106 protein-coding genes, 1 tRNA gene and 1 pseudogene (1 of these 108 running past the window's edge) are annotated in these 115343 nt (G+C 66.1%); 37 read left to right on the forward strand and 71 right to left on the reverse strand.

What is annotated here, in order from left to right:
• The 3 genes in view from SLG_RS17095 to SLG_RS17105 are tightly spaced (at most 14 nt apart) and all read right to left on the reverse strand, a layout consistent with a single transcriptional unit that may run on beyond the window.
• Window positions 1-751, reverse strand: partial view of a DUF4198 domain-containing protein gene (locus SLG_RS17095; protein WP_014077765.1) — the 5' portion only. 143 nt of this gene lie to the left of the window's left edge; 751 of the gene's 894 nt are visible here — the first part of the coding sequence; its start codon is at window positions 749-751; its stop codon lies off the left edge, out of view.
• A gap of 14 nt (window positions 752-765) precedes the next feature.
• Window positions 766-1242, reverse strand: a complete 477-nt coding sequence (locus tag SLG_RS17100) for a DUF2271 domain-containing protein (RefSeq protein WP_014077766.1) — start codon at window positions 1240-1242, stop codon at window positions 766-768.
• Window positions 1243-1256: 14 nt separating this feature from the next.
• Window positions 1257-1880, reverse strand: a complete 624-nt coding sequence (locus tag SLG_RS17105) for a PepSY-associated TM helix domain-containing protein (protein WP_014077767.1) — start codon at window positions 1878-1880, stop codon at window positions 1257-1259.
• A gap of 388 nt (window positions 1881-2268) precedes the next feature.
• Here SLG_RS17105 and SLG_RS20585 point away from each other — a divergent pair, with 388 nt between their 5' ends.
• The 4 genes from SLG_RS20585 (at window position 2269) to SLG_RS17125 (ending at window position 7649) form a co-directional block, all read left to right on the forward strand.
• The gene (locus SLG_RS20585; protein ID WP_014077768.1) at window positions 2269-3069 is read left to right on the forward strand and encodes an energy transducer TonB; all 801 of its coding nucleotides are present in this window, start codon (window positions 2269-2271) and stop codon (window positions 3067-3069) included.
• A 243-nt stretch (window positions 3070-3312) separates the two neighbouring features.
• Window positions 3313-5655, forward strand: coding sequence for a TonB-dependent receptor (locus tag SLG_RS17115; protein ID WP_014077769.1), 2343 nt, complete (start codon window positions 3313-3315; stop codon window positions 5653-5655).
• A 180-nt stretch (window positions 5656-5835) separates the two neighbouring features.
• A complete protein-coding gene (locus SLG_RS17120) occupies window positions 5836-6516 on the forward strand; it encodes a Fe2+-dependent dioxygenase (RefSeq protein WP_014077770.1) in 681 nt (226 codons plus the stop codon).
• A complete protein-coding gene (locus tag SLG_RS17125) occupies window positions 6513-7649 on the forward strand; it encodes an alpha-hydroxy acid oxidase (protein ID WP_014077771.1) in 1137 nt (378 codons plus the stop codon). The genes SLG_RS17120 and SLG_RS17125 overlap by 4 nt, the downstream gene beginning before the upstream one ends.
• 37 nt (window positions 7650-7686) lie before the next feature.
• Here the strand turns inward: SLG_RS17125 and SLG_RS17130 are convergent, their stop codons facing one another.
• A complete protein-coding gene (locus tag SLG_RS17130) occupies window positions 7687-8679 on the reverse strand; it encodes a zinc-binding alcohol dehydrogenase family protein (protein WP_014077772.1) in 993 nt (330 codons plus the stop codon).
• 148 nt (window positions 8680-8827) lie between these two features.
• Here SLG_RS17130 and SLG_RS17135 point away from each other — a divergent pair, with 148 nt between their 5' ends.
• The 5 genes from SLG_RS17135 to SLG_RS17155 all read left to right on the forward strand — a co-directional run bounded on the left by SLG_RS17135 (window position 8828) and on the right by SLG_RS17155 (window position 16205).
• Window positions 8828-9433, forward strand: a complete 606-nt coding sequence (locus SLG_RS17135) for a TetR/AcrR family transcriptional regulator (RefSeq protein ID WP_041392165.1) — start codon at window positions 8828-8830, stop codon at window positions 9431-9433.
• Between the two features lie 453 nt (window positions 9434-9886).
• Complete coding sequence (locus tag SLG_RS17140) at window positions 9887-10285, forward strand: hypothetical protein (protein WP_041393635.1); 399 nt, start codon at window positions 9887-9889, stop codon at window positions 10283-10285.
• On the forward strand, window positions 10282-11550 hold the full coding sequence (locus SLG_RS17145; protein WP_014077775.1) for an efflux RND transporter periplasmic adaptor subunit: 1269 nt from the start codon (window positions 10282-10284) through the stop codon (window positions 11548-11550). The genes SLG_RS17140 and SLG_RS17145 overlap by 4 nt, the downstream gene beginning before the upstream one ends.
• Window positions 11551-11580: 30 nt before the next feature.
• Window positions 11581-14766 (forward strand): efflux RND transporter permease subunit, encoded by a 3186-nt coding sequence (locus tag SLG_RS17150; RefSeq protein WP_014077776.1) that lies wholly within the window; start codon window positions 11581-11583, stop codon window positions 14764-14766.
• 11 nt (window positions 14767-14777) lie between these two features.
• The gene (locus SLG_RS17155) at window positions 14778-16205 is read left to right on the forward strand and encodes an efflux transporter outer membrane subunit (protein ID WP_014077777.1); all 1428 of its coding nucleotides are present in this window, start codon (window positions 14778-14780) and stop codon (window positions 16203-16205) included.
• A gap of 91 nt (window positions 16206-16296) precedes the next feature.
• Here the strand turns inward: SLG_RS17155 and SLG_RS17160 are convergent, their stop codons facing one another.
• Window positions 16297-17535: an SGNH/GDSL hydrolase family protein gene (locus tag SLG_RS17160; protein WP_014077778.1), complete on the reverse strand. Its 1239-nt coding sequence runs from the start codon at window positions 17533-17535 to the stop codon at window positions 16297-16299.
• Window positions 17536-17678: 143 nt separating this feature from the next.
• Here SLG_RS17160 and SLG_RS17165 point away from each other — a divergent pair, with 143 nt between their 5' ends.
• Entirely contained in the window at window positions 17679-19241 is a 1563-nt protein-coding gene (locus SLG_RS17165; RefSeq protein ID WP_014077779.1) for a tannase/feruloyl esterase family alpha/beta hydrolase, read from the forward strand.
• A 20-nt stretch (window positions 19242-19261) separates the two neighbouring features.
• Here SLG_RS17165 and SLG_RS17170 read toward each other — a convergent pair whose 3' ends face one another.
• The 7 genes from SLG_RS17170 to SLG_RS22380 form a co-directional block, all read right to left on the reverse strand.
• Window positions 19262-20470: an ABC transporter permease gene (locus SLG_RS17170; protein WP_014077780.1), complete on the reverse strand. Its 1209-nt coding sequence runs from the start codon at window positions 20468-20470 to the stop codon at window positions 19262-19264.
• A 1-nt stretch (window position 20471) separates the two neighbouring features.
• On the reverse strand, window positions 20472-21182 hold the full coding sequence (locus SLG_RS17175) for an ABC transporter ATP-binding protein (RefSeq protein WP_014077781.1): 711 nt from the start codon (window positions 21180-21182) through the stop codon (window positions 20472-20474).
• Window positions 21183-21201: 19 nt separating this feature from the next.
• Entirely contained in the window at window positions 21202-22560 is a 1359-nt protein-coding gene (locus SLG_RS17180) for an efflux RND transporter periplasmic adaptor subunit (protein WP_014077782.1), read from the reverse strand.
• Window positions 22561-22575: 15 nt separating this feature from the next.
• Complete coding sequence (locus tag SLG_RS17185; protein WP_041392168.1) at window positions 22576-24027, reverse strand: efflux transporter outer membrane subunit; 1452 nt, start codon at window positions 24025-24027, stop codon at window positions 22576-22578.
• Window positions 24028-24138: 111 nt separating this feature from the next.
• Window positions 24139-24324, reverse strand: coding sequence for a hypothetical protein (locus tag SLG_RS17190; protein WP_014077784.1), 186 nt, complete (start codon window positions 24322-24324; stop codon window positions 24139-24141).
• Between the two features lies 1 nt (window position 24325).
• The gene (locus SLG_RS17195; protein ID WP_014077785.1) at window positions 24326-25318 is read right to left on the reverse strand and encodes a polysaccharide pyruvyl transferase family protein; all 993 of its coding nucleotides are present in this window, start codon (window positions 25316-25318) and stop codon (window positions 24326-24328) included.
• Between the two features lie 53 nt (window positions 25319-25371).
• Window positions 25372-25914: an acyltransferase gene (locus SLG_RS22380; RefSeq protein WP_014077786.1), complete on the reverse strand. Its 543-nt coding sequence runs from the start codon at window positions 25912-25914 to the stop codon at window positions 25372-25374.
• 201 nt (window positions 25915-26115) lie between these two features.
• On the opposite strand from SLG_RS22380, the gene glgP reads away from it, so the two are divergent.
• On the forward strand, window positions 26116-27816 hold the full coding sequence (gene glgP / locus SLG_RS17205; RefSeq protein ID WP_014077787.1) for an alpha-glucan family phosphorylase: 1701 nt from the start codon (window positions 26116-26118) through the stop codon (window positions 27814-27816).
• Between the two features lie 111 nt (window positions 27817-27927).
• The gene (locus SLG_RS17210) at window positions 27928-28332 is read left to right on the forward strand and encodes a BON domain-containing protein (protein WP_014077788.1); all 405 of its coding nucleotides are present in this window, start codon (window positions 27928-27930) and stop codon (window positions 28330-28332) included.
• A 55-nt stretch (window positions 28333-28387) separates the two neighbouring features.
• Here the strand turns inward: SLG_RS17210 and SLG_RS17215 are convergent, their stop codons facing one another.
• Both SLG_RS17215 and SLG_RS17220 read right to left on the reverse strand, forming a co-directional pair.
• Window positions 28388-29464, reverse strand: a complete 1077-nt coding sequence (locus SLG_RS17215) for an NAD(P)-dependent alcohol dehydrogenase (protein WP_014077789.1) — start codon at window positions 29462-29464, stop codon at window positions 28388-28390.
• 113 nt (window positions 29465-29577) lie between these two features.
• Complete coding sequence (locus tag SLG_RS17220) at window positions 29578-30585, reverse strand: ABC transporter substrate-binding protein (RefSeq protein ID WP_014077790.1); 1008 nt, start codon at window positions 30583-30585, stop codon at window positions 29578-29580.
• 991 nt (window positions 30586-31576) lie between these two features.
• On the opposite strand from SLG_RS17220, the gene SLG_RS17225 reads away from it, so the two are divergent.
• Window positions 31577-32575: a methyltransferase gene (locus tag SLG_RS17225; RefSeq protein ID WP_014077791.1), complete on the forward strand. Its 999-nt coding sequence runs from the start codon at window positions 31577-31579 to the stop codon at window positions 32573-32575.
• Window positions 32576-32850: 275 nt separating this feature from the next.
• Window positions 32851-33987: an LLM class flavin-dependent oxidoreductase gene (locus SLG_RS17230; protein ID WP_014077792.1), complete on the forward strand. Its 1137-nt coding sequence runs from the start codon at window positions 32851-32853 to the stop codon at window positions 33985-33987.
• Between the two features lie 64 nt (window positions 33988-34051).
• On the opposite strand, the gene glcF is transcribed toward SLG_RS17230, so the two are convergent.
• The 7 genes and pseudogenes from glcF to SLG_RS17265 form a co-directional block, all read right to left on the reverse strand.
• The gene (glcF, locus tag SLG_RS17235; protein ID WP_014077793.1) at window positions 34052-35362 is read right to left on the reverse strand and encodes a glycolate oxidase subunit GlcF; all 1311 of its coding nucleotides are present in this window, start codon (window positions 35360-35362) and stop codon (window positions 34052-34054) included.
• On the reverse strand, window positions 35352-36491 hold the full coding sequence (locus SLG_RS17240) for an FAD-binding protein (protein ID WP_014077794.1): 1140 nt from the start codon (window positions 36489-36491) through the stop codon (window positions 35352-35354). The genes glcF and SLG_RS17240 overlap by 11 nt, the downstream gene beginning before the upstream one ends.
• Window positions 36491-37984 (reverse strand): FAD-linked oxidase C-terminal domain-containing protein, encoded by a 1494-nt coding sequence (locus SLG_RS17245; protein ID WP_041392172.1) that lies wholly within the window; start codon window positions 37982-37984, stop codon window positions 36491-36493. The genes SLG_RS17240 and SLG_RS17245 overlap by 1 nt, the downstream gene beginning before the upstream one ends.
• A gap of 8 nt (window positions 37985-37992) precedes the next feature.
• Entirely contained in the window at window positions 37993-38487 is a 495-nt protein-coding gene (locus SLG_RS17250; protein WP_014077796.1) for a flavin reductase family protein, read from the reverse strand.
• A 5-nt stretch (window positions 38488-38492) separates the two neighbouring features.
• Window positions 38493-39110 (reverse strand): annotated as a pseudogene (ribB, locus tag SLG_RS17255) (3,4-dihydroxy-2-butanone-4-phosphate synthase); the annotation flags it as partial.
• A gap of 58 nt (window positions 39111-39168) precedes the next feature.
• Window positions 39169-40842 carry a CocE/NonD family hydrolase gene (locus SLG_RS17260; RefSeq protein ID WP_014077798.1) on the reverse strand — a complete coding sequence of 558 codons (1674 nt, stop codon included), beginning with the start codon at window positions 40840-40842 and terminating at the stop codon, window positions 39169-39171.
• A gap of 71 nt (window positions 40843-40913) precedes the next feature.
• Complete coding sequence (locus SLG_RS17265; protein WP_041392173.1) at window positions 40914-41738, reverse strand: amidohydrolase family protein; 825 nt, start codon at window positions 41736-41738, stop codon at window positions 40914-40916.
• Window positions 41739-41933: 195 nt separating this feature from the next.
• Between SLG_RS17265 and SLG_RS17270 the strand changes: the two genes are divergently transcribed.
• From SLG_RS17270 to SLG_RS17285, 4 genes are all read left to right on the forward strand, one after another.
• Window positions 41934-42692, forward strand: a complete 759-nt coding sequence (locus SLG_RS17270) for a TetR/AcrR family transcriptional regulator (protein ID WP_014077800.1) — start codon at window positions 41934-41936, stop codon at window positions 42690-42692.
• A gap of 72 nt (window positions 42693-42764) precedes the next feature.
• Entirely contained in the window at window positions 42765-43760 is a 996-nt protein-coding gene (locus tag SLG_RS20590; protein ID WP_014077801.1) for a Rieske 2Fe-2S domain-containing protein, read from the forward strand.
• Window positions 43753-44484 (forward strand): SDR family NAD(P)-dependent oxidoreductase, encoded by a 732-nt coding sequence (locus SLG_RS17280; RefSeq protein ID WP_041392175.1) that lies wholly within the window; start codon window positions 43753-43755, stop codon window positions 44482-44484. The genes SLG_RS20590 and SLG_RS17280 overlap by 8 nt, the downstream gene beginning before the upstream one ends.
• Window positions 44485-44732: 248 nt before the next feature.
• Entirely contained in the window at window positions 44733-45329 is a 597-nt protein-coding gene (locus tag SLG_RS17285; protein ID WP_014077803.1) for a hypothetical protein, read from the forward strand.
• A 226-nt stretch (window positions 45330-45555) separates the two neighbouring features.
• Here SLG_RS17285 and SLG_RS17290 read toward each other — a convergent pair whose 3' ends face one another.
• A complete protein-coding gene (locus SLG_RS17290) occupies window positions 45556-46908 on the reverse strand; it encodes an MFS transporter (protein ID WP_014077804.1) in 1353 nt (450 codons plus the stop codon).
• 172 nt (window positions 46909-47080) lie between these two features.
• Here SLG_RS17290 and SLG_RS17295 point away from each other — a divergent pair, with 172 nt between their 5' ends.
• Together SLG_RS17295 and SLG_RS17300 are read left to right on the forward strand one after the other, a co-directional pair.
• Window positions 47081-48136, forward strand: coding sequence for an alpha/beta hydrolase (locus tag SLG_RS17295; protein WP_014077805.1), 1056 nt, complete (start codon window positions 47081-47083; stop codon window positions 48134-48136).
• A gap of 518 nt (window positions 48137-48654) precedes the next feature.
• On the forward strand, window positions 48655-51660 hold the full coding sequence (locus SLG_RS17300; protein ID WP_014077806.1) for a TonB-dependent receptor domain-containing protein: 3006 nt from the start codon (window positions 48655-48657) through the stop codon (window positions 51658-51660).
• Between the two features lie 659 nt (window positions 51661-52319).
• Here the strand turns inward: SLG_RS17300 and SLG_RS17305 are convergent.
• The 5 genes from SLG_RS17305 to SLG_RS17325 all read right to left on the reverse strand — a co-directional run bounded on the left by SLG_RS17305 (window position 52320) and on the right by SLG_RS17325 (window position 58783).
• On the reverse strand, window positions 52320-53759 hold the full coding sequence (locus tag SLG_RS17305; RefSeq protein WP_014077808.1) for an NAD-dependent succinate-semialdehyde dehydrogenase: 1440 nt from the start codon (window positions 53757-53759) through the stop codon (window positions 52320-52322).
• A 47-nt stretch (window positions 53760-53806) separates the two neighbouring features.
• Window positions 53807-55147 (reverse strand): MFS transporter, encoded by a 1341-nt coding sequence (locus tag SLG_RS17310; protein ID WP_158512737.1) that lies wholly within the window; start codon window positions 55145-55147, stop codon window positions 53807-53809.
• Between the two features lie 63 nt (window positions 55148-55210).
• A complete protein-coding gene (locus SLG_RS17315) occupies window positions 55211-55678 on the reverse strand; it encodes a nuclear transport factor 2 family protein (RefSeq protein ID WP_014077810.1) in 468 nt (155 codons plus the stop codon).
• A 33-nt stretch (window positions 55679-55711) separates the two neighbouring features.
• Window positions 55712-57031: a Rieske 2Fe-2S domain-containing protein gene (locus SLG_RS17320; protein WP_014077811.1), complete on the reverse strand. Its 1320-nt coding sequence runs from the start codon at window positions 57029-57031 to the stop codon at window positions 55712-55714.
• 63 nt (window positions 57032-57094) lie between these two features.
• Window positions 57095-58783 carry a thiamine pyrophosphate-binding protein gene (locus SLG_RS17325; protein WP_158512738.1) on the reverse strand — a complete coding sequence of 563 codons (1689 nt, stop codon included), beginning with the start codon at window positions 58781-58783 and terminating at the stop codon, window positions 57095-57097.
• 712 nt (window positions 58784-59495) lie between these two features.
• Between SLG_RS17325 and SLG_RS17330 the strand changes: the two genes are divergently transcribed.
• The 6 genes from SLG_RS17330 (at window position 59496) to SLG_RS17355 (ending at window position 68067) form a co-directional block, all read left to right on the forward strand.
• Window positions 59496-62318 carry a TonB-dependent receptor gene (locus tag SLG_RS17330; protein WP_014077813.1) on the forward strand — a complete coding sequence of 941 codons (2823 nt, stop codon included), beginning with the start codon at window positions 59496-59498 and terminating at the stop codon, window positions 62316-62318.
• A gap of 172 nt (window positions 62319-62490) precedes the next feature.
• The gene (locus tag SLG_RS17335) at window positions 62491-63474 is read left to right on the forward strand and encodes an amidohydrolase family protein (RefSeq protein WP_158512739.1); all 984 of its coding nucleotides are present in this window, start codon (window positions 62491-62493) and stop codon (window positions 63472-63474) included.
• Between the two features lie 15 nt (window positions 63475-63489).
• Window positions 63490-65631: an acetate--CoA ligase family protein gene (locus tag SLG_RS17340; protein WP_014077815.1), complete on the forward strand. Its 2142-nt coding sequence runs from the start codon at window positions 63490-63492 to the stop codon at window positions 65629-65631.
• 12 nt (window positions 65632-65643) lie between these two features.
• A complete protein-coding gene (locus SLG_RS17345) occupies window positions 65644-66432 on the forward strand; it encodes a crotonase/enoyl-CoA hydratase family protein (RefSeq protein ID WP_014077816.1) in 789 nt (262 codons plus the stop codon).
• Window positions 66433-66437: 5 nt separating this feature from the next.
• Window positions 66438-67610 (forward strand): thiolase family protein, encoded by a 1173-nt coding sequence (locus SLG_RS17350; protein ID WP_014077817.1) that lies wholly within the window; start codon window positions 66438-66440, stop codon window positions 67608-67610.
• Between the two features lie 10 nt (window positions 67611-67620).
• The gene (locus SLG_RS17355) at window positions 67621-68067 is read left to right on the forward strand and encodes a Zn-ribbon domain-containing OB-fold protein (RefSeq protein ID WP_014077818.1); all 447 of its coding nucleotides are present in this window, start codon (window positions 67621-67623) and stop codon (window positions 68065-68067) included.
• A gap of 106 nt (window positions 68068-68173) precedes the next feature.
• Here SLG_RS17355 and SLG_RS17360 read toward each other — a convergent pair whose 3' ends face one another.
• The gene (locus SLG_RS17360; protein ID WP_014077819.1) at window positions 68174-68950 is read right to left on the reverse strand and encodes an IclR family transcriptional regulator; all 777 of its coding nucleotides are present in this window, start codon (window positions 68948-68950) and stop codon (window positions 68174-68176) included.
• A gap of 157 nt (window positions 68951-69107) precedes the next feature.
• On the opposite strand from SLG_RS17360, the gene SLG_RS17365 reads away from it, so the two are divergent.
• Together SLG_RS17365 and SLG_RS17370 are read left to right on the forward strand one after the other, a co-directional pair.
• Entirely contained in the window at window positions 69108-70061 is a 954-nt protein-coding gene (locus SLG_RS17365) for an ABC transporter substrate-binding protein (RefSeq protein ID WP_070098737.1), read from the forward strand.
• A gap of 8 nt (window positions 70062-70069) precedes the next feature.
• On the forward strand, window positions 70070-70828 hold the full coding sequence (locus SLG_RS17370) for an SDR family oxidoreductase (RefSeq protein WP_197535673.1): 759 nt from the start codon (window positions 70070-70072) through the stop codon (window positions 70826-70828).
• 282 nt (window positions 70829-71110) lie between these two features.
• Here SLG_RS17370 and SLG_RS17375 read toward each other — a convergent pair.
• Window positions 71111-71186, reverse strand: a tRNA-Phe gene (locus SLG_RS17375).
• 229 nt (window positions 71187-71415) lie between these two features.
• Between SLG_RS17375 and SLG_RS17380 the strand changes: the two genes are divergently transcribed.
• Window positions 71416-72906 carry an amidohydrolase family protein gene (locus SLG_RS17380; RefSeq protein WP_014077822.1) on the forward strand — a complete coding sequence of 497 codons (1491 nt, stop codon included), beginning with the start codon at window positions 71416-71418 and terminating at the stop codon, window positions 72904-72906.
• A gap of 65 nt (window positions 72907-72971) precedes the next feature.
• Here the strand turns inward: SLG_RS17380 and SLG_RS17385 are convergent, their stop codons facing one another.
• The 15 genes from SLG_RS17385 to SLG_RS17455 form a co-directional block, all read right to left on the reverse strand.
• Complete coding sequence (locus SLG_RS17385) at window positions 72972-73313, reverse strand: hypothetical protein (protein ID WP_041392179.1); 342 nt, start codon at window positions 73311-73313, stop codon at window positions 72972-72974.
• 109 nt (window positions 73314-73422) lie between these two features.
• Complete coding sequence (locus SLG_RS17390) at window positions 73423-73593, reverse strand: DNA gyrase inhibitor YacG (protein ID WP_014077824.1); 171 nt, start codon at window positions 73591-73593, stop codon at window positions 73423-73425.
• A complete protein-coding gene (locus SLG_RS17395) occupies window positions 73583-74620 on the reverse strand; it encodes a ribonuclease (RefSeq protein ID WP_014077825.1) in 1038 nt (345 codons plus the stop codon). Before SLG_RS17395 ends, SLG_RS17390 begins: the two co-directional genes overlap by 11 nt.
• Window positions 74607-75179, reverse strand: coding sequence for a Maf family protein (locus tag SLG_RS17400; RefSeq protein WP_014077826.1), 573 nt, complete (start codon window positions 75177-75179; stop codon window positions 74607-74609). Before SLG_RS17400 ends, SLG_RS17395 begins: the two co-directional genes overlap by 14 nt.
• Before the next feature lie 50 nt (window positions 75180-75229).
• Window positions 75230-75478 (reverse strand): translation initiation factor IF-1, encoded by a 249-nt coding sequence (infA, locus tag SLG_RS17405; protein ID WP_014077827.1) that lies wholly within the window; start codon window positions 75476-75478, stop codon window positions 75230-75232.
• Window positions 75479-75557: 79 nt separating this feature from the next.
• A complete protein-coding gene (locus SLG_RS17410) occupies window positions 75558-76817 on the reverse strand; it encodes an adenosylmethionine--8-amino-7-oxononanoate transaminase (protein WP_014077828.1) in 1260 nt (419 codons plus the stop codon).
• The gene (gene bioD / locus SLG_RS17415; protein WP_014077829.1) at window positions 76814-77461 is read right to left on the reverse strand and encodes a dethiobiotin synthase; all 648 of its coding nucleotides are present in this window, start codon (window positions 77459-77461) and stop codon (window positions 76814-76816) included. Before bioD ends, SLG_RS17410 begins: the two co-directional genes overlap by 4 nt.
• Complete coding sequence (locus SLG_RS17420; protein ID WP_014077830.1) at window positions 77458-78603, reverse strand: 8-amino-7-oxononanoate synthase; 1146 nt, start codon at window positions 78601-78603, stop codon at window positions 77458-77460. The genes bioD and SLG_RS17420 overlap by 4 nt, the downstream gene beginning before the upstream one ends.
• Window positions 78604-78738: 135 nt before the next feature.
• Window positions 78739-80862 (reverse strand): sodium-translocating pyrophosphatase, encoded by a 2124-nt coding sequence (locus SLG_RS17425; protein ID WP_014077831.1) that lies wholly within the window; start codon window positions 80860-80862, stop codon window positions 78739-78741.
• 207 nt (window positions 80863-81069) lie between these two features.
• Window positions 81070-81990 carry a thiamine-phosphate kinase gene (thiL, locus tag SLG_RS17430; protein ID WP_014077832.1) on the reverse strand — a complete coding sequence of 307 codons (921 nt, stop codon included), beginning with the start codon at window positions 81988-81990 and terminating at the stop codon, window positions 81070-81072.
• Entirely contained in the window at window positions 81987-82439 is a 453-nt protein-coding gene (gene nusB / locus SLG_RS17435; protein ID WP_014077833.1) for a transcription antitermination factor NusB, read from the reverse strand. The genes thiL and nusB overlap by 4 nt, the downstream gene beginning before the upstream one ends.
• A gap of 145 nt (window positions 82440-82584) precedes the next feature.
• Window positions 82585-83886 carry a histidinol dehydrogenase gene (gene hisD / locus SLG_RS17440; protein WP_014077834.1) on the reverse strand — a complete coding sequence of 434 codons (1302 nt, stop codon included), beginning with the start codon at window positions 83884-83886 and terminating at the stop codon, window positions 82585-82587.
• Window positions 83876-84538 carry an ATP phosphoribosyltransferase gene (hisG, locus tag SLG_RS17445; protein WP_014077835.1) on the reverse strand — a complete coding sequence of 221 codons (663 nt, stop codon included), beginning with the start codon at window positions 84536-84538 and terminating at the stop codon, window positions 83876-83878. Before hisG ends, hisD begins: the two co-directional genes overlap by 11 nt.
• Window positions 84539-84626: 88 nt before the next feature.
• Complete coding sequence (locus SLG_RS22285; RefSeq protein ID WP_014077836.1) at window positions 84627-85310, reverse strand: choice-of-anchor C family PEP-CTERM protein; 684 nt, start codon at window positions 85308-85310, stop codon at window positions 84627-84629.
• A gap of 1060 nt (window positions 85311-86370) precedes the next feature.
• The gene (locus SLG_RS17455) at window positions 86371-87660 is read right to left on the reverse strand and encodes an adenylosuccinate synthase (protein WP_014077837.1); all 1290 of its coding nucleotides are present in this window, start codon (window positions 87658-87660) and stop codon (window positions 86371-86373) included.
• Window positions 87661-87968: 308 nt separating this feature from the next.
• On the opposite strand from SLG_RS17455, the gene SLG_RS17460 reads away from it, so the two are divergent.
• A complete protein-coding gene (locus SLG_RS17460; protein ID WP_014077838.1) occupies window positions 87969-88904 on the forward strand; it encodes an alpha/beta hydrolase in 936 nt (311 codons plus the stop codon).
• 211 nt (window positions 88905-89115) lie between these two features.
• Window positions 89116-89460, forward strand: coding sequence for a hypothetical protein (locus SLG_RS17465; RefSeq protein WP_014077839.1), 345 nt, complete (start codon window positions 89116-89118; stop codon window positions 89458-89460).
• Between the two features lie 36 nt (window positions 89461-89496).
• Here SLG_RS17465 and mnmA read toward each other — a convergent pair whose 3' ends face one another.
• A complete protein-coding gene (gene mnmA, locus SLG_RS17470) occupies window positions 89497-90603 on the reverse strand; it encodes a tRNA 2-thiouridine(34) synthase MnmA (RefSeq protein ID WP_014077840.1) in 1107 nt (368 codons plus the stop codon).
• A 548-nt stretch (window positions 90604-91151) separates the two neighbouring features.
• Here mnmA and sciP point away from each other — a divergent pair.
• The 4 genes from sciP to SLG_RS17490 all read left to right on the forward strand — a co-directional run bounded on the left by sciP (window position 91152) and on the right by SLG_RS17490 (window position 93971).
• On the forward strand, window positions 91152-91451 hold the full coding sequence (gene sciP / locus SLG_RS17480) for a CtrA inhibitor SciP (RefSeq protein ID WP_014077841.1): 300 nt from the start codon (window positions 91152-91154) through the stop codon (window positions 91449-91451).
• Window positions 91452-91603: 152 nt separating this feature from the next.
• Window positions 91604-92560 carry an NAD(P)-dependent oxidoreductase gene (locus SLG_RS17485; RefSeq protein WP_014077842.1) on the forward strand — a complete coding sequence of 319 codons (957 nt, stop codon included), beginning with the start codon at window positions 91604-91606 and terminating at the stop codon, window positions 92558-92560.
• A gap of 183 nt (window positions 92561-92743) precedes the next feature.
• Window positions 92744-92899, forward strand: coding sequence for a hypothetical protein (locus tag SLG_RS21830; protein ID WP_014077843.1), 156 nt, complete (start codon window positions 92744-92746; stop codon window positions 92897-92899).
• 286 nt (window positions 92900-93185) lie between these two features.
• Window positions 93186-93971, forward strand: coding sequence for a phytanoyl-CoA dioxygenase (locus SLG_RS17490; RefSeq protein ID WP_231848699.1), 786 nt, complete (start codon window positions 93186-93188; stop codon window positions 93969-93971).
• A gap of 117 nt (window positions 93972-94088) precedes the next feature.
• Here the strand turns inward: SLG_RS17490 and SLG_RS17495 are convergent, their stop codons facing one another.
• The 10 genes from SLG_RS17495 to rpsM form a co-directional block, all read right to left on the reverse strand.
• On the reverse strand, window positions 94089-94814 hold the full coding sequence (locus SLG_RS17495; protein ID WP_197535674.1) for a DNA alkylation repair protein: 726 nt from the start codon (window positions 94812-94814) through the stop codon (window positions 94089-94091).
• Window positions 94787-95311, reverse strand: a complete 525-nt coding sequence (locus tag SLG_RS17500; protein ID WP_014077846.1) for a metal-dependent hydrolase — start codon at window positions 95309-95311, stop codon at window positions 94787-94789. The genes SLG_RS17495 and SLG_RS17500 overlap by 28 nt, the downstream gene beginning before the upstream one ends.
• 145 nt (window positions 95312-95456) lie before the next feature.
• Window positions 95457-95855 (reverse strand): hypothetical protein, encoded by a 399-nt coding sequence (locus SLG_RS17505; protein ID WP_014077847.1) that lies wholly within the window; start codon window positions 95853-95855, stop codon window positions 95457-95459.
• Window positions 95856-96100: 245 nt separating this feature from the next.
• The gene (guaA, locus tag SLG_RS17510) at window positions 96101-97681 is read right to left on the reverse strand and encodes a glutamine-hydrolyzing GMP synthase (RefSeq protein WP_014077848.1); all 1581 of its coding nucleotides are present in this window, start codon (window positions 97679-97681) and stop codon (window positions 96101-96103) included.
• Window positions 97682-97826: 145 nt separating this feature from the next.
• Window positions 97827-98429, reverse strand: coding sequence for a hypothetical protein (locus SLG_RS20595; protein ID WP_014077849.1), 603 nt, complete (start codon window positions 98427-98429; stop codon window positions 97827-97829).
• A 134-nt stretch (window positions 98430-98563) separates the two neighbouring features.
• Window positions 98564-100792, reverse strand: a complete 2229-nt coding sequence (locus SLG_RS17520; RefSeq protein ID WP_014077850.1) for a prolyl oligopeptidase family serine peptidase — start codon at window positions 100790-100792, stop codon at window positions 98564-98566.
• A gap of 284 nt (window positions 100793-101076) precedes the next feature.
• Entirely contained in the window at window positions 101077-101502 is a 426-nt protein-coding gene (gene rplQ, locus SLG_RS17525; RefSeq protein ID WP_014077851.1) for a 50S ribosomal protein L17, read from the reverse strand.
• Window positions 101503-101622: 120 nt separating this feature from the next.
• Window positions 101623-102684, reverse strand: a complete 1062-nt coding sequence (locus SLG_RS17530) for a DNA-directed RNA polymerase subunit alpha (RefSeq protein ID WP_014077852.1) — start codon at window positions 102682-102684, stop codon at window positions 101623-101625.
• Between the two features lie 125 nt (window positions 102685-102809).
• On the reverse strand, window positions 102810-103199 hold the full coding sequence (rpsK, locus tag SLG_RS17535; protein ID WP_014077853.1) for a 30S ribosomal protein S11: 390 nt from the start codon (window positions 103197-103199) through the stop codon (window positions 102810-102812).
• Between the two features lie 141 nt (window positions 103200-103340).
• Window positions 103341-103709: a 30S ribosomal protein S13 gene (gene rpsM, locus SLG_RS17540; protein WP_014077854.1), complete on the reverse strand. Its 369-nt coding sequence runs from the start codon at window positions 103707-103709 to the stop codon at window positions 103341-103343.
• Between the two features lie 282 nt (window positions 103710-103991).
• Between rpsM and SLG_RS17545 the strand changes: the two genes are divergently transcribed.
• Window positions 103992-105032 carry a glycosyltransferase 61 family protein gene (locus SLG_RS17545; protein ID WP_041392185.1) on the forward strand — a complete coding sequence of 347 codons (1041 nt, stop codon included), beginning with the start codon at window positions 103992-103994 and terminating at the stop codon, window positions 105030-105032.
• Window positions 105033-105038: 6 nt separating this feature from the next.
• Here the strand turns inward: SLG_RS17545 and SLG_RS17550 are convergent, their stop codons facing one another.
• The 4 genes from SLG_RS17550 to rplO form a co-directional block, all read right to left on the reverse strand.
• Window positions 105039-106223, reverse strand: a complete 1185-nt coding sequence (locus SLG_RS17550) for a glycosyltransferase (RefSeq protein WP_014077856.1) — start codon at window positions 106221-106223, stop codon at window positions 105039-105041.
• 63 nt (window positions 106224-106286) lie between these two features.
• Complete coding sequence (locus SLG_RS17555; protein ID WP_014077857.1) at window positions 106287-106934, reverse strand: adenylate kinase; 648 nt, start codon at window positions 106932-106934, stop codon at window positions 106287-106289.
• A 54-nt stretch (window positions 106935-106988) separates the two neighbouring features.
• Window positions 106989-108356, reverse strand: coding sequence for a preprotein translocase subunit SecY (gene secY / locus SLG_RS17560; protein WP_014077858.1), 1368 nt, complete (start codon window positions 108354-108356; stop codon window positions 106989-106991).
• 203 nt (window positions 108357-108559) lie between these two features.
• Window positions 108560-109042: a 50S ribosomal protein L15 gene (rplO, locus tag SLG_RS17565; protein WP_014077859.1), complete on the reverse strand. Its 483-nt coding sequence runs from the start codon at window positions 109040-109042 to the stop codon at window positions 108560-108562.
• A gap of 267 nt (window positions 109043-109309) precedes the next feature.
• Here rplO and SLG_RS17570 point away from each other — a divergent pair, with 267 nt between their 5' ends.
• On the forward strand, window positions 109310-110371 hold the full coding sequence (locus SLG_RS17570; RefSeq protein ID WP_041392186.1) for an acyltransferase family protein: 1062 nt from the start codon (window positions 109310-109312) through the stop codon (window positions 110369-110371).
• A 128-nt stretch (window positions 110372-110499) separates the two neighbouring features.
• Here SLG_RS17570 and rpmD read toward each other — a convergent pair whose 3' ends face one another.
• The 12 genes from rpmD to rplP form a co-directional block, all read right to left on the reverse strand.
• A complete protein-coding gene (gene rpmD, locus SLG_RS17575; protein ID WP_014077861.1) occupies window positions 110500-110679 on the reverse strand; it encodes a 50S ribosomal protein L30 in 180 nt (59 codons plus the stop codon).
• Between the two features lie 5 nt (window positions 110680-110684).
• Window positions 110685-111425, reverse strand: a complete 741-nt coding sequence (gene rpsE / locus SLG_RS17580) for a 30S ribosomal protein S5 (RefSeq protein WP_041393670.1) — start codon at window positions 111423-111425, stop codon at window positions 110685-110687.
• Window positions 111426-111427: 2 nt separating this feature from the next.
• The gene (rplR, locus tag SLG_RS17585; protein WP_014077863.1) at window positions 111428-111793 is read right to left on the reverse strand and encodes a 50S ribosomal protein L18; all 366 of its coding nucleotides are present in this window, start codon (window positions 111791-111793) and stop codon (window positions 111428-111430) included.
• A 3-nt stretch (window positions 111794-111796) separates the two neighbouring features.
• Entirely contained in the window at window positions 111797-112330 is a 534-nt protein-coding gene (gene rplF, locus SLG_RS17590; RefSeq protein WP_014077864.1) for a 50S ribosomal protein L6, read from the reverse strand.
• On the reverse strand, window positions 112330-112725 hold the full coding sequence (rpsH, locus tag SLG_RS17595) for a 30S ribosomal protein S8 (protein ID WP_014077865.1): 396 nt from the start codon (window positions 112723-112725) through the stop codon (window positions 112330-112332). The genes rplF and rpsH overlap by 1 nt, the downstream gene beginning before the upstream one ends.
• A 12-nt stretch (window positions 112726-112737) precedes the next feature.
• Window positions 112738-113043, reverse strand: a complete 306-nt coding sequence (gene rpsN, locus SLG_RS17600; RefSeq protein ID WP_014077866.1) for a 30S ribosomal protein S14 — start codon at window positions 113041-113043, stop codon at window positions 112738-112740.
• Window positions 113044-113084: 41 nt separating this feature from the next.
• Window positions 113085-113660 (reverse strand): 50S ribosomal protein L5, encoded by a 576-nt coding sequence (rplE, locus tag SLG_RS17605; protein WP_014077867.1) that lies wholly within the window; start codon window positions 113658-113660, stop codon window positions 113085-113087.
• On the reverse strand, window positions 113660-113968 hold the full coding sequence (gene rplX, locus SLG_RS17610; protein ID WP_014077868.1) for a 50S ribosomal protein L24: 309 nt from the start codon (window positions 113966-113968) through the stop codon (window positions 113660-113662). Before rplX ends, rplE begins: the two co-directional genes overlap by 1 nt.
• Window positions 113968-114336, reverse strand: a complete 369-nt coding sequence (gene rplN / locus SLG_RS17615) for a 50S ribosomal protein L14 (protein ID WP_014077869.1) — start codon at window positions 114334-114336, stop codon at window positions 113968-113970. Before rplN ends, rplX begins: the two co-directional genes overlap by 1 nt.
• Before the next feature lie 83 nt (window positions 114337-114419).
• Entirely contained in the window at window positions 114420-114683 is a 264-nt protein-coding gene (rpsQ, locus tag SLG_RS17620; RefSeq protein WP_014077870.1) for a 30S ribosomal protein S17, read from the reverse strand.
• A gap of 15 nt (window positions 114684-114698) precedes the next feature.
• Window positions 114699-114902 (reverse strand): 50S ribosomal protein L29, encoded by a 204-nt coding sequence (rpmC, locus tag SLG_RS17625; RefSeq protein WP_014077871.1) that lies wholly within the window; start codon window positions 114900-114902, stop codon window positions 114699-114701.
• 5 nt (window positions 114903-114907) lie between these two features.
• Window positions 114908-115339 carry a 50S ribosomal protein L16 gene (rplP, locus tag SLG_RS17630; RefSeq protein ID WP_014077872.1) on the reverse strand — a complete coding sequence of 144 codons (432 nt, stop codon included), beginning with the start codon at window positions 115337-115339 and terminating at the stop codon, window positions 114908-114910.
• Between the last annotated feature and the right edge of the window lie 4 nt (window positions 115340-115343).

Raw genomic sequence — 115343 nt, forward strand, 5'->3', positions numbered from 1 at the left:
CGCCGGTCGTCACCTCGAACACACCTTCGGCATCGCGATAGCGCTTGCCGCCGGGGACCACCGTGACCTTGAGGCCGGCCGCGGGCTGGCCATCGACCGTGAAGCGGAAGCGCGCCGTCTCGCCCTGCACCAGCTCGGCCGGATGCGTGATCGGCACAAGCTCCAGCCCCTTTCCGCTGGCCTTGATCTCGGTCGGCGCGCCGGAGGTGACGAAGATCTCGTTGCGGCCGGACGTCTCGGTCAGCTTGAGGTCGGTCGCGTTGGCCGGGATTTCGTCGACCGTCGCGACGAAGCGCGGTGCCTGCCCGCCGGGGCGACCCGCCATCGCATTGCCGCCGGCCGGACCACCCTGCCCCTGCGCCGCGCCCGGCGGCGGGCCACGCCGTCCGCCCAGCCGCCATTCGACGCCATCGAGCTTGAAGGTGCCCATCACGCCGGACTGGCTGGTGCCGATCCGCCAGGTGCCCGGCTTGTCCAGCTTCACGTCGAACACCGAGCGATAACGGCCGGTGGACGCGTTCTGGATCGCCACTTCCTCGCCTTGCGGATTCCATGCCTTCACGTTGGTCAGCTGCATGGCGACATGATCGGCATAGAAGAGATCGTTGGACACGGCCGCATCGACCGAGACCCACGGATCCTGCCCGGAGAAGATGGTGCCCGAGGGCAGCAGCCACTGGCGGTGCGCCTGGGCAGGCATGGACGCCGCGACCAGGCTTGCGGCGATGAGAAGGCTTGTCTTCATGCGCATGGAAATGACCCCTTTCAGCGGGCGGAAAGCGTGATGGCGCCAAGCTCGGCCTTGCCGGAAGCCGAGCCGCCGGCGACCGGCACGGTGAGCGGCATCGAGACGATCTCGCGCCCGCCGGTCTCGCGGGCCGCCTCGACATAAAGCGTATACTGGCCGGGCTTGAGATCCGCGGGCAGCGCGACCTTGTGCGTGCCGGGCGCGCGCGTGGCGCCGCTCACGCCATCGGCCGGCAGCTTGAGGCTCCGCCCGCCCTTGCGCCACCAGGTGCGCAGATCCGAGAGCCACTTGGTGCCGGGCTCGGCGCCGCGCAGATCGACATCATACCACACGAACAAGGTGCGCGCCGCGCCGCCGCCCGCCGGCTCCACCCAGGCCGCGACATAGGGCCGGTGATATTCGGCCACGTTGAGGCGCGGAATGGTGATGCTGATGCTGGCGGCCGAGGCAGGCGCGGCGGCCAGGCCGGCGATCAGGAGAGACGTCTTCTTCATGAACGGCGAACCTTCTAGTGAATGAACAAGATGGCGATGACGACGGGAATGAGCAGGCCGAGCCCGACCAGCGGCCAGGTGCTCGGGCGATGGCGCGCATGGATCTGCAGCAGGAACAGCCCGGTGAGCGTGAACACGATGCAGGCCACCGCAAACACATCGATGAACCAGAACCATGCATCACCGCTGTTGCGGCCCTTGTGCAGATCGTTGAGGTAGGAAATCCAGCCGCGGTCCGTATGCTCCGACGTGACGGCGCCGCTCGCCCGGTCAATGGCGATCCAGGCATCGCTGCCCGGCCCGGGAAGCGCGACATAGACCTCATCCGCCGACCATTCCGCCGGCTTGCCGCGCGCATCGAGCGACACCGCCTCGCGCAGATGATCCGCCACCGCGCCCGGCAGCGGCGCATCGGGCGCGGGCGGTTCGCCACGGAGCTGCGCCGCGAGCGGTGCGGGGAGCGTCACGCTTCCCTCGGTCACGCGGGGCTGCGCGCTGATCGACGAGGCATGATTGAGCGTGATGCCGGTGATCGCGAAGAGCATCATGCCCACCAGCGAAATGGCGGCGCTGATCCAGTGCCAGCTGTGGAGCTGCTTGATCCACCAGGCGCGGCGCGCCTTGCGCGGGTTCCGCACCGGCGCCGGCGCAGAAGCGCGCGCGGGGGCCGACCCGCGAGCGGGGGCGCCGTTCCCATGCTGCTGCACGTCACCAGTCAATCTGCGGGCGTCCATCTTGCTCCCCGGATACTGCAAGGAACGGCCCGCCGCCGCGCCCCGCCCGAATCATCATTGATGAAGGGCTCTTTGCCTATATTGCGAAGCATTCGCAAGAGAGGAACACCGAGGACAGCGAGAGAAATACGCAGCAGGTGAGCGCCACATAAGGCTGCTGCCTGCCATCCGGCTCCGAATATCTCTGCAGCTGGGACCTCGCAGAAAACACGCGCGAGACACTGGACGATCTCGCCGCAATATCATATGCGAATGACTCGCAATTACAGGACCGGGCACGATCGGTTGGGGTATGAACGCATATTTTGATCCGGCTTTCAAGGCGCACACGCCGCCCGCGGAGGCCGCGTCCGAGCGATCGGCCTACCGGCGCTCGCGCGGCAGCGACTCGGTCGCGACCGTGGGCGCACTGGTCTTCGGCCTCGCCACCGTGGGCGCGTTCGCCTTCATGCACCCCAGCTTCGTCCGCAAGGCGCCGCGCACGCCGACCATCGTCACCATGATGGAATTGCCGGACGATCCGCCGCCCGCCCCGCCGGAACAGCCACCAGCGCCCGAGACGCCCCCGCCGCCGAGCGCGCAGGTGGTGGCCCCGGTGCCGCTCGTCGTCTTGCCCGAACGGCCGGCTCCCCTGGCGCCGGCCGTCGCCACGCCGCCCGCGCCGCCGGCTCCGGTCAGGGCCGCACCCCCGCCGGCCCCGCGTGGACCGCAGGATATGGGCGATATCTCCGCCCGGATGATTTCCGCCCGCCCGCCTGCCTATCCGCTCGCCTCGCGCCGGGAGAAGGAGGAAGGCACCGTCATGCTCTCGGTGCTGCTGGCGATCGACGGGCATGTCGCCGAGATCGCCATCGCACGGAGCAGCGGCTTCCCCCGTCTCGATCGCGCGGCGCTGGATGCGGTGAGCGACTGGCGCTGGTCGCCGATGACGCGGGACGGCGAGCCGGTCATGGTACGGGGGGTGGTGACCATCCCCTTCATTCTTCAGCGCGGCGATCCGGGCCGCCATCACCGCCGCGGAAAGCATGATCACGGCCCGGACCCGAGGGACCGGCCCCTGTCCGACGGGCAGATCAAGACGATCGAGACCTGAGCGCGGCCGGCGCGGGCAGCGGGCATCCAGTCGAACAACCGTGGGCGGCGGCAACGGGGCTTGCTGCCGGGAGGCACGGGACCGAATGGCAGCGCGCCGCAGGCGGGCGGGAAAGGTCCGCCAACGGAGCGCATCCTCTACAGATCGGATTTTTGTTGCGAATGATTCTCACTAACTATTGACGAGGATAATGACTCGCAATATCGGCGTCGGCGAAATGCACAACAGCAGACAGGGGAACCAATGACGCTGCTTTCTTCACGCCAGGCCCAGGCCTTCCTTGCCCTTTCCTGTGTCGGCTCGGTGCTGACGCCCACCCTGGCGCAGGCGCAGACCGGCGCCGACACCCAGCAGCCGGCTCTCGGCGGCGTCACCGTCACCGATACCGCGATCGACGACACGCGCGAGACGCGAGTGGAGACGCCCAAGGCCACCCGGCCCGTGCGCGACACGCCGCAGACCATTACGGTGCTCACCGGCCAGCAGCTCGAACAGCAGAACCTGCTCACGCTGCGCGATGCGCTCTCGATCGTGCCGGGCATCACCTTCGGCGCGGGCGAAGGCGGCGGCGGCTATGGCGACAGCATCAACATGCGCGGCTATTCCGCCAACACCGACATCACGCAGGATGGCGTGCGCGACAGCGGCCAGTACAGCCGCACCGACCCGTTCAACACCGAGCAGATCGAAGTCACCAACGGCGCCAACTCGGTGATCGCCGGCTCGGGATCGGTCGGCGGATCGATCAACATCGTGACCAAGCGCCCGCTCGCCGAGGACCGGGTGGTGATGACCGCCGGCATCGGCACCGATGCCTATTATCGCGGCACCATCGACGCCAATCTGGTCGTCGGCGATTTCGCCGCATTCCGCCTCAACGCCATGGGCCACCGCAACGATGTGCCCGGCCGGGACGTCGAGAATTACGAGCGCTGGGGCATCGCGCCATCCTTCACCATCGGCATCAACAGCCCGACGCGCCTGACGCTGCAATATCTCCACCAGGAAGACACCAACATCCCGCAGTACGGCGTGCCTTATGTGGCGGCGCTGGGCGGGCTGCTGCCGGGCGCCGACATCAGCGACTATTTCGGCTACCGCAAGGTCGACACGCAGGAATCGACGATCGACCAGCTTACGGCCATCTTCGAGCATGAGTTCAGCGACACGGTGAGCATCCGCAATCTCACGCGCTGGCAGAATGTCGAGCAGTTCGTCCGGGTGAGCCCGCCGCAGGGCACCTACTGCCTCGCTTCGGGCACCCAGGCCAACGGGGCGGCCTGCCCCGCGACCACACCTCCGGGCTACTTCCTGCCGGGCGGCCCGCGCGGAACCACGCGCGATTCCCGCAACGAACTCGCCTTCACGCAACTCGACCTCATGGCGACCGCGTTCACCGGCGGCATCGAGCACACCATCACCCTGGGCGGCGCGCTCAGCTGGGAGAAATACGGCCTGGTGAGCGGCAACTGGAAGCGCAATGCGGACGGCACGACGCCAGCCGAACCGCTTATCAACATCGCCAATCCCAATGAAGTGGTGATGGGGCCGGACGGCTTCTCCTATGGCAGCAATCGCTGGACAGGACCGGTGAACTTCCTCCCCACCGCCACGCAGGACGGCGAGCAGAAGAATTACGCCGTCTATCTGTTCGACACGATGAAGCTCACCGAACAGTTCGAGCTCAACGCCGGCATCCGGTATGAGAAGAACAAGGGCTGGTTCCGCCCCGGCACCATTGCCGGCGCCACCGCGACCAGCCCCGGCGTCACCACGCCCGGCACCAAGGTGTGGAACGAGGACGACCTCTTCTCCTACCGCGTGGGCCTCGTCTACAAGCCGGTCGAGGCGATCAGCGCCTATGTCGCTTATGGCAACAGCAAGACGCCGTCCAAGACCTCCGTCAACGGCTCGTGCACCATCGCCGGCGTGAACGGCGCCACGGCCACCAGCTGCAATGTCGACCCCGAGACCGCCGTCAACTATGAGGTGGGCGTGAAGGCCGAGCTGGGCGAAGGCGTGCTGCTCTCCGCAGCGCTCTTCCGCAATGAGCGCAGCAACTACAAGGTCGCGTCCATCGACCCCACCATTCCCGACCAGCAGCTCGACGGCAAGTCGCGCGTCAACGGTGTCGCGCTGGGCGCCAACGGCCAGATCACGCGGGCCTGGAGCATCACCGCCAACTACACCTATCTCGACAGCAAGGTGCTGCAGAATGCCGCGAACGGCGCGGCCGACGACCCGCAGAAGGGCGCGCCGCTCACCAACACGCCCAAGCATAGCGGCAGCGTGTTCACGACCTACAAGCTGCCCTTCGGGCTGCAGGTCGGCTACGGCTTCACCTACCAGGGCAAGTTCTACCTGAACAACACCGGGGACGTGCTTCACGAAGTGGACGATTATCTCATCCACAACGCCTATCTCTCCTACAACTTCACCGACACGATCGGGCTGCAGCTCAACGTGAAGAACTTCACCGACGAGAAATATTTCACCGGTGTGCGCAACAACGCCACCACGAACGCCGGCTGGGCGCGTGTGGGCGAAGGGATCTCGGCGATCGGCACCCTGACGGTCGGTTTCTGAGGACGAACTGAAGCCCTGGGGCGGCGGGCCTTGCACCGCCGCCCCTTTTTTTCTGTCCGGCACAGACCCGCCGGACACCCGATTTCACTGCTGCCATGAGGTGGCGTTCGCGCCACGCCCCCGCTAGTAGACGGGACGCCCGACACGGACGGGCCGTGCATCCCGGCGAAGGAAATGCTCATGCTCCTGCAGATCCCCGGCCTCTTCACGCCCAATGAAGCGCGGGAAGCGCGCGCCATGCTGGAAAGTGCGCCATGGGAAGACGGGCGCGCCACGGCGGGCCATCGCGCGGCCAGCGTGAAGAGCAATCTGCAACTGCCGGCCGACCACCCCGTGGCGAAGACGCTCGGCGAGCGCATCCTCGACCGGCTGGCGCACACGCCGCTGTTCATCGCCGCTGCGCTGCCGCTGCGCATCCTGCCGCCGCGCTTCAACCGCTATGAAGGCGGGGGCACCTATGGCAATCATGTCGACAATGCGATCTTCCCCATCCCCGGCACGGCGCTGCGCGTGCGCACGGACATCTCGACCACGATCTTCTTCAGCGATCCCGAGGATTATGACGGCGGCGAGCTGATCGTGGAGGACACGTTCGGCGAGAAGCCGGTGAAGCTGCCGGCGGGGGACGCCATCGTCTACCCCGGCAGCAGCCTGCACCGGGTGATGCCGGTGACGCGCGGCACGCGCTTCGCCTCCTTCTTCTGGACCCAGAGCCTCGTGCGGGACGACCAGCGGCGGCGGATGCTCTTCGAGCTGGATTGTTCCATCCAGAAGCTCGGCAGCGACCATCCCGGTCACGGCTCGATCGACGGCTTCACCAACGTCTATCACAACCTGCTGCGGCAATGGTCCGAGACATGAGGGCGGACAACGACACGCATCCGCCGTTGCCGCCGCTGGGCGCCATTCCACCCGACCTGCGCTCGCTGGCCGATTACGAACGGCGCGCCGTGGCGCATATGGCGCCGCCCTGCTGGACCTATCTGCAGGAAGGTTCGGGCGATGACCTCACCCTGCGCGAGAACCGCGCCGCCTTTGACCGGATCGGCCTGCTGCCCAGCGTGCTGGCCGATCTGCGCGGCGGATCGACCCGCGTCACGATCCTGGGCCAGTCCCATGCCGCGCCGATCCTGCTCGCGCCGGTCGCCTATCAGCGCATCGCCCATCCCGAGGGCGAGCTGGCGACCATGCGCGCGGCCACCGCGATGGGGATCGGCATGGTGCTGAGCACGCTTGCCAGCGAGACGCTGGAAGACGTGGCAGCGGCGCGCGCGGCGGCGGCACGGGACCTCGGCACCCCGCCCGCTCCGCTCTGGTTCCAGCTCTATGCGCAGGAAACGCGCGAACAGACGCTCGCCCTCGTCCGCCGTGCCGAGGCGGCAGGCCATGAGGCCATCATGCTGACCGTGGATGCCTCCATCAAGCGCGCGAGTTTCGCCCTGCCGCCCGGCGTGGAGGCCGCGAACCTGCGCGGCACCGCCCGCCCGGCGCAGACGGCGCAGGCGCTCGGCCGCATCCTGCTCGGGACGCCGCTCGCCGATGGCGCGCCGCGCTGGGACGATATCGCCTGGCTGCGCGGCGAGACGCGCCTGCCGTTGCTGCTCAAGGGCATCATGACGCCGGAGGACGCACGGGAGGCCGTGCGCCATGGCGTGGACGGCATCGTGATCTCCAACCATGGCGGGCGCGTGCTGGACGGCATGCCGTCCCCGCTGACAATGCTCCCCGCCATCGCGGAGGCCGTGGCCGGCGAGGCGACGCTGCTGCTGGACAGCGGCGTGCGGCGCGGGACCGACGTGGTGAAGGCGCTGGCACTTGGCGCAAGCGCGGTGCTGGTAGGCCGGCCGCAGGTCCATGGCCTCGCCGTCGCGGGCATGGCCGGCGTGGCCCACGCGCTTCTCATCCTGCGCACCGAGCTGGAACATGCGATGGCGCAACTGGGCTGCGCGACACCGGGCGAGATCGGCCCGGAACATTTGTTTGTGCGCGCCTGAGCTACCTGAGTATCGCGGCCCCTCCCCGCGCGGCCCGTCAGCTCCAGACCATCACTGTCTTGCCAATGCCGGTCCCGGCTTCCAGCGCGGCATGAGCGGCGCGCAGATTGTCGAGCGTGGCCGGAAGCTGCCTTGTGGCAGTCGTGCGAATCCGCCCGGCCTCGACCAGCGCCGCGATCCGCGCCAGCGTCGCCCCCTGCCGCTCGGGCGCGCAACCGAACATGGCGCGCGCGAACATATATTCCCAGTGCACGGACAGCGCCTTCTGCTTGAACGGCTTGATGTCCAGCGTGGCGGGATCGTCGATCACCATGACATGGCCGAAGGGGCGCAGCAGCGAGGGCATGACCGGCAGGGCGGCATCGGTGCCGGTGGTCGAGAAGACGGCATGGAGGCTGCCCGGCGCGAGGCCAAGCGCCGCCAGCCCATCCGCAAGCGAACGCCCGATCACGTCATCGGCGCCCATGGCCCGCGCCCATGCGACACTCTCGGGCCGGGAGGCCGTCGCGATGACGCGGGCAGGCGTGAGCGCCTTCATGAGCTGGACCGCCATCGATCCCACGCCGCCCGCGCCGCCGATGACGAGCACGATGCTCTCCGCGTCATAAGCGATGCCGCGCTCCAGCATTGCCTCATGCGCGGTGAGCGCAGTCAGCGGCAAGGCGGCGGCATCGGCGAAATCGAGCGAAGCGGGCTTGTGCGCCACCAGCCGGTGATCGACCGTCTGCAGCGTCGCATAGCTGCCCGGGCGTGTGATATCGCCCGCGTAGAACACCGCATCTCCCGGTGTGAAACCGGTGACGCCCGGGCCGACCGCCTCGACCACCCCCGCCGCATCCCAGCCGAGAATGACGGGCGCATCCGCGCCGCCATCGCGCGTGCGGCGAATCTTGCAGTCCACCGGATTGAGCGCGAACGCCCGCACGGACACCAGCAGATCGCCGGGCCCGGGCACCGGATCGGCCATGTCGCGCAGGCGGAGCGCGAAGTCCGCCAGATCATGGGCCCTGTTATAGCCAAAAGCGCGCATATCCGTTCCTTTCCTGCCCGGCGGCTCCTTTCTTCCCCGGCACCGAACGGCCCGGAGACCGTGCCATGCCGGGAACGAAAGCGATCACCGCATCGTTTCAACGCTATTCACTGGACTCAACCCCCGCAAGCATTATATACCGCTCGATATGGAAGCAGCAGCAGCAGTCAGAGGCAGACCTCGGGAGTTCGACACCGACCACGCGTTGGTGGCGGCTTTGCGCGTATTCTGGAGCAAGGGCTATGAGGGCGCGTCCCTCAGCGACCTGACCGAGGCGATGGGCATTACCCGCCCCAGCCTCTACGCGGCGTTCGGCAACAAGGAAGCCTTGTTCCGCCAGGCCCTGGATCTCTACGAGCGCGAGAAGATGGCTTATATCGGCGCGGCGCTGGAAGCTCCGACGGCGCGCGGCGTGGTGGAACGCCTGCTGTGCGGCTCGCTCGATGTCTGCTCCAGCGATAGCGAACCGCGCGGCTGCCTGCGCGTCATCCATTCGAGCGCCTGCGGCACTGAAGCGGAGTGCATTCGGCAGGAAGTGCTGAGGCGCGGGGAATCGGTCAAGTCCGCCGTGGTCGCGCGCATGCAGCGCGCCATCGATGAAGGCGACTTCGATACGCCCGTCGATCCCAAGGCACTCAGCGATTACCTGACCACCGTCCTGCAGGGCATCGCCGCGCAGGCAAGCGCCGGCGCGACGCGCGAAGCTCTGCAAGGCGTCGCGGACCTGACACTGGCCTGCTGGCCCGGCCGCTAGGTCTGATCGCCACTCAGCGCTGGCGGACTGCCGGACGCTGTTTCGCATACTCACGAAGCTCGCCACAACTTCGGTTTCTGCGAGCCTGACCGAACACCAAGTTTGTCGCTCCGCCATCGTTCGAATGGCCATCGACCCAAGGCGAATTTTTCGCATTGCAGAAAAAAATATCGAGCAGTATAAAAATAGCGCTTGACCCACCGTCGTCTATTTCATACTGATCAGTATAGAACAGGGGCGGAGGAAGTGCGGGACCGAGTCGATCCTGCCTCGATCTTCCAAAGCCTGATTTGACAATCTTCTAAAGGTTTCGACCGTCCGGGGAGATGGCGCGCATGCGCTGCCTTTTCCGGGGTTTTGTCTGTGTGCGAGTAAGGGTCTTCCCGGCGGAGCCAAGGCTTTTCCGGGCGCAGACCGTCTTATGCCTGCAACACAGCGGGAGGAGACGAAATGATGGCCTATGTGAACTTTTCCGATCGGTCCGGCACGGCAGTCATGGAACCGCTGTTCCCGCCGGCGCGCATCCGCAGCACCGAGGCCAGGACCTTCACCCAGCGCGAATGGGTGATCGTCTCGCTGGCGCGCACGGACTCGCGCGGATCGATCCAGCCCGACACGCGGATGGCCCGCATCTTCCGCACCATCTTCGGCATCAAGCGGGAAAACCCGCTGTCCGACAACCGCCTTGAAGCATTGCGCCGCATGGCCGTGCTCAGCTGGCACGACGGCTACAATGTCGCGCCTTCCGAAATCCTGGCCTTCCTCGAGGCCGGCTATTCCGAACGCCAATATGAACTGCTCGCCGAGCGCATCGTCGCGGCGCGCGCAGACCGCAGGGGAAAGAATCGATGAACATGCACCAGCTCTTCCGGCAGGGCGACGCCCGGCAGACGGACGAGATCCCAGCCCCCAGCCGCGCGCGCTCGCTGCGTCGCGCTGCCTGGATCGCCCTTCCCGTGCTGGCCGTAGCCGGCATCTACGGCTACGCCCAGCGCGGCGGCCAGCCCGCGATGGCGCAGGCCCTCCCGACCGTCACTGTCTCGACGCCGCTGCAGCGCGAAGTGACCGAATGGGACGACTATATCGGCCGCTTCGAAGCCAGCCGCTCGGTGGAAGTGCGCCCGCGCGTTTCCGGCGCGATCACCGCGCTGCACTTCACGGACGGACAGATCGTGCGCGCCGGCCAGCCGCTGTTCACCATCGACCAGCGCCCGTTCCAGGCCGCGCTGGCCGAGGCGCGTGCCGGCGTGGCCACGGCGCAGAGCGACCTCGCTCTCGCCCGCACTGACCTGGAGCGCGCGCAGCGGCTCATCGAGGTCGATGCCGTCTCGCAAAGCGAAGTCGACAGGCTGCGCGCTCGCGTCCAGGCCGCCACGGCGGCGCTGGCCGGCGCGCAGGCACGGACCCGCAGCCGCGCGCTCGACCTCGAGTTCACCACGGTGCGCGCGCCGATCAGCGGCCGCATCTCGGATCGGCGGATCGACCCGGGCAATCTCGTCTCGGCCGGTGACGGCGCATCGGGCACGCTGCTGACCACGATCAACGCGCTCGACCCGATCTACTTCACGTTCGAAGGCTCCGAAGGGCTGTTCCTCAAGCAGAAGCGCGAGGGCAACGCCAAGGGCGCCGCCGTGCAGGTGCGCCTGCAGGACGAGAGCGACTATCGCTGGGCGGGCAAGCTCGACTTTACCGACAATGGCCTCGATCCGCGCTCGGGCACCATCCGCGCCCGCGCCGTCATCGCCAATCCCGACATGTTCCTCACGCCCGGCATGTTCGGAAACATGCGCCTCGCCAGCGGCACGACCGTGAAGGCGATGCTGGTGCCCGACACCGCCGTGCAGACCGACCAGGCGCGCAAGCTGCTCCTCGTCGTCGGCAAGGACGGCACGGTCGCCGCCAAGCCGGTGACGCTCGGCCCGGTCATCGATGGGCTGCGCGTGGTGCGCGGCGGCATCGAGCCCAGCGACCGGGTCGTGATCGTCGGCACGCAGATGGCCATGCCAGGCGGCAAGGTGCAGGCGACGACCGGCAAGATCGAGCCCGAGGCGCATGCGTCCGCCGCATCCTCTCCCACCGCCCTGCCGCTTGCCGGCCAGGCGACCTTCGCCCGCTAAGCGGGCGAGCCCCCTTTCCGGAGGACAGCCATGCGCCTCTCCCGTTTCTTCATCGACCGGCCGATCTTTGCGGCCGTCATCGCGGTGATCATCACGATCATCGGCGCGATCTCCTATTTCTTCCTGCCGGTCTCGCAATATCCCGAGGTCGTCCCCCCGACCGTGACCGTCTCCGCCACCTATCCCGGCGCATCCGCCGAAACGGTGGCCGAGACGGTCGCGAGCCCGATCGAGCAGCAGATCAACGGCGTCGAGAACATGCTCTACCAGTCGTCCCAGTCGACGGGCGACGGGCGCGTGGTCATCACCGTCACGTTCAAGCAGGGCACTGACCTCGACGAGGCGCAGGTGCTGGTGCAGAACCGCGTCGCCATCGCCCTGCCGCGCCTGCCGCAGGAAGTGCAGCGACTGGGCGTCGTCACCATGAAGACCTCGCCGGACTTCCTGCTGATCGTCAATCTCATCTCGCCGGACAAGTCGCTCGATCGCGAATATCTCTCCAATTATGCGCAGACGCGCATCAAGGACCGGCTCGCGCGCCTCGAGGGCGTGGGCGACGTCCAGCTCTTCGGCTCGCGCGACCTCGCCATGCGGGTGTGGATCGATCCGCGCCGCGCGGCCTCGCTCGACCTGACCGCCGGTGACATCGTGAACGCCCTGCGCGCGCAGAACGTGCAGGTCGCCGCCGGCACGCTCGGCCAGCCGCCGGCCGGCAGCTCTGCGTTCCAGCTCAATGTCGAGACGCAGGGCCGTTTCACCGACCCCGACCAGTTCGCCAACGTCGTCATCCGCACCGATGCGCAGGGACGGCAAGTGCGCGTGCGTGACGTCGCCCGCGTCGAACTGGGCGCCGAGGATTATGGCACCTCCGCCTATCTGGGCGACCGGGACAGCGTGATCATTCCCGTCTTCCAGATGCCCGGTTCCAATGCGCTCAGTGCGGCGGAAGGCATCAAGGCGGAAATGGAGCTGCTCGCGAAGGATTTCCCCAAGGGCCTGGAATATCGGATTGTCTACAATCCGACCGAATTCATCCAGAAGTCCATCGACGAAGTGGTGAAGACGCTGATCGAGGCCGTGATCCTCGTCGTGCTCGTCATCATCGTGTTCCTCCAGAAATGGCGCGCGGCGATCATCCCCGTCCTTGCCATCCCGGTCTCGCTGATCGGCACCTTTGCCGTGCTGGCCATGCTGGGCTACTCGCTCAACAATCTCTCGCTGTTCGGCCTCGTGCTCGCCATCGGCATCGTCGTCGACGACGCCATCGTCGTGGTCGAGAATGTCGAGCGCAATCTGGAGCAGGGGCTCAGTCCGCTGGAGGCCGCCCGGGTTTCCATGGACGAGGTGGGCGCCGCACTCATCGCCATCGTGCTGGTGCTGTGCGCCGTGTTCGTGCCGACGCTGTTCATCAGCGGCATGTCCGGTGCATTCTACCAGCAGTTCGCCATCACCATCTCGGTCGCGACCGTCATCTCGCTCGTGCTCTCGCTCACGCTCTCGCCGGCCTTCGCGGCGCTGCTGCTGCGGCATCGGCACGCGCTGCCGGAGAACGCGCCACGCTGGCAGCAACTCGCCGAGCGTGCGGGCAATGCCTTCAATCGCAGCTTCGAGCGGTTCAGCGCCTCCTATGCGCGCCTGACCGAAAAGCTGGTGCGTCAGCCCCGCAAGATCATGGCGGCCTATGCCGGCCTGATCGCGCTGACCGTGGGCGCGCTCTGGTACACGCCCTCGGGCTTCATCCCGGCGCAGGACCAGGGCTATTTCTTCACGATCATCCAGCTTCCGCCGGGCTCCTCCACCGCCCGCACGGACGAGGTGATGAAGAAGGTCGCCGACCGGATGCTGCCTATTCCCGGCATCAGCGATACCGTCATGCTCTCCGGCTTCGACGGTGCATCGGAAACGCGCAACGCCAGCTCGGCCGCCGCATACTGGGTGCTCGACGATTTCGATGAGCGCGCCAAGCATGGCCAGTCCATCGACGCGCTGATGGAGGAAGCCCGCAAGGCGACGGCCGACATCACGGAAGCCCGCCTCATCATCGCCAAGCCGCCGCTCATCCGCGGCATCGGCTCGGCCGGCGGCTACCGCATGATGGTGCAGGACCGCGACGGCAAGGGCTATCGCGCGCTCGAACAGGCCGCTTATGGCCTGATCGGCCCGGCGAACCAGACCGAGGGGCTCTTCTTCGTCTACACCTTCTTCGACACGGCCACGCCGCGCGTCTATGCAGACATCGACCGCGACAAGGCCCAGATGCTCGGCATCCCGCCCGAGCGTGTGTTCGAGACGCTGCAGGTCTATCTCGGTTCGTCCTTCGTGAATGACTTCAACCTGCTCGGCCGCACCTATCGCGTCACCGCACAGGCCGACGAGCCGTTCCGCCGGACGACCGCCGACATCGCCAATCTCCAGACCCGCTCGGATTATGGCCAGATGGTCCCGATCGGCTCGGTGGCGACGTTCCGCGACACGACCGGCCCTTACCGGGTGCAGCGCTACAATCTGTCGCCGGCCGTGGCGATCGACGGCGACACCGCGCCGGGCTATTCCTCCGGCCAGTCGCTCAAGACCATGGAAGCGCTGGCGGATGCCACGCTGCCGCCCGGCTTCACGCACGAATGGACAGGCATCGCCTATCAGCAGGCCACGGCCGGCAATACGGCGGGACTGGTGTTCGGCCTGGCCGTGCTGCTCGTCTTCCTGGTGCTGGCGGCGCAGTATGAGAGCCTGGTCATGCCGCTCGCGATCATCCTGATCGTCCCCATGTGCGTGCTGGCGGCAATGGTCGGCGTCAACCTGCGCGGCATGGACAACAATGTGCTTACGCAGATCGGCCTCATCGTGCTGGTGGCGCTGGCGGCGAAGAACGCGATCCTGATCGTCGAATTCGCACGGCAGGGCGAGCAGCTGCAGGGTCTCTCGCCGGTGCAGGCGGCTGTCCATGCCGCCGAGCAGCGCCTGCGGCCGATCCTGATGACGAGCTTCGCCTTCATCCTGGGCACGGTGCCGCTGGTACTGGCCTCGGGCGCCGGCGCGGAACTGCGGCAGGCCCTTGGTACTGCCGTCTTCTCCGGCATGCTCGGCGTCACCGCGTTCGGCCTCATCTTCACGCCCACCTTCTATGTCGTCAGCCGCGCGCTGGGCGACCGCATCGACCGCCTGCGCGGACGGGGCGGGCAGCATCCCGAGCCCGCGCCGCTGCCGGCCGAATGAGGAATTTCCCCATGAAAGCCTCTCGTTTCCTTCTGCCCATGGTTTCCGCGCTGGCGCTTTCAGCGTGCGCGGCGGGGCCGGACTACGTCGCCCCTACGCCCCCCCCGACGTCCTCCGGCCCCTTTGTTTCCGCCACCTCCCCTGCCTTCGCGCAGGCGGACATCCAGGCCGACTGGTGGCGCCTCTACGAGGACCCGGTCCTCGACGGACTCATCGCCGATGCGCTCGCAGCCAATACGGACGTGCGCGTGGCGGTGGCGCGGCTGGAACGGGCCCGGGCGGCGCTGCGCGGCGCCCGCTCGGACCGGCTGCCCCAGACGAGCATTGATGCCGGGGCCACTTATGGCCGGTCGCCCGCAACGCAGCGCCTGCCGGGCATGCCCCGCGAGAACTGGTCCGTCGATGGTGGCCTCAGCGTCTCCTATGAAGTCGACCTGTTCGGCCGGGTGAGCCGGGGCGTGGAAGCGGCGCGCGGCGATGCCGATGCGGCCGCCGCCGATGCCGACGCCGTGCGGGTCGCTGTCGTGGCCGACACCACCCGTGCTTATGCCGACGCGGCCGCGGGCGCGGCGCAACTCAAGGTGACGAACGAGATCGTCAGCCTGCTCGACCGGCTGCTCAGCCTCACGCGCCAGCGGCGGGAAGCCGGCCTCGCCACATCGCTCGACGTCGCCCGCATCGCGACGCTGCGGGACCAGCGGGCGGCGGACATCCCCCGGCTGGAAGCGGGGCGACAGGCCGCCCTGTTCCGGCTCGCCACGCTCACGGGCCGGACGCCGTCCGCCCTTCCCGAGATCGCCGGGCAGCGCGCCATCGGCCTCGAGATCACATCGCCGATCCCGATCGGCGACGGCACCGCGCTGCTTGCCCGGCGCCCGGACGTGCGCGCCGCGGAACGGCGCCTCGCGGCGGATACCGCGCGGATCGGCGTGGCGACGGCGGACCTTTATCCGCGCGTGACGCTGGGCGGATCGGTCGGCTCGACCGGGCCGGACATTGCCGACGCGTTCGGCGCCGGGCCGCTGCGCTGGCTGCTCGGCCCGCTGATCAGCTGGGCCTTCCCCAATCAGGAAGCCAACCGCGCCCGCATCGCCGGTGCCCGGGCCGACAGCGAAGCCTCGCTCGCCGCCTTCGACGGCGCGGTGCTGCGCGCGCTGGAGGAGACGGAGACCGCGCTCTCCAACTATGCCCGCGCGCTGGAGCGGCGCCAGTCGCTCAAGGCGGCCCGCGATTCCGCCCAGGCAGCAGCCCGCATCACGCGCGCCCAGCAGCGCGAGGGGGCAATCGACTCGCTGCAGCTGCTCGACACCGAGCGGACCTTCGCGGAAGCCGAAGCCGCGCTCGCGCAGCAGGACGCCTTCGTCGCGCAGGCGCAGATCGACGTCTTCCGCGCGCTCGGCGGCGGATGGTCCGACAGCACCCGGCTGGCGGCATCCTAACGCGGCAGTGGCGGGAGCCTGAGGCGAGAGCGGTCCCTGTCGCTCATCTCGGCTCCCGCATGCATCCGGTCACGCTTTCGCGCCGGCTATTTCAGCGCCCGAAGAGCGCGAGGTCGATGGACTGCGCCAGCCGGCGATAGCCCTCGTCGCTGCCGTGCAGGAAATCGCCCATGTGCAGGCCCGGCGCCATGCGCTGCGGATCGGCCGGATCGGCAAGAGCCCGGTCGAAATCCAGCACGGCATCGAACGCGCCGCTGGTCCGAATCCAGTCATTGACTTTCACGCGCTCGGCTTCGCCTGCTTCCGACCAGTAAGTGGCGCCCTTGTAGGGCGCGATGGTGGCGCCATAGACGCGGATGCCCCGGCCATGCGCCCGCGCGATCAGTTGCCGGTAGCCCTCGATGATCTGCTCGCCCGTGACGCCGCGCCCGCCGAACTGGGTGAAGAAGGCCGGCGGCGTGCCTTCGAGCCGGGCATGGCCGATGCCGAGATCATTCACGCCCTCGAAGATGATGACCGCCTTCACGCCCGGCAGAGAGAGCACGTCCCGGTCGAACCGCGCCAGCGCGCTCTCGCCCATGCCTCCGTTCAGCACGCGATTGCCGCTGATCCCCTGATTGGCGATGCCCCACGTCGCCCCGTCCCGCGCGGCCAGCCGCTCCGCCAGCAGATCCGGCCAGCGGCGGTTCTTCTCCGGAGTCGAGCCTACGCCATCCGAGATCGAATCGCCCAGCACGGCGACCGTGGCAGCCCCTTGCGGCGCATCGACTTCCACCGAAGCGAGGAAGGCACGGACCGAACCGACCTGCGCCGGCGCGAACGGTGCGGCGGAGAAATCGCCCGGCTCGGAAATCTCCAGGCGATCAAGGCCGGTGGCATGGCATGTGCAGGGCCCGGTCGCGTCCGGCAGGTATAAGGTAATCGCCATGCGCGCGAGCGCCGGCACCGCGAGCCTCACCGGATCGCTGAGCAGAGGCGCGCCCTGAGGCACTGTCGCCGCTTTCTGTCCGCCGAAGCCGAGCATCCGGCTGGTCCCCGCGATCTCGCTGCCCGCCGCGTCCAGCAGCGCGACCCGTGCCGCGCCGATCGCCAGCGGCTTCTCCCCATAGGCATTAGTGAGGCGCAGGCGGACGGCCTGCCCGCCCGCTGACAGGCGGACGATCTGGCGCAATGTGCGGTTCTCGAAAGCCGGGGTCGCGGGGATGGGGCCCATGACCGGCGCGGGCGGCAGGGGCGCGGCGGCCCAGCTGGTGATCCATTCGGCCGATGCCGGCCCGCTCATGCCGGCAAGGCATAATGCCGCCAGCCCAATCCACGCTTTCCACCGCATGTTTTTCCCTCCCCATATGCGCCGTCCGGCCATGGTGCGGCGTCCTGTGCGCCGGCGCCGTCCCGGGACGATCTTGTTGACTTTGTCCATGCTTGTCCCGCAAAGTGCAAGCAAAGATACGCGGGAAGAGGAGAGGCCCGGGGATGATCCGCAAATCATGGATGGCCATGGCCGCCAGCAGCTGCGCGATGGCAATCGCTTGTCCCGCCGCTGCAAAGCAATGCGGCGAGCTGGCGGGCAGCAGGATCGATCATGGCGAAGTGACGTCGGCGCAGATCGTCACGGCCGGAGCGTTCGAGGCGCCGCCATCACCCTTCGGGCCGCCGCCCGGCGTCGCCAATGCCGCCTACAAGGGCCTGCCCGCCTTCTGCCGCGTGCGCGCCACGCTCACGCCCACGCCGGACTCCGACATCAAGGTGGAAGTGTGGCTGCCTGCCGAGGGATGGAACGGCAAGTTCGTGGGCATCGGCAACGGCATCTGGGCCGGCCAGATCAGCTATGCGCAGATGGCGGAGCCGCTCGCGCGGGGCTATGCCGTCGCCTCGACCGACACGGGGCATGTCGGCAATGGACTGACAGCCGAATTCGCGATCGGGCATCCCGAGAAGCTCGTCGATTTCGGCCATCGCGCCGTGCATATGATGACGCGCACCGCCAAGCAGGCGATCGGGGATTTCTACGGCAAGGCGCCGGCCCTCTCGCTGTGGAACAGCTGCTCCACCGGCGGACGGCAGGGCCTGATGGCGGCCTATCGCTATCCGGAGGATTTCGACGCGATTTCCGCCATGGCCCCTGCCAATCCGATGACCGATCTCATGGTGCAGAGCATGTGGACCGGCTGGCAGGCGCTGCGTACCCCGGCCGCCGCGCTGACCCCGGACAAGCTGGCGCTGGCGCACAAGGCCGTGATCGCGCAATGCGACGGAGAGGACGGGCTGAAGGACGGCCTCGTCTCCCGGCCCGACATCTGCCGTTTCGACCCCGTCACCATCCAGTGCAAGCCCGGGCAGGACGGCGATTGCCTGAACGGCGATCAGGTGACGGCCCTGCGCGCGATCTACGAGGGCGTGCGCGACCCCAGGAGCGGCGCGCTGCTGCTCCCCGGTTTCCCGCGCGGCAGCGAGATGCAGATGGCCATGCTGACGGGCGGGCCAGCGCCCTTCCCCGTCGCCACCACTTATTTCTCGATGCTCGTCTTCGGCGACCAGCCCGACTGGGACTGGCGCGCGATGGATTATGGCGCCGATCTCGAAAAGGCCCGCAGCTTCGGCAGCGCGATCCTGAACGTGCCACCGGACGGGCTCGCGCCCTTCTTCGCGCGCGGCGGCAAGCTGCTGCTGAGCCATGGCTGGAACGACGGCCTGATTCCCGCCACGAACACGCTCGCCTTCCATGCCGCGCTGCGCAAGGCGCTGCCCGCGCAGCAGGCCGAGGACTCGCTGCGGCTCTTCATGGCGCCGGGCATGGACCATTGCGCGGGCGGGGAAGGTCCCTCCGCCTTCGACACGCTGGGTGTGATCGATCGCTGGGCAAGCGAGGGGACGGCCCCGACGCGCATCGTGGCCACGCGCGCCCCGGGCTTCCCGGGAGCGCCGGCCCAGCCGCCCATGTCGCGACCGCTTTGCCCCTTCCCGCAGATCGCCAAATACAAAGGCACCGGCAGCACCGATGAGGAACAGAATTTCATCTGCGCACCGGCTGACTGAGCCTCGCGCGCGGCCCCCGCTTATTCGTGGCGCAAGGCGTCGATGGGATTGAGGCCGGCAGCGCGCCGGGCCGGGAAATAGCCGAAGACCACGCCGATCAGGCCCGAGATGAAGAAGGCGAAGGCATTGATCTGCGGATCGAAGGTCCAGGGCACCTGCATGAGCGGCGTGGCGACGGCAATGGCGAGCTGTGCCAGCATCAGCCCGACCACGCCCCCCAGGCACGAGAGCACCACCGCCTCGACGAGGAACTGCATCAACACCTCGCGCGCAACGGCGCCGATGGCGAGGCGGATGCCGATCTCGCGCGTGCGCTCCGTCACCGAGACGAGCATGATGTTCATGATACCGATGCCGCCGACGACAAGGCTGATGCCCGCCACGGCGGCGACGATCTGCGTGAGCAGCGTCGTGGTGCCAGTCAGCGTGTCGGAGATCTGCCGCGTGTCGAAGATGTTGAAATTATCCTCGCGCCCGTCGCCGATCCGGCGGCGGTCGCGCAGCAGATCCGTGAGTGCGGACTGGACCTGCGTCGTCGAATAATCCTGATCCACGCCCACGAGGATCACGCGGATGTCGGTCGAGCCGGTGAAGCGCCGCTGCACGGTCTTGATCGGCATGATGACCACATCATCCTGATCGCCGCCGAAGCCCGCCTGCCCGCGCGTGGCCAGCGTGCCGACGACATCGCAGCTCACATCCCCGATGCGGAAGCGCTTGCCGAGCGGGCTCTCGCCACGGAACAGGTTCTTCTCCACCGTGGCGCCCAGGATGCAAACCGCCTTGCCGGCCGCTTCCTCCGCCGGGGTGAACAGCCGCCCGGCCGTGAGATCCCAGGGCTGCACCTGGAAATAGGCTGAGGTGGTGCCGTTGATCGTGGTCGACCAGTTCGCGCCTTCGTAGATGGCCGTCGCCGTCGCCTGCGTCTGCGGGGCAACCGCCGTCACACCGGAAATCTGCTGCTGGATCGCCGTCACGTCTGCCGGATCGAAATTGGGCGGCATGGGTCCGCCACCGCCGCGCCCAAAGCCCTGCCCCGGCCGCACCTGCAGAATGTTCGTGCCGAGCGCGGCAATCTGCTGCTGCACAGCGACGGTCGTCGCCTTGCCCAGCGTCACCATCGTCACCACCGCCGCGACGCCGATGATGATGCCGAGCGTGGTCAGGAAGGACCGCAGCTTGTGACGCAGGATCGAGCGCAGCGCGAGCATGAAGGTGGTGCCGAGCATCTCAGTGCGCTCCCGTGACGCCATTCGTCTCGACGCGATCGACCAGCCCGTCCTTGAAATGGACGATCGTGCGCGCGAACTCGGCCATGTCCGGCTCGTGCGTCACCATGAGCACGGTGATGCCGGCATCGCGATTGAGGCTGGCGAGCAGCTCCATGATCTCTACCGAACGCGCGCTGTCCAGATTGCCGGTCGGCTCGTCGGCCAGCAGCACGTCGGGATTGGTAACGATGGCACGCGCGATCGCGACCCGCTGCTGCTGGCCGCCGGACAGCTCGGCGGGCGTATGGTCCCACCATTCGCGCAGCCCTACCTTGTCCAGCGCGGCCATGGCGGCATCGCGCCGCTGCGTCTTCGGGTCGCCGCGATAGAGCAAGGGCAGCTCGACATTCTCCAGCGCCGAGGTGCGCGAGAGCAGATTGAAGCCCTGGAACACGAAGCCCAGATAGCGCCGCCGAAGCAGGGCCCGCTGGTCCTGAGTAAGCGTCTCGACATGGATGCCCCTGAAGATGAAGGCGCCACTGGTCGGCACGTCGAGACAGCCGATGATGTTCATCGCCGTGGACTTGCCCGAACCGGACGGCCCCATGACCGCGACGAAATCGCCCTGGGCCACGTCCAGATCCACGCCCTTCAGGGCCTGGAAGGCGGTCGGCCCGGCGCCGTACACCTTGGTGATGCCACGCAGCGAAATGAACGGCTCGGCTGACATCCCGGGGCGGGCGAGCGGATCAGCCACCGCCGCCTCCCCGCCGCGATGCCCCGCCCGCCGCTGCCGCCGCGCCGCTCAGCTGGCTGACGATCACCTCCATGCCGGGCTTGAGATCGCCCGAGAGCACTTCCGTGCGTGTGCCGTCCGTGTCGCCGGTGGTGATCTGCACGGCGCGCGGCTGCCCGTCCTCGCCCTTCACATAGACCGTCTGTACCGCGCCGCGCTCGAGCGTGACGGATCGTTCCGTGTTGTTGCGGCGGCGCGGACCGATCGAAAGCGCGCCGGTGATGCCGCTGCTCTGCCCGGCCACCGGAACGGACGGGGTGAAGCGAAGCGCGGCATTGGGAACGAGCAGGACATTCTGTTTGTCCGACGTCACGATGTCCGCCGTGGCGGTCATGCCGGGGCGCAGCTCCAGCTCGGCATTGGCGACGGAGAGATCCGCGGCGTAAGAGACCACCTGGCTGCTCGTGGCTGCGGTCGACGCGGTCGTCGAGGAAGCGCTCGCCGTGGAAGCCGAGAGATTGGAGCCGATGTCGACGCGCGTGATCGTCGCCGGGAACGTCCTGCCGGGGAAGGCATCCACGGTGAAGGTGGCGCTCTGCCCTTCCTTCACGGCGCCGACATCCGCCTCGTCGATGGCGACTTCCAGCTTCATCTTGGAAAGATCCTCGGCGATGACGAACAGGGTGGGCGTGTTGAACGACGCCGCCACGGTCTGGCCGGGATCGACCTGACGCGCCAGCACGACGCCCGAGACGGGCGAGCGGATGATCGCCCGGGCGCGCTGGGTTTGGCTCTGCGACAATGACGCCTGGCTGGCCAGCACATTGGCCTGCGCCACCTTGAGCGCCGCCTGCGCGCGCTGCATATTGGCGCGACCGGCCTGCAGCTCCGTGCCCGATGGCACGCGGCCACCCGAGAGCCGGGCGACTTCCTCCAGCCTGGCAAGTTGCGCCTTGGCTTCCGCCAGCGTCGCTTCCGCCTGCCCGACCTGCGCCTGGTTCGCGGCGAGCTGGGCGCGGCCTTGCCGGATCTGGTCCTCGATCTGCTCGGGGTCGATCTCGGCGAGCGGCTGGCCCTCGGCCACCCGATCATTGACGTCCACCAGCACGCGCACGACGAGGCCCGACAATTGCGAACCGACCGTCACCTGATTGGTCGGCGCGAGCTTGCCGGTCGCGGAGACGGTGGTGACGAGGTGCCCGCGCTCGACCGGCGTGGTGACATAGCGCGGCGCGTCGGACCCGCCGAAAAAGCGCAGCGCGATCCACAGTAGCAAGAGCAAGCCCAGCGCGAGGAGGACCCATTTCAGATGACGGCGCCACGCCGGTTGCGGCTTCACGCCCAGAAAGGCATCGAGGTCTTGGTCAGCCATTGATCCTGTTCCCGGTCATCTGGATGGAACCGGCGCAACGGGCGCGGCGGATGAATCCCACCCGCCGCCAAGCGCCGCATAAAGAGCGATGAGCGCGGACGCCTTGTCCGCCTGCGCCTGCACGAGGCCGTTGCGCGCGGAGACGAGCGCGGCTTCCTGCGCATTGAGCGTCGTGAAATCGGTGAGGCCGCTGCGATACTGGTCGCGCGCCAGCAGCGCCGATGCGCTGGCGGCATCGAGCGCGGTGGCGAACTGCCCTTCCCGCTCCCGGGCGGCACGCAGCGCCACAAACGCGTTCTCGACATCCTCCAGCGCGGACAGCACGGCCGACCGGTACGCCGCGAAGGCCCCGTCCGCCGCCGCCCGGCTGGCGCGATATTGCGCCTGCAGCCGGCCACCGCTGAACAGCGCCTGCCCGATGCTGGCGAAGAGGCCACCAGTGATGGTATCCAGGATGCTGCCCGCATTGCTCGCATTGGACGCAAGATTGCCGCCGATGCTGAGCGAGGGCAGCAATTGCGCGCGCGCCACGCCGATCTGCGCACTGGCCGCAAGAAGCGCGCTCTCGGCGGAGCGCACGTCCGGCCGCTGGCGCAGCACATCGGCGGGAATGCCCATCGCCACGTCGTCCGGCCCGTCGGGAATAGGCGTGGGCTGCTCCAGCACCGGTTTCACCGCGCCCGGCGCCTGCCCGGTCAGCACGCCGAGGCGGGACACGGCGGCATTATATTGCTGCTCCAGCGCGGGCAGCGTGGCAGCCGTCTGCGCCCGGCTCGCGCGCGCCTGCTCGGCGTCCACCGAGGAGACCAGGCCCGCCTGCACCCGGAAGCCGGCGATCTCCAGATTGTCGTCCTGAATGGCGAGATTGGCCTGCGCGTTCGCGATCTGCGCCTGCAACGCCCGGGCAAGCACATAATTGCGCGCGACTTCGCTCTCCACGGAAAGGATCACGGCTGCATAATCGAAGCCGGCGCCCTCATATTGCGCGCGGCTCGCCGCGACCGCGCTGCGCAGCCCCCCGAACAGGTCCACCTGATAGCTGGCATCCAGCCCGAGCGAGAAATTGCTCCGGCCGCCGCCGTCGATGGTGGTCACCGAGCCGTCCGGCAGCGTGATCGTCGAGCCACCACCGCGCACCGGCTCGGTGCGGCTGAACCCCGCCGAGCCGTTGACGCTCGGCAGCAGGGACGCGCCGCTCACCACCAGCGCCTCGCGCGCCTGACGAAGCCGGGCGACCGCCTGGGCGATATCGAGGTTCGAAGCCGCGGCCTGCTCGACGAGGCCAGTCAGCACCGGATCATCGAAGCGGCGCCACCAAGCCGTAAGATCTTCCACGCCGGACGCCGCCGTGACCGACCAGCCATCCGGGACCCCCAATGCACTCGCGCTGCGCGGAGGGGACGCGGGGCCGGCACTGCAGGAAGGCAGCAGGATGACGGCCGCCAGCAACGAGGACATGCGCTTCATGGCCCTATCCATGCGGAACGGACGGGGCATTCGTCCAGCGGCAAATTGTCGCAAAATGTTACAAAGCGGAAGACTGGCGGGGACGCGGCCGCCACCCCCATCTCCACGACCTCAGTCGAGCGGGACGAGGCGCAGCACGATCGCTGTCCAGCCGAGGGACAGCGCGGCGGCCATCCCGCCGATGCCCGGCTCCCAGCCCGGAAACTGCCGCATCAGGGCAATCGCGCCGGACAGGAACAGGATGGCGCCGGCGCACATCAGGATCGTCTGGGCGGCCCGTCTCCAGAAAGTGCGCATCTCATTCCTTCCCCAGCCGCGAGAGCGCCGCGACCGCCGTCATGGCATCACCAGCGACGCAGGCATTGTCCAGCCCTTCGAGCCAGAGCGCATGATAAGCGCTCACCTTGCGCGTGCGATTATCCAGCGCGACATGCGGAATGCCCAGCAGGATGCTCAGAATATGGCCATGCAGGCGATCCGTGATGACGGTCTCGCCCGCCGCCAGCAAGGCAAGCCCGCGATCCAGGCGCCAGCGGGCCTGGGCATTCAGCACCTCGATGTGGCGCGCCATGCGGGACCAGCGCCCGCTGCGCAGTGCCTTCCACTTCGCCTGCCGCCACACATCCGCCGGCATCGGCGGCAACCGCGCCCAATCGACGGGCGCCGTGCCGAGGCTGTCGAACGGCGCATATTCCTCCCCCGATTTCTCGCCATCGCTGCGCAGCAGCAGGACGAGCGGACGATCCGGCGTCACCGGGCGGGGCAGCGGCCCGAGTGCGAACGCGCAATCCGGCGCCAGGATCACGGGACAATCGAAATGCGATTGCGCGAAAGCCGCGCTGGCGCGATCGCGAACCATGAGATGGAACTGGCCATGAGCGGCAATCGCCGCCGCCGTCTCCCGGGCGCCTTCCTCCCCATCGAAATGGATGGACTGCGGAAGCTGGACGATCACCCGATCCGGCAGATGCCGAAGCAGTGTCCAGCGCAATTGCTGATGGGCCGGGTAGATGTCGCCGAAATTGCCGCCGCCGATGATGAACACCGGCCCTTGCGGGCAGTGGCGGACCAGCGCGTCCAGCGAGAAATCCTTATGACTGGCGGCATAGGACGCATCCCGGCCCGCCAGCGATCTCAGCAGGCTGGATGCGCCGAGCCAGATCGCGCTGTCACCCACATTGGCGTAATCGGGAAAGTCGAGCAGCGCATAGGAGTCCCCCTGCCGGAGGAAGGGCCGTACGGCCTCATGCAGCGCCGCACGCTGCCGTTCGATGATCTCGATATGATTCATGCCGGGCCTTATCGACGAAGATGCGCCTGCCGTGAAGCCAGCCGGCCGCGCCGTCAACGCCTCACGAAGCTGTCGCTTGCCCGCACGTCCTTGACATAAGTGGCAGGATTGCCCCGCCAGAGTTGTTTGGGCGGGACATCCCGGTCAACAACCGATCCCGCCGCGATCACGGCATGGTCCCCGATGCTCACGCCCGGCAGCACCACTACGCTGCGCGCGAGCCAGACGTTGCGACCCAGCGTGATCGGCCGGACCGATGCCGCGCTGCCCTCATGCACGGCATGGAAATTGGCGTCGCACAGCACGCTGTTGTTGCCGATGAGGCAATGGTCGCCGATGGTGACGGCGCTCTCCGCATAGATGCGCAGACCGGTGTTGAGCAGGACGCGCTTGCCGACCTTGATGGCGCCGCCCTTCGCGGCGATGAGGCCCACGGCATCGAGCGTTCCGAAGATCCGCACGCCTTCGCCCAGCGTGATCGACCCCTCGTTGCGGACGTCGACCGGCTTGCCCCGCAAGTCAATGCGGCCCTCGCAAAGCACATTGGCGCGCTTGAGCTTATGCTGCCCCCAATGCAGCATCAGACGTCCCCACATCGCCGATCTGCTCCCCGGCCAGCCCCCGCTTTTGCTAGCCGAATCTCGCAGGTCTGACAACAGGAACATCAGTCTGCCAGCAGGAACAGACCGAGCCTGAAGGGACGTTGGCCCGGCATATCGCCGCGCGTCGCCCGCTTTGATCAAGGGCAAGGACCGGCGCGCGGAACCGGGGCAGCCTCCCGCCGGACGGAGCGCCCGATGACACATCCTCTCGATTCATTCCTCGCCAGCACGCACATCGCCTATTTCACCATGGAAATCGCGCTGCGGGCCGAAATGCACACTTATAGCGGGGGCCTGGGTGTGCTGGCCGGCGACACCGCACGCTCCTGCGCCGATCTCCAGATCCCGGTCGTCTTCGTCTCGCTGGCCAGCCGGGCCGGCTATCTGCGCCAGGAGATCGATGCCGATGGCCGTCAGATCGACTTTCCCGATCCGTGGGACCCGGCGCAATGGACCGTGCCGCTCGATGCCATGATCGCCATCCGGCTGGAGGGCCGGCAGGTCTGGATACGCCCATGGCTCTACATCCAGGAATCGCCGCTTGGTACGCAGGTCCCCGTCATCCTGCTGGATACCGACCTCGAGCAGAACGACCCCGCGGATCGCCCGATCACGGCGACGCTTTATGGCGGTGGGCAGGATTATCGATTGCGGCAGGAAGCGGTGCTCGGGATCGGCGGCGTCCGCATCCTGCAGGCGCTCGGCTTCGACATACAAAGCTACCATATGAATGAAGGGCACTCGGCCCTTCTCACTATCGAGCTGCTGCGCCGCTACCCCTGGCGGAGCGACCGCACCGACAATTCGCAGACGCGCCACGACGCCGAGCAGGTCATCGAGCGCTGCATCTTCACGACCCATACCCCCGTCGAATCGGGGCATGACCGCTTCCCCTACGAGCTGGTCGGCCGCACGCTCGACGGCTTCATCGACGTGGATGAACTCAAGCGCCTCGCCGGGGAGGAATCGTGCAACATGACGCGGCTGGCCCTGGCCCTGAGCGGCTATGTGAACGGCGTTGCCCGAAGCCACGCCGCGACGACAGCCCGGATGTTTCCGGGCTACCGGGTGCGCGCGATCACCAACGGCGTGCATGTCGGCACCTGGGCCCATCCGCGCCTCGCCGCCCTGTTCGCGTCGCTGATGCCGCACTGGTCCCATGAACCGGAAGTGCTGGCGCTGGCGGACCAGCTTCCCGACGAGGCCGTCTGGCAAGCGCATGAAGGCGCGCGGGCGGACCTGGTGACGCTGACACTGGAGCGCACCGGCGTGTCGCTTGACCCCCGGCTGCCGACGATCGGCTTCGCGCGCCGCATGACCGGCTACAAGCGGCCGGATCTCATCTTCAGCGACATGGAGCGCCTGCTCGCCATTCACCGCAACCGCCCCTTCCAGATCGTGATGGCGGGCAAGGCCCATCCGCAGGACGAGGAAGGCAAGCGCCTGATCGCCGACATTCACGACCATATCGCGCGAATGAAAGGCCAGATCACCATGGCCTTCCTGCCCAATTACGACATCGACATCGCCAAGCTGCTGGTGGCGGGCGCCGACATCTGGCTCAACACGCCGCTGCCGCCCATGGAAGCATCCGGGACCAGCGGCATGAAGGCCGCCGTGAACGGCGTGCTCAACCTCAGCGTGCTGGACGGATGGTGGGCGGAGGGGTGCATCGAAGGCGTGACCGGATGGGGGATCGGCTCCAGGGCCGACCCGGATGGCGAACGCCACGCGGACGAGCTGTTCCGGAAGCTCGAAGGGACCGTCCTGCCGCTCTTCCACGACAACCGGGAACGGTGGATCTGGATGATGAAGCAGTCGATCAGCAAGCTTGCGGCCTATTTCAACAGCCAGCGCATGATGCGGCGCTACGCGACGGAAGCCTATCTGCGATGACCCGGCCCTGCAGGGCCTGACGGTTGATCGAGGTCAAGGACGCTTGCCGCGCACCAGCCCATGATCATCATGGCCGATAGCAGGCCACAGGACTCGCAGGGGAGGTGACCCATGACGCAGCCCAATCAAGTCTGTCTCGATCCGGACATCGCGCGCGCCATCGAGGCCGCCCTGCGCGCCAATATTTCCGGCAACCTGGCGCTCGACCGCTATCATGCCGCGTTGGCGGAAATTCTGTCGGCCTCGCGCCAGTGGTGCAGCGAGGGGGATCAGGCCATTGCCGAGGAGATCGCCGCTGCGATCAGGGAGAAAGGCATTGCCGGCGCCCTGACCAAGGCCTGCGTCTGCAAGGGAAGCGTCCAGCTTCTCGGGATCGTACCGACCCTGCAGGCGCACCGTGCGATCAGCGCCATCGCGCGGGAAACCCCCGGCGTCACCGAAGTCCATGATCACCTGATCTGCCTGAACCCCACCTCGGGCGCCTATATGCCCTCCTGCGAGGATTCCTGCGACTGACGGGTCGGCGGCCACAGCAGCGCCCGCCCGGCCAGCCTGCTCTCGCCGGCTTTGCTCAGGGACGGATCGCGACCTTCAGCACGCCGTCACGCTGGTGCGCGAAGAGATCATAAGCGGTCTCGATATCATCCAGCCCGAAATGATGCGTGACCAGTGCGCCGGTATCGACCCGGCCGGACTCCACCGTGGCCATCAGCCGGCGCATGCGCTCCTTGCCGCCGGGGCATAATGTCGTGACGATCCGGTTGTCGCCCAGGCCCGCCGAAAAGGCATCCAGCGGGATGGTCAGATCGGTCGAATAGACGCCGAGCGATGAGAGGGTGCCGCCGGGACGCAGTACCCGCAGCGCCGCTTCGAACGTCGCCTGCGTGCCGAGCGCCTCGATCGCCACGTCGACGCCCCGGCCGCCGGTGATCCTGAGAATCGCGGAGACCGGGTCCTCCTTCGTGAAATCGACCACATGATCCGCGCCCATCTTCCGCGAAATCGCCGCACGGGCCGGGACCGATTCCACCGCGATGATCTCGGCTGCGCCCATCAGCCGGGCACCCGCCGTGGCGCAGAGCCCGATCGGCCCCTGCGCGAACACGGCCACCGTGTCGCCGATCCGGATCTTGCCCGACTCGGCGCCGCTGAAGCCGGTCGAGAGAATGTCGGGACACATCAGCACCTGCTCGTCCGTCAGCCCGTCGGGGATCGGCGCGAGATTTGCCATGGCATCGGGCACCAGCAGATATTCCGCCTGCGCCCCGTCGATCGTGTTGCCGAAGCGCCAGCCCCCCATGGCCTTCCAGCCATGGCGCGTGCCGGCGCCGCACTGGGCATGGCATCCATCGAGCGAGGCATTGGACCAGCCCGAGGGCGTGATGGCGCCTGCGATCACGCGCTGTCCCTCTACATAGCCGGTCACCGCCGATCCCAGCTTCTCGATCACGCCGACGGGCTCGTGGCCGATGGTGAGCCCACTCGCCACCGGATACTCGCCCTTCAATATGTGGACGTCCGTTCCGCAAATGGTGGTGGTGGTGATCCGGATGAGCGCATCCAGCGGCCCCACATCCGGGACAGGCTTCTCGCCAAGGATGATCCGGCCGGGTTCGATGAAGATCGCCGCGCGCATTTTCTGGGCCATGTCCGTCTCCTGTCCGCTCTTGCCCGGCCCATTCTAGCGGCTGGCGCGTGCGGCGCGCTCGGTAATGTACCGGATTGCGCAGGGTCCTGACGGGTCCGCCGAGTTGGGCTCCGTCAGCCCGGTTCACGCTCCAGCAACGCGCGCGCATCGCGGGCGACGCTGGGATCGATGAGTTTCGCGAGCACGTCCCGATCGCGCGCCGGCCGACCTGCCTGCCGGGCGAGCCACGCTTCCTCCCGCACGAGCACGTCCAGCAGATCCGGCGCGAGCACGGCGGGAAAACTGTGGTGCGGCCAGGCCTTGCGGATCAGGTCGACGGGATAGCCCGTCTTGTCAGCCACCATCTGGATCGCGAGCGTCGGGTCCGCCTTCGCCTCGCGCGACGTGCGCATCAGTGCCGCGACGAAGCGCACGATCTGCTCCCGGCGGTGCGGATCGGCCAGATTGCCCGCAGTCGTGTTGAGATTGAACAATTCGTCATAGCCCACGTCCGGCTGGAACAGGATCGCGTCATCGCCCAGCGCATCCACCGCGCGCTGCATTTCCGGTTCCCAGATGACCAGCGCATCCGCTTCCTTCGCGATGATGGAGCGGGAAATCTCCTGCGGGCGCGGGACGTCGACGAGGTGCACGTCCGCCTCGGACAATCCGGCGGAGGCAAGCACATTATGCAGATAGAAGCCGGCCGAGGTCGGCCCCATGGTGGCAATGCGCTTCCCGCGCAGATCCGCCAGCGTCTCGATGCCCGAGGAACGGCGAGCGACGATCCGGTAATGCCCGCGCGCGACCGTGAGGATGATCCGCAAGTCCGGGTGGCTGAGCGAATTGCGCAGGGCCTGCGTCTCGGCATGGGTCGCGACATGCGAAGGCTTTTCTTCCGGCGGGAGGAAGAGGATGGGGATGCCGCCATTCCGCACCGCGACGCCCCCCGGATAGACGCGGTCGGCCGCGACATGCACGGGCGCCAGTTCGATGGTTTGCAACATGCCGGAAATGCGCAGCGGGTCGCGGTCCTGCGCCGCCGGGGACGCCGCCGCGCCGCTGGCGGCGAGCAGGATCGCCAGGATGGACGCACATCGCGCTCCAAGCCGTGGGCGCCTCGCGAAAAATGCCTGACTCACGCCGCGTCTCCTCTCTCCTGGGCACTCCTTCTTGATCACCTTGGCCGTGACCAGCGGAGCTTCGACCTGCCGACATCGTGCATAGCGAGGCAGATTTGCCATCGCAAGATATTCTACTATCATTGAATATTGAAGGAAGGGACGGCGGTCTTCGTCCCCTGCGGCGCGGATGCGTAACCGGGATCGATCGGAGCCTTGCTCGGGTGGCTCCCACGCCTTCATCGTCCGAACGGGATGCCGTCCAGGCGAACCGCGCAGATTTGCCCGCCTACCCCGGGGGCATGGACCAATGCGAGGGAACGGACTGGCCCGGATTTCCTGAGTTTTGTCGTTCGAACACCATCGATCCCGGCCCGACAGCCTTGCTCCCGCCTGCGGGGGGCCGATGGCATCGGAGGGGACCGGCCGGTTCGGGCGACTATGCACGCTCTGCCTCTGGGCCTCGCTTTTCCCTGTCCTACAGCCCCTCCGCCGTGGCAGCCCTGCGGACGCCTCTTCCCATCGACGAAGACAGGGCAATGCACGGCTCATTCTTGTTGAAGGACTTTTACCATCCGGTCAGGCCGCACGGGCCACCGGGACAGGCTCTGGCATCCGCCTCACGGGCACAGCCGCAAAGGTCACGGAAGCGGAAGATGACACCGACGTATCGTCATCTTTGTAAACTTCCAGAGCGCAGCACTCTGTTGGAACGGCATGGCCGGACCATCGCTGAATGCTCGCACCGACCGTCTCTACCCTTCCGCCTCCTGGTAGCGGCCTCGCCACCGCGCCGCGAATCGGCCGGCCCAGCGCCGGCTCCGCTTCTCGGCAGGAGAGAAACGTCCGAGCCCCCGATTCCCCTGTCTCACCTTCTGGCGACAGGACGAGCGCTTTGAACCGGAATGTCCCCGCGCGATCCGGGCTCCTGTCGATCCGTTTCGCCGCTCAGCTCGATTGACCATCCCTTATTTATATATCAATATAAATTACAGAGCGGAAGGGAGAGGATATGGGAAGCGAAGCGGAAACCAGGCAGCTCGTCGACGCGATCACCGGCGCGTGGCGCACGCGGCTGATCTGCGAAGGGATTCGCGCCGGGCTGATCGACAGGCTCGATGCACAGCCGCGCACGGCCGGAGAGATGGCAGGCGAACTCGACCTCCATCCCGAAACCACGTTGCGCATCCTGCGGGCACTCGCGGCCCTTGGCCTCTGCCATCATCAGGGCGGCGACGTCTTCACGGCTTCGACATCGGGCGAGCGGCTGCGGGGGGACCGGCCGGATTCGTTGCGCGGCATGGCACTGCTCTGGGGCGACAGGATCTGGAGCTCGCTGGAAACCATCGGGGAGACGTTGCGCACGGGCGAGCCCGGCCGCGGCAATGGCGATTTTGGGGGCATGCATGCCGATCCTGCGGCATCCGATGCCTTCAACCGGGCCATGGCGGAACAATCGCGTGCCATTGCGCAGGCGCTCGTCCGCACGCTGGATTTCTCCGGCTATCGCCAGGTCATCGACTTGGGCGGCGGCTATGGCGCCGTGCTTGCCGAGATCCTGCGGGCCAATCCCGACTTGCATGGACAGATCTATGATCTCGCGGCAATCGGCGAGGGAGCACTGCGCTATCTGGACGAGGCCGGCGTGGGCGCGAGGGCGGCATTCGTCGGCGGCAGCTTCTTCGAAAGCGTGCCTGCCGGCGGCGACTGCCTGGTGATCAAATATATCCTGCATGACTGGCCCGATGCGGACTGCCGCCATATCCTTGCGAACTGCCGCGCGGCACTGGCGCCGGGCGCCAGCGCGATCATCGTCGAACGGATCGTGGCGGACCGGATCACGCCGCAGGACGAGTCGGTCATGCGAACCGATCTGGTCATGATGCCGATCAGCGGAAGAGAGCGGACATTGGCGGAGTTCCATACGCTCCTGCGGGAAAGCGGCTTCACGCCGGGCGTGGCCCACCCGCTCATCGATGGCTGCTGGGCCATCGAAAGCCGGGCGAGCTGACCCGGCGCGATTCCTATGGATTAATTCAACATATCGGATAATTTATTTGAACAGACTGGGGGTGGCCACCGCCTCGTGTGAGGACAAGCTAGTCAGATAGCATGGACATCAAAGGCCTCCCCTCCTCCCATACCAGCAAATCTTCCGTCGGCTCACACGTCTTCACATTTTTATAGTCGATTATAAATTTCTTGCCAGGTCTGGTCGATCGGCATATTGGAACAACAGGTGTCCTTGCGCGCCGCCGCAAAGACGGATCATGAGGGAGAAGTTGCTTGGTCGAGGATCGTCGCGTCAGGACGGGTGTTTTCCTGCCCCCCCATCACGGGAATGACGAGGATGTCACGTTGTGCATGCAGCGGGACTTCGAGCTGGTGCAGTGGCTCGAACATCTGGGCTATTCGGAAGTCTGGATGGGCGAACATCATTCCGGCGGCATGCAGATCTATGGCTCGCCCGAACTGTTCATCGCCACCGCCGCCGAGCGGACCTCGCGGATCATGCTCGGCGCCGGGGTGATCTCCGTGCCCTATCATAATCCCTACATGGTCGCGGACCGGATCGTGCAGCTCGACTATCAGACGCGCGGACGAGCCATGTTCGGGTTCGGCCCCGGCATGCTCGTTTCCGACGCAGCCATGCTCGGCATCGCGCCCGAGCAGCAGCGGAGCCGGCTGGTCGAGGGCGTGGACATCATCACCCGGCTGCTCGACGGCGAGATCGTCACCCATGAGAGCGACTGGTTCACGCTGCGCAACGCGAACCTGCAACTCGCGCCGTACAGCCACCCCCGGCCGCAGCTGGTGGTCGCAACTTCCCGCACGCCGACAGGTTCGCGCCTTGCCGGCCGCTATGGCATGGGCATCCTCACCCATGGCGCGGGCGACGTGCAGGCGAGCTGGGCCGTGGCCGAGGAAGCCGGCACCGAATATGGCAACCGCCTCGATCGCGAGAATCTGCGCGTGGTCGTCTCCTTTCACCTCGCGGAATCGCGTGCCGATGCGGTCAAGGCCATGTCCTTCGGGCTGGAACCCTGGCTCTCCTATCTCGAAGCGCTCAATCCCAAGACCTATGCCGATACGCGCGCCAAGGGCGGCCACGATCCCGAAAAGATCCTTGCCGCACGCGGCGGGCTGGTCGGCACGCCCGACGATGCCGTGGCCTATCTCGAGGAGTTGTGGGATCGCACCGGGGGCTTCGGCTGCCTGCTGCTGACCGGCACGAACTGGATGGACTTCGAGGCGACCAAGCGATCCTACGAGCTGCTGATGCGCTATGTGATGCCCCGCTTCAACCGCACCAACGCGCGCCGCGAGCGCTCCTTCGACTGGGTCTACGAAAACCGCGAAGCCTTCAGCGGCGCCAATCAGAGCGCGATCGACAAGGCCGTGGCCAGCGGCGGGCGCGTCTGAGCGATCGGAAAATGACGAGAGCCGGCGCCAGGGCGTCGGCTCCATTGTCGTACGACGAACCAGCCTAGTCCGGCCGGCCAGCCTCGGCGAGCGCGCGCGGCAAGGGCCCGCCATTCGCCCAGTCGAGCAGTTCCGCAAGGTGCAGCACAGGCGCCTGCAAGGACTGGCCGATCTGCATCATGCAGCCCAGATTACCCGTCACCACCGCATCTGCCCCCAACGCCGCGAGATGCCCCGCCTTGCGTGCACCCAAAGCGCGAGCGGTATCGGGCTGGAGAATATTGTAGGTGCCGGCCGAGCCGCAGCACAGATGCGCCTCGCGCGGCATCACGACCCGGAACCCGGCTCGCTCCAGCAACTGGACAGGCTCGGCACGGATCGACTGGCCATGCTGGAGCGAACAGGGCGGATGATAGGCAATGGTGAGCGGAGCGGGCGCGGCCAGCGGCGGCGCCAGGCGGACAAGCAGCTCTGAGATATCCAGCGCCATCGCGGAAATGCGTTGCGCCTTTTCGGCATAGACGGGGTCGTCCCGCAGCAGGTCGCCATAATGCTTGACCATCGAACCGCAGCCCGAGGTCGTGACCGCAATGGCCTCGATCCCGTCGCGCGCGATGCTTGCCGTCCAGCCATCCACATTGCGTCGCGCAGCGGCCAGCGCGTCATCGGTTCCGCCCATATGATGGACGAGCGCGCCGCAGCAGCCCTCCCCCTCCACGTCCACCACGGCGCAGCCGGCGCGGTGCAGCACACGCACGGCGGCAGACCGGATATCCGGCCGCAGCACTGATTCCGCGCAGCCGCGCATCACCGCTACCGTCATGCGCGGCGCGGCCGGGACAGGGACGATGTCGACAGGCGCACCGCCGGGCGACCGCGCCTGCCGTGCCATGCCCAGCATCGCCGCGACGGGCTTCAATGCCCCGATCCGCGCGATGCCGCCGGCCAGCGGTGAGACGAGCCTCCCCAGCCCGAGCGCGATCCGCATCCGGCCCGGATGAGGCAAGGTCGCAGTGAGCATGCGGCGCGCCAGCCGCTCATGCCAGGGCCGCCGATAACGCGCCGCGACATGCGCGCGGGCATGGTCGATCAGCTGCATGTAATTCGCGCTGGAAGGGCAGGTCGTCATGCAGGACAGGCATGAGAGACAGGAATCGATGTGCGCCACCGTCTCCGGACCCGGCGTGGCATCGTCTTCCAGCATGCGCTTGATGAGGTAGATCCGGCCGCGCGGACTCTCCAGCTCGTCGCCCTTCAGCACATAAGTGGGGCAGGTCGCGGTGCAGAAGCCGCAATGCACGCAATTGCGGATCGCCTGCTCCGAGGCGCGCGTGCCGGGATCGACGAGTTGCTCGGGCGTGAAATCAGTCCGCATCCATGTCTCCCCGGAATCGCCCCGTTGCGAAGACGCCAAGGGGATCGAAAGCGCCGATGACGCGCGCTTCCAGCGCGGCATTGACGGCCGGCTGTGGATGGAAGGCCGGCACGGCGCTGCGCACGGCCGGATCGGCGCGGAACAGCATGGCATGGCCGCCAGCCTCGCCGGCAATGCGCCGAGCCAGCGCCGGATCAGCGAGCACGGTCCAGACCAGAGCGCCGCCCCAGTCGGCCAACCAGGGCGCGCCGGCCGTTTCCAGCGCGTTGCCGATCGCGGGCATGTGCCGGGCCGGAATCGAGAGACGCCACAGCGTGCCATCGCGCGGCAGCGGCGCGAGCGTACGGAGCCCATCCCAGACAGCGCCCGGCGCGGCCTCCACAGGGCCGAACATGGCCTCGAGCATCGACCAGCGCGCGTCGAGTGATGGACCGAAGCCCTCGATGCGCAACAAGGTCTGCGCCGCCGCCCCCGGCAGATAGGCAGCCGCCGCCGGCGCGATGGCCGATCCCAACGCCCGGGCCATGGCCGCGGCCGCCATGGGCGCATCCTGCCCGCGAAGCACGCAGGTCCGCGTGGCGGCCGGGGCGGGCAGCACCTTGAGCGAAATCTCGGCAAGGGCGCCCAGCCTGCCCCAGCTTCCGGCCATCAGCTTGGGCAGATCGAAGCCGGTCACATTCTTCACCACCTTGCCGCCGCCCGAGACGATCTCGCCGCGCCCCGAGACCGCCGTGAAGCCCAGCAGATGGTCGCGCGCGGCCCCGGCGCTCAGCCGCCGCGGGCCCGAGATGGCACCGGCGACCACGCCCCCGATGGTGGCGGCGCCAGGCGGCGCGCCGAAGACCGGGCCCTGATCGAACGGCTCGAAAGCAAGCATTTGGCCATTCTCGGCAAGCAGGGCCTGCACCTGCGCCAGCGGGGTCCCCGCGCCCAGGGTCAGCACCAGTTCAGCCCGGTCATAATCGACGATGCCGCTCAGCCCGCGCATGTCCAGGATCGCGGCATCGCGTGGCGCGCCGACGCCCGCCTTGCTGCCCCCGCCCCGGATCTCCAGCTTTGTCTCCGCGGCAAGCGCCTCGCGGATCATCAAGGCGAGTTCATCGAGCGACGCGGGGGCAAGGATCGTCATCAGAAGCGGGGGAGTTCAGGGAAAGGCAGAGCGCCGCGGTGCACATGCATCCGCCCCAGCTCCGCGCAGCGATGCAGTGTAGGGAAGACCTTGCCGGGATTGAGCAATTGCCCGGGGTCGAAAGCGCATTTCATTCGCTGCTGCTGGTCGAGATCCAGCGCCGTGAACATCTCGGGCATGAGGTCGCGCTTCTCCACGCCCACACCATGTTCCCCGGTCAGCACGCCGCCCACCTCCACGCACAGGCGCAGGATGTCCGCGCCGAATGCCTCGGCCTTTTCGAGATCGCCCGGTCTGCTCGCATCATAGAGGATCAGCGGATGCAGATTGCCGTCGCCGGCGTGGAAGACATTGGCCACGCCCAGCCCATATTGCTCGGAAAGCGCGGCCATCCGGCTGAGCACTTCGGGCAGGCGACGGCGGGGAATGGTGCCGTCCATGCAATAATAATCCGGCGAGACGCGGCCCACGGCGGGGAAGGCTGCTTTCCGCCCCGCCCAGAAGAGATTGCGCTCCGCCTCGCTGCCGGACGTGCGCAGCAGCACGGCGCCATTGGCCCGCGCGATCCGCTCCACCTCGCCGACGAGAAAGCCGCACTCCGCTTCCGGTCCATCCAGCTCCACGATCAGCAGCGCCTCGACATCGAGCGGATAGCCGGCATGGACGAAGGCCTCGGCGGCATGGATGGCAATGCGATCCATCATCTCCATGCCGGCGGGGATGATGCCATGGCTGATGATCGCCGCCACGCAGGCGCCGGCATCCTCGACCGCCGCGAAACCGATGAGCAGCGCACGTGCCGCATCCGCCTTCGGCAGTATCCGCACCGTCACCTCGGTGACGACGCCGAGCAGCCCCTCGGAGCCCACCACCAGTCCCAGCAGGTCGAGCCCCGGCGAATCGAGCGTCGTCCCGCCGAGGCGCACGATCTCACCGCTCATCAGCACCAGTTCCACGCCCAGCACATTGTTGGTCGTCAGCCCATATTTCAGGCAGTGCACGCCCCCCGAATTCTCCGCGACATTGCCGCCGATCGAACAGGCGATCTGGCTCGACGGGTCGGGCGCGTAATAGAAGCCCCGGTCCTCCACCGCCTGCGTCACGGCAAGATTGGTGACGCCCGGCTGCACGATGGCGAGGCGATCATCATAGTCCACCGACAGGATCCGATTGAAGCGCGCCAGCGAAAGCAGCACGCAGTCGGCGAGAGGCAGCGCACCGCCCGAGAGGGACGTGCCCGCCCCGCGCGGCACGACCTTGACGCCTTCCGCCTGGCACCAGCCAAGGATGCGCGAAACCTGCGCCGTCGTCTCCGGCAGCACCACGAGCATCGGCGGCTGGCGATAGGCGGTGAGCCCGTCACATTCATAGGGACGCAGCTCGTCCGGATGATCGATGACGCGCACGCCCGGCACCAGCGCGCGCAACGACGCCGCGATCTGCGTGCGACGCGCGAGCACGGCGCCGTCCGGTTCGGGCATCCTCAACGACATGTCACCCGCTATGCCACGCGCGCATAGCGCCCGTCGACATAGACAAGCGGATCGGTTTCACCGTGCAGGCGCACCCGCTCGACCCGTCCGATGATCATCCGATGCGTGCCATAATCGAAGATGCCGTCCTGACGGCAGGCGAAGCTCGCCTGCGCATCTTCCAGCCATGGGCTGTCCGTCGCCTCTCCCTGCCAGTGGCTCACGGCAAAACGCGCCTCGCCCTTCACGGCGCCAGCGCAAATGGCGGCAATCTCCTGCTGGTCGGCCTGCAGGATATTCACGCAGAAGCCTGCACCGAGCGAGAGCGGGGCATCGAGGCTGGCCGAGCGGTTGACGCAGATCACCAGCGACGGCGGATCCATGCTCAGCTCGCTCACTGCCGTCGCGGTCATGGCGAAACGCCTGTCCGCCTGGCGGCACGTGATGACGACGACCGCCTTGGCCAGCCGCCGCAGTCCCGCGCGCAGGGACAGGGCAATGCTCTCCGTCTCCACCGTGCTCACGCCTCCTGAGACTTTCGGCGCCAGGCGGCGAGATCGTTGATCGCGCCGATCAGCATGCCGTGGCGCCGCGCGAAGCGGCGCAGGTCCGGCAGGCGCGCCATGGTGCCATCCTCGTTCATGATCTCGCAGATCACCCCGGCCGGGATCAGCCCGGCCATGGCCGCGATATCGACCGCCGCCTCGGTATGGCCGGGCCGCTCCAGCACGCCGCCGGGCCGCGCGATAAGCGGGAAGACATGGCCGGGCGAGACGATATCGGCGGGCACGGCATCCGGTGCGATCGCGGTGGCGATGCTATGGGCGCGGTCATGCGCCGAGATGCCGGTGGTGACGCCGCGCGCCGCTTCGATCGAGACAGTGAAAGCGGTGCCGTGAACGCTCCCGTTCGCGCGCACCATGGGCTCGAGCCGCAGGCGTCGCGCGATTCCGGGCGCGACGGCGAGGCAGATCAATCCGCGCGCATGCCGCGCCATGAAGTTCACCACCGACGCGGTGGCGAAGCTGGCCGGGATGACCACGTCGCCCTCATTCTCGCGATCCTCGTCATCGACCAGAATGAATGGCCGCCCTGCCCGCGCTTCGGCGAGAAGCGCGGGAATGTCCGCCAACGGCTGCTCCGGTATGAAGCCCGACGCGCTCACGCCATATTCGAGCATGTCCGGCACCGGGTGGAGGCAGGGATCATGCCGCATCGCTCAGCTCCACGACCGGGATGAGCAGATAGGATGGTGTGTCGCCGCCCGTGTGGATCCGGTGGCGCCCGGCATTCACCGTGTCCTCGTGGCGCATGTAAAGCATTGGCTTGGGATGATTGTAGATGTCCCTGCCCTTCACGATCAGGCGCATGGTTTCTCCGGCGAGGAAGCGCGTGCCCGAGGGCAGTATCTCAATATCGACAGCGACGATCTCGCCCGGCGCCACTTTCTCGTCGCGGTCATTGGCAAGCACCGGCTGATGCTCGGTCGACCGGGCCGTGTCGAGCGCCCGGCGCGACACGCGCAGCCAGCCAAGTGCCACGGGGCCATCCTCGAACACCGCCCAATGCGCGAAGCCTTCCTTCCTCCCGTCCGCCCGGAGCTTCTCGACCGCGACGAAGAGATCGAGATCGTCACCCGCATCCGTGGAGACATAAAGCCGCAGTTTCATATGGCCCACCAGATCGACGTCCTGCGCGATGGGGAAATCGAACATGGCCGCCCCGTCGAAATCGAGCGGATCATAATCGCATTGCGCCACCCGGGCCGGCGTGTCGCGGCTGAGGCGCGCCGTGTCGGCATCCAGATAGAGCCGCTCGTAACGGGTGTTCTCGACCGGCCATGCGCGCGCGGACTTCATCGTGGCGACGGCATAGCGGTCGCGCACATGCAGGCGGACGGGCGGCCACTCCGCCAGTTCCGTTTCCTCCCCCTTGAGGACATGATCGAAGAAGGCTGCCTGCCGTGCCTGCGAGGGCGGCTCGTAATAATAGCCCCATTTCTTGCTGCCGTGGATCTCCAGCCATTTGCGGGGAGATGAAAGGCCCTTGAAGCCTTCGAGAGTCCCGCGCGTGTGCACGCCATGGTCCGTCCAGCTCGCGACGATATAGGCCGGTACGTCGATCGCCCCGAAATCCGCGACCTTGGAGCGCCAGTAGGCATCGAAATGCGGGTGCTCGACGGTGAGCGCCCACAGATCCTCGACCCGCCTGTCCGAAACACCCCAGCGCGTCTGGATATAGGGCCAGAAATAGGTCTCGGGGATGCCGCCGTGGCGCACGATCTCCGAATATGTGTCCGACCAGCCCTCCCAGATGTTGATGGCGGCGAGATGCGGCGGACGGAGCGCCGCGACGCGCCATTGGCAGCTCGACAGATAGGACACGCCGGAAAGCCCGACCTTGCCGTTGCTCCACCCCTGCGTACCGGCCCATTCGATCAGATCGTAATGCGCCTCCGCTTCCCGAGGCGTGAAGAAGCCGGCATCGGTCTCGGCATACCAGGTCCCCGGCACATCCGCCGTGATCACGGCATAGCCCCGCGCCGTCCAGTAGACCGGATCGGGCGCCTCGAAGATGGTGTAGTCGGACATCCAGCCGGGCTGCACGCCTGATGCGGGGAAGAGAGTCGCCAGCGGCGCCGGATCATGCTTGCCATAAGGAGTCCACGCCACGAGCACCGGCAGATCGCCCTGCGCCTCGACGGGACGGAAGAGGTCGATCCAGATATCAAAGCCGAACCGGGTCGGCACGCGCACGTCGCGCTCGATCACCATGCCGCTCTCGACCGTCCGCTCGTACCGCCGCGCTCGCGCACCCCGGAATTCCGGCGAATTCAATGACGCGCGCAGCCTTTCCCGATAGCTTTCGCCAGCACTCATCCTCTCGCTCCTTCTTCGCGGTATGACCGGCTTTTATCGCTTTCGAGAAATAATTTCAATTCGATTATAATTTATTCCTCGCCGAAGTAGAAGCGCGCAGCGGTGCGATGGATATGTGCACGCAGGGCGGCGTCCGGCACCAGTTGCTCGAAACAGGCGAGGGTATCGGCATAAGCCACTTGGCCTTCGAACGCCGCAAACGGCCAGTCGCTGCCCCAGAACAGCCGCTCCGGCCCGGCATGGCGGAGCAGAGCGGTGGCCAGCTCGCGGACCATGGCAGGCGGCCCCAGCCGGAATGCGCCGGACATCTTCACCCAGCAATTGCCCCGCTCGACCGCGCGCAGCACCGCCACGAAACCCGGGCAATTCACGCCTCGGGCCGCATCGGGCCGGCCGAAATGGTCAATCACGATCGGTGCGCCGCTCCGCTCGATCGCCGCGATCGCGTCCGGCAGCCGGGGGCCATTGTCGTGCAGCTGGATGTGCCAGCCCAGATCGGCCACGCGGCGGAACAACTTGCGCCACGCGAAGGAGTCGAGATCGGGCGGGTGAGGCGTGCTGCGCCATTGCAGGCGCACACCGACCACGCCCGCCTTCGCCATCTCCCGCAGGATGAAAATGTCCGTTTCGGGATCGATGATGACGGTCGTGCGCAAGCGCGGCTGGGCAGCGACCGCTTCCAGCGCATAATCATTGTAATCGCCGAACAGGCTGACCGCCGCCAGCACGGCCCGATCGATCCCGTGCGCATCCAGGCAGGCGAGATAGGCATCCAGCGGCGCTTCCCCGACCGGGCGGTGCCAGGCATCCTGCGCAAGCGGCATGGCATCATGATAGATGTGGGCATGCGTATCCACCCGCAGCCCGCCACTTGCCATCATAGAGCGCCTCTCCATATTTAAACTCATCTCTAAATAGCGGTCACGCTGCAGGATGGAAATGCCTGATATGGTCCTCCCGCCAATCCACGGAAATCGCCGCGCGAGCGATTGCCCGCGCACCCCCGACACGGTAGTGGAACAGTTTCATCGGGCAGCGCCCAGCGACCACGCGGCAAATTCAGCGCGCCAAGAAACAGGACCGGAAAGCAAGTGACGCAAGAGAAGACAGCAGACGGCGAGTCCGGCAAGATATCGAGCAGGAAGACGACCACGCGCGCAGCCAAGGCAGCCCGCCCCGCCAAGGCCAACCGCGCCATCGGCAGGCCGGTGGGCAAGCGGCGCATCGGCAAGGACCTGCTGATCGAGAAAACCGCAGAGCTCCTGCGCACGGTCCCGCCGGAGAAGCTTTCGCTTTCCATGGCCGCACGCCATGCGCGCGTGCACCTCACGTTGTTTAAATATTATTTCGTGGACCGCACCCGCTTGCTGGTGGACGTCGCCCGAATGCTCTCGCGCAACATCGGCGATACGGTCGCCGCGATCGAGATCGATGCGAGCTCCGCGCCTGAGCGCCTTGCCATCCGTATCGATGCGATGGTCGATTTCCTGCTGGTCAATCCCTTCTACCACCGGCTCATGGTGGAGATCATCGGCAATGCCGATCCCCTCGCCACGGAACTGATCAACGTCTGGATGACCAAGACGCTCGATATCTATCGTTCCATCATCGACACGGGCGTCAAGGAAGGCTCGCTGAAGGAGATCGACCCCTATTTCACTTTTCTCGCCGTGATGGGCCTGTGCGAGCAATTCCAGCATGCCTCCCGCCTGTTCGACCGCACCCAGCTCGCGGCCGGCGAAACGCCCGACGAAGCCGCGGCGCGATACAAGGCCTTCATGCGCGAGCTGATCCTGAACGGCATCGGTGTGACGGCGGGAGCAGGAAAGACAGCGACCCCCGCTCCATAATTATACTCGACTATAAAAAATCTTTTCGGCCTCTTTCGGACATGCTAGTCATGCGCCGACAAGGAGAGTCGAATGTCTGAAGCCGAAACTGCTGCCATCCTGCCGTCTCCGCCATTCACGGGTCGCGAATATGGCAAGGTGCATGATGGCACCTATCTCAAGAACTGGAATCCGCTGATGCTGGCCGAGGAGCTGGCGGCTGGTGAGATCGTTCGCCGGGACTTCCTGGGCACCCGCGTCATCATCTATCGTGATCCCGAGGGCCGGCCGGTCGTGCAGAGCGCATACTGCCCGCATGTAGGCGCCGACCTCTCCAAGGGTTGCCTGGTGGATGGCGCGGTGCGCTGCGCTTATCATCACTGGAAGTTCGGGCCGAAAGGCAATTGCGTCGAGATTCCGGACGAGGACCATATTCCCCGCGCCATACGGATCTACAATTATCCGGCAGCCGAGCGCTGGGGCATGATCTGGGCCTTCAACGGCGAGGAACCGCTGTTCGATCTCCCCGAGTTCCCCGGCCTCGCCGAGGAAGACGCTTATTATCGCGTATTCCATCGCGGCCTGCGCCCGATCGAGGGCTGGATCGGCTCCTCCAATCTCGTGGATTTCCAGCATCTCAAGACCGTGCACGGCATTGCCGACGCGCATCCGACCAGCGTCGACTTCGGCGACTATCTGATCGTCGTACGGCAGGAAACCGCCACGCGGGTCGCGGACACCAAGCTCTATGGCGGCACCTGGCTGACCGCGCACACCCGGCTCGGCGACGGCACGGAGCGCTACTTCATGGCCGGCAGCTCGCAAGTCGCGCCCGGCTGGTCGGATGCCTTTTTCGTCGTCGCCATGCGCAAGAGCCAGGCCGAGGAGCTCGGGCCGGAAGACGCCGAGGCGGAGCTGCAAAGCCGCATCGACTATATGCACAAGCTCTATGGGGAGGATGAGCCGATCCTGTTCTCGCTGCGGTTCCGGGGCGTCGGGAAAAGCGCGCTGATCCGCACCGACAAATATTTCGGCCAGTTCCTGCGCTATATCGACAATTATCCGCGTTCGGCGCCGTTCGATGTCTGAGGCGACGGGTCTGGTGGCGCTCGTCACCGGGGGCAACAAGGGGATCGGGTTCGAGATTGTCCGCGGCCTCGCCAGAGCCGGGGCGACGGTGCTGCTCGGCGCGCGCAACGCAGAGGCAGGCGAAGCGGCGGCAGGCAAGCTGCGCGGCGAAGGCCTGGACGTGCAGTTCCTGCCGATCGACGTAACGGATGCCGCCAGCATCGCGGCTGCCGCCCGCCAGATCGAGAACGGACCGGGGCGGCTGGACATCCTGGTCAACAACGCCGCGATATCGCCCGAGCATGGCGTACCGCCCAGTGCGGCGGACGTGAACCTGCTGCGCGCGACCTATGAGACGAACGTCTTCGGCCTCGTGGCGGTCACCCAGGCCATGCTGCCGCTTCTGCGCGCTGCGCCGAAGGGGCGCATCGTGAACATGTCCACGGGCCTTGCTTCATTGAAGCTCACGAGCGGACGCGACGCGCCGTTCTCCTTCAGCCGCCTGCTCGCCTATAACAGCTCGAAGACGGCGGTGAACGCCGTGACCGTGCAGTTCGCCAACGAGCTGCTGGACAGCGCGGTGAAAGTGAATGCGGCCAATCCGGGACTGTGCGCCACCGAACTCTCGGACGGCAAGGGCCGCCCACCCAGCGAAGGCGCGGCCGTCGCCATAGGCCTCGCGCTGATCGGCGAGGATGGGCCCACCGGAGGACTGTTCGGCGATCAGGGCCAGGTGCCCTGGTAACGAGGCTACGCCGGAGACATCTCCGTCTGAACCGCTGATGCCATGATGAAGAGGCCGGTCGTGCCCGGGGGTTTGCTTCCCGGACGTGACCGGCTTCCCTGCTTTTTGCGGGACCAGAGCCGGGGGCTGAACGGCGTGGACACATTCGATAGCTTTGCGGAAGGCGGTTATCCGGGATTTTCTTCAAATCCAGCCTGTCAGGACGCGACGGCGTTGCGGACGTTGGCGGAACCAAGCATCCTTTTGGTATGACGCAGCCCGATTTTGTTACGCGCCTACTCGATTGTGACGACGATTCGTCATTGACCACTTCGAACGGCAGCCGGTTCATCCGAAAGCTGCCCGACCAGCATTCGCTCGGCTATCTCCACAAATTCTACGCACCTTTGCTTAACCCGCCAGAGGCAGACCTGCTCCAGCGACTAGCTCCTGCCTACGTCGATTTCCTCCGATGGGCGAACGGGGCGGCCCTCTTCGACAACTGCATCGCGCTGTTTGGTTATGTTGAGACGATCACCCGTCAGACAGCGCCCGAGACAGTCACCGCCATCTCAATGAACAGTGACAACGAGGTTTTCGCGCTGCTGGAGCCAGAGCGTTGGGAAAGAGGGTGGACCAAGATTGGCAGCCTCGTCGGCTGGGACAACAGCTACACGTTAGAGATTCATCGGGAGGGGCGGTGCGCCATCGTCGGAGGGGAGTTTTCCTACACCGCCCCCACATTCGACGAGTGCATGAACGCTGTCGTCACCAGGGTATCGCCCTGTTATACCTGTGAAGGCATCATCGACACTGATTATGCTGAACTTGAAGAAGCATTAGCAAGCCTGTTCCGGCCGCATTGAGTGTCCGTTCCCCACAACATTTCAGCCATGGCGCCGACAATCAAGGCGGCCCAATAGCGGCCTCTCGGTCCGGCCGGAGTTTGTTCACGCCGCCTGATTCCGTTCCTACCCCGTCTATTCGGGCAGCCTCCGGGACCAGTCGGGCCGGCATCCGGTCCCGCCCCTTATGCGCGGCGGCATCTATCGTTCCGCACACGCCGCCCAACCGGGGCGCCTGCCCTCCCCCTCAGGCCGGCGCCGTAGCCGGCGCTCTCCTCGCCGTGCCTGCCTTCAGCCGGTAGAAGAGCAGCATCGCGACGGCGGCCACCACCAGCGGCGAGGCGATCGCGGTATAGATCGTCCAGGCGCCCCAGCCGGCCGCCAGCATGGCGCCGCCCAGCCCCGGCCCGATCATCGAGGTGATGCGCCCGATGCCGCCGGCCCAGCCAATGCCCGTCGAGCGCATCGAGGTGGGATAGCTGGAGGCCGCGAGCGAATTGAGCCCCGCCTGCGCACCGATCACCAGCAGGCCGAACGCGAAGCTGAGCACCCAGCCCAGCGCATTGATCTGCGCCACCAGCGCCAGCATCGTCATCGCGACGAAACCGAGAATGAGCGTGAGCGCGAGCGCAAGCGGCACACCGATCCGCTTCATCAGCAGCGTGAGCATGACCGGGCCCACCATCGCACCGAAGGCGGAGACGGCGGACATGCGCGTCGCGGTCGCGGTTTCGAGGCCGCCCAGCACATGCAGGAAGCTCGGCTTCCAGGCGGAAATGGTCGCCGTGGCGCACAAGGCACTGCCCATCGCCAGCCAGAGCAGCAATGTCATCGGCGCGCGTCCATCCCGGAACAGGCCGGCCAGCGGCAGGCCTTCGGCCTTGACCTCCGTCGTCGTGAAGCGCGTGGACGGCGTGAAGCTGAAGTCCGGGTCGATCCGCTGCAGTATCTCGCCGATGCGGGGATCACTCGGATTGCGGATGAGCAGGAAACGGCAGGACTCCGGCAGCCGCAGCCACAGGAGCGGCACGAACAGCAGCAACAGCACACCGCCCGCCCAGAACGCCGCTTCCCAGCTATGATATTGCACGAAGCTTGGGCCGAACAGGCCCGCCGCCGAGGCGCCCAGCCCATGGGCGATGAAGATCCAGGTCAGCAAGCGTGGGCGGCGCGCTTCCGGCATGAACTCGGCCAGCAGCGCAACGATGTTGGGAATGGTGCCGCCCAGCGCCCCGAAGGCCAAGAAACGGACGATCACGAACTGCTCGAGATGTCCGGCCATCGTCGAGGCCAGCGTCAGCAGCCCGAAAAGCGTCGAGCCTATGAGGATGATGTTGCGCCGTCCAAGGCGATCGGCAAGCATGGAGATGGTGTAGAAACCCACGGCCATGCCGGCCGCCTGCGCCGTGAACACGAAGCCCATCGAGGGAATGGAGATATCCAGCCCGCGTGCAATGAAGGGGGCCAGATTGGCGACGATATAGGCGTCATAGCCCTCCAGCCCCATCAGCAAGCCGCAAAGAGCGTAGAGAACCCAGCGATAGCTGCCCATTTCCGGGCGCTCCAGCACTGAATCGATTGACCGTTCGTCCGCGCCCATCCGTCCTCTCCTCGCTGTGATCCCGGCTGTGGTCCAGCTCTTTGGCTGACTGGCTAGCATGATCGCAGGAGAGCAACAACATATTATAGACCTATTTAATTCATGGCTTTTCGATTGAGAGGAAGTCCGCCAAACAGGGGCTGGTCGTCAGTCGGGATATAAGGAGCGGAGAATGCGCATTCTCACAGGGTCAGGGCTGGGCGCGGCCCTGCTCGCCCTTTTCGCGGCGCCTCTTGCCCCCGGCGCGGCATCAGCCCGGAAGCCGTCTCCCGACCCAGCGCCCATCATGATCGCGCGTCAGGGCTCGTTCGCAGCGGGCGGAACATCGATCGGCGATTCGGCCAATTCGTCCGTCTGCGATCATGGTTATGTCGAATATCAGATCCCGCCGGGGCCTCGAACCGTCGGGCTGTTCCTCTGGCACAGTTCGAGCACGCATGTCTGGCAGAACCGCTGGGATGGTGGTGAGGGATTCCAGAGCATCTTCCTGCGCAAGGGCTTCCCGGTCTACCTCTGGGACGGACCGCGCGTGGGGCGTGCGAACCTGCCGTGCGAAGAGGTGAAGGTCACAGCGCCACTCGGGCAGGACCAGCGCAGCTTCACCTCCTGGCGCTTCGGCCCTGCATTCGGCACATGGCATCCGGGCGTTCAGTTCCCGGTCGATGATGCCGAGGCATGGAATCAGGCCATCCGGGGCCGCTATGAGGAATTCGACACAGTCGCCGACATCAGGCGCCAGGCGAAGGCGGCAGCTGCAGCCCTGGAGCGGACCGGGCCTGTCGTGCTCGTCACGAATTCCGCAGCCGGCGTGCGCGCGATGTTGACCGCGATCGAAAGCGACAATGTGAAAGCGATCGTCGCTTACGAAAGCGTCGGCCTTGTCCTGCCGGCGAGCGAGGACAAAGGGGAGCCGGCCGGACCTTATGGCCCGATCTATGTGCCCGCAGAGCAGTTCAGGAAACTCGCGCGGATCCCCATCCAGCTGGTGTGGGGCGACAATCTGTCGCAACCGCGAGGACCGCAGATGGCCATTCCGGCCAATCACCGGTTCGTCGAATTGATCCGGCAGCATGGGGGCAATGCCGAGGTGCTGGAACTCGCCAGCGCCGGTCTCAAGGGCAATACGCATCTTCCTTTCGCCGACCTCAACAATGTCGAGGTCGCGACGCTGCTGATGGGCTTCCTCGAACGCAACGGCCTCGTCGCGCACGCACGGCACGCACCATAATTACGCCAATGATATAATTTTTCTTCGTCTGGACGCTGTCCGGATCGCGTCCTGTGCCATGCGCGGACTGGGCAGAGAGTCAATGCTCCCAAGCCGGCATATCTCATTAGCTATCGCAATGACCCCTCGCGGACGCCATCCCGGAATCCGTCTTCCAGACTCGCCAATATTTATATCTATATGTAATTTATTTACAGCATGGGTAGCTTGGTGTACATCGGCCCGATAGAGCGCCGTTCGTCAGAAAGCGCCTTGTTTCGCATAATATGAGATTCCAGTTTTTCCTAATATAACAAGACGAACGTCGCCCCAAGCGACGCAGCAATGACATGGAGAGGATCGGGCACCCCGGCCCGCCAGCATCACGGCTACATGTGATGCGCGGCTGGGTGGGTGCCAATGCGGACTTCCTGACATCCAGCGCAGACTGGGGCAGGACCCCATGCCTCTCCATCCGGGAACCGCTCCGTTCGCGCAAGGCGATGAGAGCAAGAACGACAGGAAGGGAGAGGAGCGACATGATCCGGAACAATGAGAATGGTCGGCGGAGCTGGGGCACGCGGTGCGCGCTGATGTCATCTGCCACGCTGGCGATAGGGACCCTGATCGCCTCGCCCGCTCCGGCCCAGGAGACTCAGCCGCAGGACGGCGAAGCAGCCGCGGACCAGGGTCTCATCGTCATCACCGGCTCGCGTATCAAGCGCGACGGGTTCGAGGATCGGGTTCCCGCGACCGTCATGTCGGCCCAGGCCATCCAGAATCTTGGCCGCGTCAATGTGGGCGAAGTCCTGACGCTCATCCCACAGAACGCCGCCTTCCAGTCCGACACCAATGCCGGGCCCGGCGTCGGAAGTCGCGCCAGCTCCAATATCGGGGCGACCTATGCCAATCTGCGCGGCCTCAACCCGTTCTATGGCACCCGCACGCTGACGCTGGTCGATTCCCGCCGGTTCGTCCCCACCTCGGACAGCGGCGCGGTCGACGTGAACCTGATCCCTTCCACGCTGATCTCGCGTGTGGAGACCGTGACCGGCGGCGCATCCGCCGCTTATGGTTCGGATGCAATCGCCGGTGTCGTCAACATCATCCTCGATCGTCGGTTCCAGGGCTTGAAGGGGCAGATCGACGGAGGCATCACCGAGCGGGGCGACGGGGAAACCTATCATGCCGCGCTGGCCGCGGGCACCGGCTTTGGCGGAGGCCGCGGCCATGTCGTGCTGAGCGCGGAATATCAGAAGAACGAGGAGGTCGGCGGCTGCTCGCGCGTCCGCGACTGGTGCGCCGACAGCTGGGACGTGTTCCTGAACAGCAATGTGATCGTCGGCGGCGTGACGTCCGGCTTCAATCGGCCCGGCACGCCCACCTATGGCCAGCCCAATTATGTGATCGGCCGGGATTCCAAGCTCGCCTACACGACCAGGACCAGCGTGATCCGCAACGCGGCGCCCGCAGCCCCTGCTGCCCGAAACATGATGTGGAACGAGGACGGCACCGCGCTGGTGCCGTTCGATGCCGGCCTTTATTCCCAGGCCAGCGCTCTGGGCCCGCGCAGCGGCGGCGACGGCGCATCGGTCTATGAGGAAGCCTATCTGCGCACGCCCATCGAGCGCTTCGCCCTGTTCGCCGCCGCGAGCTATGACCTGACCGACACGACCGAGCTGACCCTGGAAGCCTCCTATGGCGGTCGCAAGGCGCGGGCGATGGCAATCACGTCTGGCCCCACCTCGACGATGCAGTTCCGACCGGACAATGCCTTCCTCACGCCCGCGGTCCGGGCGCTGGTCGGTTCCAACAATTTCACCGTCGGCACGGACGTCGACGACCAGATCACCAACATGAACATGGCGGACGCCAAGACCTTCCGGGCCGTTCTGGGCGTGAATGGCGAACTCGGCCTCGGCAACTGGACATGGGACGCTTATTATCAATATGGCCGCAACACGCGCTTCCAGTCGCTCAGCCATGTGCGCGTCAACAGCTTCTTCTCCTTCGGCATCGACGCGGTGATCGATCCGAGCACGGGCGACCCCATCTGCCGCGCCAAGCTGCAGGGCAACCCGAATGCAGCCGACTGCGTTCCGATCAACCTGTTCGGCGCGAACAATCTCTCACAAGAGGCGATCGACTATGCCTGGCGGGAAGCGATCGAGGACTTCAAATATGACCAGCATGTCGTGGCAGCATCCATTCAGGGCGCCCTGTTCGACGGCGTGGGGGCGGGCCCGTTTTCCGCGGCGCTCGGTGTAGAGCATCGTTCGGACAAGGGCGACGTGACGCATGGCGACGTGCCTTATTATGACCAGTTCGGCGGCAGCTTCGGGCTGGACTATGCCGGCAAGATCAGGGTCACGGAAGGCTTCCTGGAACTCAACACGCCGCTGCTGCGCAACGTGCCGATGGGCAAGTTCCTGGAACTGAACGGCGCCATACGCCACACCGCGACCAAGAGCACGGACAGCCTGACCGACGATTCAAGGTCGGTGGGCATGACGAGCTGGAAACTGGGCGGCGTCTACGAGCCCATCGAGGGCCTGCGGTTTCGCGCCACCCGCTCGCGGGACATCCGCGCGGCCGGTTTCCGCGAACTGTTCGAGCAGCAGATCCCGACCGATCCCTCCACGACGCGCGGTCGCGTGAACAATCCGTTCAACAGCAACGCCGCCGATGCGACGCCTATCCTCTCCGGCGGCAACTTCGCGCTGACGCCGGAAAAGGCGGATACCTGGACGGTGGGCGCTGTCGTTTCGCCGACGCGGAACCTGCGCTTCTCGGTCGACTGGTTCGCAATCAAGATCACCGATGCCGTGACGACACCCGCCGGGCAGCAGCTCGTCGACACCTGCTTCAATCTCGATGTGTTCTGCGACCGGATCACATTCAATCCGAATGTCGCGAACCGGGCGGACATCACTTTCGTGGATGCGCGCCAGATCAATGTCGGTTCGTTCACCTCGCGCGGCCTCGACATCGAGCTGGATTACACCACCGAGTTCGGCAGCGATTCCCGGGTCAGCTTCCGGCTGCTGGGCACTTATCTCTACGACATGGTCATCCAGGCCGCGCCGGGCTCCACGCCTGTCAACTTCGCGGGCCAGAGCGGCCCGGCCGCCCCTTTGGGTGATTTCAATCCTTCGCCCAAACTGATCCTGAACGGCACGGTCACTTATGATCAGGGGCCGTTCACCGGCACGTTGCAGGGGCGCTATATCGGCAAGGGCGCGCTCAACAAGACTTTCATCGGGCCCGACGACCCCGACTATGATCCTACCCTGCCCAACTCGATCAACGACAACACCGTGGCGTCGCGCTTCTATCTCACGCTCGGCCTCAATGTCCGCCTGCTGTCCGGCGACAATGGCAGACAGCTGGAATGGTTCGGCACCGTCGACAATCTGCTCGACACCGATCCGCCGATCGCGCCCGGATCGACGGCGAGCGTGGTGCAGTCGAGCTACCCCACCAACCCTGCATTCTTCGACACGCTCGGCCGCCGCTACCGCACCGGCATCCGCGTGAGATACTGAGGGCATGAACCGGCACATGGGCTGCGCGGCCAGAGCCCAGCCCATGTGATCGACAGCCTGCCCCGGGCCAATAGCGGGATCGGTTAGCGCACCGGACGCACGGGAAACGGCCCTTCCCGTTCCTCCGGCGCCGAACGTCGATCCTGATCCCCGGCCGCGTGGGCCAAATTCCGGTCCGAATCGCCCTCGGGCCTTCTGGCGACAGACGAAATGGATGGGGCGACCGACGGCGCGAGGGGCCCGACGCCGCCAGCCTGTCCAACATCATGCTGCGGTCTGGAAGTTTACAAAGATGACGACCCGTCGGTGTCATCTTCCGCTTCCGTGAGCTTTGCGGCAGGCCCGGTCAGGCGCACGCCGGAGCCCGCCCCGGCAAGCCTGTGCGGCCCGACCGGATGATGACATGCCTTCAATAGGAATGAGCTGTGCATTGTCCTGCCTCCGTCGATGGGAAGAAGCGTCCGGCCGGGCTGCCACGGCGGAGGGCGTGTAGGACAGAGGAAAAGCGAGGCTGATGTCGGGATCGCGCGCATGCTCACCGGAGACCGCCAGCCCCCGCGGCGCTTCTGAAGCCCTCGCCGCAGGGAAGCAGGGCCTTGTCGATCCAAGCCGACCAGAACCAAAGGCCAGTTCCTCGCTCGAATATATCGCGCGCCTTCCTATTCGAAACGCTCGAGGCTCGTGTAGAACCGGGTCTGGAGATAGGGCTCGATGGCTTCGGCGCCGCCTTCCACCCCGAAGCCTGAATCGCGGACCCCGCCGAAGGGCGTTTCCGCAGCTCCCAGCCCGAAGTGATTGACCGACAGCATGCCGCATTCGATCCGCGAATAGAGATGCCGGGCCTTGGACGGAGAGCCGGTGAAAACATAGGCTGCGAGACCATATGGCAAGCGATTGGCTTCCGCGATCGCGGCGTCCAGCGTCTCGAAGGGTTGTACGGTCAGCAGGGGACCGAACGGCTCCTCGTTCATCACGCGGGACGTGACGGGCGCTTCCGCAAGCACGGTGGGCGGGAAGAAGTTGCCGGCCTCGCCGCGCCGCTTGCCACCGATGTGCAAGCGCGCGCCCTTCGCGAGCGCATCCTCCACCAGGGCTTCGAGCGCTTCGACCCGGCGCGGATTGGCCATGGGGCCCATGGTCGTCGCCGGATCGCCGCCATCGCCCATCTTCACGCCCTCGAACGCCGCCAGCAGGCCGTCGACAAACCGTCCGTAGACCGGCGCCTCGATGAGCAGGCGCGTCGGGCTGATGCAGGACTGGCCGGAGGTGCGGGTCTTGAAAGCGGCCAGTGCCTGCGCGGCGGCCGGGATGTCGGCATCCACGCAGACGATCACCGGCGCATGCCCGCCCAGTTCCATGGTCACAGGCTTCATGTGGCGACCGGCCAGCGCCGCCAGATGCTTGCCCACAACCGTGGACCCGGTGAACGACACCTTGCGGATGGCCGGATGGGGGATCAGATATTCGGAAATCTCCGCAGGCGTCCCGAACACCAGATTGATCACACCCGCCGGCGTGCCCGCTTCCTCGAAGGCCCGCACCAGCGCGGCGCAGGACGCGGGCGTCTCTTCCGGTCCCTTGATGATGATCGAGCACCCCGCCGCCAGCGCCCCCGCGATCTTGCGGACAGCCTGGTTGATCGGGAAGTTCCAGGGCGTGAAGGCGGCGACCGGGCCGACCGGTTCGCGCGTGACGAGTTGCAGGACACCCGCGCCCCGCGCCGGAATGACCCGACCATAAGCGCGTTGGGCTTCGCCGGCCATCCAGTCGATGAATTCCGCGCCTCTCAGCACTTCGCCCAGCGCTTCCGCGACCGGCTTGCCCTGTTCCATGCTCATCAGCCGCGCCGACATCTCGGCATCGCGGCGCAGGATGACCGCGGCACTGCGGAGCGTTTCCGCGCGACTATGGGCCGGCGTATCGCGCCACAGCGCGAAGCCGCGCACGGCGGCATCGGCGGCACGGTCGAGATCGGCGCGCTCCGCCTTGGCGACGCTGCCGATCCTCGAGCCATCGGCAGGATTGACGATGGGCAGGACAACGCCGTCGGCACCCGCTCTCCATTCGCCATCGATGAAAAGTTGCGAGTCAGTATACATGGGGTCCTCCCCTCCTTGGCCATTCAGCGGGAACATGCGGGGGCGGCTCATGCGGGGACCCGCGCGACGTCCTCATTGGCCGGCGCTCTTCTCCAGCCCATCATCGCGAAGTACATGGCGATCAACGGGGCGAGTGCCATGCTGGCCAGCACGATGAACATGCCATCGCGCCCAAGGCCGAGTTCGAGCAGCAGGCCGCCAAAGACCGGGCCGCTGATGGCGCCCAGCCGTGCGATGCCGACAAGCATCGCGACGCTCGCCGTCCGGACCGCAGCGGGATAATGCGTGAGGCCGATGAGCAGCAGTCCCGTGAACACGCCGACATTGCAGAAGGACGTGAAGGAGGCCGCGAGGATGAGCCCGCCCACCATCGGCGGCTGCAAGCCGAGCCAGAGCAGCGCGAAGCACAGCATGAAGAGGAAGATCATCGTCGAACGCACTTCGCGGCCATCGCGCGACAGATAGCCCGCGACCATATGTCCGGCGATGCCAGCGATCCCGCTGACCAGCCCCGCGATCCCCGCCTGGGCCGGACTGAGCCCGGCATTGACGAGCACCGTGGGCTTCCAGTTGAGCAGAAGATAGCTGATGACAGCGAAAACGAACTGCGAAAGCCAGAGCAGCAATGTGGAATTGCGCCTGGCACCCGCCAGCAGGGCGGAAACCTTGGCCTTGCCCCGCGCCACCGCCACGGCAGGAACCTCCGTGACCTGGCTCTGTCCCAGACGGCTCAGAGCGCGGTTGAGGCGCCCGAGCGTCCCGTCGTCGCGCCGGGAGACGATGAAGGAAGGTGACTCCGGGAGCAGAAACAGAATGAGCACGAAGGCGATCGCGTTCAGCGTTCCGGCGGCGATGAACATGGATTGCCAGCCAAAGGGCATGAGCAACAACGCCGCAAACAGACCGCCGACCATCGTGCCGATGGAGAAGCCGCTATGCAGGATCGCCACCGATATGTTGCGCCAGCGCGCATTGGCGAACTCGGACACCATCACGTTGAGAGTCACCGCCAGCGTCCCGAGGCACAGGCCAGTGGTGAAGCGCAGGGCAGCCAGCTGAGGCACGCTTGTGGCGAGCGCGGTCAGCATCATCGTCAGCACGATCGTGCCGGTCGCGACCAGCGTCACGGGTCGGCGACCGAACCTGTCGGCAAGCTGGGCAACGAAGAAGGCCCCGATCGCGAGGCCCACCGCAGTCGCGCCAAACAGCGTTGCAAGAACCGCCGGCCTCAGCCCCCAGTCCTTGACCAGCACGGGTGCCGCGAAGGCGAGCGCCGCGATATCGACGCCATCGGAGATATTGGTCAGGCAGCAGATCGCGACAATCACGAACTGCATGGACGTCATGGGCCGGTCGTAGAGCACCCCGTGTGGAACTGCGTTACTCACCCTCATCTCTCCTGTCCGTTATCTCGTTTCTTCGCCTGCCGACCCGTTGCCCGCTGATAGCCCTCAGCCGGGGGACCGCACCCGCATCGCCAGCTCGGTGCGTTTGGATGCGATCTTCCAGCCTTCGGCGGTCCGCCTGTGGAGCTCGAGTGTCGGGAAGATCGCGCTCACGCCCTGCGTCCAGCCGGCGCTCCCATCCGAGCCGCGGCTGCCGGGAATGACGACGGTGTTGGCGCGAACCTCCGCACTGGTCGCGTCGATCACCTGCACTTCGAGATTGCAGACGAGATGGAAGACCCTGCGATCCGCTTCCGGAACGTCCGGGTTGCCGCGCTGGCGGACATTATCCACATATCGCGCGATCGCGGCGCGGCCGACATGGCCATCGTCGCTGTTCATCTTGTACCAGACGCCGTCCTCGGCGAACAAGGCGGCGGCTTCGGCGCCTCGCGCGCCATCGAGGCGATTGTAGAAGCGCACGGTGTTCTGGGCGCATTCCCATTCGATCCCTCGCCGCTCATCGTCGGTCATGGCAGCGTCCCTCCCCTGTAATCTCTGGCCTGTTCACGCCAGCGTCCGTCCGGTCTCGTCGGCGACGGCGCGAACCACCTCGGCATAGTCCGAGCCATTCTCGACGAGCACATCGAACGAGATCATGTCCCGGAAATCATTGTCCGCAGGGCTGCGAACCACGCCGACCGGATCCCTGCCTTCCTGCACATCGGCGATCGCCCGCAGCATCATCCGCCGCGCCGCGCCGATCGCGAGATCGGTCCGGCCGAGATGCTCCTGCGTGCGGTCCTGGATCGACCCCTGCGATTCCGTCGCAAAGGCATCATGGACACTGAAATGGGAGCCCATGCCGGTATAGCTGTCGGCAAACGTGCTGCGATCCTGCAGATAGCGGTTCCGCAATTGCTGCCGGTGATGGAACTCTCCATCGAAATACTGGGGATCGCGCGGACGGATCGACGGGGCGAACTCGTCAGTCTCCCGCGCCTGGGCGATGGGCGCGTCGCGGCGCAGCGTGAAGCCGAAGCGCCAATGCACATGGTCGTTGATCGGCACATGCCAGATGCCGACATGACCATCCCCCCCCTGCGGGCCGGCGATCACCGAGAAATTGGGCATCCCGAAAGTGGTCACGCGCAGATAGGTCTTGTCCGGCCCCCCATCGCGGACCTGGAAGATGCGCATGCCGAACGGGGCATCCTCGACCTTGAGCGCCGGCACGGAGAAAGGATCGACGGCGGCGTCCGATATGTCCACCCTGCCGAACTTGCGCATGTCGCCAAAGACAAGGCCGGACCTGTTCAGCATCTGCGAGGAGCGATGCAGGAAGCCGACATGCGCGGGATCGTAATTGCCTTCGTTCGCCTGGAGATAATTGCACTCCTTGAAGAGCTTGCGGGCAAAGACATGCTCGGGCGGATAGGCGAAGAAATCATAGGCCGGGAAAAGCGGTGGTTCGCCGGGCCCCATATAGGCGAAGACCGCGCCGCCCCGCTCGACGACCGGATAGGACTTCTGGCAGATCTTGTCCTTGAAGGTGGACCCCTTGGGTTCCGCAGGTTGTTCAAGGCATTTGCCGCCGACATCGAACAGCCAGCCGTGATAGAGGCACCGCAAGCCGCCATCCTCCACGCGGCCATAGGACAAGTCGGCCCCCCGATGGGGACAGTGCCGCCCAAGCAGGCCGAGCCGGCCATCCTCGTCGCGAAACAGCACGAGCGCCTCGCTCAATATGTCGATCGGGAGCGGGTCTCCGCCCAGGGGAATCTCGCTGGCGAGCGCGACTGGTTGCCAGTAGCGCCGCAGCAATGCGCCGCCCGGCGTACCGGGGCCGGTCTGGGTGAGCAGGTCGTTCTGTTCCTTGGTAAGCATGCAAAACTCCGAGATATCCCGCGCCTCCCTGCGGAGGCGAACGCCCCCGGCGGTCAGCCCCTGTCAGGCTCCGCCAAAGCGAACGCGATTGAACGTAATCATCTGCAGCAGCGGATCGCGCCGCTCGAGCCCGCTATCGGGGTCGACCAGCACGTTCACGACCGCCGGACGGCCGGCGCGCACTGCCTCCAGGGCCCGGTCGAACGCCGGCCCGACCTCCGCAGGCGTGGCCGCGATTTCGCCGTGGCATTCCAGCCCCCGGGCGACGAGTTCGTAGCCGCTCTGGGCGAAATCCACCCCATAAGTGCCATTGAAGAGATGCAGGGCGATGTTGCGGCTCGACCCCCAGGCGCCATCATTGGCGACCATCACGAAGATTGGCAGACCGTGCAGCGAGGCCGTCGCCAGCTCGCCCAGATACTGCCCGAAGGCGCCGTCGCCCGTGCCAAGGAAGACCGGCCGCTCGTCGCCCGCCTCCTGCAAGGCGGCGACCGCGCCGATGGCATGGGGCAGGCCGACGCCCATCGCCCCGAAAGGCTCGTGATCGATGAACCCCGGCGAGTGCGTACAGCGCAGGACTGCCTTGAACCAGTTATTGCAATTGGCGCCGTCGCCGACGAACAAACCGTTTTCAGACATGCGCGCGGCCAGCTCTCGCGCCATGCGCAAAGGGTGGACCTGCCCTTCCTCGCTGCGCCCTGCGCTCTCGATGCGCTCCAGCCTCGGAGCCACGGCGGCCTTCACCCAGCGCACATCTCGCCGGGCCGGGGAGCGTCCCGACAGGGCATCCGCCATGCTCGCCAGCGCATGCCTGCAATCGCCGGCGACAGGCGCTTCGACGGGGCGGCCCCGACCGATCTCGGACGCGTCGTTGTCGATCTGGATGAAGCGGGCGTCGGCCGCAAATACCGGCGGCGTCCCGAAGCCGATCGCGCCCGCGATGCGGCAGCCGGCAAACAGGACAACATCCGCCTGCTGCGCGGCAACGCTGGCAACGGGCCAGGGAAAGACCGTTTCCATGTCCTCCGGGACCAGCCCGCGCGAGGAGCCCTGGAGCAGCACGGGAATGCCGAACTCGCGATTGAGCCGGGCCAGTTCGGCGCCGGTATCGGACCAGTATGCGCCGGCCCCCGCCACGATCAGCGGCCGCTCGGCATCGCCAAGAAGCGCGGCAGCGCGGGCTATGTCTTCCGACGCGGGCGCCGGCGGATGCGCGCGCAGCACCGGCCCGAGCGAGGCGGCAGCGACGGCATCGTCCGCCTCGCCATTGGCGACATCACGCGGGATCTCGAGCAGGACCGGCCCCGGCTGGCCGGACATGGCAATGCGCGCCGCCATCTCGACATATTCGCCGAGCCGCGAGGGATCATGCACGACCTGCGCCCATTTCACGATTGAGCGCACCAGTCGCGCATGGTCCAGTTCCTGCATCGGACGCGCATCGAGCATGCGCAGCGGATTGCGGCCGGCGATGATGAGCACTGGCGAAGAATTATCGAATGCCGACGCAATTCCGCCAACCGCATTCGCGAGTCCGGGGCCTGACGTGACGCAGGCCACGCCAAGGCTCCGGCGCATCTGTGCATAAGCATCGGCCGCGAGGACGCAGGGGCTCTCGTGCCGCATGTGGATCAGCCGGATGCCTTCCCGCTGCAACGCGCCGAACACCGACTCAAGATGACCCGGCAGACCGAAAACGGTGCCCACGCCCTGGCGCGCAATCGCCTTCGCAATCAGGTCAGCTCCCAGCATCATCCCTCCTGTCCGCAGCCTTGATGGGCATGTCTTACCCGTTTCAATACGGATGACCGGATCGAAAGAAAAGTGATTTTCCTGTAATATGCGAAAAATGTTGTATTATAGTGCGGCGAAAGCCAATGCACTCTGGCACTTTGGCGGCATCTCTCGCTATCAGGACACGAACGCAGCCTTGCGGCAACCGACGGTGGATATGCCTGCCGGCACCGCTCCGAGAGACCAGTTTTTTATAACGATCTTGATGGGTGAAAGGCCTTGGCGCTCCCATCAAATCATTCTTCCAGATTAAGCACACGTCGGGGATCGTACTCCAAAACCCACTCGATCCGTGAGACTATTTATAGTATCGTTTAATTTATGTACAAGGGCACCCGACTCATGTAGCTTTGGCGCGGATTCGCAAGCTGTTGGATGCGTCTCACCGACCAAAAATGATACTTTGCCGCATTACAGGATTCGATTGATTTCGCATATTGTGGGATTGACGAGGATATTGAGCGATGCAACAGTAGGAGAATGGGGCCCGGGGGGGGGGGCATGTTTGCCTGCGGGACCCAAGACAGACCCTGCCGCCTCCGCCCGGCTGATGCCGGTGCGTGGGCATCCGCGTCCCTGCGGGCGCCAAAAACATAAGAAAATGGACGCGCTGTTACGGCCGGAGTCCGGCTGCATGGCGACAAAATCATAAGAAACAGGAGAGGAAAACATGATCGGGATTGAACACGGCCGCCGTCGGAATCTGCGCACCCGCCGCGACCTGATGGCATCGGTCGCGCTCGCCATCGGCATGATGGTCACCACCCCCGCCGCCGGTCAGGACGCACAGTCACCTCAGGACATGCCCCCGGAAGGCGAGATCATCGTCACCGGCTCGCGCGCCGCGGCTTCCGGCTTCTCGGCGCCCTCGGCGGTATCGGTCCTCGGTGCCGACCTGATCGAACGACAGTCGCCCGTGTCCCTTGGCGAGGTTCTGCAGCAGGAGCCCGCGTTCAAGGCCACCCGCTCGCCGGGCGGCAATGCCAATAATTTCTCCAGCCCCGGCCAGTCGACCGCCGACCTGCGCGGCCTGGGCGGCCAGCGAACCCTCGTGCTTGTCGATGGCTCGCGGATCGTGCCACAGGCCCCCGCCGTCACGACCGGCGTGCCGGTGACGACCGACCTCAACGTCATCCCCACCAACATGATCGAGCGTGTCGAGGTGGTGACGGGCGGCGCATCCGCCCAATATGGTTCGGACGCGGTCGCGGGCGTGGTCAACATCCTGCTCAGGAAGCGGATGGAAGGCATCGAGCTGACCGCACAGACGGGCATTTCCCAGCAGGGCGATAATTTCCGTTACAAGCTCGGCGCGGTCGGCGGCTTCCAGTTTGCCGATGGGCGCGGCAATGTGGTTTTCGCTGCGGAAGCAGCCGCCATGGACCAGATCGAGGATCTCTACCGCCGTGCCTGGGGCCGCGAAGAGTGGATGACGGTCACCAATCCCAATTTCGCGACCAATGGACTGCCCGCCAACATCGTCGCCCCCCATGTGCTCAATTCCAACGGGGTGGGTGGCAGGATACGGGGCCCGGCCGGCTTCAGCCTCAATAACTACACGTTCAACGATGACGGTACGATCCGCCCCTATCAGCAGGGCTCCATAGACAACGGCACTTATCAGCTCGGCGGCGAGGGCCTGAGCCGCAACGCGGGTTCCAGCCTCGTGCCCGGCATCGAGCGTTTCGTCACTTACGGGCGGGCGAGCTTCGAATTCTCGGACGCTCTGGAGATCATCCTCGAGGGTGGATATGCCGAAACCAAGGGCACTTTCACAGGCGGCCTCCCGAACTTCTCGGGGTTCACCATCCGCCGCGACAACGCCTTCCTGCCGCAAGCGGTCAAGGATGCCATGGCCGCGCATCCCGGAGGTCCGCTCACCTCCATTACGGTGGCGAAAGGCGTCTATGATGTCGGCAACATCAACTTCACGGTCAAGAACGAGACGCCCCACGGCACCATCGGCGTGCAGGGCGCGCTTGGCGGCTCCTGGCATTACGACGCCCATTATTCCTACGGCGAGAACAAATTCCGCAGCGACTTCACCAACAATTTCTCGCCGGTGTTCTGGAACCTGGCGGTCGATGCCGTCGTCGATCCGACGACCAACCAGATCGTCTGCAGATCGCGACTGCCCGGCGCGGCGCCCAATCCGCTCGCGGCCGGCTGCGTTCCGGTGAACATCTTTGGGCCGAACGCCGTCAGCGAGTCCGATCCCGCCGGCCTGGCCTACGTCAACCGCGCGGATTACAACGCGGTCCTGTACAAGCAGCATGCGGCCGGGATCAACGTGCGCGGCGAGCCCTTCTCCACCTGGGCAGCGCCCGTCTCGGTGGCGTTCGGCGGCGAGTATCGCAAGGAAACGCAGGACCTGACCGCAGGCCCGCTGTCCACCGCCAGCCGGTTCGCGATCGGCAATGCCGTGCCTTTCTCCGGCGAATTCAGCGTCACCGAGGGCTATCTGGAAGCGATCGTGCCGCTCGCGCGCGATCTCTCCTTCGCCCGCACGCTCGATCTCAGCGGTGCGATCCGCTACGCCGACTACAGCACCGCCGGGGCGCAAACGACCTGGAAGGTCGGCGGCGTCTGGGAGCCCATCGACGGGCTGCGCTTCCGCGCCACTCGCTCGCGGGACATTCGCGCACCTGCCATCTTCGAGCTTTTCTCGCCCGGCTCGTTCACCAACACGGCCCTGACGGTCAATGGCGTCACGGAAGTCATTCCGCAGAACCGCACGATCGGCAACCTCGACCTCAAGCCGGAAAAGGCGGACACGCTCACGCTCGGCGTGGTCCTGCAACCCAGCGCCATCCCCGGCCTGCGCGTCTCGCTCGACTACTACAAGATCAACCTCAAGGATGCGATCGACACGCTGTCGGCGGCCAATATCGGCAATGCCTGCACCGCCGGCGATGCCCTGTCCTGCAGCTTCATCACCTTCGCCGCGAACGGCGTGACGCCCGTCCGGCTGGAAGCGCCGATCCAGAACATCTCCCAGTTCGAGACCAGCGGCCTCGACCTGGCGCTATCCTATCGCCTCAGCCTGGGCGGCAGCGGGGCGCTCACCACGCGGCTCAGCGGCACTTATGCGCTTCATGCCTACATCAACGGCATCGATCGGGCTGGCGAGAACGGCATGGGCAGCCTCGGCTCGCAACCACGCTTCCGTGGCAATCTCTCGCAGACCTACAGCAACGACGTCCTCTCCCTCACGGCGCAGATGCTCTTCATCAGCGCGGGCAAGAACGACAACCAGTTCAACACGATCCCCGCGCTGTCGATCAACGACAACACGATCAACGCGGCGGCTTATGTGAACCTGCTCGGCTCGGTGAAGATCACCGACCGGTTCGAGTTGCACGCGGGCATCGACAATCTGCTGGATACGGACCCGCCGGTCAGCCCCTACGCCACGCAGGGCCAGGCCGTGAATGGCCAGCTCTACGACAAGATCGGGCGCGTGTTCGAGGTAGGCGCCAAGGTCAGGTTCTGACGACCTTCCGCGCAGGCGGCGCATCGCAGCTTCCGGGCCCGATGCGCCGCCGGCCGGAACGACGGACAGGCACGAACGACGAACGATCCCGAGGGACGACATGACCAGCGATACCACGAACGCCCGGCACGGCGGCGCAGAGCCCTTTTCGCAGACGGCGCGGGATCCACGCATGACGGAAGCTGGATGGCCCGTCTCGCGCCGTGACATCATGGCGCTTGCCTGCGCCCTCCCCCTGTCCTGCGCGGCGCGCGCGGTGCCGGGGGACCTGGGGGCGCCGGGCGTCGAACTTTACGATAGCCACATCCACTTCTTCACGAACGACATCGGACATTATCCCATCGACACGCGCAATTCGCGCGAGGGCGAGGAAGTAACGCGCTCACGCGTCATGCGGGATCCGGGCACGCCGGAGAAAGTCTTCGCCTGGTGGGCACAGTCCGGCGTCACGTCCGGCACAGGCGTCCAGTATAGCGGTGTCTACAAGACCGATAACAGCTACGTCCTCGATCTCGCCGACCGCTTTCCGGACAAGATCCATGCCGAGATCATCATGGACGCACGCAATCCCGCAAGCCCTGATCGTCTGGAGGCACTGGTCGCAGCGCGGCGCGTGTCGGCGATGCGGCTTACCGGCTTTACCCAGGACACGCGGGACATTCCGTGGTTGAACTCACCGGACGCGCTGCGGCTGTGGGCCACCGCCGACAGGCTGGCCATCCCGGTCGGCATCACCTTCCTGCCGCCCAAGGGAACCATCGAGGCGCTGAGCGCGGTCCGCACCCTTGCGGAACGCTTCACAAATTGCCCGATCATCCTCGAACATTGCGGCCGGCTGGTGAAGGGCGACATCGCGCCTGCGCATCTGGCGCTGCGCGCCTTTCCCCACGTCCATTTCAAATGGACGACGAACGTGATCGACGAGTTGAAGGCGCAGGCTCATTCGCCCGCCGAACTTCTGCGGCGCGCGACCGACATCTTCGGAGCGGACCGAATCATGTGGGGATCCGACAGCGGCAACACCCTGTGGCCCTATGCCGACATGGTGGCCGACGCCCTGGCCTCCACCAGGGCCCTGAATGCCGACGAGCGCCGACGGGTGCTGCACGACAATGGCCACGCGATGTTCACGCGCCGCAAGCCGCAAGCGATATAAGGACAGGAGAAAGACATGATGGAGGCACCACGTCGCAAGGCAGCGACGGGTAAGGCGGCGGTCGAACTGCTCATGCGCCCCCGCGCGGTGGCGGTGATCGGCGTCTCGTCCAAGCCCCGCTCGGCCGGCCGCACCGTGCTGGGGGCCTTGCAGGCCAATGGCTTCGCCGGCGATATCCATCTCGTCGGCCGCAGTGGCGGCGAGATCGATGGCATAGCCGTGCTGACATCGGTCGACGAGCTGCCCGAGGGCATTGATCTCGCCATTTTCGCCTTGCCCGCAGCTGGCGTGAAGGATGCGCTGGAAGCTTGCGCCCGGCGCGGGGTGCGCGCCGTGACCATCTTTTCCTCCGGCTTCGCGGAGATCGGCAATCGCGCCGAACAGGACGAACTGGCCCGCATCGCTCGCGAGGGCGGCGTCGCGCTGCTGGGGCCGAACTGCCTTGGATACACCAATTTCGTCGACGGCTTCGCGGTGACATTCTCGATCGCGCGCCAGGTGCCGAAGCTCCAGCCCGACCGGACCGACCCGGCCATCGCGATGGTCTCCCAGAGCGGGGGCCTGATGGCCTTCGCCCGCGCGTCGCTGGAGGCGGCGAACCTCCCCGTCGCTTATCTCGCCTCGACCGGCAATGAAGCCGGGGTGGGACTGGCGGACTTCATCGAATTCTTTGCCGACGATCCCGCCACGCGCCTGATCTCGCTCTATCTGGAGGAAGTGCGCGATCCGCAGGCCTTCCTCGCAGCCGCACGCTATGCCCGCTCGAAAGGCAAGCCGGTGGTCATGATTCACCCCGGCCGCAGCGCCGAGGCCAAGGCCGCAGTGCAATCGCACACCGGCGCGCTCGCCGGGGACTATGACATGATGCGCGTCCACCTCGCGCGGGCAGGCGTGGCGCTGGTTGACACGCTCGAGCAATGGGTGGACGTGACCGAGCTGCTCGCCCGCTATCCCGAACCGCCGGTCGATGGCCCGGGGATCGTCACCTTTTCCGGCGGCTTCGTCGCCATCGCCCATGATTATTGCGCGGATATCGGCCTCGACCTTCCCCCGCTCTCGCCGGACATCGTGGCCGATCTCACCCCGCAGCTTCCGGACTTCATGCCCCCGCGCAATCCGCTCGATCTCGGCACCGAAGTGCTGTGGAAGCCGGAACTGACCGGGATCGGAACGCGCGCCCTGCTCGACGACCCGGCGATCGGGTCGCTGTGCATCTGCATCGCGCAAGCCAACCCCCGGGCGCAGCTCAGCTATGGCTTCCATTTCATCGATGCACTGAAGGAGCACCGCAAGCCGGCGATCTTCTCGCTCCCCAATTCGGAACTGGCGCCCGAATTCGAAGCCGCGCTCAGGGAGAACCGCATCATCTTCAGCCGCTCGGCGGAGCGCGCCATCCAGGCAATCGGCCTCGCCACCTTCCATGGCCGCGCTCTCCAGCGGGCGAAGCGGGCGGTCACGCCCGTGCGTTTCGAGGGCCTGCCGGTGCTGGGCAAGGGCGCCTTGCCGGAATGGCAAGGCAAAACCCTGCTGCGGGCGATCGGCATCCCGGTTCCCGAGGGCGGACTGGCCACGAGCCTGGACGAGGCGCAAGCGATCGCGGCGCGCATCGGCTATCCCGTCGCGCTCAAGGCGCAGGCAGGCGCGCTCGCCCACAAGACCGAGGCTGGCGGCGTGATCCTGAACCTCGCCGATGCCGAGGCGCTGCGGGCCGGCTGGGCGACGCTGCACGACAATATTTCGCGCGCGCAGCCGGGGCTGACGCTCGACGGGGTGCTCATCGAGACAATGGCGCCCAAGGCACTGGAGCTCGTGGTCGGCGCGCGGCGCGATCCGAAATGGGGGCCTGTGCTGCTCGTCGGGCTGGGGGGCATCTGGATCGAGGCGATCGGCGATGTGCGGCTGATGCCTTGCGATCTGGCCGAGGCGGATATCGTCGAGGAAATCGGCAAGCTGCGCAGCGCGAAGCTGCTGGGCGCCTTCCGGGGCGCACCGCCGGTCGATGTCGCCGCTGTGGCGCGGACGGCGGCCTTGATCGGCCGGCTGATGCTCACCCGGCCAGAAATCGTCGAAGTCGACATCAACCCGCTCTTCGCCCACGCACGGGGCGAAGGCGTGACGGCGGTGGACGCGCTGGTCGTCACCCGCACCGATGATTGACGGGAGGCAGGGATGACCGAGCAATTCGTGACCTATGAGCTGGATGGCGATGTCGCGCTGGTCGGCATCGACCGCGCGGACAAGCGCAACGCCATCAGCATGGACGTGATGAACCAGCTTCTCGCCGCTTTCCTCCGCGCGGCAGACGAGGCGCGCTGTGGCGTGCTGTTTGGCCATGGCGACAATTTCTCGGCCGGGCTCGATCTGGCCGAGGCCGCCGCGCGGCTCAAGTCCGGTGCGCCCTCGACACCTCGGTCGCGCGGGCGCTGGAATGGGCCGCTCGATCAGGTCGCGCGCGGAGGCCTGCCGTGGATCGCCGCCCTCAAGGGCGCATGCATTGGCGGCGGACTGGAAATCGCGGCCGCATGCCACATCCGGGTTGCCGATCAGACGACCTTCTTCGCCCTGCCGGAGGGGCGGCGCGGCATCTTCGTGGGCGGTGGCGGATCGGTACGGATCCAGCGATTGATGGGCTATGCCCGCATGGCGGATCTGATGCTCACGGGCCGCGCGCTCAACGCGGCCGAAGGCGAGCGCGCCAATCTCTGCCAATATGTCGTCCCGGCCGGGCAAAGCCTGGAGAAGGCGACGGAGCTCGCGCGGGCCGTCGCGGCCAATGCCGCGAGCACCAACTGGGGCGTCTGCGCGGCACTCCCCCGCGTCAATGACATGGCGCATGACGACGGGCTGTTCATCGAGGGGCTGATCGGCATGGCTGCGCGCAGCAACGAGAGCGCGGACCGGATCGGCGCCTTCCTCGGCGGACGCAACAAGGTCGCCGCCCCGGACAAGGAGGACTGACGCCCATGGCCCTGCACGATGCCGCAATCATCGCATATGCCGAAACCAAAATCGTCCCGGTCAGCGACCGGGACATCTGGCAGCTGGGCGCCGATATCCTCGAACAGCTGCTCGACCGCTCCGGCTACGAGAAAGGCGAGATCGATGGCCTGATCCTTTCCGCCTCGCTGACCGGCGCGGGCAACCCCTTCTGGTCCCAGGCCACAGCCGACGCACTCTCGCTCGAGTTGGATTTCTGCCAGACGGTCGACATCGGGGGCTGCTCGCCGCTCGGCGCCGTGGCCCGCGCGAGCGCGGCGATCGATGCCGGCTTCGCCACCTCGGTGCTGTGCCTCTATGCCGATACGGCAGTCGCTGAGGGTTCCGCCCGGGCACGCTCCTTCGGCCAGGAGTGGACAACGCCGCTGGGCTATATCGGCCCGCCGGCGGCTTTCGGCCTGCTCACGCGCTATTATGAAGAGAAGTTCACGCTCGATCATCGCGCGCTCGGCAAGCTTGCGGTCACCCAGCGCGAGCACGCGATCCTCAATGATCTCGCCTGTGAGAAGCTGCGCAAGCCGATCACCATCGAGGACTATCTTCAATCGCGGATGATCAACGATCCCGTCCGGCTGCTCGACAGCGTCATGCCGTGCGACGGCGCCAGCGGGCTGCTCGTCACGGGCCGACGCGCCGCCGAGAAGCGCGGCCTGACCAGATGCGTCGTGCCCGTCGGCTATGGCGAGCGCACCAACTACCAGGCGTCGCGCGCGCTCGTCGATCCCACCGAAACAGGCCACAGCGCCGCCGGCGCCAGATGCTTCGCGCAGGCCGGCCTGACGCCGCGCGATATCGCTGCCTTTCATCCCTATGACGATTTCATCATCGCCATCATGATGCAGCTCGAGATGCTCGGTTTCTGCCCCCACGGCCAAGGCAGCGCATTCATTCGCGAGACCGATTTCGGCTTCGCTGGCGACTTGCCGCTCAACACCGGCGGCGGACAGATCTCCGCCGGGCAGGCGGGACTGGCCGGCGGCGGCACCAATCTCGTCGAGGCCGTCCGCCAGCTGTTCGGCGAAGGCGGTGCACGGCAAGTGACGAACACACGCAATGCGCTCGTCACCGGCATCGGCGGCATTCCTTATGGGCGGAACTGGAACAGCAGTGCCGCCATGATCCTCACCCCCGATGCCTGAGGACGGAGCCATGACCGACTTCAACGATCTCACGGATCTCGATCGTCCCCTGCCCGTCGAGCGCAGCTTCTCCAGACCCTTCTGGGACGCCACGCGCGAGCGCCGGCTGCTGCTGCAATATGACCGGGTCGCGCAGGCCTTCCAGTTCTATCCGCGCCCCACGAGCATCTATACCGGCCGGGCATCGACGCTGGAATGGCGCGAGGTCTCGGGAGAGGGCAGCATCTTCAGCTACACGATCGCCCGGCGCGCGCGCCCGCCCTTTCGTGGCAACGAGCCCTTCTGGCTGGCACTGGTGACACTGGACGAAGGCGTCAATGTCATGGCGAATGTCATCCAGTGCGCGCCCGGGCAGATGCAGATCGGCATGCGCGTGCTGCCGCACTGGGCGCCGTTGTCCGATGGCCGTCATCTGCTGCTGTTCAGGCCCGCGCAGGGCGGATCACCATCCGGATGACGGCGCGCCGGGCATGGTGAACCTCCGCGTCGCGGCGCCCGACATGCTCAGGGCTTGCGCGGACCGGCGTGGCGAGCGCGGTGCGCCCGCAGTGCCTTCCCCGGGCTTACCGGCTCGCGGCGGCGGCCATGATCTCCTCGATCTGCCGCGCCCCTTCCGTCAGACGCGGAACGAGCGTCTCGCGAGGCGGCATCTCGCGCGATTGCTGCATGATGATCGAAAGGCTCCCGATCACGACCTGCTGATCGAAGATCGGCACGGCGATGCCCTGCATTCCGCCCTGCAACTCGCCGCTGGTGATGACCGCACCCGCACTGCGCAGCGCTCGGAGGCTGCGCTTCACTTCCGTCCAATTCCCCCCAAGGCCGACGGCAGCCATGGCAGCCGGGTCCCGATCATAGATTGGCCGGACGAGGCGGAAGTTCATGTTGGCGAGAATGGCCTTGGACGGCGCGCCCCGGTGCAGCGGCATCAGCTGGCCGCGGCCATAGCTGACCGGCTGCCGCTCGAAGTCGTTCGCAAGGTCGGGCGGCTCGAGTGTTTCCTGATGCACGCACATCACGTCCGTCCGGTAGAGCCGGCACAGCGGCACCCAGATATGGGGACCCAGTTCCCTCGCGAGCCGGCGCATCACTGGCCGTGCCGCGACGATCAGGGGATCGAGCAGGCGCATCTGCCGGTCAAACCGGATGATGGCCGGACCAAGCGTGTATCGGCTCGGCGTATGCGCCGCCACGAGCCCTGCCTCCACCAGGCTGCGGAAGTAGCGATAAGTCGTGCTCAATGTCATATCGAGCTCTGTCGCGGCTTCCTCGACCGACCATTCCGGGCGATCCATCGTGAAAAGCGCAAGCACGTTTAGGAGACGATTCGCCGTGGACATCAACACGCTAATGCAACGTGCCGACACCGTTTCCAAGCGCTGTCACGCGCTCGGTGAGCGGTCCGGACGAATTGTCTCCGAGCCGGACCGCACGTCTCCTGCACGTCCCAAAGCGCAATGGTCCTCCCTTCCCCGTCTGGCCGGCAAGCTCGCTCTCATGAGTGCCCTGGCACTGTCCGCCATCGGATGTGCAAACCGCGCGTCATCGCCCGCCGTGATCGACGATCTGCAGGTTCGCGGCAACGCGACCATCGAGCTGACGCCGGTCCATTATGCGATCCGGCATCTCGGCGCTGCCCGGGCCGAAGCCGCGCGCGGAGGGATCCCCAGCCTCTTCGACGCAAGCGGCGCCGATCTTGCGGGACACGCCGAGACTCAGGCATTGCGGAGCACGCTGGACCATCCCGACCTGCGGATCATCCTGACGATCACCGAAGGCCGTTACCGCATCGTGGCGAAGCGCTCGGCGGGCATTCGCACCCTCACGGACTTGCGCGGCAAGACGATCGCCACGCCGCGGGAAAGCTCGGCCGCCTTCTATCTCCATCGCGCGCTGGCGGTGGCCGGGATGGCCGAACGTGACGTCGAGATCGTCAATATCGCCATGCCGCCCCGGGACATCGCCTCGCTGCTGCTCCGGGGCAAGGCTGACGCCGTGGCCTTGTGGGAGCCCGAACCCCAGCGCGCCATCGAGCGCCTTGGGGAGGACGCCATCATTCTCGAACCCGAGACCGGCTATCGCGAGCTCTACAATCTCAACACGACGGCCGCGAAGCTCGCCGACCCTGCCACCCGCGCGAAGATCGTCCGCTTCGTCGCGACGCTCATCCAGGCGTCGGCAAGGATGAAGGAGGACAGGCCCGGCGCCGTGGCGCTCGCTGCCGAGACGACCGGCTATCCAGCAAACACTGTGGCCCCCGTCTGGCGGCATCATGCCTTTCCGGCTACGCTGGCCCCCGGCCTGCTCGATACGCTGGTCGCCGAGGAGCGCTGGCTCGCGGGCCTCGCGAGGCGCCCCGCGCGTACGCGAGCACAGCTTGCGACGCTGATCGACCCGAGCATCGAAGCGGAAGCACGGGCCCTGCTGGGCCGCCAGGGTCGCGTTCAATGACAGTGCCAGTGCCCAACCAACCTCAGGAGGACAATGTGCAGGATCTCTCTCGCCACACAGCCATCATCACCGGCGCCAGTTCGGGAATCGGCGCGGGCATCGCGCGATGCTTCGCTGCGTGCGGGGCCCGGCTCATCCTCGCGGCGCGCCGTGCCGATCGGCTGGACGCGCTCGCCGAGGAATTGAGTGCCAGCGGTGCCCAGGTCCTGCCACGGCCCACCGACGTGACCATCGAGGAGGATGTCATCGGGCTTTTCGCCGATGCGGAGGCCTTTTCTCCCGTCACCCTCCTCGTCGCAAATGCCGGCATGGCCATTCATCGTCCCACGGTCGACGTGACGCTCGAGCAATGGCGCGCGGTCATCGACGTCAATCTGACCGCCGCTTTCCTATGTGGCCGGGAGGCGCTGCGCGTGATGCAGCCGCGCGGACGGGGCCGCATCATCAACGTCGGCAGCCTCTCCGCGCAAATGCCCCGTGCCGATACGATCGCTTACACCGCCAGCAAGTTCGGGCTGGAAGGGCTGACCCGGGCACTGGCCCTGGAAGGCCGCCCGCACGGCATCACGGCCTCGATCATCCATCCCGGCGCGACGATCAGCGAACTCATCGGCGAGCGCTCGCTGCGGGCCAGCGCTTCGCCAACGACAATGGAAGCCCGCCACGTCGCCGAGCTTGTCGCCACGATGGCCGCCGTCCCCGATGAGATCAACGTGCTGTCCACCACGATCCTCCCCATAGCGCAGCCTTATCTCGGCAGAGGCTAGCCGCGGGGACGAGTTCGCGGACTTTGATGGAGCCGGAAGCCCGCTTTTCAGCCATTTTTCGTTTGTCATCCCGAACCTGATCCGGGGCTCCGCTGACGTGAATCCCGCCGGGGTACCCGATTGGAGGAAACCGGAAGAAGCGGGATCGCAATGTTGGACCGGCATCGCCGGGCAGACGAGGAAGGCAAACAGGAAGCGGCGGGTTCGGCAAGTGCCATCGCCATGCCGCGATGGCTCGGCCAGATCGCCAATCCAACACCGTCTTGTTCATCGCCATGAAAATGGTGCCCGGGGACGGAGTCGAACCGCCGACACTGCGATTTTCAGTCGCATGCTCTACCAACTGAGCTACCCGGGCACGGGATCGTCGCGCGGCCGGTGGCCGGCGGAGAGCGAGCGCTATAAGCATGAGGATGCGAGCCTGTCCACCCCCATGATGCTTAATCTGTGCCTTGCTGGCACCCGGCAACGGAACTGCCGCGCTCGGGGTATCGCGCGAAGAGGCCGCCACGGCCGAATTCGCTTGTGCCGGACTGCTGGCATGGCATGTTCAAGTCCCGGATAATCAAAAGCTTGGGGAGGCTTGCATGGCGCTTTTCGGTACGCGCGATCGCCGGGGGCTGAGCCCGGCGGAGACCAGCGAACCGCGCACGCCGCTGCCGGTGCGCATGGTGGCCAGCGAGGAATATCTGCCCATTGCCCAGACGCCGCAGCAGCGGGAAGCCGAGGCGCGGCTCTATGACATGGTGGAGGCCATCGCGCCCCGGCTCGGCATGAGCCGGCGCGATTTTCTCCGCACCACGGCCGGCATGGCCGCCGCTTTCGCAGCGCTCAACGCCACGTTCGGCGGCCTCTTCGCGGTGGGGGAAGCGGAAGCCGCCACCCCGGAAGCAGCGGACGAGCGGTCGCGGGCCCTGGCGGGCCAGTTCATCATGGACATGCACACGCATTTCCTGCGGGATGACACGCGGCTGACGAACTTCGTCAGGATGCGCGAGGGCGTCGCCGCGCAAGGCTGGAACCCCGAACTCAGCAAGGCCGGCCCGCAGACGCTGGAGGACCTGAAATTCGACAATTATTTCAAGGAAATCTATCTCGACAGCGACACCAAGATCGCGCTCATCTCCTCCGCCCCCTCGGACATAGCGGAGGACTGGTTCCTCACCAATCGCCAGATGGCGCAAGCGCGCGAACGTGTGAACCGGGAAGCGGAAACCCTGCGGATGATGAGTCATGCCATCATCACGCCCGGGGCACCCGGATGGCTCGAGGCACTCGATGCCGCGATCGAGCTGAAGCCCGATTCGCTCAAGGGCTATACGGTGGGCGACAACACCCACAAGGAGCTGGCGCGCTATCCCTGGCGGATGGACAGCGAGGAGACTTATCGCGGCTATGAGAAAGCCGTGAAGGCCGGCATCCGGAACATCTGCGTCCACAAGGGCCTGTGGGGGCGCCAGCTCGACAAGCGCTTTCCGCATCTGGCGCCCCATGCCGACGTGCGGGACGTCGCGCAGGCCGCGAAGGACTGGCCCCAGCTCAACTTCATCATCTACCATGCGGCCTATCGGCTCGACGATCCGGACTGGGCGCTAGCCACGTTCAACCGCACGGGCCGCATCGACTGGGTGACGGACCTCGCCGAGATCCCGCAGAGGCATGGCGTCAGCAATGTCTATGCCGACCTCGGGCAGATCTTCGCGCAGACGCTGATTGCGCAGCCCGCCCTTTGCGCCGCGATCATGGGCCAACTTGTGAAAGGTCTTGGCGCCGATCATGTCTGCTGGGGCACCGATGCCGTCTGGACGGGATCACCACAATGGCAGATCGAGGGGCTGCGGCGGCTCGAAATACCCGAGGACATGCAGAAGAAGCATGGCTTCGCGCCGCTCGGGCCGGCTGATGGGGCGGTGAAGAACGGCATCTTCGGCCGGAACGATGCCCGGCTCTACAATATCGATATCGCCACAACCGCCCGCGCCCAGCAACATGACCGGTTCAGCCGGCTGAAAGCGGATTATGTCGCGCGCGCGCCGGCGCCGTCAAATCTGCGCTACGGCTATGTCCGGCGCGGATGAGAATGCGCCTGGACTTTGGCGCATGGCCGGCCTGACGTCAGAACCGGCCATGCCCGTCTGCATGTTCAGGGATTGCGCTTGAGCACGGCATCGCAGCGGCTATTGGTGCCGCTTCCCTTGCCGATCAGATTGCCGGCGAGAGCGCCTGCGCCCGCGGCGAGGAGGGATTCGCCGACATTGCCGCCCGCAACGACGGCGGTGCCGCCAGCCCCGGCAGCGCCGATGATCGTGCCTTTCTTCGCGCCCTTCTTGCGCTGGATCAGACAGTAGCGAACCTCGTCGCGATCAGCGGCGGCAGCTCTGGCAACGCGGGCGCGGTCCTTGTCTCCAAGCTTCGTCTCCGCCAGCGCCGGCTGCGTCAGAAGGCCCGCTGCAACGAGCCCGAGCATGATTTTCGCGGTTTTCATCGCCATTCTTCCTTATCGTTCGGAGGCCGGCGGAGGAGCTCCGGCGGACACTCCCGATATTTTACGCCGCAACAGCCTGAAAGTTCCATCGCCCAAGGGAGGGATAGGCCTATCCCTCATCCATATCGAGGCGGTTCTCTTCCTCGGGCGCGACCGGGACGCGATAGCCCTCGTCCACCCAGTTGATGAGATCGCGGTCGCGGCAGGCGCGCGAGCAGAAGGGCCGGAATTCGGTGACTGTCGGCTGGCGGCAGATCGGGCAGCGCGTCTTAGTGGGCATGGTGCGAACCTGTCTGCATCGTCTCATCGGTGATCAATGTCACAGCGCCGCCGCGTCGCCGTTCGAGCAGCTTCAGCCAGTCGGGCTGCGCGCGAATGGCGCGAGCGACCGCAGGCGAGACAGTCAGCGTCATCGCGCCGGCAGCACCCTGCCCGCCCTCGAACCGCTCGGCGGCGCGCAGGGCAGCCATCGCCGCGGCGCGCACCGGGTCTCCCCGCAGCAGTTCGATCAGCGAGGGACGCTCGCGCTTGCGAATGATCTGTACGAAGCCGAAGCCGTTCACGGCCGTGCGCTCGAACGGCAGCGGCAGATATTTGTCGATCTGCGCCGCCGCCACCAGCCGCTCGTCCTTGTTGTTCATGGTCGGCAGATCGATGCCGATGGAGCCGGCAATGCCCATGCGCCGGATCGCCTGCGCAGCGAGCTTTGCGCCCTTGGGCCCGAGCTGCGCCGGCGGCAGGCTGCCATCCACATCGATGAGCGTCATCGCCGGGGTGGGGAAGATGCGCAGCGCGGCATCCTCGCGCCCAACTTCGCCCGTGGTCGCTTCGGCAATCAGTTCGCTCCAGCCGGCCGCTTCCAGCCGGTCCGCTTCATGGGCGGGACAGGCCACGATCGGCAGCCCCGTCGCAACGATGCGCTGATAGAGGCTCGGTCCCGGCCCGCCTTGTACGCCGGGCAGCGCGATCCGGCCCTTGGCAAGCTTCTCGCGCTCCTCCTCCATGCCGGGCTCGCTGATCGCCTCGCGCAGGATCTCGATACGGACCGACGCGCCTTCCGCCACCTTGGGCGGAATGGGCTCGATCAGTACGAGTTCCCCGCTGTCCAGTCGGGCAATGCCACGCTTGCGCTGGATGAGGGTGCGGATCAGCCGCCCGCCATGCACGCCGCCGGCGCGCGCGCGCGCGTCATCGGGCTCGATCTGCGCTTCGAGAATGCGGCCGGACCGAACGAGTGCGGCGCGGCTCTCGCCAATGCCTTCCTCATACAGCCAGTGCGGGCCGGCAGGCGCGTCAGTCACAACCATATCCCGCCCCGTTCAGCAGCGTGCGTGTTTCATAAAGCGGCAGGCCGATCACGCCGGAGGGACTGCCCGAAAGCGCGCGCACGAGCCCGGCTGCACGGCCCTGGATCGCATAGCCACCAGCCTTGCCGTGCCACTCGCCACTAGCAAGATAAGCGGCGATCTCGTCCGGATGCAGGCGCTTGAAGGTGACGGTGCTGGTCGAAAGCTTGTGCCGCGCACGCCCGTCTCCATCGATCAGGGTGACAGCGCTCAACACGCGGTGGCGACGGCCGGAGAGCAGGCCAAGGCAGGTCCGCGCCGTGGCCTCGTCTTCCGCCTTGGGGAGGATGCGCCGTCCGCAGGCAACCACCGTGTCGCCGCTCAGCACCAGCGCGCCGGGATGGCGCGCCGCCACGGCCACGCCCTTCTCCTGCGCCATGCGCGCGGCATAGACGGCGGGCAGCTCGCCCTTGCGGGGGGTCTCGTCGATATCAGCGGGGTCGATGCCGTCCGGCGTCACGCCGATCTGCGCCAGCAGGTCCAGCCGGCGCGGGGAAGCGGATGCGAGAATGAGGGGCATATTGTCGCGTGACAGCAGATCGCGGGGCGAGTGAGCCACCGCGCCGCCAGTCAGCCCTGCGGACCGGGGCCGCCGCGACCGGGCATGTAGCGATAGGTAATGCGACCCTTGGTCAGGTCGTAAGGGGTGAGCTCGACCAGCACTTCATCGCCCACCAGCACGCGGATGCGGTTCTTGCGCATCTTTCCGGCGGTGTGCCCGAGAATCTCGTGGTCATTTTCCAGGCGGACACGGAACATGGCATTCGGCAGCAGTTCCACCACCTGCCCGCGCATTTCGAGTAGTTCTTCCTTGGCCATAATCTTCCAGTTTTTCGCGAATGGCGCCCCATAGCGGCAAAAGCGCCAGTTGAAAAGCAATAGCGCCCCATGGCCGGATTCAGCCGGGCAACGCCTCGATAGCTTGTCCGATCACCGCAAAGGCGCGCATGATTTCCGCGCGCGTCGTGCAATAAGGGGGCATCAGATAGATGGTGTTTCCAAGCGGCCGCAGCAAGAGGCCCTGCGCCAGCGCATGCGCGCGCAGCGCTGGCGCCACGTCCGACAGATAGCCCCCATCGGACACGTCGAGATCGATCGCCGCGATGCCGCCGATGCGGCGCGCATTGCCCAGCCCCCTCATTCCGGCGAGGCTCGCCAGGCCTTCATCGAGCGCCGCGCCGAGCGCCGCAATACGGCCGGGAATATCCTCGCCGCGCCAGATCTCGACATTGGCATTGGCGGCCGCGCAGCAGATGGCGTTCGCGGTGAAGCTGGAGGAATGAAAGAACATGCGCGCGCGATCGGGGCTGCAATGGGAGTCGAAGATCGCTTCGCTCGCCATGGTCGCGGCGAGAGGCACGGCGCCCCCGGTCATGCCCTTGGCAAGACAGAGGATATCCGGGGAAATCCCCGCCTGATCGCAAGCGAACAGCGTGCCTGCCCGTCCCCAGCCCGTCATCACTTCGTCCGCGATGAACAGCACATCATGCTGCGCACAAATCTCGCGCATGGCGCGCAACATGTCGGCGGAATAGATCAGCATGCCGCCGGCCCCGAGCACCAGCGGCTCGACGATGAAGGCGGCCGGCTTTTCCTGCCCGGCACACAGCGCCTCCAGCCTATCGAGGCAGGCTTGCCCTGCATCCTCAGTCGGGAAAGGCACGGTCGCGACATCGAACAGCAGCGGCTCATAGGCCCGGTTGAATATGCCGCGCGCACCGACCGACATCGCGCCGATCGTGTCGCCATGATAGCTGTGTTCCATCACGAGGATGCGGTGGCGCGCCTCGCCGCGATTGTGCCAGTGGCCCAGCGCCATCTTGAGCGCCACTTCCACTGCCGTGGACCCGCTGTCCGAGAAGAACACATGATCGAGGCCTGCGGGCGCGAGCGCGACCAGCGATTGCGCCAGCGCCTCCGCCTGCGGGTGCGTGTATCCCGCGAAGATCACCTGATCGAGCTGCGCCGCCTGCGCCGCGATCGCCGCGGCGATGCGCGGCTCGCAATGGCCATGCGTGATGACCCACCAGCTCGCTATACCGTCCAGCAGCCGCGTGCCGTCGGCACATTCGAGCCAGGCCCCTTGTGCCGCAACGACATGCGGGATCGCTTCCCCAAGACCATGCTGCGTGAAGGGATGCCAGACCGGCGATCTCATGCCGCCAACCCCATGGCGGCGCGCACGCCGGCGAGGTCGACATGCGCCCGCATCGCTTCGGCGAGCTGCGGCGCATCGAGCGGCTCGATCTGCGGCAGGCGGCCGAAGCTGCGCACGGCGCCCAGCCGGGGCAGCGTGGCTTCGTTGTCCGCATGCGGCGCGCCGACGAACAGCAGCCCCGCAATGGCGATGCCCCGCGCCCGCAATGCCTCGATGCTGAGCAGGCTGTGATTGATGGTGCCAAGGCCGCTCCGCGCGACCAGCAGCACTGGCGAATTCCAGCGTGCGAACAGATCGATGATCAGCGCGGGAGGATCGCGCCGCAAGGGTACCATGAGGCCGCCCGCGCCTTCGATAATCAGCGGGCGCGGCGTGGGAAGGGCAAGCCGATCGGGATCGATCCGGCATCCTTCCCGTTCCGCCGCGAGATGCGGAGAGGCGGGCAGGGCCAGCCGGTGCGCCTCCGGGAGGATATGGGTCTGCGGGACGCCGAGCGCCACGGCCCGCTCGCTGTCCGTGCCGTCCTCCGTCCCCGCCTGCACGGGCTTCCAGTAATGCGCGTCCAGTGCCGCCGCGAGGCCGGCGGCGACCACGGTCTTGCCGACGTCGGTATCCGTGCCGGATATGATCAACACGCCGCTCATGCCGGCTCTGCCTCCAGCGCCGTCCGGAGAGCGTCTCCGAGCGCTGAGACGACTGCCTCGTCGACATTGAGCGTCAGCGAAATGCGCAGCCGGGCCGTGCCGCGCGGCACGGTGGGCGGGCGGATGCCACGCACATCGAACCCCGCGGCCTGCAGCGCCGCAGCCACGCGCATCGTGCGGCCGTCCTCGCGCAGGATGAGCGGCAGAATCTGGCTTTGCGGCGGGGGCAGATCCAGAGGCGCGCAGAGATGCCGCGCGGCATGGTCGATCAGCGCAGCAAGGCGCCCACGCCGATCGTCGACCTCCCCCATCCGCAGCAAAGCGGCCTGGGCCGCCACGGCCATGAGCGGTGAAGGCGCAGTCGAGAAGACGAAGCTGCGGCCGCGATTGACGAGCAGATCGATCACCGGTCGCGCGGCTGTCACCAGCGCGCCTTCGACGCCGAGCCCCTTGCCGCAGGTGTGCAGCACGATCACGTCCGGGCGCCCCTCGACCGTCGCCGAGAAGCCCCGGCCGCCGGGACCGTGCACCGCCGTGGCATGAGCCTCGTCCAGCACCAGCATGGCGTCATGCTGCGCAGCAATCGCGGCGAGATCGTCGACCGGCGCCCTGTCGCCATCCATCGAATAGAGCGTCTCGGACACCACCCATGCGCGCCCGCGACCACCCTCCCGCCGCCACGCACGGATCGCGTCGTCAAAGGCCTGCGGATCATTGTGCGCAGCAAGGACAGTCCGCGCCCGGCCCAGCTTCATCCCGTCATGCGCGCTCGCATGGATGAGGGCATCCGCGACGATGAGATCGTCCGGCCCCGGCAGCCCGGCGAGGATCGCGATGTTGGCGGCATAGCCGGTCGAGAGGAACAGGGCCGCCTCGCTGCCGAAGGTCCGCGCGGCGAAGGCCTCCAGCGCCTCATGTTCGGGCGCGTTGCCGCGCAGCAGGCGCGATCCGCCGGATCCGACCGGCACGCCCCGCGCGATCGCTTCGGCCACCGCCGTCGCGATTGCCGGATCGTGCGCCAGACCCAGATAGTCGTTGGACGCGAAGTCATGCCCCCTGCGCGGCATCAAGCGCCGCAGACGCGACCGGCGTTCCAGCGCATCGAGCTGATCGTGAAAATACCTCTGACCGTCCATCGTCATTGCGGCGCTATAGCGACGCGCCTTCCCGCTGCCTACTCACCCCGCAGCGCGATGCCAAAACAGGAAAGCCCGTCCGGACCACTGGTCTGGACGGGCTCCCTCCTCTCCCGTTTCCGGGATATGCGCCGGGGTCTCTTACATCGCCCCGTGCGCCAGCGCGGCGAGCAGCAACAGCGCCACGATGTTGGTGATCTTGATCATCGGATTGACGGCCGGACCGGCGGTATCCTTGTAGGGATCGCCCACCGTGTCGCCGGTCACGGCCGCCTTGTGCGCGTCCGATCCCTTGCCGCCATGATGGCCGTCCTCGATATATTTCTTGGCATTGTCCCATGCGCCACCGCCGCTGGTCATGGAGATGGCGACGAACAGGCCGGAGACGATCACGCCCAGCAGCAATGCGCCCACGGCAGCGAAGGCTTCCGCCTGTCCCGCCACGGCCAGAATAGCGAAATAGACGACGACGGGCGCCAGCACCGGCAGCAGCGAGGGCAGGATCATTTCCTTGATCGCTGCCTTGGTCACGATGTCCACCGTGCGGGCGTAGTCCGGGCGGGACGTGCCCGCCATGATGCCGGTATTGCTGCGGAACTGCTCCCGCACATCCTCCACCACCGATCCGGCGGCGCGGCCCACCGCCGTCATGCCGAAGGCGCCGAACAGATAGGGCAGGAGCGCGCCGAGCAGCAGGCCGACGATGACATAGGGATTGCTCAGCGAGAAATCGACGACCACCTCGGGGAAGTAGAGCTCCAGGTCCGTGGTATAGGCGCCGAAGAGCACCAGCGCGGCCAGTGCCGCCGAACCGATCGCATAGCCCTTGGTCACGGCCTTGGTGGTGTTGCCCACCGCATCCAGCGCGTCCGTGCGGCTGCGCACGTCATCCGGCAGCCCCGCCATTTCGGCGATGCCGCCGGCATTGTCCGTCACCGGGCCATAAGCATCGAGCGCCACCACCATGCCCGCGAGTGCCAGCAGCGATGTCGCGGCGAAGGCAACGCCGATGATGCCCGCGATCTGGAATGTCGCGATCACCGCGACGACGATCACGAGCGTCGGCAGTGCCGTGGCCTCCAGACTGATGGCGAGGCCCTGGATGACGTTGGTGCCATGGCCCGTCACGCTTGCCTGCGCGATCGAGCGGACCGGGCGGTAATTGGTGCCGGTATAATATTCGGTGATCCACACGAGCAGGCCGGTGACGGCAAGACCGATCAGCATGCACCAGACCAGCGCCCAGCCGGTGTAGCCTCCGGTGCCGTCCAGCTCCGCGCCGATCACGGTATCGAGATCGCCGAGCGCGCGCCATGTCACGTAGAAGATGCCGATGACGGAGAGGCCCGCCGTGACCCAGAAGCCCTTGTAGAGCGCGCCCATGATGTTGTTCGACGAGCCCAGCCGGACGAAATAGGTGCCGATGATCGAAGCGATGATGCACACGCCGCCCACGAGCAGCGGCAGGGACATGAGCGCCGTCAGCTCGGCTTCGCTGGCCCGCACCAGCAGCGCGACGGAGACCATGGTGAGGCCGAGCGTCACCACATAGGTCTCGAACAGGTCGGCCGCCATGCCGGCGCAGTCACCGACATTGTCCCCGACATTGTCCGCGATCACCGCCGGATTACGCGGATCGTCCTCCGGGATGCCCGCTTCCACCTTGCCGACGAGGTCCGCACCCACGTCCGCCGCCTTGGTGAAGATGCCGCCGCCCAGACGCGCGAAGATGGAGATGAGCGAGGCGCCGAAGGCCAGCGCGGTGAGCGCGGCGATGATCGAGCGGTCATTGGGCGCGAGATCGGATGGTCCGGTGAGGAACCAGAAGAGCCCGGCAATGGAGAGCAGCCCGAGCCCGGCCACCAGCATGCCCGTGATCGCGCCGGAGCGGAAAGCCAGCGTTAGCCCGCCCTGCAGCGACGTGCGTGCCGCTTCCGCCGTGCGGACATTGGCGCGCACCGAGATGTTCATGCCGACATAGCCGGCCACGCCGGAAAGCACCGCGCCGATGAGGAAGCTCACGGTGGAGAGCGGCGCGCCCATGCCGTCCAGGAATATCCAGATCAGAATGGCGACGATGGCGCCGACGACAGCGATGGCGCGATATTGCCGGCCGAGATAGGCCCTGGCGCCTTCCTGAATGGCGCCGGCGATCTCCTGCATCCGGGCGTCCCCCGCCGGTGCGCTGAGAACCTGGCGGCTGGTCACGAATCCGTAGATCACAGCCAACAGGCCGCAGCCTATGGCGATGAGAACCATAGTCATCGTCAGCAAACTCCCCTGCTTTGCCGGTTTGGGCGCTTGCCACCCTTCTCCGGCTTCTTTGGGGCCGGAGCCTAGAGCCGGCGCCGGTGCCGTCAAGCAGATAAATGGGGGACGGGTTCGCCGCGCTGATTTCGATCCACTGGGCAGGGGGCGCCGGAGGGAACGCGCGGGCTCGCCCGTTATGGCAGGAGAGCAGCGACCGCCCGCTTAGCCATGTTCGTAGCCCATCCGGGCCGGCAGCCGAACGGCCTTGCCATCCAGACGCAGGCTCACCCCCTCGCCCCGCTTGCAGTGCCCGACCTGAATGAGCCCGCGCGGCAGATCGCGCTCGCCGGGCAGGGCCATGAGCAGCACATAGTCATCACCCGCCGTCGCTGCCTCCAGCCGGGCCTGAACCGAGCTCCCCCGCAATGCCTCATAGCATGGCGACAGCGGAACATGATTGATCTGGATCGCGCAGTTGCTCGCCTCGGCCATGCGCGCCACATCGATCAGCAGGCCATCGGAGACGTCCATCATGGCATGCACCGTGCCCGCCAGAGACTGGCCAAGCGTCAAGTGAGGCACGGGCACGCGATAGGCGCGCACCAGTTCCGCCGGGCTCGTCTTCCCGGCTTCCAGCAGCGCAAGGCCGGCGCCGGCATCGCCGACAGGGCCGGAGATGCAGATCCGATCGCCGGGACGCGCGCCCGAGCGCGAGGGGATGGTAACAGCGTGCGGCACTTCTCCGATCGCCGTGAGGCTGATCGTCCGGGGCGCGCCAGCGGGCAGCGCCACCGTATCGCCACCCACGATCGGCATGCCGAAGCGGCCAAGCGCGCGGGAAAGCCCCTCCAGGAAACCGCTGTCCCAGCCGGGGTCGCCGGCCAGCGCATGGTTGAGCATGCAGCAGCGCGGCACCGCGCCTTTGGCCGCCAGGTCGGAGAGGTTCACCGCCGCGAGCTTCCAGCCTACGGTCTCCGGCGGGTCGTCGGCGCGAAAATGCACGCCCTCGACGATCGTGTCGGTGGTGACGACAAGCTGCTCTCCCATCGTGGGAAGCACCGCGACATCGTCGCGCAGGCCGCGTGCGGCCGGGTCCGTGGCCATGGCGCGCAGCTGGCGGAGCAGATCCGCCTCGCCGCTCACTTGGGCCGGACCTCCTTCGCGATGGCGTCCAGGAGACCGTTGACGAAACCCGCCTCGCGCTTGTCGTAAAAGGCGTGAGCGACATCGACATATTCGCTGATGACGCTGGGAGTCGGCACGTCGGGCCGGGCGAGCAACTCGTAAGCCCCGGCGCGCAATATCTGGCGCATCGGCTTGTCCAGCCGCTCCAGCGACCAGCCCTTCGCGAGCCGGCCGGCGACCAGCGCATCGATCTCCTCGCGCCGGGCATCCACGCCCTTCACCACATCGTCGAAGAAAGCGCTCTCGGCGGGATGATAAGTCACATCCTCGATGGTCGCGCCCAGACGATGCTGGTGGAACTCGTGCAGAAGCAGCGGCAGCGGCGTGCCTTCCATGTCCTGCTGGTACAGGGCCTGCACGGCGGCGAGCCGTGCGGCGGAACGGGATTTGGAGCGTGTGGCGTTCATGATCTTTCCTGCCTTACTCTTTCCCGTCCGCCCTGAGTAGGGGGGTGCACCGCGAGGGCCATTGCCGGCCAACCGCCGGGATTGCCCCGGTCCATGCCGAACATGGCCGGCACTGGCTCCATCGGAATGAACGGGACGTGTGGAATTAGCTTTCCTGCCGGGCGAGCCGTACCGCCACGCTGGCAGCGTGGGCCGGCAGTCCTTCCGCCTGCGCCATCGCCACCGCGGCGGGACCAATCGCCCCGATCGCACCCGCATCGAGCTGGAGGAAGCTGGTCCGCTTCATGAAGTCCAGCACGGACAGGCCCGACGAGAAGCGCGCGCGCCGCCCGGTGGGCAGCACGTGATTCGGCCCGGCGACATAATCCCCGATCGCTTCAGGCGTCATCCGGCCGAGGAATACCGAGCCCGCATGGCGCACCCGGTCGAACAGCGGCTGCGGCTCGTCCACGGCCAGTTCGAGATGCTCGGGCGCCAGCCGGTCGACAAGCGGCATCGCATCCTCAAGCCTCGCGAGGTGAATGATCGCGCCATTGGCTTCCCAGCTCTGCCGTGCCCGCGCGCCGGTGGCCAGCATCCCGAGCTGTCGCTCGACGGCCGCCGCCACGGCATCGGCAAAGGCAGCGTCGTCCGTGAACAGGATGGACTGGCTTGTCGGATCATGCTCGGCCTGGCTGAGCAGATCGGCGGCGATCCAGTCAGGATCGTTCAGGCCATCGGCGACGACCACGATCTCGGACGGGCCCGCCACCATGTCGATGCCCACGACGCCGTAGACCTGCCGCTTCGCTTCCGCCACCCAGGCATTGCCCGGGCCGACGATCACGTCGACCGGCGCGATCCTGCCGGTGCCATAGGCCAGCGCCGCGATGGCCTGCGCCCCGCCCACGCGCCAGATCTCGGTCACGCCCGCGATGTGCGCGGCTGCCAGCACGGCCTGATTGAGCTGCCCGCCCGGCGTGGGCGACATCATGACGATGCGCTCCACGCCCGCGACCTTTGCAGGAATGGCGTTCATCAGCAGCGAGCTGGGATAGGCCGCCAGACCGCCCGGGACATAGATGCCGGCCGCTTCCACCGCATTCCACCGCGCGCCAAGGCGCACGCCCGCCGCGTCCGTCCAGCCGCTGTCAGCCGGCTTCTGCTTCTCATGATAGGCCGCGATCCGCTCCGCCGCGAGCTCCAGCGCCGTGCGCAAATCCGCGTCGATCGCTTCATAGGCCGCGGCGGTCTGCTCCACCGGGATCGTCCAGCCATGCGCATCGAGATCGAAGCCGTCGAACCGGCCGGTCAGCGCGGCAAGCGCCGCGTCCCCCTGCGCCCGCACCTGCGCGATGATCCCGCGCACGGCCTGGGCCACGTCCTCGTCCGCCTCGCGCCGGGCATTGACGAGACGCTCGAACGCCTCGGCGAAGCCGGCCTTGGCAGCATCCAGCCTAAGCGGCATGGCTTGCCTCCACGGCGGCGCGGAATCGCTCGACCATCGGCACCAGCTCTGCGGCCCGCATCTTCATGGCAGCGCGATTGACGATGAGCCGCGCCGAAATGTCCATGATGGTGGCTGTCTCGACGAGGCCATTCGCCCGAAGCGTCGCCCCGGACGAGACGAGATCCACAATCCGGCGCGAGAGGCCAAGCGAAGGCGCCAGCTCCATCGCGCCGTTGAGCTTGACGCACTCGGCCTGAATGCCCTGCGCTTCATAATGCGCCCGGGTGAGGTGGGGATATTTGGTGGCGACGCGCACATGGCTGGCGACCCCGGGGTCCTCGGGCGGCGCGTCCACGGGCTCGGCGATCGAAAGCCGGCAATGGCCAATCTGCAGGTCGACCGGCGCATACAGCTCCGAATAGCCGAACTCCGCGATCACGTCCGATCCCACGATGCCGATCTGCGCCGCGCCATGGGCGACAAAGGTCGCCACGTCGAAGGCGCGCACGCGAATGATGGAAAGACCGTCCACATTGGTCGCGAACCTGAGCGCGCGGCTTTCCTTGCGATGGAACTCGGCCTCCGGCTCGATGCCCGCGCGCGCAAGCAGCGGCAGGGCCTCGTCGAGAATGCGTCCCTTGGGAATGGCGAAAGTGATCGGCCGGGTCATGACCGGCGCGCCTTAGGCGCTTGCGCGGAAAACTGCAATTGCGCGCGATCGGCGGGCACGCATGGCCGCCGATCGCGCTCCTTGCGGTTCAGGCGAAGGCGACCGCGGCGCGGCGACGGCGCAGCGTCGATCCGGCGAGGGCGAAACCGCCGATCATCATGGCCCAGCTGGCGGGCTCGGGCACCGCACCGGGCACGCTCCCGTCCAGATGCGTCACCCGCACATTATCGAGCAGCGCACCGTAGACGCGGCCACCGCCGGTATAGGTGCTGAGGAACGACAGGGTCGAGCTGGACGAAAGCGCCACGAAATCGAAGCTGTGCGTCGTCCAGGGACCGCCCTGCCCGATCGCGTGCAGGCTGGTGTCATAGCCGAACTCCTGCGAGAAGCCGGCTACCTCGACCAGCAGGTTCTTCATGCCGATGAAGCCATCATAGACATTGGCATTCATGTCGAACGTCACGGTGTAAGTGCCGCCCGCCAGCGTGTCGAAGCTCTGGCTGATGCCGCCGACCTGGCCGGTGGAGCCGTTCATGTCGATGGAATTGATGCCGTGCGAAGCCACGAAATCGGGATTGAGATACCCCCCGTGGATGAGATCGACGGCCCCGGTGAAGACTGTCCAGCCGCCAAGGCTGGAGCCTGCACTGTAATTGCGGTAGCTGTTTACCGGAGCATCGATGTCCTCGAAGCTGCCGTTCGTGAAGGGCGCGGCCTGCGCGGCGCCGGCGAGCATCGTTGCGCCGAGCATGGCGATCATGAGCCTGTTCATCTGCTGTCTCCCACTTGCGATGTTGTGCGACGGGATCGTTAGGGACGCGCGGCATCCGATCCCAATGACAAAGCCTGTTAGAGATGTGACGGCGCGTGGCGGCTGTCCCGATGTGATACCCACCCGACAGGGCCCGACCGTCACAGGCCGCGTGGATGCGTTCCCGTGAAACGCCTCCCGAGTCTCCGGGAGGCCGAGAGGGGTGAAATGGGTTGGACGCGACGGACCGTGCGAGACCTCCACGAGGGCCGGACGATGCCGGTCCAACACTGCGCTGCGCCTCGGAAGTTTACGAAGATGACGACACGTCCGTCTCATCTTCCGCTTCCCTGAACTTTGCGGCGCTGCAAATCAGGTGGACGCCAGAGTCTGTTCCGGCGTGCCTGCAGCGCGCGGACGATGGAAACCTCAAATGAGAAAGAGCCATTCATTGCCTCCCGCTGTCGCCTGTCGCCTGTCGCCTGTCGCCTGTCGACGGGAGAGGCGCCCGGCAGGGCTGCCATGGCAGAGGGGCTGTAGGACAGGGAAAAGCGCGGCGGACGGAGAATGGAGACGAAACCACCCGCACCTGCGCGCGCCACGACGACCCTGCAGTGCCTCTCGCTGCGCGTGCTGGGCACGAGGCGGGTCCCTTCCGTCCGCAAGGATATCGCGTCCGCCACGACCGCCTTTCGGCCGAGAAAGCTCAGGAAATCGAGGCCAAGCCGTGCACTCTCATCCGGTCACACCGCCTGGCTGTTCGCAACGCATCCCGAACTCGCGCGTTGGAGCCGAGTAACGAACGAAGGAGAATCGATATGGGCAAGGGACTTCTGCTTTGGCTGGTGGGCGTGCCGCTGCCGATCGTCCTCATTCTCTGGTTCCTGTTCTTCCGCTAGGGCTCATCGACATCCAGCGCTGGCGGCCTGCGAATGGCGCTTTCCCGGGCTTCCGGTGCTCACGTACCTTGAGTACGCTGCGCGCCGGGTCCCGAAAAACCACCATCCTCGCCACGCCATCATCTGAATGTCGATCAGCCCTAAAGGAAGCGGCCGGCACGGTCATGTGCCGGCCAAGGCCGTCAATCCTCGAAAGGATCACGCACCAGGATAGTGTCCTCCCGCTCCGGTGAGGTGGAGACGCTGGCGACGGGACACTCGATCAGCTCCTCGATGCGGCGGATATATTTGATCGCCTGCGCCGGAAGATCGGCCCAGCTTCGGGCGCCCACGGTCGTCCCTTCCCAGCCCTCCATCTCCTCATAAACCGGCTCGACAGCGGCCTGATCGGCGGCATGGGCGGGAAGATAATCAATGATCTCGCCATTGAGGCGATAGCCGGTGCAGATGCGGATGGTCTCGAAACCGTCCAGCACGTCGATCTTGGTAAGGGCTATGCCTGTAACCCCGCTCAATGCGCAGGTCTGGCGCACCAGCACCGCATCGAACCAGCCGCAGCGGCGCTTCCGCGCCGTCACCGTGCCGAATTCGTGCCCGCGCGTTCCGAGACGCTCGCCGATCTCGTCCTCGAGTTCGGTGGGGAACGGGCCCGAGCCAACGCGCGTGGTATAAGCCTTGACGATGCCCAGCACGAAGCCGGCCGCACTGGGCCCCATGCCCGAACCGGCCGCGACAGTGCCGCTCACCGTATTCGAGCTGGTCACGAAGGGATAAGTGCCATGGTCGACATCGAGCAGCACGCCCTGCGCACCCTCGAACAGGATGCGCCGGCCGGCCTTGCGCACGTCGCGCAGGCGCTTCCACACCGGCTCGGCATATTGCAGCACGAACGGCGCGATCTCGCGCAGCTCCGCGACCAGCGCCGCCCGGTCGATCGGCGGCTCGCCGAAGCCGGCGCGCAGCGCGTCATGATGCGCGCAGAGCCGATCGAGCTGAGGCTCCAGCGCGTCGAGATGGGCGAGGTCGCACACGCGGATCGCGCGGCGGCCGACCTTGTCCTCATAAGCGGGGCCGATGCCGCGCCCGGTGGTGCCGATCTTGCCCTTGCCCGCCGCGGTCTCGCGCAGTCCATCGAGATCGCGATGGAAAGGGAGGATCAGCGGACAATTGTCCGCCACCGCGAAGTTGGAGCGATCGACCTTGACGCCCTGCCCCTCCAGCTTTTCGATCTCGGCCTTCAGGGCCCAGGGATCGAGCACCACGCCATTGCCGATGATGGACAGGGTCCCGGTGACGATGCCGGACGGCACGAGGCTGATCTTGTAGACCTGCTCGCCGACAACGAGCGTGTGCCCGGCATTGTGCCCGCCCTGAAAGCGCACCACGCAGTCCGCGCGGCTTGCCAGCCAGTCGACAATCTTGCCTTTGCCTTCATCGCCCCACTGGGCGCCGATCACGGTGACGTTTGCCATGGATATGCTTCTCCGCCCTGCCGAGCGGATCCGGACCACCCTTCGACAGGACTCGATGGTCGGATTGGATCATGTCGGGCTCCCGGCCCGGTCCGGCGGCGCGTTTGCCTGCGGGGAGGGCGGAAGTCAAGGCAGGGAGGCATCGTTCCCTCGCCATGGCAGGGGCCACCCGGCCTCCATGCCGGCGGGGGGCCCATCCCCGTTTGGCTATGCGGCGGCGTTACACTTTGTCACCCTCTCCGCTCTTCTTGCGGGCAGCCCATAAGCTTATCCAGGCTGTGGAAAGGACCGGAAAGGAGCCGGATTCGATGCGCTACGCCACGCCTGCCACGCTCGCCCTCGTGCTCGTCAGCCTGTTGGGGACGCTCGCGCTGCCGGCGCAGGCCGGTTTGCGGGAGCGCCTGCGCGAGCGGTTCGCCGCGCAGATCGAGGCGGACCGCACCCCCGACGGGCGGGAGATGGCCTATGGCACCGATCCCTTGCAGACCTTGGCCTTCTGGCCTCCCGCCGACGCAAGCGCCCGCTCCGCACCGCTCATCGTCTTCGTGCATGGCGGCGGATGGCGCCATGGCGACAAGACCAATGCCACCGGCAAGGCCAAGGTCGCGCATTATCCGGCACAGGGCTATGCCCTAGCATCGATCAATTACCGGCTCGTGCCGGGCGCGCGGGTCGAGGATCAGGCGCAGGACGTCGCCGATGCCGTCGCCTGGCTGATCGCTCATGCCGGAGAACTGGGCATCGATCCCGCCCGGATCGTCCTGATGGGCCACAGCGCCGGCGCGCATCTCGTGGCGCTCGTGGGCACCGATCCGCGCTATCTGAAAGCCGCCCGCCTCGATCTGCGTGCCATCGCGGGCGTCATTCCGATCGACGGCGCGGCCTATGACGTGCCGAAACAGGTCAAGGTCGGCACGCGGTTCATGGGTGACATCTACGCGCAGGCCTTCGGCACCGACCCTGAACGCCAGCGGGCCCTTTCGCCCACCTTGCAGGCCGGGGCACCCAATGCCCCCGCATTCCTCATCCTCCATGTCCAGCGCCGGGATGGCATCGAGCAGTCGCGCGGCCTGGCCGAAGCGCTGCGCGCGGCCGGCACGCCGGTCGAGATCGCCAGCTTCGAGGGACGCGGCCTGCAGGGGCACATGGACATCAACCGGAAGCTGGGTCTCGCGGATTATCCGGCAACGGCGCGCGTCGACAGCTGGCTTGAGGGCCTGCTGGGCAAGCCTGTGCAGCGCTGAGCACGACGGAGGCCGCTTGCCCGGCAGAGCCTGCGCGGTCGCGCGGTGGGCATCAATCATTGTCAGAACTGGGGAGAATTACCTATTCTGGGGAGATGGAGCGCGCGATATGGCCGCTCTTGCACCCGGGATGGATCCCCGGCGCCGCACTTTCGTTTTGTGACTGCCCGCGGCCGGGACGGTGCGGGGTCGGAACCAGAGGAGGACCAGGATGCGTCTGTTACTGATCGGCATCGCCACGCTTTCGCTCGCCGCATGCGGGGGTACGCCCGAGAACAGCGCCGAGAACGCCGCCATTCCTGCTGCGGAGAACGCCGAGAATGCCGTCAATTATGTGGCGGAAATCGGCAATCTTTCGGATACCCAGCAACAGGCCGTGTTCTTCCGCGCCATTCGCGACGCCGGCATTGCGTGCCGCGATGTCACCAGCGTCGAGCAGATCGAGCCGCAAAACGGCGTGCAGACCTGGCGCGCGCAATGCGATCAGGGCGGCCAGCATCTCATTCAGGTGTTGCCGAACGGCTCGGCACAGGTGGTGAGCCGCACGGAGCCCTGAAGTCGGAGGCCCTGGCCGGCGCCGTTAAACGCGGCGTCAGGCAGCCACCAGCGCTGCGCTCTGGGTCTGCGCGATCCAGCCGCCGCCCAGCACGCGGTCGCCGCGATAGAGCACAGCTGCCTGCCCCGGCGCCACGCCATATTCCGGCGCGTCGAACACCAGCCGCCCGTCTTCGAGCCGCGCCGGGACGGGGCGGGCCATGGAGCGCACCTTGGCGCTGAGCGGCCCGTCCGGCGCACCGCCGATCCAGTTGATCTCCTCCAGCCAGGCCGCTTCGACCGCCAGGGCCGCCCGGGGACCGACGATCACACGCCGCGCCGCAGCATCGAGCCGGACGACATAGAGCGGCTCGGCCTGGCCGCCGATCTCCAGTCCCCTGCGCTGGCCAACCGTGTAGTGGATGAGGCCCTTGTGCCGGCCCAGCACGCGCCCATCGACATGCACGATCTCGCCATCGGCATCCGCATCTGGGCGGACCTTGCGCACCACGCCGGCATAGTCGCCATCGGGCACGAAGCAGATGTCCTGACTGTCCGGCTTCATTGCCACGGCCAGCCCCAGCTCCCGGGCAATGGCGCGGACTGCCGGCTTCTCCATCCCGCCAAGGGGAAAGCGGAGATAATCGAGCTGATCCTGCGTGGTGGCGAAGAGGAAATAGCTCTGGTCGCGCGCGGGATCGATGGCGCGGTGCAGCTCCGGACCCTGCGCCCCGATCACGCGGCGCACATAATGGCCGGTGGCGAGGCAGTCCGCGCCGAGATCGCGCGCGAGCGCGAACAGATCGGTGAACTTGACGCCCATGTTGCAGCGGACGCAGGGAATGGGGGTCCGGCCGGACAGATATTCATCGGCAAAGCCCTCGATCACCGATTCCCGGAAACGGCTCTCATAATCAAAGACATAATGCGCGATGCCGAGGCGATCGGCCACCGCGCGCGCATCGCGGATATCCTGCCCGGCACAGCAGCTTCCACTGCGGCCCACGGCGGCGCCATGATCGTAAAGCTGCAAGGTCACGCCGATGGTCTCCGCGCCCGAGCGGGCGGCGAGCGCGGCGACGACGCTTGAATCCACGCCGCCGGACATGGCGACGACAATGCGCTTGCCGGCCAGCGGCTGCTCAAGCTGAAAAAGCGGGTCCATGTCGCGCCATATAGGGTGCAGCAGGCCAATGGGCCAGCGCAGGCGTGCATGCGCCGGGCAGCCTCTAAGGGCCATGCTTGATAACCAACCCTAACAATGCGTGACCAAGGCTTTTACGCTGACTTATCCTTTGGCTGCTAACCAGTGCCCATGGGCATAAGTGTCAACACCTATGATCAGAGACAGGCTGTAAACCTGGCAGGCGGACGCGGGACCCGGATTCCGGACCTGCGCCTGCTTCTCGCCGTCCATGCGGCGCGCCAGGCAACGGGTCATACAGCCCGGATCGTCCGCGAGTCCGACCTCCCGGTCGGAACCGGGGACGAACCGGCAAGACTGGCTCTGATCTTCGCTCCGGCGAGCACGTCCCCGGCCGTTCTGCGGCGGCTGGGCGGCGCGTTCAATGCAGCGGTCGCGGCACATATGGCGAGGGGGACCAGTGGTGAAGACGGGATTTACTCTGCGGTTTAGCCAAGGAGAAAATCTTTGATGCCAACAGCATCAAGACGAGGAATGTGAAAACCGAGCCCATCGGTGAAGAGGAAAGAATGATAGAAAACCAAAAAATTCGCCCTTCTCAGGTCGTCGGTCCCCTTGGGGAGCCGCTGACCCTGGAGTCGCTCCCCTCCCCCAACACGAGCCGCTGGGTCGTGCGACGCAAGGCGGAAGTCGTGGCGGCCGTCAATGGCGGCCTGCTGACGGTCGACGAGGCTTGCGAGCGCTATTCGCTCACGCTCGAGGAATTCGCGAGCTGGCAGCGCGCGGTCGATCGATCGGGCATGCCCGGCCTGCGGGTGACCCGGATCCAGCACTATAAATCGCTTTACGAACGCCAGCAGCGTTACTGACCTTTCAACGATATCCGGGGTGAGCGCTCCCACCGCTCGCCCCGGCTCCTGCTCTGCCCTTCACCGGCTCCACCCCGGACAAGCCCCTCGAAATCGTGCGTCGCCTGTGCCAATGACACGGGAAAGACAATGCCGCACCGCAGGAGGGGGCCATGCCACGCGTCGCCGTGACGTTTCCATATTTCGATTTTTTCCCGGACCTGCGCGAAGAACTCTCCGCCCGGTATCCCGGCACGAAATTCCCCGATCATCGCCGCGTCCTCGAGGGACAGGAACTCATCGATTTCCTGCAGGGCTACGACACCGCCGTCATCGGCGTGCAACGCTATGACGAAGCCGTGCTGAAGGCTTGCCCGGAACTGAAGGTCATCTCGCTTTGCTCCGCGGGCGTGGATCATGTCGATCCCGCCCTGCTGCGGAAATACGGCATCAGGATGTGGTGGCAGGCCGGCATCAACCGTGTCTCCGTCTCGGAGCTCGCGGTTTCCTACATGGTCCTGGCGCTGCGGCGGGTCCACGAGTTTTCCAGCATCCTGCGCGCCGGCCAATGGCGCGGGCCCATCGGCTTCGGCACGGACCTGCGCGGCAAGACCGTGGGCGTCCACGGCGTCGGCCATATCGGCAAGGCCGTCATCGAGCTGCTGCAGGGCTACAAGGTCAACATCCTCGCCAGCGACCGGCTCGACGTTTCGGCATTCACGGACGGGTTCGAGAATGTCGACCTGGTGAGCGCGGAGGAAATGTGGGCGCGCAGCGACGTGCTGACCATTCACTTGTCCAAGAACGCCACCACCATCGGCCTCTATGATGGCGCGGTGCTCGACCGGCTCAAGCCCGGCGCGGTCATCGTCAATTGCGCGCGGGGCGGCATGTTCGACGAGAATGCGCTTGCCGAGCGGCTGGAAAGCGGCCGCATCGCCGCAGCGGCGTTCGACGTCTATGCGATGGAGCCTGCCAACGGCAATCGCCTGCTCGACATGCCGACCTTCTTCGGCTCCCCACATATCGGCGCCACGACGCGCGAAAGCTGGGGCGCGATGCTCCGTTCCGGCATCCATGGCATCGAGCATGCCTATGAACCGGAGCCGGGCGTTTATCCCTTCGATTAACTCGGTTCATCATCGATCTGTGCCTCACCTGCGATGAAGCACGCCGTTAGGATTCGGTTTCCCGGGAGGCTCGTGGTATGAATGATCTCAGGCTGCCAATGCCGCGAACCGCGATAAATCGCTGTCCCATCCCCGAGACATTGATGCTGGTATGCCCGCGCCCCAAGGCGCCAGGAAGTCAATATGCGCCAACTGGAGAAAGAATGCGCCGCGATGGCGCGGCGAATGCTCGACGCCGAGCTGGTCGCGATCAGTCGCAGAACGCTTGAGTCCACCCGGGTGAGCGCCTTGCAGGCGGCCGTTCAGCAAGAGCTGCGAACGCGGGACATCCAGGAATAGCCGGCACGACCGGGAGTCGCTCCGGGCTGGGCAGCGTGGACCAATCCGGTCACGACGCATGCCACTCGCTCGGGACACCCCGCCATTGGCGAGAACCAGTCGTTCATTGCGCAGCTATCCCAGACGCAATAAGCCAGCACCATGACGATCATCATTCTCAATCGCGCCTCAGCCTTTCCGCTGAGCTAAGGCACGCCGGCTCTCCGGCTCATGCAGCGGTCAAGCCGCTCGATCACGCATGCCTTATTGATTGAGAGATATTATGCGAAATGAATCAAACCCTGCGTTGAGCGCAGATGAGATTGCCCACTTCGTTCGCGACGGATTCGTCCGGATCGACGCGGCGTTCTCCACCGGAATCGCGCAAGAAGCACGCACCATCTTGTGGAAGGCCACCGGGTGTAATCCCGACGATCCGTCCTCATGGAGGCAACCCGTCGTGCGACTGGATCAGTTCGATCAGGCCCCATTTCGCGAAGCCGCGAATTCGCCCGTCCTGCACAGCGCGTTCGATCAACTGGTCGGCGAGGGTCGCTGGCTGCCGCGGGGCGGCCTTGGAACCTTTCCGGTTCGCTTTCCCTCCGAGGCCGATCCGGGTGACGACGGCTGGCACATCGACGTCAGCTTCGGCTATGACAACCCGGACTTCATGGCGTGGCGGGCCAATGTGAGCAGCAAGGGCCGCGCCTTGCTGATGCTGTTCCTGTTCTCGGACGTGGGTGTCGAAGATGCGCCGACACGTATCCGAATCGGTTCGCACATTGACGTGGCCCGGCAACTCGCCCCGGCCGGAGACGCCGGCCTCACGCTTCGCGAATTAGCATCCGACGGATTTGCGGGATCCGCCCACCGACGCGAGGAAGTGGCGACGGGTCCGGCAGGCACGGTGTACCTATGCCATCCGTTTCTGGTGCACGCGGCACAGAAGCACCGCGGAACGGTGCCACGCTTCATGGCACAACCGCCGCTTCTGCCCCGTGAGCAAATCTGTCTCGATCGCAAGGATCACGATTATTCGCCGGTCGAGCAGGCCATCCTGAGCGCTCTCGGCAGGACGGATCATCTGACGTGAAGGCTCGGCCCGCCAGCTTTTGGAGCTTTCTCGCGAAAAGCGGGCGGGCCGCTTCCGACGACAAAGTGGCGATGCACCAAGCCAGTCTTCGCCCGGTTGGGCATTCGTCCGCGCCGCCTAGCCCGCGTCCTGCTCGCCCCCGATCCGTTTCAGAGCTTCCCGCCGACTGAGAGCGCTCAGGCGCTTCTCGTTGGCCGCGACATAGCGACGAACCTCGGCGGGATCGGTCCGCGCATATTGCCGCAAGGCCCAGCCGATCGCCTTGCGCAGGAAGAATTCCGGCGAATCGAGCGATGGCGCGATGCAGGCGTAAAGCAGATCGGTGTCCGTTTGCTTGCCGGCCCGAAGCTGGCACAGGATCGCGCTGCGGCGTTTCCAGAGGTCGGCATCCTGCGCCCAGGCGCGCATCGCGCGTGCCATCCCCTCTGGCTCGGCCCCGAGAATGTCGAACAGGCGCTGCGCGGCGATGGTATCGACATAATCCCACCAGACACCCGTGACGATCATCTCCTCGTACATGGGCAGAGCGTCCAGGCGCTGGAACGGGCGCGCCGCGCGGATGCCGCAAAGGGCGATCGCGGCATAGCGCTCCTCCCGGAACGTCGCGCCACGCCAGAGCGTCAGCACATCGCTTTGCCATTCCTCCCGCGTGCCATAATCGAGATCAGCGAACAGCCGCTTGCAGGCCGCCTGCAACGGCACGGCGGAAACACCCAGATAGGGCATGGCCGATTTCATATAGGCCTGCATGGCCGGCGCGCGGGCCGGCTCCGCCACCGCGCCGAGTGCCGCGCGCACCTTCTCCGCCAGCGTCGTCATGATCGCGCGCGCATGCGTCGCCATGCATAGCAGGCGACCGATAGAAGCAGGGCCGGCAGCCAGATCAGCATCAGTTCGGAGCGAACCGTCTCGAGGCCCCGCGCCGTGAAGAAGCGCGCGCCGATGGGGGATACCCTGATCGGCTGCCAGTCGCTGAACAGCCGGGTCTTGTCGACTGGCCAGAACAGCGCGACGCCCTGTCCGCCATCGGTCAGCATGTCGAGCAGCGGGTGGGACGCCATGCAGAGGAACAGGAACACAAATGCGCCGATGCTCCGCGCAGGTCGCCACGACAGGGCGAGCAGGCCGGCCGCTGCAGCCGCAAATGCGAGCGAATGACTGAAGCCCCGGTGCCCCCACTCGCTGGCATAGCCAATGCCGAAGCGAAAACCGATGACATCCAGGTCCGGCGCGGCGGCGAGAAACGCCCCAGCCAGCGCGAGCGGGGGTGCGATCCGCCGCCTGCCCAGCGCCGCGCCAGTCGCGAGGGGAAGCAGGGCATGGCTGAAGATCGTCGGCATGTCAGGCTTCTTGCCCGTGGAGCGCTGAAACGCAACGCGTTCCCGGCTGGCTTTCCCGGATGGCCTTCAACATCCCGCAAGCCGCGCTTTCCCTCAATGGAGACTGCGGCGGTTCAGTCGCCGGGAGGACTGATCGCCCCTCGCCTCAATATCCGATGGTGAGGCCCGCCGCGACATAATGGGGGCCGGCATTGCCCTTGAGCGCCACTTTGGGGAAGATCGGCATGGCGATCGTGGCATAGGGCCGCGGATCGTCACCGCTGATGCGCACGCCCGCGCCGAACCGCACCGAGGCCGGCAGTCCGAACGTCGCTTCCACGCGGCCATAAACCGCCGTGTCTCCATCGCGCAGATACACGCCCGCCCCCGGAGTGAGGCGGAAGCCGGCGAACCCCACGGCGTAGCCGGCGCCGATTTCTGTCCCCCAGCGCTCGTTCGCCCGCGCGTAAGTGGCTTCGGCACCAAAGCCTTCCGCCTGCGCGGCGGCGGGAACGAGAAGGACGGCGGCGCTGGCTGCGATCAACGGATTGAAACGGATTTTCATGATAGCTCGTTCTCCAGAGCGCCCGGCGCCGGCGCCAGAGGATTTCCAGGGCAGATGAAGCGGCCCCGCGCGGACAGTGCGGCAGGAAGCACAGGGAGCGCCGGGCCTGTTCCATCAGGGACCGATGCGCCCTAAGCGCCAGCCGGACTCCCATCAAGCATCGCAGAGATGAAGCGAGTCCTCTCGTCGGCGGACCGAATCGTCGGGCGGGGATGCCACGGCTCTTGGGAATCCTGTCTCCAGCGTCATTCCCACTCGATCGTGCCGGGCGGCTTGCTGGTGTAATCATAGACCACCCGGTTGACGCCCTTCACCTCGTTGATGATCCGGGTCGCCACGCGGCTGAGGAAGGCTGCGTCGAAGGGGTAGATGTCCGCGGTCATGCCGTCGGTGGACGTCACGGCGCGCAAGGCAAGCACGCTGTCATAAGTGCGCCCGTCACCCATCACGCCGACGCTGCGCACCGGCAGCAGCACGGCGAAGGCCTGCCAGATGGCATCATAGAGCCCTGCGGCGCGGATTTCCTCCAGATAGACGGCATCGGCCTTGCGCAGGATGTCGCAGCGTTCCCGGGTAACTTCGCCCGGAATGCGGATGGCGAGGCCCGGGCCCGGGAAGGGATGGCGGCCCACGAAAATCTCGGGCAGGCCGAGCTCCCGGCCCAGTTCGCGCACTTCATCCTTGAAGAGCTCGCGCAGCGGCTCGACCAGCTTCATGTTCATGCGCTCGGGCAGGCCACCGACATTGTGATGGCTCTTGATCGTGACGCTTGGTCCGCCGGTGAAGCTCACGCTCTCGATCACGTCCGGGTAGAGCGTCCCCTGCGCGAGGAAATCCGCGCCGCCGATCTTCTTCGCTTCAGCCTCGAACAGATCGATGAACGCCTTGCCGATGAACTTGCGCTTGGCCTCCGGATCGGTGACGCCGGCCAGGCCGCCGAGGAACATGTCGCTCGCGTCCACATGCACCAGCGGGATATTGTAGTGCCCCCGGAACAGGCTCACCACCTGCTCGGCCTCGTTCTGCCGCATCAGCCCATGATCGACAAAGACGCAGGTGAGCTGCTCGCCAATGGCCTCATGGATCAGCACGGCCGCGACCGCGCTGTCCACGCCGCCCGACAAGCCGCAGATCACCCGGCCCGAACCGACCTGCTCGCGGATCTCGCGGATCTTGGTCGCGCGGAACTCGGCCATGGTCCAGTCGCCCGCGCAGCCGCACACATGGCGCACGAAATTGGCGATCAGCTTCGCGCCGTCCGGCGTATGGACCACTTCGGGATGGAACTGCGTGCCGTAATAACGCTTCTCGTCATTGGCGATGAGCGCGAAGGGCGCGCCATCCGACGTCGCCACGATGCGGAAACCCGGCGCGAACCGCGTCACCTTGTCGCCATGGCTCATCCACACCTGATGCCGCTCGCCCACCTGCCAGAGCCCGTCGAACAGCACGCAGGGCTCGGTGACGGTCAGGAAGGCGCGGCCGAACTCGCCGCCCTCGCCGGTCTCGTGGCCCGGCCGCACTTCGCCGCCGAGCTGGTGGCTCATCACTTGCTGGCCATAGCAGATGCCGAGGATCGGCAGGCCGCTGTCGAACAGTTCCTGCGGCGCACGCGGGCTGCCTTCGTCGCAGACCGACGCCGGGGAGCCGGAGAGAATGATGCCTCTCGGCTGCATCCGCTCGAAAGCGGCCAGCGCCTGCGTGAAGGGAGCGATCTCGCTGTAGACGCCGGCTTCGCGCACGCGCCGCGCGATGAGCTGGGTCACCTGAGAGCCGAAATCGACGATGAGGATGGAGTCGGCCGCAGCCGGATTTTGCGCTGACATGGCTGGCGGATAATGCGCGCCATGAGGCCTGTCCAGCCTTGCGGGGCGAGATTGATGCGTTGTCGATGGCTTGGCCCGCGGGCGCGGTCATGGTCGGCCATCAAGGAAGGCGTGGCAGGGCAGGCGAATGTGCCCCCTCGCGTCCTCAGTTGAAAGTCACGCCTTCCACCCGGCCATTGTCCCAGATGCAGCGAAAGCTGCGCAGGCGGCTCTCGGGTGCGCGCCAGCCGGCCCGCTGGCTGACTGTGCCGGTGACGTCCCAGCCATTGCCGAATGGACGCACGCCGGTGACGTCCCGCACCTCGGCAAAGCCACCATTGCGCGAGGCCTGTTCGCGCGCCGCGAGCGCACAGGCATCGACGGCAGCGTCCTCGCCTGCGTAAGAGTCGCCTTCGGCCCGACCACTGTCATGGCCACCATAGCGATCGTCATATTCTCCGCCTTCGTAGCGCGGATCATAGGGCCCCTCGTCGGCGCGCGGGTCGGACCGATCATCGTAGCGCGGGTCGTAGCCGCGATCCTCGGAGCGCCGCTTGTCGGCGTTCTGCTTCACGGCCGATGCCGCGATCGCGGCGAGAATGCCGACGCCCAGGATCGTCCCGATCACCGCGCCGGCGTCACTTCCACCCCGATCATGGTGATAAGGTCGCCCATGCCCGTAATAGCCCCGTGCGGAGGCAGGCGCGGCCGATGTGACAAGCATGGCCGCGACCACGAGGCCACCGGCGAGCTTCGACGTCTTCCTCATGGTACCTGCCTGCCTTTCCATGGAGCACGGCCACGAGCCGCCCCGCCTGCGGAATAGCCCGGAATTCATGAGCGAGGGCTGAATGATGCGCGGCGGAGCTCCTCCGCCATGGAGGCCATCCGCCCCCGGCCCGATCACGGCGCTTTCAGGTCCAGCCCTGTCCAATAGGCGATGAAGCTGTACATATCCGCATACTCCTCGACCAGCTTGTCCACCGGCTTGCCGGAACCGTGGCCGGCGCGCGTCGCGATGCGGATGAGGCGAGGCTTCACGCCCAGTTCGGCATGCTGGAGCGCGGCGGCATATTTGAAGCTGTGCGCGGGCACCACCCGATCGTCGGTATCCGCCGTGGACACCAGGATCGCCGGATAATCGATGCCGTCGCGGATGTTGTGATAAGGCGAATAGGACAGCAGGTTGCGGAAATCCGGCTCCCGGTCCGGCGAGCCATAATCGTCGATCCAGTAGCGGCCGACGGTGAACCGGTCGAAACGCAGCATGTCCATGACGCCCACGGCAGGCAATGCCGCCGCAAACAGGTCCGGCCGCTGGTTGACGACCGCGCCGACCAGCAGGCCGCCATTGGACCGCCCCTCGATGGCAAGCTGGTCCGGGCCGGTATAGCCTTGCTGCTTGAGATATTCGGCAGCGGCGATGAAATCGTCGAACACATTCTGCTTGTTCGAGAGCCGGCCCGCATCATGCCATGCCTTGCCGAATTCACCCCCACCCCGCAGGCTGGCGATGGCAAGCACGCCGCCCTGCTCGATCCAAGCGAAACGCGTCGGCGAGAAGCCGGGCGTCTGCGAGATGTTGAACCCGCCATAGCCGTAAAGCAGCGTCGGCGCGCTGCGGGCGGCCAGCGCAAGATCGCGCCGGCGGATGATCTGCATAGGGATCATCGTTCCGTCCTTCGAGGGATAAAGGACCTGTTCGGTCACATAGGCATCCGGATCGAAGGGAAGGCGCGGCTCGGCAAAGACGCTCGTCTCGCCCGTCTCCACATTGTAGCGATAGACGGTCGAGGGCGTCGTGAAGCTGGAAAAGGAGAAGAAGGTCTCGGGATCGCCGGAGCGACCGCTGAAGCCGCTGGCGGCGCCCGGCCCGGGCAGCGGCACATCGCCATGGGACAGGCCCTGAAGGTCCGCCAGCTCGGCCATGATCCGCCCGTCCGACTGATAGGCCAGGATCATCCGGCTGCCGACCATGGAGGCCCCGGCGAGCGTCTGCGAACGCTCGGCGACAAGCGACTGCGGCCCCTTCCGCGGACGCGTCGCATCCAATGTAACGACACGGCCGTTCGGTGCGCCCATCGTGGTGCGGAAATACAGCATGTCGCCGACATTGCCGATGAACTGCCACTCATGGCTCAAGCCCCGCACGAGACGGACGGGCGCCCGCGCTTCGCCGGTCAGCGAGATGAGCGTCACTTCATGGCGGCGCTCGGTGCTTTCGTTGGAGATCACGAGCAGCCAGCGCCCATCGTCCGTGATCTGGGCGCGGTGCATCAGGCGGGGACGGTCGGGCGTCGCATAGACAAGGCGATCCGCGGACTGCGGCGTCCCCAGCGCGTGAAACCAGACCGCCTGATCCTCGACCGGCGAGCGGGAGCGCTCGCCGTCCTGCGGGGCGGGGAAGCGGGAATAATAGAAACCGCGCCCGTCGGGGCTCCAGGTCAGATTGGAATAGCGCACCCACGCGACGCGATCGTCCAGCGGCTGCCCCTTCTCCACGTCGAGGACATGCAGGGTGCGCCAGTCGGTGCCGCCATCCTGCACCGCGTAGAGCAGCCAGCGACCGTCCGTTGAGGGTTGCCACTCGCCGAGCGCGCTCGCGCCGTCTTCCGAAAAGCTGTTGGGATCGAGCAGCAGCCTCTGCCCATGCGCCGCTCCCTCGCGCACGTAGAGCGGCGACTGGTTCTGCAATCCGCTGTTGCGGGTGTAGAAATAGCGCCCACCAGCCTTGCGCGGCGTGCCGTAGCGTTCGTAGTCGTAGAGCTGCGCGATGCGCGTCCGCAGCGCCTCGCGGCCGGGCAGCGCGGCGAGATAATGCGCGGTCGCGTCGTTCTCGGCCGCGACCCATTGGGCGACCTCGCCATCGGTGCGGGCGTCATTTTCCAGCCAGCGATAGGGATCGGCAACGGGCACCCCGAATTGCGTCTCGACGAGATCGGCACGACGGGCCAGCGGATAGGGCGGCGGAGCGACAGGCGGCGCGACATCGCTTGTGGGCCGGGAAACATGCGCCGCCGTGACGGCCTCGGCGTCATCCAGCCCCCGGGCTGCGGATGGGTGCAGGCCTGGGATACCGAGACCGATCAACCCGATGACGATGGCATGCGGGACCGACCGCAGACGAGACATGCCCAACAGTTCCTTTTCCCCAAGACCGTGCATGATCCTCTATGCCACCGGCAGGATTATGCAAGTGTCGGAAATCCAGCGGGGAATTCTACCAAGCGGTCATGCCGGAGCTGTACTGGACCATCCTGATCGCGCGGGCGCTGGCTGCGGATGCCTGCCCTGAAGACCAGAGGCGATTTGAGCTTCGGGAGGCCGACCCGTCTTCCGCGCGTGGAATAACCTCCCAAAAGAAAAGCCCCGCCGGTGAAGGCGGGGCTCCTCGGAAATCTACGGGTCGGGAGCGCTCAGGCTGCTTCCATCTCGTCCTCGTCAGCCGTCTGCACCGGGCCGCTGTCCTGGCCCTTGGCGCTTTCATCGCGGTCGACGAACTCGATGATCGCCATCTGCACGGCGTCCGAGGCGCGGATGCCCGCCTTGATGACGCGGGTGTAGCCGCCAGCCCGGTCCTTGTAGCGCTCGGCCAGCACGTCGAACAGCTTCGCGAGCTGCGCGTCGTCGAGCAGACGGGCATGGGCGAGACGCCGGTTGGAGAGACCGCCGCGCTTGGCCAGCGTGATCAGCTTCTCGACATAGGGGCGAAGCTCCTTCGCCTTGGGCAGGGTCGTCTTGATCTGCTCATGCTTGATGAGCGAGGCCGCCATGTTGCGGAACATCGCATTGCGATGGCCTGCGGTACGCTGCAGCTTGCGGCCGCCAATCCTGTGACGCATGTCATTCTCCGTTCGTTAAGGGCCCGTGTGAGGTAACCCAGACCGGGCGGCACTCCGGGCGGCCGCCCACAACCCTGTCGAACGAGGCGCGCCACCGGCACCGCCCCGTTCCCTTGCCGTTCAGCCCAGCAGTTCCTGCTCGAGCTTCTTGGCGATTTCCTCGATATTCTCCGGCGGCCAGCCGGGGATATCCATGCCCAGACGCAGACCCATGGACGAGAGCACTTCCTTGATCTCGTTGAGGCTCTTGCGGCCGAAGTTCGGCGTGCGGAGCATCTCGGCCTCGGTCTTCTGGACCAGATCGCCGATATAGATGATGTTGTCGTTCTTGAGGCAGTTGGCACTGCGCACCGAGAGCTCCAGCTCATCCACCTTCTTGAGCAGATAGCGGTTGATCTGGTTGGTGTCGCCTTCGCCTTCCTCGGCCGCCGCAGCACCTGCGCCAGCGCTCGGCATCGCGCTCGGCAGATGATCCTCGAAGTGGACGAAGAGCTGGAGCTGGTCCTGCAGGATGCGCGCGGCATAAGCGACCGCGTCTTCCGGCGTGACGGTCCCGTCCGTCTCGATGGTCAGGTTGAGCCGGTCATAGTCCAGCTCCTGGCCGATACGGGCGTTCTCCACCTTGTAGGCCACCTGGCGGACGGGCGAGTAAAGCGCATCCACCGGAATGAGGCCGATCGGCGCGTCGGCCGGGCGGTTGTTCACGGCCGGGACATAGCCCTTGCCGCTGTCGCAGGTCAGCTCCATGTTGAAGCTGGCGCCCTCGTCAAGATGACAGATCACCAGATCCGGGTTCATGACCTGGATGTCGCCGGTCACCGCGATATCCCCGGCCTTGACGGCCGCCGGACCCGTGGCGGAAAGCTGAAGCCGGCGAGGACCATCGCCTTCCATCCGGAGCGCGATCTGCTTCACGTTAAGCACGATGTCGGTCACGTCCTCACGAACGCCAGCGAGGCTGGAGAATTCGTGGAGCACGTTCTCGATCTTGATCGCGGTGACGGCAGCGCCCTGCAGGGAGGAAAGCAGCACACGCCGCAACGCATTGCCCAGCGTCAGGCCGAAGCCGCGCTCGAGCGGCTCGGCGACAAAGGTCGCGCGGCGCTTCGGGTCGCCACTGGCCTTGATCTCGAGGCCATTGGGCTTCTTCAATTCCTGCCAGTTCTTGATGTTGACAGTCATGTATTTCCCCTGGGGTTGGGCCATCGGTCGGTGAGGGTTCAGCGCTGGTCCCCGGCCTCCGGCAATACAGAACGTTCGGTCATTCGGCGGTTTCGTGGGAACCGACGAAGGACCGTCGTGACGCCTCAGACGCGGCGGCGCTTGCTCGGACGCACACCGTTGTGCGGAATCGGGGTCACGTCGCGGATCGAGGTGATCGTGAAACCGACGGCCTGCAGAGCGCGCAGGGCCGATTCACGGCCGGAGCCCGGGCCCTTGACCTCGACTTCGAGCGTGCGAACGCCATGCTCGGCGGCCTTCCGGCCCGCATCCTCGGCGCAGACCTGCGCTGCATAAGGGGTCGACTTGCGCGATCCCTTGAAGCCCATCATGCCGGCCGAAGACCAGCTGATCGCATTGCCCTGCGCATCGGTGATGGTGATCATCGTGTTGTTGAAGCTGGCGTTCACATGCGCGACGCCGGCCGAGATGTTCTTGCGTTCGCGCCTGCGAAGCCGCTGGGGTTCCCGTGCCATCTGCGTTGTATCCTACTCGAATCTTGTTGAGCTGGAAGCGGGCGGTCCGGGCTGGTCTTTCAGCCCTTCTGCCGCGCGCCTCTGACGGAAAGAAGAAGGAACCGGACTGCGGCGATTGCTCGCCGCGGCCGGTATCGGCTCTTACTTCTTCTTGCCTGCGATCGGCTTGGCCTTGCCCTTGCGCGTGCGCGCATTGGTATGCGTGCGCTGGCCACGAACAGGAAGCCCCTTGCGATGACGCAGGCCGCGATAGCAGGCCAGGTCCATCAGGCGCTTGATGTTCATCGCGGTTTCGCGACGCAGATCGCCTTCCACCGTATAGGTGGCATCGATGGCTTCGCGGATTTGCAGCACCTCGGCGTCGGACAGGTCCTGGACGCGACGGCTATGGTCGATGCCGAGCTTGTCGGCGATATCAACGGCGGTCTTCGAACCGATGCCGTGGATGTAGGTGAGCGCGACGATCACCCGCTTGTTGGTGGGGATGTTAACTCCCGCAATACGTGCCATTATCTGTAAACTCCTGCTCCACAGGGCGTTGTGGCAGACGCCCTATCTCGTCGCTTTGCTGCCCCGGGACGCAAAAAGGACGGCGGGCGCCATCACGCGCTGCCGTTTGACCTCTCGTCTCGGGATCGGGGGGCGTTAACGTGAGTCGCCCGCGCTGTCAACGGACTTGTGCCCCGCACCACCCCGGTGCGCAGCCGGACCGCCGATGGCCTTGCCGGATGAACCATGCTATCGCCGCCTTTGCAAGTCCAGCCATCATCCAACGGGAGCTCTTGGCCCTGCATGTCGTTTCCGGTCCGTCGCCTTATCGGCAAGCTGCGTCCCCGCCCGCTCACCGCCGCAGCCGTCTCCTCCAGAATTCTCTGTCCACCCAGCGAGACCGCCACGCCGCCGGCCCTTCACCTGCCGGGGGATTTCGACAATATCCTCGCCTTCATCGGCGCAGGCAAGCCGGAACTGGAGCGCCGCCGGACCTTCGGCGAGGCCTATCCCCATCTGCCGACCATTGAATATGAACTGCGGGACGTGCGCATCGCGGGGGAATATCTTGCCTCGCGCTGGCAGGTCGCCCGCTTTCCCACGAACCGGCCCGGTGGCGACTGGGGAGATGGCGGGCACCTGAAGGACGCCTTCCTCTCCACCAACATCCTCTCGGGCAAGGAGTTCGGGCACTGGGTCCGGGATAGCCTTGTTTCGGAAATGCACGGCAACACGCTGGGCCTGCGGAGCATCGGCCTGGCCCGGCAGCTCTGGGAGCATGAACCCGGCTTCCGGGCACTGGGCGGGCTGGATTGCGACTATATGCGCACGGCCCGCGTCGACCGGCTCGTGTACGTCGACGATCGCGGCCTCAATTCATTCTGGGCTGAGCGTTTCCTCCAGCTGCGAGGACGCATGCGCGCCAATGTCGACAAGTCGGTGGCGTCTGCGGGCGCTCTGGTCTTTCTCGAGCGGGGCGGTCAGGCCCGCACGCGCGACCCCACCAATCAGCCGCAGGTGCGCGCGGCGCTCGAAGCGATCGGCTTCCGCACGGTGACCGCCATCGACATGTCGGCCCACGAGATCGGGCAGGCGCTGCGCGACGCGAAGCTGATCGTCAGCGTGGAAGGCTCGCATCTCAACCATCTGCACTTCTTCGCCGCCGACAAGGCGACAGTGCTGACCATCCAGGATCCGCGCCGCTATTATTCCTTCCACAAGAGCCTGATCGACATCTACGGCGAGCGGTTCGGCTTCCTTATCGGCCGTCCGGACCCCGGGCAGGAGGGGCGCTATTATGTGGAGCTGGACGATCTGCGGCGGCTGATCGACCTCGCCGCCTGACGCGGATCAGGATGCGCTACCCGACAAGGTTGCGAGCAGCGCACCGAGCTTCGGGCCTGCCAGATAGTCCTTGACGGCCGCAAAGGCGCAATCGGCGATGGCCCGGCATTCCTCTGGCTGCGCCAGCATCCGCGCGATCGTATCGTCCAGGTCCGCAAGATCCCAGCGGACGGGCACATAGGTCTCGCCCGGCCGATAGATGTCGCACAGACATTCGAGATGGCTCATGTCCGGCTTGAGCAGTACGGCCCCCGTCAGCACCGCCTCAAGATCCCGCCAGCACAGTTCGCCGAAGCCGAAGGGACTGAAGCAGAGCTGCGAGCGCTCCATCTCCGCCATGAATGCCGCACGCGAGACCTTGCCTTCCCAGGCGATGTCATAGCGGGATGACAGCTCGACCACCTTGTCGCGCGCCTGCTGGCGCATGGCGGCGTACCAGTGAGTCCGTTCCCCCGCGCCAACGCGGCCCAGCGCATGCAATCGTGCCGGTGCAACGGCGAAACGCGCATGGACATCGATGGTGCGTGGTCCCGTCGCGGGTGCCGACTTGCGGTCGAAACCCTTGAGCAACACGGGCGCGGTGGCAAAGCCCGGCGCCAGTACGAGCCGCTCGACGATGTCCGGCCGGCAGTCCCATGTCGGCCGATCGGGCACCAGTCCGAATGCCTCGCTGTAATAATCTTCCAGCGAGGTGTGCGTCTTCTGGGGCACGCGATAATAATCGCGATCGCGTAGAAGGGCCTTCTTTACGTAAAAACGGACATGGTCGCCCACGCGATCCGCAAAGCGGACATCGGTCGGCGCGAACCAATCGAAATAGCTGATCGGCGCTTCAGGATTGGCGCGCCTCAGCCCATCGAGCACACGCTCGATTTCCCCATCCCCCAGCGCATAAGGCGACTGCACGAAAATGGCCGACGCGTCCTTGACCAGATGCTCGGCACCGGCCGCGGGATAGGGCGTCGTCCTGAACACATAGCCCTGTTCGGCAAAGCGCGCTGCATAATGGTAAAAAGGATAGAATTGCGGCCAGGCGATCGGGTCGTCGACATGGACGAGCAGGATGCGCTTGTGGTCGCCTGCCGGGAAACGGCGCGACAGCCACGAGCGCAGCAGCGGCTTCATCGGCTCGTAGCGACGACGGCCGTCGTCGAGCAGGGTGATGGCACTCGTGTCGATCAAAGCCGGCATGCGCGCTCCGCCAGTCGCCTGCCTGGATCGGGAGGCTCGTGAGGTTTCTAGACGCCGGGACGCCTAGCTGTCGAGGATCGAACCGATCGCCTGGCTGACCTCACCGATATCCGCCATGCCGTCGACGCGGCTCACAATTCCCCGCGCTTCGTAGATCGGCAGGATCGGCGCGGTCTTCGCGCGATACTCCGCCATGCGCGTGCGCACGGTTTCCTCGTTGTCGTCGGGACGGCGCTTGAACTCGCTCGAGCCGCATTTGTCACATATGCCTGCAACCTTGGGCAGTTTGTAGCGGTCATGATAGCCTTCGCCGCAGCTCGCGCAGGTGAAGCGACCGGTGATCCGATCGACGAGGGCGTCTTCGTCCACCTCCAGCTCGACGACATGATCGAGCTGCCGGCTCCGCTCCGCCAGCAGGGTATCGAGGCTTTCGGCCTGCGCCGCCGTGCGCGGATAGCCATCGAAGATGACACCCGTGTCCGCGGAAAGCTGATCGAGCGCCTCGCCGATGATCCCGGAGACGATCTCGTCGGAAACAAGTTCACCCGCTTCCATCACGGCCTTGGCCTTGAGACCGACCGGCGTGCCGGCCTTGACCGCGGCGCGCAGCATGTCGCCCGTGGAAAGCTGGACCATGCCGCGCTCGGCGACGAGGCGTTGCGCCTGCGTCCCCTTGCCGGCGCCTGGCGGTCCAAGCAGGATGATGTTCATAGCATTCCCCCGATGTTTGCGCGCGCAGCCGGGCGAGCCCGGCCGGCCCGGTTCCTAGCGGATCTTGCCCTTCAGCCGGGCCTTCTTGATGAGATCGCGATACTGGTGCGCGATGAGGTGGCTCTGGATTTGGGTCACGGTGTCGACCGTCACGTTGACGACGATCAGCAGGCTGGTGCCGCCCAGATAGAAAGGGATGCCTGCGCGCGCGATCAGGAACTCCGGAATGAGGCAGATCACCGCCAGATAAGCGGCACCGATCACGGTGATGCGCGTCAGCACATAATCGAGATAGGTCTCGGTGTTCTTGCCGGGACGGATGCCCGGGATGAAGCCGCCATTGCGCTTCAGATTCTCCGCCGTTTCCTCGGGATTGAACACGACCGCCGTGTAGAAGAAGCAGAAGAACACGATGCCGAGGCCATAAAGGGCCATGTAGACCGGCGTGCCGTGCGAGAGATACTGGTTGACTGCCAGCACCGCATCGCCCCACCCGCCGCTTGTCGCCTCCGCGCTCGCACCGGCGAACTGCGTGATGGTCAACGGCAGCAGCAGCAGCGACGAGGCGAAGATCGGGGGAATGACACCGGCCGTGTTGATCTTGAGCGGCAGATGGCTGCGATCCGCCTGCATGATGCCCTGGCGGGTCTGGCGCTTGGGATACTGGATCAGCACCCGGCGCTGGGCCCGCTCCATGAAGCAGATGCCGGCGATGAGGCCGAGCGCGATGACGATGATGCCGATGATGAGCAGGCCCGAAATCGAGCCGGTGCGGCCCGATTCGAAGAGATTGGTCAGCGTCACCGGCAACTGCGCGACGATGCCGGCCATGATGATGAGCGACACGCCGTTGCCGATGCCGCGGCTGGTGATCTGCTCGCCAAGCCACATGAGGAACATGGTGCCGCCGATCAGCGAGATGACCGCGGTCATGCGGAACAGCATGCCCGGATCGACCACGGCCTGTAGGCCAGACTGGGCGCCATAATTTTCCAGGCCTACCGCGATGAAATAGCCCTGCACCGCGGTGAGGCCCACCGTGCCGTAACGCGTATACTGGTTCAGCTTCTTGCGCCCGGCTTCGCCTTCCTTCTTGATGGCGGAGAGTTTGGGCGAGAGCGAGGCGGCGAGCTGCACGACGATGGACGCCGTGATGTACGGCATCACACCGAGCGCGATGAGGCTCATGCGCTCCAGGCTACCGCCCGAGAAGGTGTTGAAGATGTCGAGAATGCCGCCCTGCGTCTGGCGATAGAGCTGGGCCAGCACCGTGGGGTCGACGCCCGGCAGCGGCACGAAGGACAAGAAGCGGAACACGATGAGCGCGCCGATGGTGAACCACAGACGCTTCTTGAGTTCCGTCGCCTGGCTGAAATTGGCGAGGCTCAGATTGGCTGCCATTTGGTCGGCGCGTGATGCCATGATCGCTTGCAATCCTGAAAGCTGTTGCGCGCCTCTCCGGGAAAGGAAAGGCCGCGTAGTCCCTAGCCGTCCGAGCGGCCCCTGTCGAATGCCGGATGCCTCATCACATCGTCGCCAATGCAATCGACCCCGCCCGCCCATATCGGCAGGAGGGGTCGGTTATGCAAGCTGGCAATCATGCGATTGAACCGGCCCGAAAACGATTATTCGGCGTCTGCGGGCGTGGCCTTCGCCAGAATCTCGACCGTGCCGCCAGCCTTCTCGACTGCCTCGACGGCCGACTTCGATGCGCCAGCCACGGCAAACTTGGCCTTGGTGGTCAGCGCACCCTTGGCGAGCAGGCGCACGCCATGCTTGCCACCACGCGAAATGCCGGCTGCGCGCAGCGCCGCCTGATCGATCACGGCGGCCGCATCCAGCTTGCCGGCGTCGATCGCCTTCTGAACCATGCCCAGGTTCACTTCAGCATAGTCCTTGCGGAAGATGTTGTTGAAGCCGCGCTTCGGGAGACGCATGTGAAGCGGCATCTGGCCGCCTTCGAAACCGTTGATGCTGACGCCCGAGCGCGCCTTGGCGCCCTTCTGGCCGCGACCGGCGGTCTTGCCCTTGCCCGAGCCGATGCCACGGCCCACGCGCATCCGGCCCTTGCGGCTGCCGGCATTATCCTGGAGTTCGTTCAGTTTCATTATGTGCACTCGCTTTCGCTTTTGTCGCGCTGATAGGAAGGGATGGGCCCATAGCGGGGGAAAGGGGCTTTGTCACGCCCAAGATTGCGATGGCGTCGCTCTGCCCTTCCGAAGAATCCCTCATCTGATCGCCTTTGGGGATGACAGGCCGCCTGAAAGCTGAGCAGATGCGGAAGGCGGTTTTTTGTGCGAGCGCGAAGGGAGCGGGGATAGCCCCGACGCGTAGAGAAACCGCCACATCGCGCAAGCGCCGAAAGGGGGCAACGCGTGGGACATGTGGGAAGGGCCGACGATGACGCCGAAGGGGGATTCGGCTCGATCGAAGAGATTCGCATTCTTGCGACGCTGCTGTTGGTGGCGCTTCATGTCGTGGGCTATCCCGACGGGGGACTGCGACTCGCGCATCCCCATCCCCTCCGCTTCGTTGCCGACCTGCTGGGAAACTTCCGCATGCCGGCTTTCGCGTTCGTGGCAGGCTACATCTATTGCCTGCGTCCGCCCACGCAGGACAGTTTCGGCGCGTTCATGCTCGGCAAGCTGCGCCGGCTGGCCATCCCGGGCGCGATCGCGGCATTGATCTTCGCGCTGGTGTCCAGCGCCATGCATCTGCACTTCGCGCTGCCTCCCGAGGCGCTCTGGGAGCCCCTGGTCTATCCCTATGCCCATTTCTGGTTTCTTCAGGCCATCCTCGTCCTGTTCGTGGTCATAGGAGGTGCCGATATTGCGACGCAGCAACGCGGCACACTGTTTCTGTTCGTCATCACCACGCTGATCGCGGCCGGACAGCCATCGCTGCCCACCCTGTTCTCCCTCGACTACGCGGCCGAGCTTGCCCCTTTCTTCACATGCGGCATGTGCTTCTACCGCTACCGCACATGGTTGAGGGCGCATGCGGGCCTGATCACCATCATCGCCGCCGCCGCCAGTCTGGGGACTGTGAGTATAGCGACCATCGACTATCTTCTCCATGCCGCACCCGCGCCAAGAAAGGATGTGATCCATTCGATGGCGCTCGGAATGAGCCTGTGCGCCCTCATCCTGCTGCACTGGCCGCACCACCCCTCGGCCCGCAAGCTCGGCATGTTCTGCTTCACCATCTATCTGTATCATGTCTTCGGTACTGCGGCGGCTCGCATGGCCCTGCACGCCATGGGGATCACGTCGCTCATCGTGCATGTGCCACTGGGCCTTGCCATGGGATTGCTCGTGCCCATCGCGTTGCATCTCACGCTTGCGCCCTGGCCCCTGCCCGCTCAGCTCGTCCTCGGGCTCAGGCGCCGGACGCCGATCCCGGCTCCTGCCCCGATCACGATGCCATCAACGATGTAATCGGCCTGGTCTGCCGTGCACGAGGCGCTCGCAAGTTCGCGAGCGTCTGAATGCAAACATGCGCGCCGCCCGGAAGCGACGCGCATGCGTGTCTGTCAGTGTGTCCGGTCGCGCGACCGGACCGCAATTCAGCCTTCGATCACTTCCACCATGTGGGGAAGCTTCCGGATCGCGCCACGAACCTCGGGCGTATCTTCCAGCTCGACGACGCGGTTCATCTTGCCGAGGCCGAGGCCGATCAGGATCTTCTCCTGATGAGCCGGACGGCGAATCGGCGACCCGATCTGCTTCAGCTTGATCTTCGCCATGTCAGTTACTCCGCAATCGCTTCGGCGTCGGCCGCCGCGACCTCGGCCGAGGCACCGCCGCGCCGGAGCAGATCGGCCACCTTCTTGCCGCGGCGCTGCGCCACCGACTTCGGGCTGGTCTGCTCGGTCAGGGCAGCGAACGTCGCCCGGATCATGTTGTAGGGATTGGACGTGCCGACCGACTTGGTCACCACGTCGGCAACGCCAAGGCTCTCGAACACAGCGCGCATCGGACCGCCGGCGATGATGCCGGTGCCCGGAGGCGCCGTACGAACGGTGACCTTGCCGGCCCCGAAATGACCACGGCCATCATGATGGAGCGTGCGCCCTTCCTTGAGAGGCACGCGGACCATTGCCTTCTTGGCAGCAGCCGTTGCCTTGCTGATTGCCTCGGGCACCTCGCGGGCCTTGCCATGGCCGAAGCCGACACGGCCCTTGCCATCGCCCACGACGACCAGTGCAGCGAAGCCGAAGCGCTTGCCGCCCTTCACCGTCTTGGAAACGCGATTGATGTGGACGAGCTTCTCGACGAACTCCTCGCCACCATCATCGTCATTGCCACGACCGCGACGATCGTCGCGACGGCCACGGCCGCCACGATCCCGATCGCCACCGCCACGACCGCCACGGCCGCGACGCTGCTGCTGCGGTTCAGCGGCAACACCCGTCACTTCCTGCGGAGTGGTCTCGGGAGCGAGAACAGCCTGGGGCTGGTTGCCCTCACCGGTGGTGTTTTCGTCTGCCATCATCAGAACTCCAGTCCGCCTTCACGGGCGGCGTCGGCCAGCGCTTTCACGCGGCCATGAAAGAGGAAGCCACCGCGATCGAACACGACCTTGGTGACACCAGCCTTGGTCGCCGCCTCGGCGACGCGCTTGCCGACATCGGCAGCAGCCTCGGCAGTCGCGCCGGTCTTGCCCAGGGCCTTGGAGCCGACGTCCTTGTCCAGGGTCGAAGCCGAGGCGACGGTCTTGCCGGCCGCGTCGTCGATGACCTGGGCGTAGATGTGACGGCCCGAGCGATGGACGCTGAGACGGGGCTTGCCGCCGGCGCGCGCCTTGATCGCGGTGCGGACGCGGCGCGTACGCCGGTCGAAGAGAGAGAGTTTCGCCATGGCTTACTTCTTCTTGCCTTCTTTGCGGAAGATAAACTCGCCGTCATACTTGATGCCCTTGCCCTTGTAGGGCTCGGGCTTGCGCCAACGCCGGATCTCGGCGGCCACCTGGCCGACCTTCTGCTTGTCGATTCCGCTGATCTCGACCGTCGTGTTGTCCGGGGTCTTGATCTCGATGCCCTCGGGCACCGGGAAGTCGACGTCATGGCTGTAGCCGAGCTGCAGCTTGAGGTTCTTGCCCTGGGCATTGGCACGATAGCCAACGCCGGTGATCAGCAGCTTCTTGGAGAAGCCCTCGGTCACGCCGGTGACGAGGTTCTGCACGAGGGTGCGCTGCATGCCCCAGAAAGCGCGCGCAGCCTTGGTGGCGTTGCCCGGCTTCACGGAAATGGCGCCGTCCTCGAGCGTATAGCTGATCTCGTCACGCAGAGCCATGGCGAGCGTGCCCTTGGGGCCCTTCACCGAGAGCTGTCCGCCCTCGATCGTCGCGGTCACACCCGAAGGGATGGTAACCGGCTTCTTGCCGATGCGGCTCATCAGAACACCTCCGCCAGCACTTCGCCGCCGACATTCTGGGCACGCGCTTCGGTATCCGAAAGCACGCCCCGGGGCGTCGAGACGATGGTGATACCAAGGCCGTTGCGGACCACCGGAAGCTCCTTGGAGCCCGAATAGACGCGCCGGCCCGGCTTCGAGACGCGCGCCACATGCTTGATCGCGGGTTCGCCCTCGAAATACTTCAGTTCGATGCGCAGGCCAGGATGGCCGGCCAGCGCTTCTTCCGAATAGCCACGGATATAGCCTTCGCGCTGAAGAACATCGAGCACGCGGGCACGCAGCTTGGAGGCCGGGGAGACGACGCTATCCTTGCGCGCCTGCTGGCCATTGCGGATGCGGGTGAGCATATCACCCAAGGGATCGGTCAATGCCATCGCTTCTATTCCTTACCAGCTCGACTTGGTGACGCCGGGGATCAGGCCCTTGTTGGCCAGATCACGCAGCTGGACACGGCAAAGCCGGAACTTGCGATAATAAGCGCGCGGACGGCCGGTCAGCTCGCAGCGGTTGCGCACGCGCGTCGGATTTGCGTTGCGCGGAATCTCCGCCAGCTTCAGGCGGGCAAACAGCCGCTCGGTATCGTCGAGCGACGTGTCGTTCGCGACGGCCTTGAGCTTCGCATATTTGCCGGCATACTTCTTCACCAGCTTCTTGCGGCGCTCGTTCTTGTTGATCGAACTCAGTTTCGCCATGGACTTAAGCTCTCTTCCTTAGAAATTGGATCCGGCCACGCTCAGGCAGCCTCTTTTTCCGCCTCGACGGGGAACGGGAAACCGAAAAGGCGCAGCAGCTCGCGCGCTTCCTCGTCCGTCCGGGCCGTCGTGGTGACGATGATATCCATGCCGCGCACCTTCTCGATGCGGTCATAGTTGATCTCGGGGAAGATGATCTGCTCCTTGATGCCGAAGGCGTAATTGCCACGGCCGTCGAAGCTCTTCGGGTTGAGACCACGAAAGTCGCGAATGCGGGGCATCGCGATCGTCACGAGACGATCGAGAAACTCGTACATGCGCTCGCGACGCAGGGTCACCTTGGCACCGATCGGCATGCCCTCACGCAGCTTGAACTGCGCGATGGACTTCTTCGCCTTGGTGATGACCGGCTTCTGCCCGGCGATGAGCTCCATCTCCTCGGCAGCCTGGGTGACCTTCTTCTTGTCCTGAGTCGCCTCGCCCACACCCATGTTGAGGACGATCTTCTCGATCCGGGGGATTTCCATGACGTTCTTGTAACCGAACTTCTCGGTCATCGCCTTGGCGATGGTCTCGTCATAGAGCTTCCTGGAACGCGGGATATACTTGTCAGCCATCAGATGACCTCCCCGGTCTTGATCGCGACGCGGACCTTCTTGCCGTCGCGCTCCTCGAAGCGGACGCGCGTGGCCTTGCCGTCAACGGCAATCGCGACATTGGAGATGTGCAGCGGCGCCGGCCGGCGATCGATCCCGCCCTGCGGGTTCGCCTGGTCGGGCTTGCGGTGACGGGCATGGACGTTGATGCCGTCGACCAGCACCTTGTCCTCTTTCGGCATCACCTGAAGGACAGTGCCGGTGCGGCCCTTGTCCTTGCCGGCGAGCACGACGACGCTATCGCCCTTCTTGATCCTGGCGGCGCTCATTACAGCACCTCCGGCGCAAGGCTGATGATCTTCATGAAGTTCTTCGCGCGCAGCTCGCGGACGACCGGGCCAAAGATACGCGTGCCGATCGGCTCCGCATTCTTGTTGACCAGGACGGCGGCGTTGCCGTCGAAGCGAATGACGCTGCCGTCGGGACGGCGCACATCCTTGGCGGTGCGCACGATCACGGCGCGGTGAACGTCGCCCTTCTTGACGCGACCACGCGGGGCGGCATCCTTCACGGAGACGACGATGATGTCGCCCACGCTGGCAAAGCGGCGCTTCGAGCCACCGAGCACCTTGATGCACTGGACGCGCTTGGCGCCGCTGTTGTCAGCGACATCAAGATTGGATTGCATCTGGATCATCGATCCGGTTCCTTCTCAATTGGCTTGCCGGGCCCTTGTCCAATTTCTGGCCCGGTAGTTCCGTTAAATCTGCTTTCGCCGGCTCAGGCCGCCACTTCGGGCGACTTGTGCGTATCGACCCGCTCGATGACCTTCCAGGTCTTCAGCTTGGAGACCGGAGCGGTCTCCTCGATGCGGACCGTCTCGCCTTCATGATAGGCATTGGCCTCGTCATGAGCGTGATACTTCTTCGAGCGGCGAATGATCTTGCCGTAGAGCGGGTGCTTCACCTTGCGCTCCACCAGCACGACCACCGTCTTGTCACCCTTGTCGGAAACCACCGTTCCCGTCAGCACGCGCTTGGGCATCGTTGCTTCCTTCTCTTACTTGGCCGCCGAGCGCGTGCGCTCGGTCTGCAGCGTCTTGATGCGGGCGATGTCGCGGCGCACTTCGCGGATGCGGCTCGGCTTCTCGAGCTGGTTGGTCGCAGCCTGGAAGCGCAGGTTGAACTGCTCGCGCTTGAGCTCGCCAAGCTGGTTCGCCAGCTCGTCGTCGCTCTTGGTCTTGAGGTCGTCGATCTTGGTCATGACACTCAGGCTCCCAGATGCGAGGTGTCGCCCAGACGGGCCACAACCTTGGTCTTGATCGGCAGCTTCATCGCCGCGCGGGAGAAGGCCTCCGCAGCGAGCGGACCGGGCACGCCGTCCAGCTCGAAGAGGATGCGGCCCGGCTTCACGCGGGCAGCCCAGTATTCCACCGAGCCCTTGCCCTTGCCCTGGCGGACCTCGGCCGGCTTCTTCGACACCGGGACGTCCGGGAACACGCGGATCCACAAACGACCCTGGCGACGGATGTGACGCGTGATCGCGCGGCGGGCCGCCTCGATCTGGCGCGCGGTGACCCGCTCGGGCTCCATGGCCTTGAGGCCGTAGGAGCCGAAGTTGAGGTCCGTTCCGCCCTTGGCATCACCCTTGATGCGACCCTTGAAGGTCTTGCGGAACTTGGTTTTCTTCGGTTGCAGCATGATG

The sequence above is a fragment of the Sphingobium sp. SYK-6 genome, from assembly GCF_000283515.1.
Classification (GTDB): Bacteria; Pseudomonadota; Alphaproteobacteria; order Sphingomonadales; family Sphingomonadaceae; genus Sphingobium; species Sphingobium lignivorans.

Coding starts and splice junctions, on each gene's coding strand:
- SLG_RS17115 (WP_014077769.1), top strand. CDS start 3,313: ATGACGCTGCTTTCTTCACGCCAGGCCCAGGCCTTCCTTGCCCTTTCC.
- rpsE (WP_041393670.1), bottom strand. CDS start 111,425: ATGGCAGACGAAAACACCACCGGTGAGGGCAACCAGCCCCAGGCTGTT.
- SLG_RS17365 (WP_070098737.1), top strand. CDS start 69,108: ATGAGTGCCCTGGCACTGTCCGCCATCGGATGTGCAAACCGCGCGTCA.
- glcF (WP_014077793.1), bottom strand. CDS start 35,362: ATGCGGACTGATTTCACGCCCGAGCAACTCGTCGATCCCGGCACGCGC.
- SLG_RS17130 (WP_014077772.1), bottom strand. CDS start 8,679: ATGCGCGCTTTTGGCTATAACAGGGCCCATGATCTGGCGGACTTCGCG.
- SLG_RS17320 (WP_014077811.1), bottom strand. CDS start 57,031: ATGCTTACCAAGGAACAGAACGACCTGCTCACCCAGACCGGCCCCGGT.
- hisD (WP_014077834.1), bottom strand. CDS start 83,886: ATGCCGCTTAGGCTGGATGCTGCCAAGGCCGGCTTCGCCGAGGCGTTC.
- SLG_RS17550 (WP_014077856.1), bottom strand. CDS start 106,223: ATGCCGGCTTTGATCGACACGAGTGCCATCACCCTGCTCGACGACGGC.
- SLG_RS17555 (WP_014077857.1), bottom strand. CDS start 106,934: ATGAACATCATCCTGCTTGGACCGCCAGGCGCCGGCAAGGGGACGCAG.
- SLG_RS17215 (WP_014077789.1), bottom strand. CDS start 29,464: ATGGCCCAGAAAATGCGCGCGGCGATCTTCATCGAACCCGGCCGGATC.
- rplQ (WP_014077851.1), bottom strand. CDS start 101,502: ATGCGTCACAGGATTGGCGGCCGCAAGCTGCAGCGTACCGCAGGCCAT.
- SLG_RS17280 (WP_041392175.1), top strand. CDS start 43,753: ATGTCTGAGGCGACGGGTCTGGTGGCGCTCGTCACCGGGGGCAACAAG.
- SLG_RS17120 (WP_014077770.1), top strand. CDS start 5,836: ATGCTCCTGCAGATCCCCGGCCTCTTCACGCCCAATGAAGCGCGGGAA.
- SLG_RS17360 (WP_014077819.1), bottom strand. CDS start 68,950: ATGTCCACGGCGAATCGTCTCCTAAACGTGCTTGCGCTTTTCACGATG.
- SLG_RS17195 (WP_014077785.1), bottom strand. CDS start 25,318: ATGAATCATATCGAGATCATCGAACGGCAGCGTGCGGCGCTGCATGAG.
- SLG_RS17285 (WP_014077803.1), top strand. CDS start 44,733: ATGACGCAGCCCGATTTTGTTACGCGCCTACTCGATTGTGACGACGAT.
- SLG_RS17140 (WP_041393635.1), top strand. CDS start 9,887: ATGGCCTATGTGAACTTTTCCGATCGGTCCGGCACGGCAGTCATGGAA.
- SLG_RS17455 (WP_014077837.1), bottom strand. CDS start 87,660: ATGGCAAACGTCACCGTGATCGGCGCCCAGTGGGGCGATGAAGGCAAA.
- SLG_RS17495 (WP_197535674.1), bottom strand. CDS start 94,814: ATGGCGACGCATGCGCGCGCGATCATGACGACGCTGGCGGAGAAGGTG.
- SLG_RS17545 (WP_041392185.1), top strand. CDS start 103,992: ATGTCGTTTCCGGTCCGTCGCCTTATCGGCAAGCTGCGTCCCCGCCCG.
- SLG_RS17520 (WP_014077850.1), bottom strand. CDS start 100,792: ATGTCTCGTCTGCGGTCGGTCCCGCATGCCATCGTCATCGGGTTGATC.
- SLG_RS17225 (WP_014077791.1), top strand. CDS start 31,577: ATGGGAAGCGAAGCGGAAACCAGGCAGCTCGTCGACGCGATCACCGGC.
- rplX (WP_014077868.1), bottom strand. CDS start 113,968: ATGAGCGCCGCCAGGATCAAGAAGGGCGATAGCGTCGTCGTGCTCGCC.
- rplR (WP_014077863.1), bottom strand. CDS start 111,793: ATGGCGAAACTCTCTCTCTTCGACCGGCGTACGCGCCGCGTCCGCACC.
- SLG_RS17150 (WP_014077776.1), top strand. CDS start 11,581: ATGCGCCTCTCCCGTTTCTTCATCGACCGGCCGATCTTTGCGGCCGTC.
- nusB (WP_014077833.1), bottom strand. CDS start 82,439: ATGAACGCCACACGCTCCAAATCCCGTTCCGCCGCACGGCTCGCCGCC.
- SLG_RS17345 (WP_014077816.1), top strand. CDS start 65,644: ATGACCGAGCAATTCGTGACCTATGAGCTGGATGGCGATGTCGCGCTG.
- SLG_RS17260 (WP_014077798.1), bottom strand. CDS start 40,842: ATGAGTGCTGGCGAAAGCTATCGGGAAAGGCTGCGCGCGTCATTGAAT.
- SLG_RS17295 (WP_014077805.1), top strand. CDS start 47,081: ATGCGCATTCTCACAGGGTCAGGGCTGGGCGCGGCCCTGCTCGCCCTT.
- SLG_RS17410 (WP_014077828.1), bottom strand. CDS start 76,817: ATGAGATCGCCGGTCTGGCATCCCTTCACGCAGCATGGTCTTGGGGAA.
- rpsM (WP_014077854.1), bottom strand. CDS start 103,709: ATGGCACGTATTGCGGGAGTTAACATCCCCACCAACAAGCGGGTGATC.
- rpmC (WP_014077871.1), bottom strand. CDS start 114,902: ATGACCAAGATCGACGACCTCAAGACCAAGAGCGACGACGAGCTGGCG.
- SLG_RS17160 (WP_014077778.1), bottom strand. CDS start 17,535: ATGCGGTGGAAAGCGTGGATTGGGCTGGCGGCATTATGCCTTGCCGGC.
- bioD (WP_014077829.1), bottom strand. CDS start 77,461: ATGAGCGGCGTGTTGATCATATCCGGCACGGATACCGACGTCGGCAAG.
- SLG_RS17505 (WP_014077847.1), bottom strand. CDS start 95,855: ATGAAAATCCGTTTCAATCCGTTGATCGCAGCCAGCGCCGCCGTCCTT.
- rpsQ (WP_014077870.1), bottom strand. CDS start 114,683: ATGCCCAAGCGCGTGCTGACGGGAACGGTGGTTTCCGACAAGGGTGAC.
- rplE (WP_014077867.1), bottom strand. CDS start 113,660: ATGGCTGACAAGTATATCCCGCGTTCCAGGAAGCTCTATGACGAGACC.
- SLG_RS17100 (WP_014077766.1), bottom strand. CDS start 1,242: ATGAAGAAGACGTCTCTCCTGATCGCCGGCCTGGCCGCCGCGCCTGCC.
- SLG_RS17315 (WP_014077810.1), bottom strand. CDS start 55,678: ATGACCGACGATGAGCGGCGAGGGATCGAATGGGAATGCGCCCAGAAC.
- SLG_RS17180 (WP_014077782.1), bottom strand. CDS start 22,560: ATGGCTGACCAAGACCTCGATGCCTTTCTGGGCGTGAAGCCGCAACCG.
- SLG_RS17355 (WP_014077818.1), top strand. CDS start 67,621: ATGACCGACTTCAACGATCTCACGGATCTCGATCGTCCCCTGCCCGTC.
- rpmD (WP_014077861.1), bottom strand. CDS start 110,679: ATGGCGAAGATCAAGCTGAAGCAGATCGGGTCGCCGATTCGCCGTCCG.
- SLG_RS17300 (WP_014077806.1), top strand. CDS start 48,655: ATGATCCGGAACAATGAGAATGGTCGGCGGAGCTGGGGCACGCGGTGC.
- rpsH (WP_014077865.1), bottom strand. CDS start 112,725: ATGGCATTGACCGATCCCTTGGGTGATATGCTCACCCGCATCCGCAAT.
- SLG_RS17290 (WP_014077804.1), bottom strand. CDS start 46,908: ATGGGCGCGGACGAACGGTCAATCGATTCAGTGCTGGAGCGCCCGGAA.
- SLG_RS17485 (WP_014077842.1), top strand. CDS start 91,604: ATGCCACGCGTCGCCGTGACGTTTCCATATTTCGATTTTTTCCCGGAC.
- SLG_RS17240 (WP_014077794.1), bottom strand. CDS start 36,491: ATGACGATCCTTGCCCCCGCGTCGCTCGATGAACTCGCCTTGATGATC.
- rpsK (WP_014077853.1), bottom strand. CDS start 103,199: ATGGCACGGGAACCCCAGCGGCTTCGCAGGCGCGAACGCAAGAACATC.
- SLG_RS17465 (WP_014077839.1), top strand. CDS start 89,116: ATGCGTCTGTTACTGATCGGCATCGCCACGCTTTCGCTCGCCGCATGC.
- SLG_RS17175 (WP_014077781.1), bottom strand. CDS start 21,182: ATGTCAGCCGAGCCGTTCATTTCGCTGCGTGGCATCACCAAGGTGTAC.
- hisG (WP_014077835.1), bottom strand. CDS start 84,538: ATGACCCGGCCGATCACTTTCGCCATTCCCAAGGGACGCATTCTCGAC.
- SLG_RS17500 (WP_014077846.1), bottom strand. CDS start 95,311: ATGCCGACGATCTTCAGCCATGCCCTGCTTCCCCTCGCGACTGGCGCG.
- SLG_RS17395 (WP_014077825.1), bottom strand. CDS start 74,620: ATGGTTGTGACTGACGCGCCTGCCGGCCCGCACTGGCTGTATGAGGAA.
- SLG_RS17135 (WP_041392165.1), top strand. CDS start 8,828: ATGGAAGCAGCAGCAGCAGTCAGAGGCAGACCTCGGGAGTTCGACACC.
- SLG_RS17335 (WP_158512739.1), top strand. CDS start 62,491: ATGACGGAAGCTGGATGGCCCGTCTCGCGCCGTGACATCATGGCGCTT.
- SLG_RS17190 (WP_014077784.1), bottom strand. CDS start 24,324: ATGCGCACTTTCTGGAGACGGGCCGCCCAGACGATCCTGATGTGCGCC.
- glgP (WP_014077787.1), top strand. CDS start 26,116: ATGACACATCCTCTCGATTCATTCCTCGCCAGCACGCACATCGCCTAT.
- SLG_RS17420 (WP_014077830.1), bottom strand. CDS start 78,603: ATGACGATGGACGGTCAGAGGTATTTTCACGATCAGCTCGATGCGCTG.
- SLG_RS17390 (WP_014077824.1), bottom strand. CDS start 73,593: ATGCCCACTAAGACGCGCTGCCCGATCTGCCGCCAGCCGACAGTCACC.
- SLG_RS17350 (WP_014077817.1), top strand. CDS start 66,438: ATGGCCCTGCACGATGCCGCAATCATCGCATATGCCGAAACCAAAATC.
- SLG_RS17385 (WP_041392179.1), bottom strand. CDS start 73,313: ATGAAAACCGCGAAAATCATGCTCGGGCTCGTTGCAGCGGGCCTTCTG.
- SLG_RS17330 (WP_014077813.1), top strand. CDS start 59,496: ATGATCGGGATTGAACACGGCCGCCGTCGGAATCTGCGCACCCGCCGC.
- guaA (WP_014077848.1), bottom strand. CDS start 97,681: ATGTCAGCGCAAAATCCGGCTGCGGCCGACTCCATCCTCATCGTCGAT.
- rplP (WP_014077872.1), bottom strand. CDS start 115,339: ATGCTGCAACCGAAGAAAACCAAGTTCCGCAAGACCTTCAAGGGTCGC.
- sciP (WP_014077841.1), top strand. CDS start 91,152: ATGATAGAAAACCAAAAAATTCGCCCTTCTCAGGTCGTCGGTCCCCTT.
- rplN (WP_014077869.1), bottom strand. CDS start 114,336: ATGATCCAGATGCAATCCAATCTTGATGTCGCTGACAACAGCGGCGCC.
- SLG_RS20590 (WP_014077801.1), top strand. CDS start 42,765: ATGTCTGAAGCCGAAACTGCTGCCATCCTGCCGTCTCCGCCATTCACG.
- SLG_RS21830 (WP_014077843.1), top strand. CDS start 92,744: ATGCGCCAACTGGAGAAAGAATGCGCCGCGATGGCGCGGCGAATGCTC.
- rpsN (WP_014077866.1), bottom strand. CDS start 113,043: ATGGCGAAACTGAGTTCGATCAACAAGAACGAGCGCCGCAAGAAGCTG.
- SLG_RS17245 (WP_041392172.1), bottom strand. CDS start 37,984: ATGTCGTTGAGGATGCCCGAACCGGACGGCGCCGTGCTCGCGCGTCGC.
- SLG_RS17125 (WP_014077771.1), top strand. CDS start 6,513: ATGAGGGCGGACAACGACACGCATCCGCCGTTGCCGCCGCTGGGCGCC.
- rplO (WP_014077859.1), bottom strand. CDS start 109,042: ATGAAACTGAACGAACTCCAGGATAATGCCGGCAGCCGCAAGGGCCGG.
- SLG_RS17380 (WP_014077822.1), top strand. CDS start 71,416: ATGGCGCTTTTCGGTACGCGCGATCGCCGGGGGCTGAGCCCGGCGGAG.
- SLG_RS17400 (WP_014077826.1), bottom strand. CDS start 75,179: ATGCCCCTCATTCTCGCATCCGCTTCCCCGCGCCGGCTGGACCTGCTG.
- SLG_RS17165 (WP_014077779.1), top strand. CDS start 17,679: ATGATCCGCAAATCATGGATGGCCATGGCCGCCAGCAGCTGCGCGATG.
- SLG_RS17460 (WP_014077838.1), top strand. CDS start 87,969: ATGCGCTACGCCACGCCTGCCACGCTCGCCCTCGTGCTCGTCAGCCTG.
- secY (WP_014077858.1), bottom strand. CDS start 108,356: ATGGCATCACGCGCCGACCAAATGGCAGCCAATCTGAGCCTCGCCAAT.
- infA (WP_014077827.1), bottom strand. CDS start 75,478: ATGGCCAAGGAAGAACTACTCGAAATGCGCGGGCAGGTGGTGGAACTG.
- SLG_RS17145 (WP_014077775.1), top strand. CDS start 10,282: ATGAACATGCACCAGCTCTTCCGGCAGGGCGACGCCCGGCAGACGGAC.
- SLG_RS22285 (WP_014077836.1), bottom strand. CDS start 85,310: ATGAACAGGCTCATGATCGCCATGCTCGGCGCAACGATGCTCGCCGGC.
- SLG_RS17155 (WP_014077777.1), top strand. CDS start 14,778: ATGAAAGCCTCTCGTTTCCTTCTGCCCATGGTTTCCGCGCTGGCGCTT.
- SLG_RS17265 (WP_041392173.1), bottom strand. CDS start 41,738: ATGGAGAGGCGCTCTATGATGGCAAGTGGCGGGCTGCGGGTGGATACG.
- SLG_RS17170 (WP_014077780.1), bottom strand. CDS start 20,470: ATGCTCGGCACCACCTTCATGCTCGCGCTGCGCTCGATCCTGCGTCAC.
- SLG_RS22380 (WP_014077786.1), bottom strand. CDS start 25,914: ATGTGGGGACGTCTGATGCTGCATTGGGGGCAGCATAAGCTCAAGCGC.
- SLG_RS20595 (WP_014077849.1), bottom strand. CDS start 98,429: ATGAGGAAGACGTCGAAGCTCGCCGGTGGCCTCGTGGTCGCGGCCATG.
- rplF (WP_014077864.1), bottom strand. CDS start 112,330: ATGAGCCGCATCGGCAAGAAGCCGGTTACCATCCCTTCGGGTGTGACC.
- SLG_RS17185 (WP_041392168.1), bottom strand. CDS start 24,027: ATGAAGCGCATGTCCTCGTTGCTGGCGGCCGTCATCCTGCTGCCTTCC.
- SLG_RS20585 (WP_014077768.1), top strand. CDS start 2,269: ATGAACGCATATTTTGATCCGGCTTTCAAGGCGCACACGCCGCCCGCG.
- mnmA (WP_014077840.1), bottom strand. CDS start 90,603: ATGGACCCGCTTTTTCAGCTTGAGCAGCCGCTGGCCGGCAAGCGCATT.
- SLG_RS17210 (WP_014077788.1), top strand. CDS start 27,928: ATGACGCAGCCCAATCAAGTCTGTCTCGATCCGGACATCGCGCGCGCC.
- SLG_RS17305 (WP_014077808.1), bottom strand. CDS start 53,759: ATGTATACTGACTCGCAACTTTTCATCGATGGCGAATGGAGAGCGGGT.
- SLG_RS17425 (WP_014077831.1), bottom strand. CDS start 80,862: ATGACTATGGTTCTCATCGCCATAGGCTGCGGCCTGTTGGCTGTGATC.
- SLG_RS17530 (WP_014077852.1), bottom strand. CDS start 102,684: ATGACTGTCAACATCAAGAACTGGCAGGAATTGAAGAAGCCCAATGGC.
- SLG_RS17325 (WP_158512738.1), bottom strand. CDS start 58,783: ATGCTGGGAGCTGACCTGATTGCGAAGGCGATTGCGCGCCAGGGCGTG.
- SLG_RS17340 (WP_014077815.1), top strand. CDS start 63,490: ATGATGGAGGCACCACGTCGCAAGGCAGCGACGGGTAAGGCGGCGGTC.